The sequence below is a fragment of the Thermococcus chitonophagus genome, from assembly GCF_002214605.1.
GTDB classification, from domain to species: Archaea; Methanobacteriota_B; Thermococci; order Thermococcales; family Thermococcaceae; genus Pyrococcus; species Pyrococcus chitonophagus.
On the sequence record NZ_CP015193.1, the window covers coordinates 1,440,097 to 1,555,439 of the forward strand.

General features: G+C 43.5%; 112 protein-coding genes and 3 pseudogenes (2 of these 115 only partly in view). 52 read left to right on the top strand and 63 right to left on the bottom strand.

The features are described 5' to 3' along the window. Positions 1-279: the 3' portion of a nucleotidyltransferase gene (locus A3L04_RS08140; protein WP_084448865.1), read on the top strand. It extends 123 nt beyond the left edge of the window; only the last 279 of its 402 coding nucleotides appear in the window; the start codon falls outside the window, past its left edge; its stop codon occupies positions 277-279. Next, on the top strand, positions 276-848 hold the full coding sequence (mobA, locus tag A3L04_RS08145; protein WP_068577060.1) for a molybdenum cofactor guanylyltransferase MobA: 573 nt from the start codon (positions 276-278) through the stop codon (positions 846-848). Before A3L04_RS08140 ends, mobA begins: the two co-directional genes overlap by 4 nt. Here the strand turns inward: mobA and hycI are convergent. Both hycI and hcp read right to left on the bottom strand, forming a co-directional pair. Continuing rightward, positions 828-1,292: a hydrogenase maturation peptidase HycI gene (gene hycI, locus A3L04_RS08150; protein ID WP_068577061.1), complete on the bottom strand. Its 465-nt coding sequence runs from the start codon at positions 1,290-1,292 to the stop codon at positions 828-830. The genes mobA and hycI overlap by 21 nt on opposite strands. Positions 1,293-1,354: 62 nt before the next feature. Then, a complete protein-coding gene (gene hcp / locus A3L04_RS08155; RefSeq protein WP_068577063.1) occupies positions 1,355-2,692 on the bottom strand; it encodes a hydroxylamine reductase in 1,338 nt (445 codons plus the stop codon). Between the two features lie 204 nt (positions 2,693-2,896). On the opposite strand from hcp, the pseudogene A3L04_RS08160 reads away from it, so the two are divergent. The 3 genes and pseudogenes from A3L04_RS08160 (at position 2,897) to A3L04_RS08170 (ending at position 3,894) form a co-directional block, all read left to right on the top strand. Next, positions 2,897-3,417, top strand: a pseudogene (locus tag A3L04_RS08160) (ferritin-like domain-containing protein). Between the two features lie 51 nt (positions 3,418-3,468). Next, positions 3,469-3,579: pseudogene (locus A3L04_RS11300) on the top strand (rubrerythrin); the annotation flags it as partial. A 12-nt stretch (positions 3,580-3,591) separates the two neighbouring features. Continuing rightward, positions 3,592-3,894, top strand: a complete 303-nt coding sequence (locus A3L04_RS08170) for a ferritin family protein (protein ID WP_068577066.1) — start codon at positions 3,592-3,594, stop codon at positions 3,892-3,894. 7 nt (positions 3,895-3,901) lie between these two features. On the opposite strand, the gene A3L04_RS08175 is transcribed toward A3L04_RS08170, so the two are convergent. Both A3L04_RS08175 and A3L04_RS08185 read right to left on the bottom strand, forming a co-directional pair. After that, positions 3,902-4,246, bottom strand: coding sequence for an iron-sulfur cluster assembly protein (locus A3L04_RS08175; RefSeq protein WP_068577068.1), 345 nt, complete (start codon positions 4,244-4,246; stop codon positions 3,902-3,904). 336 nt (positions 4,247-4,582) lie between these two features. Next, on the bottom strand, positions 4,583-5,098 hold the full coding sequence (locus tag A3L04_RS08185) for a rubrerythrin family protein (protein ID WP_068577072.1): 516 nt from the start codon (positions 5,096-5,098) through the stop codon (positions 4,583-4,585). 242 nt (positions 5,099-5,340) lie between these two features. Between A3L04_RS08185 and A3L04_RS08190 the strand changes: the two genes are divergently transcribed. Together A3L04_RS08190 and A3L04_RS08195 are read left to right on the top strand one after the other, a co-directional pair. Beyond that, positions 5,341-5,769: a DUF371 domain-containing protein gene (locus tag A3L04_RS08190; RefSeq protein ID WP_068579496.1), complete on the top strand. Its 429-nt coding sequence runs from the start codon at positions 5,341-5,343 to the stop codon at positions 5,767-5,769. 27 nt (positions 5,770-5,796) lie between these two features. Beyond that, positions 5,797-7,113, top strand: a complete 1,317-nt coding sequence (locus A3L04_RS08195; protein WP_088859142.1) for an ATP-binding protein — start codon at positions 5,797-5,799, stop codon at positions 7,111-7,113. A 79-nt stretch (positions 7,114-7,192) separates the two neighbouring features. On the opposite strand, the gene A3L04_RS08200 is transcribed toward A3L04_RS08195, so the two are convergent. Genes A3L04_RS08200 through A3L04_RS08210 form a run of 3 tightly spaced genes read right to left on the bottom strand, consistent with a single transcriptional unit; the run spans position 7,193 to position 11,686 of the window. After that, entirely contained in the window at positions 7,193-9,226 is a 2,034-nt protein-coding gene (locus tag A3L04_RS08200; protein WP_068577074.1) for an outer membrane protein assembly factor BamB family protein, read from the bottom strand. Positions 9,227-9,273: 47 nt separating this feature from the next. Then, a complete protein-coding gene (locus A3L04_RS08205) occupies positions 9,274-10,533 on the bottom strand; it encodes a UbiD family decarboxylase (protein ID WP_068577075.1) in 1,260 nt (419 codons plus the stop codon). After that, positions 10,514-11,686, bottom strand: a complete 1,173-nt coding sequence (locus A3L04_RS08210; protein ID WP_068577077.1) for a tRNA pseudouridine(54/55) synthase Pus10 — start codon at positions 11,684-11,686, stop codon at positions 10,514-10,516. The genes A3L04_RS08205 and A3L04_RS08210 overlap by 20 nt, the downstream gene beginning before the upstream one ends. Before the next feature lie 65 nt (positions 11,687-11,751). Between A3L04_RS08210 and A3L04_RS08215 the strand changes: the two genes are divergently transcribed. From A3L04_RS08215 to A3L04_RS08225, 3 genes are read left to right on the top strand one after another with little or no spacing between them, the layout of a single operon-like run. After that, positions 11,752-12,579, top strand: coding sequence for a translation initiation factor IF-2 subunit alpha (locus A3L04_RS08215; RefSeq protein WP_068577078.1), 828 nt, complete (start codon positions 11,752-11,754; stop codon positions 12,577-12,579). Between the two features lie 5 nt (positions 12,580-12,584). Beyond that, on the top strand, positions 12,585-12,767 hold the full coding sequence (locus tag A3L04_RS08220) for an RNA-protein complex protein Nop10 (RefSeq protein ID WP_068324743.1): 183 nt from the start codon (positions 12,585-12,587) through the stop codon (positions 12,765-12,767). Then, the gene (locus tag A3L04_RS08225) at positions 12,764-13,567 is read left to right on the top strand and encodes a proteasome assembly chaperone family protein (RefSeq protein ID WP_068577080.1); all 804 of its coding nucleotides are present in this window, start codon (positions 12,764-12,766) and stop codon (positions 13,565-13,567) included. The genes A3L04_RS08220 and A3L04_RS08225 overlap by 4 nt, the downstream gene beginning before the upstream one ends. Here the strand turns inward: A3L04_RS08225 and A3L04_RS08230 are convergent. The 5 genes from A3L04_RS08230 to A3L04_RS08245 form a co-directional block, all read right to left on the bottom strand. Then, on the bottom strand, positions 13,558-14,868 hold the full coding sequence (locus A3L04_RS08230) for an ATP-binding protein (RefSeq protein WP_068577082.1): 1,311 nt from the start codon (positions 14,866-14,868) through the stop codon (positions 13,558-13,560). The two genes, A3L04_RS08225 and A3L04_RS08230, sit on opposite strands and share 10 nt — an antisense overlap. 157 nt (positions 14,869-15,025) lie before the next feature. After that, on the bottom strand, positions 15,026-15,217 hold the full coding sequence (locus A3L04_RS08235; RefSeq protein ID WP_068577084.1) for a hypothetical protein: 192 nt from the start codon (positions 15,215-15,217) through the stop codon (positions 15,026-15,028). Positions 15,218-15,233: 16 nt separating this feature from the next. Next, on the bottom strand, positions 15,234-15,569 hold the full coding sequence (locus A3L04_RS08240) for an ASCH domain-containing protein (protein WP_068577087.1): 336 nt from the start codon (positions 15,567-15,569) through the stop codon (positions 15,234-15,236). A 17-nt stretch (positions 15,570-15,586) separates the two neighbouring features. Next, entirely contained in the window at positions 15,587-15,709 is a 123-nt protein-coding gene (locus A3L04_RS11080) for a type II toxin-antitoxin system HicB family antitoxin (protein ID WP_231963858.1), read from the bottom strand. Between the two features lie 35 nt (positions 15,710-15,744). Beyond that, positions 15,745-16,611 (bottom strand): MBL fold metallo-hydrolase, encoded by an 867-nt coding sequence (locus tag A3L04_RS08245; RefSeq protein WP_068577089.1) that lies wholly within the window; start codon positions 16,609-16,611, stop codon positions 15,745-15,747. Positions 16,612-16,692: 81 nt separating this feature from the next. On the opposite strand from A3L04_RS08245, the gene A3L04_RS08250 reads away from it, so the two are divergent. The 3 genes from A3L04_RS08250 (at position 16,693) to panB (ending at position 19,009) form a co-directional block, all read left to right on the top strand. Next, the gene (locus tag A3L04_RS08250) at positions 16,693-17,994 is read left to right on the top strand and encodes an acetamidase/formamidase family protein (RefSeq protein WP_068577091.1); all 1,302 of its coding nucleotides are present in this window, start codon (positions 16,693-16,695) and stop codon (positions 17,992-17,994) included. Positions 17,995-18,048: 54 nt separating this feature from the next. After that, entirely contained in the window at positions 18,049-18,111 is a 63-nt protein-coding gene (locus tag A3L04_RS11460) for a hypothetical protein (RefSeq protein WP_394326731.1), read from the top strand. Between the two features lie 100 nt (positions 18,112-18,211). Continuing rightward, a complete protein-coding gene (gene panB / locus A3L04_RS08255; RefSeq protein WP_068577094.1) occupies positions 18,212-19,009 on the top strand; it encodes a 3-methyl-2-oxobutanoate hydroxymethyltransferase in 798 nt (265 codons plus the stop codon). 16 nt (positions 19,010-19,025) lie between these two features. On the opposite strand, the gene A3L04_RS11025 is transcribed toward panB, so the two are convergent. From A3L04_RS11025 to A3L04_RS08280, 6 genes and pseudogenes are all read right to left on the bottom strand, one after another. Next, on the bottom strand, positions 19,026-19,199 hold the full coding sequence (locus tag A3L04_RS11025) for a hypothetical protein (RefSeq protein WP_157092408.1): 174 nt from the start codon (positions 19,197-19,199) through the stop codon (positions 19,026-19,028). A gap of 1 nt (position 19,200) precedes the next feature. Further along, entirely contained in the window at positions 19,201-19,479 is a 279-nt protein-coding gene (locus A3L04_RS08260) for a hypothetical protein (RefSeq protein WP_068577096.1), read from the bottom strand. 214 nt (positions 19,480-19,693) lie between these two features. Beyond that, entirely contained in the window at positions 19,694-21,064 is a 1,371-nt protein-coding gene (locus A3L04_RS08265) for an ATP-binding protein (protein WP_068577098.1), read from the bottom strand. A 46-nt stretch (positions 21,065-21,110) separates the two neighbouring features. Beyond that, positions 21,111-22,481 (bottom strand): annotated as a pseudogene (locus A3L04_RS08270) (ATP-binding protein). Between the two features lie 174 nt (positions 22,482-22,655). Beyond that, the gene (locus A3L04_RS08275; protein WP_068577100.1) at positions 22,656-23,009 is read right to left on the bottom strand and encodes a type II toxin-antitoxin system PemK/MazF family toxin; all 354 of its coding nucleotides are present in this window, start codon (positions 23,007-23,009) and stop codon (positions 22,656-22,658) included. Between the two features lie 12 nt (positions 23,010-23,021). Further along, positions 23,022-23,267 carry a ribbon-helix-helix domain-containing protein gene (locus tag A3L04_RS08280; RefSeq protein ID WP_068577102.1) on the bottom strand — a complete coding sequence of 82 codons (246 nt, stop codon included), beginning with the start codon at positions 23,265-23,267 and terminating at the stop codon, positions 23,022-23,024. A 261-nt stretch (positions 23,268-23,528) separates the two neighbouring features. On the opposite strand from A3L04_RS08280, the gene A3L04_RS08285 reads away from it, so the two are divergent. Together A3L04_RS08285 and A3L04_RS08290 are read left to right on the top strand one after the other, a co-directional pair. Continuing rightward, on the top strand, positions 23,529-24,032 hold the full coding sequence (locus tag A3L04_RS08285) for a nucleotidyltransferase domain-containing protein (RefSeq protein WP_231963859.1): 504 nt from the start codon (positions 23,529-23,531) through the stop codon (positions 24,030-24,032). Between the two features lie 217 nt (positions 24,033-24,249). Further along, the gene (locus tag A3L04_RS08290) at positions 24,250-25,374 is read left to right on the top strand and encodes an ATP-binding protein (RefSeq protein WP_331711201.1); all 1,125 of its coding nucleotides are present in this window, start codon (positions 24,250-24,252) and stop codon (positions 25,372-25,374) included. A 135-nt stretch (positions 25,375-25,509) separates the two neighbouring features. Here the strand turns inward: A3L04_RS08290 and A3L04_RS08295 are convergent, their stop codons facing one another. From A3L04_RS08295 to A3L04_RS08305, 3 genes are all read right to left on the bottom strand, one after another. Further along, positions 25,510-26,589 carry an AAA family ATPase gene (locus A3L04_RS08295; protein ID WP_068577103.1) on the bottom strand — a complete coding sequence of 360 codons (1,080 nt, stop codon included), beginning with the start codon at positions 26,587-26,589 and terminating at the stop codon, positions 25,510-25,512. A 70-nt stretch (positions 26,590-26,659) separates the two neighbouring features. Next, complete coding sequence (locus A3L04_RS08300; protein ID WP_068577105.1) at positions 26,660-27,982, bottom strand: TldD/PmbA family protein; 1,323 nt, start codon at positions 27,980-27,982, stop codon at positions 26,660-26,662. Between the two features lie 10 nt (positions 27,983-27,992). Continuing rightward, positions 27,993-29,414, bottom strand: a complete 1,422-nt coding sequence (locus A3L04_RS08305) for a TldD/PmbA family protein (RefSeq protein WP_068577107.1) — start codon at positions 29,412-29,414, stop codon at positions 27,993-27,995. Between the two features lie 116 nt (positions 29,415-29,530). Here A3L04_RS08305 and A3L04_RS08310 point away from each other — a divergent pair, with 116 nt between their 5' ends. After that, complete coding sequence (locus A3L04_RS08310) at positions 29,531-30,643, top strand: MFS transporter (protein WP_088859124.1); 1,113 nt, start codon at positions 29,531-29,533, stop codon at positions 30,641-30,643. On the opposite strand, the gene A3L04_RS08315 is transcribed toward A3L04_RS08310, so the two are convergent. The 7 genes from A3L04_RS08315 to A3L04_RS08345 all read right to left on the bottom strand — a co-directional run bounded on the left by A3L04_RS08315 (position 30,606) and on the right by A3L04_RS08345 (position 36,743). Further along, positions 30,606-31,847, bottom strand: coding sequence for an MFS transporter (locus A3L04_RS08315; protein WP_068577109.1), 1,242 nt, complete (start codon positions 31,845-31,847; stop codon positions 30,606-30,608). The genes A3L04_RS08310 and A3L04_RS08315 overlap by 38 nt on opposite strands. Before the next feature lie 61 nt (positions 31,848-31,908). Continuing rightward, the gene (locus A3L04_RS08320; protein WP_068577113.1) at positions 31,909-32,550 is read right to left on the bottom strand and encodes a DUF4097 family beta strand repeat-containing protein; all 642 of its coding nucleotides are present in this window, start codon (positions 32,548-32,550) and stop codon (positions 31,909-31,911) included. Between the two features lie 4 nt (positions 32,551-32,554). After that, positions 32,555-33,859: a hypothetical protein gene (locus tag A3L04_RS08325; RefSeq protein WP_068577115.1), complete on the bottom strand. Its 1,305-nt coding sequence runs from the start codon at positions 33,857-33,859 to the stop codon at positions 32,555-32,557. Beyond that, on the bottom strand, positions 33,852-34,262 hold the full coding sequence (locus A3L04_RS08330) for a metalloregulator ArsR/SmtB family transcription factor (RefSeq protein WP_068577117.1): 411 nt from the start codon (positions 34,260-34,262) through the stop codon (positions 33,852-33,854). Before A3L04_RS08330 ends, A3L04_RS08325 begins: the two co-directional genes overlap by 8 nt. A gap of 152 nt (positions 34,263-34,414) precedes the next feature. Beyond that, entirely contained in the window at positions 34,415-35,863 is a 1,449-nt protein-coding gene (gene asnB / locus A3L04_RS08335) for an asparagine synthase (glutamine-hydrolyzing) (protein ID WP_068577120.1), read from the bottom strand. A 78-nt stretch (positions 35,864-35,941) separates the two neighbouring features. Beyond that, a complete protein-coding gene (locus tag A3L04_RS08340) occupies positions 35,942-36,355 on the bottom strand; it encodes a Mov34/MPN/PAD-1 family protein (RefSeq protein ID WP_231963860.1) in 414 nt (137 codons plus the stop codon). Beyond that, positions 36,348-36,743, bottom strand: coding sequence for a 30S ribosomal protein S8e (locus A3L04_RS08345; protein WP_068577123.1), 396 nt, complete (start codon positions 36,741-36,743; stop codon positions 36,348-36,350). The genes A3L04_RS08340 and A3L04_RS08345 overlap by 8 nt, the downstream gene beginning before the upstream one ends. A 124-nt stretch (positions 36,744-36,867) precedes the next feature. Between A3L04_RS08345 and A3L04_RS08350 the strand changes: the two genes are divergently transcribed. Both A3L04_RS08350 and A3L04_RS08355 read left to right on the top strand, forming a co-directional pair. After that, positions 36,868-38,601: an ABC transporter ATP-binding protein gene (locus A3L04_RS08350; RefSeq protein ID WP_068577126.1), complete on the top strand. Its 1,734-nt coding sequence runs from the start codon at positions 36,868-36,870 to the stop codon at positions 38,599-38,601. Then, positions 38,591-40,309: an ABC transporter ATP-binding protein gene (locus A3L04_RS08355; RefSeq protein WP_068577128.1), complete on the top strand. Its 1,719-nt coding sequence runs from the start codon at positions 38,591-38,593 to the stop codon at positions 40,307-40,309. Before A3L04_RS08350 ends, A3L04_RS08355 begins: the two co-directional genes overlap by 11 nt. A 222-nt stretch (positions 40,310-40,531) precedes the next feature. Here A3L04_RS08355 and A3L04_RS08360 read toward each other — a convergent pair whose 3' ends face one another. After that, positions 40,532-40,816 carry a nucleotidyltransferase family protein gene (locus A3L04_RS08360; RefSeq protein WP_231963861.1) on the bottom strand — a complete coding sequence of 95 codons (285 nt, stop codon included), beginning with the start codon at positions 40,814-40,816 and terminating at the stop codon, positions 40,532-40,534. A 139-nt stretch (positions 40,817-40,955) separates the two neighbouring features. Between A3L04_RS08360 and A3L04_RS08365 the strand changes: the two genes are divergently transcribed. After that, positions 40,956-42,140: an ATP-binding protein gene (locus A3L04_RS08365; RefSeq protein WP_068577130.1), complete on the top strand. Its 1,185-nt coding sequence runs from the start codon at positions 40,956-40,958 to the stop codon at positions 42,138-42,140. Between the two features lie 108 nt (positions 42,141-42,248). Here the strand turns inward: A3L04_RS08365 and A3L04_RS08370 are convergent, their stop codons facing one another. Further along, a complete protein-coding gene (locus A3L04_RS08370; RefSeq protein WP_068577131.1) occupies positions 42,249-43,424 on the bottom strand; it encodes an aminotransferase class V-fold PLP-dependent enzyme in 1,176 nt (391 codons plus the stop codon). A gap of 71 nt (positions 43,425-43,495) precedes the next feature. On the opposite strand from A3L04_RS08370, the gene A3L04_RS08375 reads away from it, so the two are divergent. Beyond that, positions 43,496-44,248, top strand: a complete 753-nt coding sequence (locus tag A3L04_RS08375) for a Nif3-like dinuclear metal center hexameric protein (protein ID WP_068577133.1) — start codon at positions 43,496-43,498, stop codon at positions 44,246-44,248. On the opposite strand, the gene A3L04_RS08380 is transcribed toward A3L04_RS08375, so the two are convergent. The 4 genes from A3L04_RS08380 to A3L04_RS08395 all read right to left on the bottom strand — a co-directional run bounded on the left by A3L04_RS08380 (position 44,243) and on the right by A3L04_RS08395 (position 46,228). Then, complete coding sequence (locus A3L04_RS08380; RefSeq protein ID WP_068577134.1) at positions 44,243-44,644, bottom strand: hypothetical protein; 402 nt, start codon at positions 44,642-44,644, stop codon at positions 44,243-44,245. The two genes, A3L04_RS08375 and A3L04_RS08380, sit on opposite strands and share 6 nt — an antisense overlap. Next, on the bottom strand, positions 44,607-45,641 hold the full coding sequence (gene dph2 / locus A3L04_RS08385) for a diphthamide biosynthesis enzyme Dph2 (RefSeq protein ID WP_068579501.1): 1,035 nt from the start codon (positions 45,639-45,641) through the stop codon (positions 44,607-44,609). Before dph2 ends, A3L04_RS08380 begins: the two co-directional genes overlap by 38 nt. Positions 45,642-45,672: 31 nt before the next feature. Continuing rightward, positions 45,673-45,912 (bottom strand): TRAM domain-containing protein, encoded by a 240-nt coding sequence (locus tag A3L04_RS08390; protein ID WP_068577137.1) that lies wholly within the window; start codon positions 45,910-45,912, stop codon positions 45,673-45,675. 112 nt (positions 45,913-46,024) lie between these two features. Then, positions 46,025-46,228 (bottom strand): MoaD/ThiS family protein, encoded by a 204-nt coding sequence (locus A3L04_RS08395; protein ID WP_068577141.1) that lies wholly within the window; start codon positions 46,226-46,228, stop codon positions 46,025-46,027. A gap of 162 nt (positions 46,229-46,390) precedes the next feature. On the opposite strand from A3L04_RS08395, the gene A3L04_RS08400 reads away from it, so the two are divergent. From A3L04_RS08400 to A3L04_RS08430, 7 genes are read left to right on the top strand one after another with little or no spacing between them, the layout of a single operon-like run. Further along, entirely contained in the window at positions 46,391-47,959 is a 1,569-nt protein-coding gene (locus A3L04_RS08400) for an ABC transporter substrate-binding protein (RefSeq protein WP_068577143.1), read from the top strand. A 38-nt stretch (positions 47,960-47,997) separates the two neighbouring features. After that, positions 47,998-49,017: an ABC transporter permease gene (locus A3L04_RS08405; protein ID WP_068577144.1), complete on the top strand. Its 1,020-nt coding sequence runs from the start codon at positions 47,998-48,000 to the stop codon at positions 49,015-49,017. A 9-nt stretch (positions 49,018-49,026) separates the two neighbouring features. Continuing rightward, the gene (locus A3L04_RS08410; protein ID WP_068577148.1) at positions 49,027-49,875 is read left to right on the top strand and encodes an ABC transporter permease; all 849 of its coding nucleotides are present in this window, start codon (positions 49,027-49,029) and stop codon (positions 49,873-49,875) included. After that, on the top strand, positions 49,875-50,849 hold the full coding sequence (locus tag A3L04_RS08415; protein ID WP_068577150.1) for an ABC transporter ATP-binding protein: 975 nt from the start codon (positions 49,875-49,877) through the stop codon (positions 50,847-50,849). The genes A3L04_RS08410 and A3L04_RS08415 overlap by 1 nt, the downstream gene beginning before the upstream one ends. Further along, the gene (locus tag A3L04_RS08420; RefSeq protein WP_068577152.1) at positions 50,842-51,831 is read left to right on the top strand and encodes an ABC transporter ATP-binding protein; all 990 of its coding nucleotides are present in this window, start codon (positions 50,842-50,844) and stop codon (positions 51,829-51,831) included. The genes A3L04_RS08415 and A3L04_RS08420 overlap by 8 nt, the downstream gene beginning before the upstream one ends. A gap of 4 nt (positions 51,832-51,835) precedes the next feature. Continuing rightward, entirely contained in the window at positions 51,836-52,735 is a 900-nt protein-coding gene (locus A3L04_RS08425; protein WP_068577154.1) for a glycoside hydrolase family 130 protein, read from the top strand. A gap of 34 nt (positions 52,736-52,769) precedes the next feature. Then, positions 52,770-53,390, top strand: coding sequence for a ZPR1 zinc finger domain-containing protein (locus A3L04_RS08430; RefSeq protein ID WP_068577156.1), 621 nt, complete (start codon positions 52,770-52,772; stop codon positions 53,388-53,390). Here A3L04_RS08430 and A3L04_RS08435 read toward each other — a convergent pair. The 13 genes from A3L04_RS08435 to A3L04_RS08495 form a co-directional block, all read right to left on the bottom strand. Beyond that, the gene (locus tag A3L04_RS08435; RefSeq protein ID WP_068577158.1) at positions 53,365-54,519 is read right to left on the bottom strand and encodes a methyltransferase domain-containing protein; all 1,155 of its coding nucleotides are present in this window, start codon (positions 54,517-54,519) and stop codon (positions 53,365-53,367) included. The two genes, A3L04_RS08430 and A3L04_RS08435, sit on opposite strands and share 26 nt — an antisense overlap. After that, on the bottom strand, positions 54,509-55,777 hold the full coding sequence (locus tag A3L04_RS08440) for a bifunctional L-myo-inositol-1-phosphate cytidylyltransferase/CDP-L-myo-inositol myo-inositolphosphotransferase (RefSeq protein WP_068577160.1): 1,269 nt from the start codon (positions 55,775-55,777) through the stop codon (positions 54,509-54,511). The genes A3L04_RS08435 and A3L04_RS08440 overlap by 11 nt, the downstream gene beginning before the upstream one ends. Before the next feature lie 67 nt (positions 55,778-55,844). Beyond that, complete coding sequence (locus A3L04_RS08445) at positions 55,845-56,117, bottom strand: PIN domain-containing protein (protein WP_084448866.1); 273 nt, start codon at positions 56,115-56,117, stop codon at positions 55,845-55,847. 489 nt (positions 56,118-56,606) lie between these two features. Further along, the gene (locus A3L04_RS08455) at positions 56,607-57,836 is read right to left on the bottom strand and encodes a phosphoglycerate kinase (protein WP_068577165.1); all 1,230 of its coding nucleotides are present in this window, start codon (positions 57,834-57,836) and stop codon (positions 56,607-56,609) included. Between the two features lie 44 nt (positions 57,837-57,880). After that, complete coding sequence (locus A3L04_RS11310) at positions 57,881-58,219, bottom strand: hypothetical protein (RefSeq protein ID WP_231963862.1); 339 nt, start codon at positions 58,217-58,219, stop codon at positions 57,881-57,883. 14 nt (positions 58,220-58,233) lie between these two features. Next, positions 58,234-59,166: an ATP-binding protein gene (locus A3L04_RS08460; protein WP_231963863.1), complete on the bottom strand. Its 933-nt coding sequence runs from the start codon at positions 59,164-59,166 to the stop codon at positions 58,234-58,236. Next, positions 59,153-60,157, bottom strand: coding sequence for an aspartate-semialdehyde dehydrogenase (asd, locus tag A3L04_RS08465; protein WP_068577168.1), 1,005 nt, complete (start codon positions 60,155-60,157; stop codon positions 59,153-59,155). The genes A3L04_RS08460 and asd overlap by 14 nt, the downstream gene beginning before the upstream one ends. After that, positions 60,154-61,338 carry a threonine synthase gene (gene thrC / locus A3L04_RS08470; RefSeq protein ID WP_068577170.1) on the bottom strand — a complete coding sequence of 395 codons (1,185 nt, stop codon included), beginning with the start codon at positions 61,336-61,338 and terminating at the stop codon, positions 60,154-60,156. Before thrC ends, asd begins: the two co-directional genes overlap by 4 nt. Next, on the bottom strand, positions 61,329-62,207 hold the full coding sequence (locus tag A3L04_RS08475; protein WP_068577171.1) for a homoserine kinase: 879 nt from the start codon (positions 62,205-62,207) through the stop codon (positions 61,329-61,331). Before A3L04_RS08475 ends, thrC begins: the two co-directional genes overlap by 10 nt. Continuing rightward, positions 62,158-63,228, bottom strand: a complete 1,071-nt coding sequence (locus tag A3L04_RS08480) for an aspartate kinase (RefSeq protein WP_068577174.1) — start codon at positions 63,226-63,228, stop codon at positions 62,158-62,160. Before A3L04_RS08480 ends, A3L04_RS08475 begins: the two co-directional genes overlap by 50 nt. Before the next feature lie 10 nt (positions 63,229-63,238). Next, positions 63,239-64,369 (bottom strand): aspartate kinase, encoded by a 1,131-nt coding sequence (locus A3L04_RS08485; RefSeq protein ID WP_068577176.1) that lies wholly within the window; start codon positions 64,367-64,369, stop codon positions 63,239-63,241. A gap of 151 nt (positions 64,370-64,520) precedes the next feature. Continuing rightward, on the bottom strand, positions 64,521-65,600 hold the full coding sequence (locus tag A3L04_RS08490; RefSeq protein ID WP_068577178.1) for a M24 family metallopeptidase: 1,080 nt from the start codon (positions 65,598-65,600) through the stop codon (positions 64,521-64,523). Positions 65,601-65,682: 82 nt separating this feature from the next. Continuing rightward, positions 65,683-66,993, bottom strand: a complete 1,311-nt coding sequence (locus A3L04_RS08495; RefSeq protein ID WP_068577180.1) for a DUF438 domain-containing protein — start codon at positions 66,991-66,993, stop codon at positions 65,683-65,685. A gap of 325 nt (positions 66,994-67,318) precedes the next feature. On the opposite strand from A3L04_RS08495, the gene A3L04_RS08500 reads away from it, so the two are divergent. The 8 genes from A3L04_RS08500 to A3L04_RS08530 all read left to right on the top strand — a co-directional run bounded on the left by A3L04_RS08500 (position 67,319) and on the right by A3L04_RS08530 (position 73,251). Then, the gene (locus A3L04_RS08500; RefSeq protein ID WP_068577182.1) at positions 67,319-67,723 is read left to right on the top strand and encodes an ACT domain-containing protein; all 405 of its coding nucleotides are present in this window, start codon (positions 67,319-67,321) and stop codon (positions 67,721-67,723) included. Between the two features lie 177 nt (positions 67,724-67,900). After that, complete coding sequence (locus A3L04_RS08505; protein WP_068577184.1) at positions 67,901-68,368, top strand: hypothetical protein; 468 nt, start codon at positions 67,901-67,903, stop codon at positions 68,366-68,368. Positions 68,369-68,689: 321 nt separating this feature from the next. Next, the gene (locus A3L04_RS11405; protein ID WP_269451365.1) at positions 68,690-68,818 is read left to right on the top strand and encodes a hypothetical protein; all 129 of its coding nucleotides are present in this window, start codon (positions 68,690-68,692) and stop codon (positions 68,816-68,818) included. A 242-nt stretch (positions 68,819-69,060) separates the two neighbouring features. Then, entirely contained in the window at positions 69,061-69,849 is a 789-nt protein-coding gene (locus A3L04_RS08510) for a hypothetical protein (RefSeq protein WP_068577186.1), read from the top strand. 392 nt (positions 69,850-70,241) lie between these two features. Beyond that, the gene (locus A3L04_RS08515; RefSeq protein WP_157895695.1) at positions 70,242-70,850 is read left to right on the top strand and encodes a hypothetical protein; all 609 of its coding nucleotides are present in this window, start codon (positions 70,242-70,244) and stop codon (positions 70,848-70,850) included. Between the two features lies 1 nt (position 70,851). Further along, entirely contained in the window at positions 70,852-71,607 is a 756-nt protein-coding gene (locus tag A3L04_RS08520; protein WP_162287188.1) for a site-specific integrase, read from the top strand. Positions 71,608-72,091: 484 nt separating this feature from the next. After that, entirely contained in the window at positions 72,092-72,607 is a 516-nt protein-coding gene (locus A3L04_RS08525; RefSeq protein WP_068577192.1) for a hypothetical protein, read from the top strand. Positions 72,608-72,702: 95 nt separating this feature from the next. After that, positions 72,703-73,251 carry a hypothetical protein gene (locus tag A3L04_RS08530; RefSeq protein WP_068577193.1) on the top strand — a complete coding sequence of 183 codons (549 nt, stop codon included), beginning with the start codon at positions 72,703-72,705 and terminating at the stop codon, positions 73,249-73,251. Positions 73,252-73,915: 664 nt separating this feature from the next. On the opposite strand, the gene A3L04_RS08535 is transcribed toward A3L04_RS08530, so the two are convergent. From A3L04_RS08535 to A3L04_RS08590, 11 genes are all read right to left on the bottom strand, one after another. After that, complete coding sequence (locus tag A3L04_RS08535; RefSeq protein WP_162287189.1) at positions 73,916-74,650, bottom strand: hypothetical protein; 735 nt, start codon at positions 74,648-74,650, stop codon at positions 73,916-73,918. Positions 74,651-75,562: 912 nt separating this feature from the next. Continuing rightward, positions 75,563-76,906 carry an McrC family protein gene (locus A3L04_RS08545; protein WP_068577199.1) on the bottom strand — a complete coding sequence of 448 codons (1,344 nt, stop codon included), beginning with the start codon at positions 76,904-76,906 and terminating at the stop codon, positions 75,563-75,565. 18 nt (positions 76,907-76,924) lie between these two features. Then, positions 76,925-79,831, bottom strand: a complete 2,907-nt coding sequence (locus A3L04_RS08550) for an AAA family ATPase (RefSeq protein WP_204249565.1) — start codon at positions 79,829-79,831, stop codon at positions 76,925-76,927. A gap of 58 nt (positions 79,832-79,889) precedes the next feature. Then, a complete protein-coding gene (locus tag A3L04_RS08555) occupies positions 79,890-82,748 on the bottom strand; it encodes a helicase-related protein (protein ID WP_068577203.1) in 2,859 nt (952 codons plus the stop codon). Beyond that, entirely contained in the window at positions 82,741-83,178 is a 438-nt protein-coding gene (locus A3L04_RS08560) for a hypothetical protein (protein ID WP_068577205.1), read from the bottom strand. Before A3L04_RS08560 ends, A3L04_RS08555 begins: the two co-directional genes overlap by 8 nt. 5 nt (positions 83,179-83,183) lie before the next feature. Further along, entirely contained in the window at positions 83,184-86,573 is a 3,390-nt protein-coding gene (locus tag A3L04_RS08565; protein WP_068577206.1) for a DUF499 domain-containing protein, read from the bottom strand. A 52-nt stretch (positions 86,574-86,625) separates the two neighbouring features. Then, complete coding sequence (locus tag A3L04_RS08570) at positions 86,626-86,952, bottom strand: hypothetical protein (protein WP_068577208.1); 327 nt, start codon at positions 86,950-86,952, stop codon at positions 86,626-86,628. A 13-nt stretch (positions 86,953-86,965) separates the two neighbouring features. Beyond that, positions 86,966-87,808 carry a hypothetical protein gene (locus A3L04_RS08575; RefSeq protein WP_068577209.1) on the bottom strand — a complete coding sequence of 281 codons (843 nt, stop codon included), beginning with the start codon at positions 87,806-87,808 and terminating at the stop codon, positions 86,966-86,968. Further along, a complete protein-coding gene (locus A3L04_RS08580) occupies positions 87,795-88,397 on the bottom strand; it encodes a hypothetical protein (RefSeq protein WP_068577211.1) in 603 nt (200 codons plus the stop codon). Before A3L04_RS08580 ends, A3L04_RS08575 begins: the two co-directional genes overlap by 14 nt. Positions 88,398-88,451: 54 nt before the next feature. Then, positions 88,452-88,817, bottom strand: a complete 366-nt coding sequence (locus A3L04_RS08585; protein ID WP_068577213.1) for a hypothetical protein — start codon at positions 88,815-88,817, stop codon at positions 88,452-88,454. 55 nt (positions 88,818-88,872) lie between these two features. Next, entirely contained in the window at positions 88,873-92,034 is a 3,162-nt protein-coding gene (locus tag A3L04_RS08590) for a DUF1156 domain-containing protein (RefSeq protein ID WP_068577215.1), read from the bottom strand. A 55-nt stretch (positions 92,035-92,089) separates the two neighbouring features. Here A3L04_RS08590 and A3L04_RS08595 point away from each other — a divergent pair, with 55 nt between their 5' ends. Next, positions 92,090-92,500, top strand: a complete 411-nt coding sequence (locus A3L04_RS08595) for a hypothetical protein (RefSeq protein ID WP_157092410.1) — start codon at positions 92,090-92,092, stop codon at positions 92,498-92,500. Here the strand turns inward: A3L04_RS08595 and A3L04_RS11030 are convergent. Then, complete coding sequence (locus tag A3L04_RS11030; protein ID WP_157092411.1) at positions 92,490-92,636, bottom strand: TBP family protein; 147 nt, start codon at positions 92,634-92,636, stop codon at positions 92,490-92,492. The two genes, A3L04_RS08595 and A3L04_RS11030, sit on opposite strands and share 11 nt — an antisense overlap. A 129-nt stretch (positions 92,637-92,765) precedes the next feature. Next, a complete protein-coding gene (locus A3L04_RS08600; RefSeq protein WP_068577219.1) occupies positions 92,766-93,455 on the bottom strand; it encodes a hypothetical protein in 690 nt (229 codons plus the stop codon). Between the two features lie 223 nt (positions 93,456-93,678). Here A3L04_RS08600 and A3L04_RS08605 point away from each other — a divergent pair, with 223 nt between their 5' ends. From A3L04_RS08605 to A3L04_RS08635, 7 genes are all read left to right on the top strand, one after another. Then, positions 93,679-94,989, top strand: a complete 1,311-nt coding sequence (locus A3L04_RS08605; protein WP_068577222.1) for a DNA double-strand break repair nuclease NurA — start codon at positions 93,679-93,681, stop codon at positions 94,987-94,989. Continuing rightward, a complete protein-coding gene (locus A3L04_RS08610) occupies positions 94,955-96,559 on the top strand; it encodes a helicase HerA-like domain-containing protein (RefSeq protein WP_068577224.1) in 1,605 nt (534 codons plus the stop codon). Before A3L04_RS08605 ends, A3L04_RS08610 begins: the two co-directional genes overlap by 35 nt. A gap of 11 nt (positions 96,560-96,570) precedes the next feature. After that, positions 96,571-97,713, top strand: coding sequence for a metallophosphoesterase family protein (locus A3L04_RS08615; protein WP_068577226.1), 1,143 nt, complete (start codon positions 96,571-96,573; stop codon positions 97,711-97,713). Then, positions 97,710-100,517: an AAA family ATPase gene (locus tag A3L04_RS08620; protein ID WP_068577228.1), complete on the top strand. Its 2,808-nt coding sequence runs from the start codon at positions 97,710-97,712 to the stop codon at positions 100,515-100,517. The genes A3L04_RS08615 and A3L04_RS08620 overlap by 4 nt, the downstream gene beginning before the upstream one ends. Before the next feature lie 45 nt (positions 100,518-100,562). Continuing rightward, positions 100,563-101,387: an AAA family ATPase gene (locus A3L04_RS08625; RefSeq protein WP_157092412.1), complete on the top strand. Its 825-nt coding sequence runs from the start codon at positions 100,563-100,565 to the stop codon at positions 101,385-101,387. 241 nt (positions 101,388-101,628) lie between these two features. After that, a complete protein-coding gene (locus A3L04_RS08630; RefSeq protein WP_068577231.1) occupies positions 101,629-102,117 on the top strand; it encodes a hypothetical protein in 489 nt (162 codons plus the stop codon). Between the two features lie 254 nt (positions 102,118-102,371). Continuing rightward, positions 102,372-102,845, top strand: a complete 474-nt coding sequence (locus A3L04_RS08635) for a hypothetical protein (protein WP_172799784.1) — start codon at positions 102,372-102,374, stop codon at positions 102,843-102,845. Here the strand turns inward: A3L04_RS08635 and gltA are convergent, their stop codons facing one another. After that, positions 102,846-104,270, bottom strand: coding sequence for an NADPH-dependent glutamate synthase (gene gltA, locus A3L04_RS08640; protein WP_068577233.1), 1,425 nt, complete (start codon positions 104,268-104,270; stop codon positions 102,846-102,848). Continuing rightward, on the bottom strand, positions 104,271-105,107 hold the full coding sequence (locus A3L04_RS08645; RefSeq protein WP_068577235.1) for a sulfide/dihydroorotate dehydrogenase-like FAD/NAD-binding protein: 837 nt from the start codon (positions 105,105-105,107) through the stop codon (positions 104,271-104,273). It lies immediately after the preceding gene. Positions 105,108-105,262: 155 nt separating this feature from the next. Between A3L04_RS08645 and shyB the strand changes: the two genes are divergently transcribed. From shyB to A3L04_RS08670, 5 genes are read left to right on the top strand one after another with little or no spacing between them, the layout of a single operon-like run. Beyond that, complete coding sequence (gene shyB, locus A3L04_RS08650; protein ID WP_068577238.1) at positions 105,263-106,267, top strand: NAD(P)-dependent hydrogenase/sulfhydrogenase 2 subunit beta; 1,005 nt, start codon at positions 105,263-105,265, stop codon at positions 106,265-106,267. Beyond that, the gene (gene shyC / locus A3L04_RS08655) at positions 106,264-107,130 is read left to right on the top strand and encodes an NAD(P)-dependent hydrogenase/sulfhydrogenase 2 subunit gamma (RefSeq protein WP_068577240.1); all 867 of its coding nucleotides are present in this window, start codon (positions 106,264-106,266) and stop codon (positions 107,128-107,130) included. Before shyB ends, shyC begins: the two co-directional genes overlap by 4 nt. After that, entirely contained in the window at positions 107,130-107,843 is a 714-nt protein-coding gene (shyD, locus tag A3L04_RS08660) for an NAD(P)-dependent hydrogenase/sulfhydrogenase 2 subunit delta (protein WP_068579510.1), read from the top strand. Before shyC ends, shyD begins: the two co-directional genes overlap by 1 nt. Before the next feature lie 2 nt (positions 107,844-107,845). Then, complete coding sequence (gene shyA / locus A3L04_RS08665; protein ID WP_068577242.1) at positions 107,846-109,078, top strand: NAD(P)-dependent hydrogenase/sulfhydrogenase 2 subunit alpha; 1,233 nt, start codon at positions 107,846-107,848, stop codon at positions 109,076-109,078. An 18-nt stretch (positions 109,079-109,096) separates the two neighbouring features. Further along, positions 109,097-109,363 (top strand): ATP-binding protein, encoded by a 267-nt coding sequence (locus A3L04_RS08670; RefSeq protein WP_231963864.1) that lies wholly within the window; start codon positions 109,097-109,099, stop codon positions 109,361-109,363. Between the two features lie 914 nt (positions 109,364-110,277). Here the strand turns inward: A3L04_RS08670 and A3L04_RS08680 are convergent. Next, positions 110,278-111,165 carry a hypothetical protein gene (locus A3L04_RS08680; protein ID WP_231963865.1) on the bottom strand — a complete coding sequence of 296 codons (888 nt, stop codon included), beginning with the start codon at positions 111,163-111,165 and terminating at the stop codon, positions 110,278-110,280. 485 nt (positions 111,166-111,650) lie between these two features. Here A3L04_RS08680 and A3L04_RS08685 point away from each other — a divergent pair, with 485 nt between their 5' ends. From A3L04_RS08685 to hypF, 4 genes are all read left to right on the top strand, one after another. Beyond that, positions 111,651-111,875: a HypC/HybG/HupF family hydrogenase formation chaperone gene (locus A3L04_RS08685; RefSeq protein WP_068577248.1), complete on the top strand. Its 225-nt coding sequence runs from the start codon at positions 111,651-111,653 to the stop codon at positions 111,873-111,875. A 2-nt stretch (positions 111,876-111,877) separates the two neighbouring features. Further along, on the top strand, positions 111,878-112,981 hold the full coding sequence (gene hypD / locus A3L04_RS08690; protein WP_068577250.1) for a hydrogenase formation protein HypD: 1,104 nt from the start codon (positions 111,878-111,880) through the stop codon (positions 112,979-112,981). A 68-nt stretch (positions 112,982-113,049) separates the two neighbouring features. Further along, positions 113,050-114,651, top strand: coding sequence for a radical SAM/SPASM domain-containing protein (locus A3L04_RS08695; protein WP_068577252.1), 1,602 nt, complete (start codon positions 113,050-113,052; stop codon positions 114,649-114,651). Between the two features lie 96 nt (positions 114,652-114,747). Then, positions 114,748-115,343, top strand: partial view of a carbamoyltransferase HypF gene (gene hypF / locus A3L04_RS08700; RefSeq protein ID WP_068577254.1) — the 5' end (the start) only. It continues 1,726 nt past the right edge of the window; only the first 596 of its 2,322 coding nucleotides appear in the window; it begins with the start codon at positions 114,748-114,750; its stop codon lies off the right edge, out of view.

The window sequence follows — 115,343 nt, forward strand, 5'->3', positions numbered from 1 at the left end:
GAGCATGAAGATCCCGTAAAGGTAAACAGGCTTGCGGAGTTTATAACCAAGGTGAAGGATCCAGTGGAGCGCGAGCTTGGCATAAAGCTTGCCTTTGAGCTCTACACGCTGGAGGAGATGGAGAACTTTCACGCTTCCCTCTTAGATATTTTGAAGTGCCACGAGGTTGTTTACGATCCCGAAGGGTACTTCAGGAGGCTCGCCGAGGAGGTGAAGGATCCCTATAAAAACCTGAAAAGGATGAAGTACCTAACAACGATAGAGGTAGTTAGGGGATGATAGGGGCAGTGCTAGCCGGAGGAAGGGCAAAAAGATTTGGGGAGGATAAGCTACTCTTCAAAATCAACGGGAAGCCCTTAGTGCTCCATGCCATAGAGAGGTTAGAGAGTAGCAGGCTGATCGATGAAATTGTGATCGTTGCATCTAAGTTCAACGCCGAGAAGCTCCGAACCCTTGGGTACAGCGTCGTGATTGATGAGCTAATAGTGGGGCCGATAAGTGGCATTTTCACCGCACTATCGTTGGGAGATGCCTTCGTTGTGGGCGGGGATATGCCTTCTTTAATTCCAGAATTCATTGATTACATAATTAAGCAATTCAATAATTCTGGAAAAATTGTGTGCGTTCCCAGGTGGAGCAACGGCTACCTTGAGCCCCTCCATTCAGCTTACGCCCAGGAGTTCCGGGACATCCTGGGAAAGAGGATAAATGATGGGAAGTACAAGCTGTACGATGCGATAACTTCCTCTGATGCATGCTACATCGACATAGAGGCCCTGCCCCAAGAATGGCAGGTTAGCTTTTTCAACGTCAATAAGAAGGAGGATTTAAAGGATCTCACAAAATAATGATATCAGTTTTTCTAATGCTTTTTTAACCTCCTCACTGACCTCCCCAAACATCTCTAGGCTTTTTGGCTGACAGCCAATGAGGATGGCCTTGGCATTTATGTGCCCCTTTATGAACTTCATCAAGATTTTCAGGGGCATCCCGTGGGTTGATATTGTGTCTCCAAGCGTCCCCTCAGGATCAGCTATAATCAATTCCCCGGGCTTTCCATTAAAGTGCACTGCATCAACGAATATTATCAAATCCGGCTTAAACTCAATTATCTTACCCAGGAAGCTCTCCGGAACCGGGCCACAATTTAAGATTAAAATATTTTCGTTACTTACCTTCTCTTTTAGTTTCTCTACGAATACAATTCCAAAAGCATCATCCCCTCTCAACTCATTTCCAATTCCACAGATAACGATTCTCTTGCTTTCTTTGATTAATTTTTCAATATCCATGTATGTTGAATCGAGAACTCAAACTTATATACCTTACCTAATATAAAAGTCTAAAAAGAGGATTAATCAAGTTCTTCAGCCAATGGGGAACCTTCTTCAATCTTGATTCCACTTAACATCTCTTGTAAATCCCTTTCGGGTTCAGTTATCAATCTTAGGTCGAACTCCTTCTTAAGGATCTCGAACACTTTGGGAGTCAAGAATTCTGGGGCTTTTGGTCCAATGTAAATTCCTTTAATCCCGAGATATAGGAGGGAGTATAGTATTGCTATTGCCTTCTGTTCCATCCAGCTGAGAACTATTGTAACGGGAAGTGAATTCACATCAGTTCCAAGTTCATTAGCTAAAGCTATTGCTATCTCAATTATTGAGTACACGTTGTTGCACTGACCAAAGTCTAAGAACCTTGGAATTCCCTCTATTGTTCCATAGTCCCTTTGGTTGTATCTAAACTTACCGCATGCAGCTGATAGAATAATTGCATCCTTAGGAATTATCTCGGTAAGCTTTTCGTAGTAGCTCATCTTTGGATTCGGAACATCACATCCCCCAACAACGAATATATGCCTTATCTTTCCTTCCTGTATTAGCCCTATTAGCTTATCCTTCATTGCGAGGACGTTAGTATGGTGGAATCCGGTGAGGATTTTACTTCCTTCCCTTTTCTCCATCTTGGGAGTTTCTAGTGCCCTCTTAATTGCTGGTTCAAAGTTGTAGTCCTCTATGTGAGGGACTCCTTCAAGGCCTGCTATACCAACTGTGAAAATCCTATCTTGATACGCCTTCGTTGGTTGCTGAACACAGTTGCTTGTCCCAATAATAACCCCAGGAAATTCTGCAAATTCCTTTCTCTGATAAACCCATGATCCACCCCAGTTTCCGTAAAGACTTGAGAATTCTTTTAGTTTTGGATAGGAGTGAGCTGGAAGCATTTCAGAGTGAGTATACACTCTAATCTCGTTTTCAAGCCCCATATCCCTTATCTGCTTAAGGAGCTCGTAAAGGGCTTTGTAACTGTGCCCAGTGACTAGAATACCATGCCCTTCCTCCGTTCCAGTGGGAACTTCAACAGGCCTAGGCAGTCCAAAGGTTTCCGTATAAGCCTTGTCGAGTAACTTCATGGCCTCAAGGTGAACTCTACCATTTTCTAGTATTAACTGAAGAAATCTGTTCTTATCAAAATTGACATTTGTAAGTGTCGAATACAATGCTTCTGCGAGGAAGTGGCCTATCTCAGGATTATCGTATCCCATTTCAAGTGCGTGGTAATAATAGGCTGCTGTTCCCTTTATTCCATACAACAAAGCCTCCTGTAGGGAGTTTAAGTCTGGATCCTTTCCACAGACTCCTCTAACCGTACATCCTCCAATTAAGCTCATCGAACACTGATTGCACAGCATTTTTCCACCTCCTATGACGCGTGTCATATCTTTCAATGTATAAGTGAATCTGCATTCATAAAAAGGTTGCGGTTGTTTAACCTAAAGCACTTTATGACGTGTGTCATATAATGAAATCTGTAGATTTATATAAAAACAAACTTAGGTCAAGAATTAGTCCAATGTTAATATGTAGAAAAGCCGATAGAGGGGATGGTGAAGTGAATGGAAGTAAATAGCAAGGATGTTTTTGAGATAGCAATTAGCACAGAAATAAAGGCAAAGGAAGCTTATGAGAGGCTAGCTCCTATAGTTAAGAGCGATATTATTAAGGATGAATTATTGTTCTTGGCTAGAGAAGAAGAAAAGCACCGAAGAATAGTTGAAAAGATGGCCGAGAAATTCCAAGAAGGGGGAGAGTAGAAAAAGATTAAACTTGAGGTTATAGGGGAATTCACAGTTATAGCTGAGAAGATGAAAGAGGCAATTGAAGAACCTGAGCTTAATATCGACAGAGTTATGAAATTGCTATGGAAGCGGAGCTCGTGAGTAAGAAGTTTTACAAAGAGCTTGCCAAATATGCCGGAACGGAAAATACCAAGTTAATTCTTGAGATGGTGGCCGATATGGAACGTAACCACTACAATATTATCCGCAAGCAGTACGAGTACATAACAAGGTATCCCGACATATATAAGGAAGAATTCTACGACGAGCTCATGAAAGGTATCAACTTCAACTTTTAGGTGATTTTAAATGAATGTCATTGAAGCCTTAGCATTGGCCCTTGAAGTTGACTTACAAAAATAGAGAAAAGTCACTATGAACTCTTAAAAGCTCAATATGATTCCATAATGAGAACTGGGATATGGATGGATTACCAAGACTTTAGTTTGGAAGTCGAGTAGGAGGTGGTTTTGATGTTGGCTGAAAAACCCTTTCTGTTGAGTAGGGAAAAGCCCCTGACAAAGAAGGAAATTGCCCAAGCTTTGCGTTGGGCGATAGAGGCTGAATTAGACGCGATAAGCTTCTATGAGCAACTTGCAGAACTAATAGAGGACGAAAAGATTAGACATGTTTTCTACGATGTAGCAAATGAGGAGAAAGAACACGTTGGAGAGTTCCTGGCTGTTTTACTGGAAGTTGATCCAGAGCTTGCAGAATACATAAAGAAGGGCTTTAAGGAGGTTGAGGAAGAAACTGGAATAAGAGCCAAACTTTAATTTCCATTTATCCTTCAGCTAGCAATAGGCCAAGTTCATTATACACCTTTACTTTCTTGAAGCCTGCGTCCTTCAGTGCAGTGATGCAACCTGCAACTATCTTTCTTTGAACCTGGAGTGCTATCATTCTACAGAAATGACAATGAGGAGTTGAGCTAGCCATTAAAAGGAACACATCCACACTTTCATTTCTAACTGTCACTCCATATAGAAGACCCTCATGGACAATATTAATTCCAGTTTCTGGATCTTCAACTTTCTTAAGAATGTCAACTACCTTTTTAACGTCCTCTGGTAGCTTTTTTGATTGTTTGTTGGGCTTACGCCTTCTAAAGATTTTGAAAGTAAACATAAACACACCTGATAAATATTCACTGCTTTATCCTTAAAAGTTCTCAACTTACCAAAAAGGCATAGCTATGAACTCCGATGTTTGCGAAAGCCCCCCCATAAAAAGTGTCCCACAGAGGGGCTCGTATTTAACGCGGACTTGTTGGAGCCTCCAACATCTTAAGAAATGTGGTGAGGAGAATAACTGGGGGAAGACCTTCCCAGAGGGGCTGACCAGTGAAAAGTTCTCAAACTTCCCCATGAACTCCCACCAAAAGGAGGAGGTCAGATTGTAATCGTCTGGTTAGCCTTATCAGCGTATATTAAAAATCGTATATTAAAAATAGAGAAGAGGCTACTACTCAAAAACAACGAACATATCCTTTGGAGCTCCGCATATTGGGCACTTATCTGGAGCTTCGTCGATGGCAGTATACCCACATACCGGACAGATATAAACCTTCTTTATTTCAATGTCCTTTCCATCTTTAACGGCTTCCTTAGCCTTCTTATATAACTCCGCATGTATTTTTTCTGCTTCTAATGCAAAATTAGTACTTCTCACAGCCTCTTGCTCATTTTGAAATTCAGCTGCATTCTTAAATACTGGATACATCTCTTCAACTTCATAGGTTTCTCCGTCTATTCCGGCTTGGAGATTTTCCTCAGTTTTGCCAACTTTTCCTAGTGCTTTTAAATGATTCTTAGCATGGACAAACTCAGCGTATGCTATGGCCTTAAACAGCTTTGCTATATTTTTAAATCCTTCTTTCTCTGCCTCTTCAGCAAATATTAGGTACTTCATGTGGGCCATGCTCTCCCCAGCAAAGGCGTCCTCTAAAAACTTCTTTGTCATCTTTCTTTGCACCACCATATTTCCTCCCTCCCAATTAGCATTAGTGTTTTTGCAGATATCATATATAACGATTTTCCAAACTAAAGGTTTCATAATGGTAATTTACTAGTTTATTTTTAGCCCATTTCTAATCATTTTTTCGAACTTCCCCACTTTTCTAATATCTAACAATGACAGGGCCCCTACGATGATGAGGATAAATGGTTCGCGTTGCCCAGGAACTTTCGGTGAATATTTTTATTCTTCTCCCAAACTTTTCCGTGATGAGGGAGGTAATAAGGTGCAGAGGACACCCAAACGTAAAGGCAACCCACCGCTCCACCCTTGAGATAACGAAGGAGAACTACCTAACACCGAGGGGAGACTGCATAATATGCGTTTCAGCCGATAAGGCGCTGGCAGACCTTGGCCCTAAGATAAAGGAGGCAATAAGACAGGGAAAGAAAATCAAGATAAGAATAATTGTTGGTGAGCTGATAGATGAGGTTATAGCCCAAGGAGATCCAAGGCTAACTCTTGAAAGCGAAGTTTCAATGGTAATTAGAAAGAGCAACTACGTAGACAGAAGGACGCTCGCGATAAAGGCGAATAAGGCTGCAAAGGACATAGATAGGAGGCTCATTGAGAAGCTAAAGAACCCAAACACCGAGGCAGTGATTGAGATTATCATCGAAGAGGAAGGTATATAAATGATAATTTGAATTATGATAATCATGATTATCAAATTTGTCGATAGGGAGGAAGAGCTGAAGGCCTTAAGGGAGAGGCTAAAGAGCGAGAAGTTTGAGCTCATAATAATTTACGGGCGGAGAAGGGTTGGCAAGACAAGACTTATCATCGAGGCTATAAGAGATACACCTCACCTTTATTACTTAGCAACCGAAGGCGACAATCTGAGGTACTTCAAGGCAATAGCAGAGAGAGCATTTCCCCACATTAAGTACATCAAGGAAGACTGGGAAGCGCTTCTTCATGCCCTTAAAGACAAGGTTATAGTGATAGATGAATTTCCAAACCTAATAAAGGAAAACCCAGGAATAATCTCGACATTCCAGAGGGCGATTGATATGGAGCTTCAAAATTCTAAGACGAAGCTGATCCTTCTAGGCTCATCAGTGAGCATGATCAAAGAGAAAGTGCTGAGCTATAAAAGTCCCCTCTACGGGAGAAGAACTGCGTCGCTGAGGCTAAGACCTCTAAGCTTTTTCTCCCTTCGAGACTTCTTCCCAGAAGCAGACACTAGAGAGCTCGTTGAAGTGTACGGACTAACCGATGGAATTCCATACTATATAGCCCAGGTCAAACTGCCTTTCTGGGAATGGCTCGACGAGGAGATAAAAAGCCCCCTAACCTTTTTCAGGGACGAAGTTGATTTCCTCCTTAAATACGAGTTCTCGGAACCAACAAAGTACAGGAGGATCTTGGAGGCAATAGCCTTTGGAAAAACAACTCTCAAAGAGATAAAAGACTTTTCCGGTCTGAAACATTCTGATATAACCCCGTATTTAAGGAATCTCATCGAGACGGACCTCGTTAAGAGAGAAGTTCCGATAACGGAAAGACCGACATCAAAGAAGGGCCGGTACTCTCTAGCTGACAACTTCCTCGCGTTCTGGTTCAGGTTCATAGGGCCGAACCTCTCGAGAATAGAGGAAGGCACCTTCAGCGCTGAGGAAATCAAGGAGAGCTATGATGATTACTTAGGCCAAGTTTTTGAGAAAGTAGCGAGACAGTTCCTCCTAAGAATAAATAAGCAGGAGAAGCCACCCTTTAAATTCACGAGAATTGGGAAGTGGTGGCATAAGGGGGAAGAGATAGACCTAATAGCTCTAAACGATAAGGAGAAGAAAGCTCTATTTGTAGAGGTTAAGTGGAAGGATCTAAACTTGAGAGAGGCTAAGGGCATAATTAAGGATCTCAAGAGGAAAAGCGAGCTTACGGGAATTAAATATGAAAAACACTACGGAATCATCGCGAGGAAAATTAAAGGAAAAGAAAGGCTTGAGCTTGCCTGGGATCTTGAGGATTTTTAAATCGCTCTCATTAGGAAGTTATTGATGATGAGTAGTTGGAAGGCTGAAGTGTGATGAGGGACGCCCAGGCTGACCGCGCTTATCTCCTTTTTATAATTCCAAAAATCACTGCTACCGTCACAAGCCCAACTCCTATTATCAAGAATTCCATCGGGAACGAGCCCGAAGTCGACTCTCTATGCGTGGTCTTTAGGGGTGAATGTACCGAAGAGGTTTCCTGTCTAGTTTCTACCTCAGTCTCAGTTTCCGTCTTAGCCTGCTCAACTTCCACTTTTGGAGGCGTTTGAGATAGGAGCACGAGGGAGTGCTCGGTTCCTATTGCAATAACCTTCATGTCCGGAGAAATGTAAAAGATCTTGGGGGTGGGATCTACCTCAAGGATAGGGCTGATATAGCCGCCATCTACATCCACGGCGAGGAGATGGTTCCCAGTGGATACAATCAGAGTTCCATTCAGCCACTGAACGTGCCCTACAGATGAGTTAAAGGAGAGTTGCTTAACTTCATTAGTTCCATTGAAAACGTAAACGACATTCCCCGATACAATCGCCAGCAACCCCTTATAGTTGGATACAAGCTTCTGAATCCCTCTCCCAGGCTCAACCTTTGACTCAGCAATGAGCTTGTCCGGGATCTCATAGAAATAAAGGTCTCCGTATGAGGGCGAAGCTACTACGAACGCCGTAGAGTTAAGCCACTCCCCAATTGCCCCTCCGGAGAATCTTCCAACGTTTATCGTTCTGTTGCCCTTAATGTGGCAAAGATACACCTTGCCGTCACTTTCTTTTATAACTAGGGAATAATCTCCATTGGGGCTTGGAACGAGTTTTCCTCCGTATACAGGGGTTGGAACCCTTGCTATCGTGCTTCCTTCCAAGTTCTCAACTGTGAGCTTACTTCCGTTCAAGTACAGAAGCACTCCCTTACTCAATAAGGCGACCTTGCTTCCCGATCCCTCATAGGTTATCATCCCCGTAGCTACATTTACGATATACATTTTCTCCTCTCTGGTGGGGAAGAACGAGAAGAATGACACCGCAACTTCCCCATTCCATCCGGCAAGGTACTTTAGCTTTGAAGTCCCTAACGACCACTCAGTTTTCCCTCTCCTAACGTCAATAACGGTAACTCCCTCTCCAATGATCCCAACTTTTCCTTCCTTGAGCTCAATAAATCTCGTAGGGGACGGTACAGAGTAGGCCTTCCACACCGTTGATGATCCCTTTATGCAGTAAATGTACTCTCCTCCTATCGCCAAGATGCAGTCTCCCAGGGCTAGCAAGTCCCCTCCCTTATAGGCTATCCGCTTCTTAGACATCACGGCACCAGCAGGGGACAGCTCCATGAGGTAGCCCCAATAATTGAGCACCCACAGTTTTCCATTTCTCCAATCAAAACCCCTCACGAACCCAAGATTTTTCACAATGCCTCTCTCCCTCGTCAAGTTCCATATAAAGATGAACCTCTCCGAAATGCCCGCAATGAAGTTATCATCGTCGCTCCACTTTATCTCTGTTAGGACTATTCCCGGATCCGTCTCCCTAATTATCTTCCCCGAGGCATCAAAAACCGTTAGGAGACCATTATGAGATACGGCAAGGTAGCCATTCTTATTTCCCCAAGCAAGGCCTCCAATCCTCGTCATGTTGGCTTCCCATATAACATTCCCATCTTTGAGGTTGAGGGCAACGATCTTGTCCTCGCACGCTACCACGATGATTTCACCATTCGAAGACAAATTCCTCAGGGGGCAGAGTGTAGCTTGCCACATTTCCCTTCTCGATGTGAGCTCAATCGCCTGCACCCTCCCGTTTCTATATCCCACCACCAATGTTTCTCCGATGAGGCTTATCCTTTCAACGTTTTCCGTAGACATTCTCCAGGCAATCTTTCCATCCTTTATTATGAGGATAAGATCTGTGGATCTATTATTGACCGTGAGGACCTCGATAAGTAGTGCAATAGTGTCATCTGAGGCTGAAGCATCCTTTATGTTTCCCACGATCTCGCTGGGAGATACTATCTTAGATATGTAATATTGTTGCCCAGCACGTGTTTGTGGTATTATCAAAAGCAGAACTAAAATTATACCAATAGCATACTCTACCCTCATTTATGCCACCAAGTTGAGTAAGAGATAACTGGTATAAATATTTTGAGCTACAGCCTCGCCTTCTCGAACTCTTCCTTTCTGTCGAGTGGCTTCGTGGCGTCTATGCCCCACTTAGCTGTTAATCCGTCTTTACCGGAGGGATCAAGCGAAGATCCTCTTGCATTTGGAATTACCACGAGATCCCTGTCGGGCTGGAACCTCGTTGCTATCGCCCACTCAACCTCCCTGTCATCATAGATATTAACGTCCTCATCTACCACAACAACCCTCTTCAGGCTTGGATGGCCCGTAAAGGCTGCAAGTATAGCGTTCTTTCCGTCCCCTTCGTGCTGCTTCGTAATCGAAACTACAGCGTGTAGCCACATGCATCCCCCCTCTGTGAGCCTGACCCCGTGAACCTTTGGAACAATCCTCTTAACGGCAGAATATATCTGAGGCTCCTTCGGAAGGCCCATAAGCATGTAGTGCTCGTAGCCGCCCGGTAAAAGAGCGTGAAACACGGGATCATCAACGTGGTACATCCTCTCGAAGACGATCACGGGCTGCTTCCTGACTATGTCGTAGGTTCCGGTTATGTCGACGAAGGGGCCTTCATCAACTAGCTCATCGGTAATCTTGGCTTTAAAGACGAACTCGCTCTCAACGGGAACGGGGATTCCATCGAGCTCGACAACCTCCACGGGCCTTCCAAAGGCGTGGAGGCTTATCGCAGAGGCTATCTTAAGCTCGCTAACGCCGTAGGCAACGCTCGTTGCTCCTGCCAGCAACAGATGAACTGGATTTCCCACGACTATTCTCACGTCAAGCTCCTCCCCCCTCTCCACGGCATCTCTCCACATGGCGTAGAGGTGCCTCGGGACTAACCTTATCGCCGCCCTTGTTTCATCGAGGACCATCATCCTGTGGAAGGAGACGTTGACGAAGTCCCCACTTTTGGCTATGACCATCGCTGATGTGAAGTACCTCCCCCCATCCCTGGGGTAGAACTTTGGAACTGGAAGCTCGAGAAGGTTGACCTCGCTTTTGTTCTTCAGAAAATCGGCTCTATCAACAATTATGTAGTCTTCGGGCTCCTCCATGCCCTTAACTAGTAGCTCAAGCAATCCCCTGTTATCGGTATTGAGGAACTTAGCTATCCTCTCCCTCTTGGACCAGACGTTTCCAACGACCTCCCATCCCTCAACATCTTTAAAGAGGACTGGCCTGTCCCTGTACTTGAGGAGGTACTTGGTTATCTCGAGCTCCTTTTTTACCGGCTTATCCACAACGACGAGATCATCAAACTTCTCAACTATCTCCCTCAACATCTGCATCATCCTCCAGAACCTCTAAAACATCCAGAAGCTCACACCAAGCTTCCTTCCCCAGGATCTCAGATACCGAAGGCGTAGTCCTTCCTTTATCGCCAGAAATCAGCTCCTTTATGTAGAGACCTCCATCAGTGAGTAGCCTTAATTTGAAATGCTTGTCATCGATAAGCTCACCCTCGGCCTTGTAGACCTTTCTAACCCTCACGAGATCTGCCCTGCTGTTCAACACTCTCCTCGGGGTTCTCTGTCTTATTTCCGCTCCTGTCAGCTCCCTAACTACTTTTTCAACTTCCTCCCTACTTACTCCATCCTTTACGTAAACTAATGCCTCGTAGAGCTTCCTGTGCCGCCTCGTGAGTATCTCTTCGGCCTCCCTGGGAGTTATGAGCCTTAAATCGAGCACCTCAACCTTTCTAGAAGAGTTTATCTCCCTTTCAACATCCTCCAAGTCTATCTTCCTCTTCTTGGGCCTCTTAATCTCAACGACGAAAGGTCTTCCCCTGCCAAGCATCCTTACATCTACATCCTCCCTCCCAGCACCCTTAAACACGCACTTTCCGTTAAAGTGCTTCCTGAAGGCTCGGCATATTATCGTCGCAACGCTCTCCTTGAACCCTGGGGCTGGTGTTTGGGGAATTCCCCTAACGAGCTTCCTGTACCTGCCAGCAACATAAATTGGATTCACCTGCAACTCAACCTTTTTAGAGAAAGGCTCAACAACTATAACTAAATCAGGATTCGTTGAGGGCTTCTTTCCAGTCTTCACAGCAAATGCCTTGCCCAACTCCCTGTTGAACTCCCTGTTTATCGGCTCTCCCGTTTCTATTTTAAATTTCGTCCATATCTCCCTTTCCTTCTCAATGATTTCCTGGGGAAACCTTGAGCCAATCCTGAAGGTTTCGAACTCATAATCTTTGACAGCTTCAATGCATAAATCGACGAACTCTGGAATCTTCCTAAAAACTCCCCCGCAGAGGTCGCACTCATCGGGCTCTTCAAAGTTCAAGCCAGTTTCCATCTCCAACACTAGCCTTATAGCCTTGCCCCTCTCCTCGTTGCTCCCCGTGCCCAGTTTAGCAAATAGCCTTCCCAGGCAGTGGTTGCACAGCCCGTACTCCTCAAGGACTTCCTTGGCCTTCTCGAGTATCATCGCTCAAATCTCGGTAGGCAAATTTAAAAGGGTGTCCACGAAAGCCAATTCTGGAGGGTGAAACTATGCCGAGGAGAGCAAGAGAATACCCCGAAGAGGGAGAGTTCGTCGTTGCAACGGTTAAGAGAGTTCACAATTACGGTGCATTCCTCGAGCTTGACGAGTATCCCGGCAAGGAGGGCTTCATGCACATAAGTGAAGTGGCCTCAACATGGGTGAAGAACATCAGGGACTACCTAAGGGAGGGCCAAAAGGTAGTTGCTAAGGTAATTAGAGTTGATCCAAGGAAGGGGCACATAGACTTGAGCCTGAGGAGGGTCACCCAGCAGCAGAGGAAGGCCAAGCTTCAGGAGTACAAGAGGGCTCAGAAGGCCGAGAACCTGCTAAAGATGGCTGCGGAAAAGCTAGGAAAGGACTTTGAGACTGCTTGGAGGGAAGTATGGGTTCCCCTTGAGGAGGAGTGGGGCGAGGTTTATGCTGCGTTTGAAGATGCTGCGAAGGAAGGAATTGACGTTTTGAAAGGTCACGTCCCCGATGAATGGTTGCCAGTTCTCAAGGAGATAATAGACAACTACGTTGAGGTTCCCACTGTGACAATAGATGCCGAGTTCGAGATCACCGTTCCGAAGCCGAACGGAATCGAAATAATAAAGGAGGCACTAATTAGGGCCAGGGACAGGGCGAACAAGGAGAAGGACATAGAGGTGAAGTTCACCTACCAGGGAGCCCCGAGGTACAGAATAGACATCACTGCCCCGGACTACTACAAGGCCGAAGAAGTCCTTGAGGACATAGCCGAGGAGATACTTAGGGTTATAAAGCAGGCAGGAGGAGAGGCCACGCTGTTAAGGAAGGAGAAGAGGATCAGAAAGGTCAAGAAGAGGAAGAAGTGATGAGGATGAGATTCAGGATAAGGAAGTGCCCAAAGTGCGGGAGGTACACCCTTAAGGAGATATGCCCAGTCTGCGGGGAAAAGACTAAAGTAGCACATCCACCAAGGTTCTCACCTGAAGACCCGTATGGGGAGTACAGGAGGAGGCTCAAGAGGGAGCTCCTCGGGATAGGGAGGAAGGAAAAATGAAGGAAACGATAATTGTTGTACACGAGAGGCCCGATATTTACGACCCAATCTTTATAGAGGGCCTTCCTGGGATCGGCCTAGTTGGAAAGCTTGCAGCTGAGCACTTAATTCAGGAGCTAAAAGCGAAGAAGTTTGCCGAGCTTTATTCTCCTCACTTCATGCACCAAGTGCTGATCAGGAAGGGCTCGATAGTTGAGCTCATGAAGAACGAGTTCTACTACTGGAAGAGCCCCGACGATGAGCACAGGGATCTGATAATAATAACTGGAGATACACAAGTGCCCCCGACAGATAGTTACGGTCACTTCGAGGTAGTCGGGAAGATGCTTGACTTCGTTCAGGAGTTCGGAACGAGGGAGATAATCACGATGGGAGGTTATCAAGTCCCAGAGCTACAGGGAGAGCCCAGGGTTTTAGCGGCTGTAACACACCCAGATCTCGTGGGCTATTATCAGGAGAAGCTCAAGGACTGCAACGTTGAGGTGATATGGAGGGAAGATGAAGGAGGAGCAATAGTCGGTGCAGCGGGCCTTCTTTTAGGAATTGGAAAGCTTAGGGGAATGTTCGGGATAAGCCTCCTGGGGGAGAGCTTAGGCTACATAGTTGACGCCAAGGCCGCAAAGGCAGTTCTGTCCGCTGTGGCTAAGATACTCAACCTCGAGATAGACATGACTGCACTGGATGAGAGGGCCAAGGAGACTGAGGAGATACTGAGAAAGGTAGAAGAGATGCAGAGGGCAATGATGGAGCAGCAGCTTCCAAGGCCAAGCCACGAAGAGGAGGATAGGGGCTACCTCTGATCCTCTTCTATATTTAAGTTTAATAACCACCTCCACAGTGGAATGAACTCTACCTTCTTTCTCCCATAAGCTTCAACTGCCTCATAGTCCCATGTGACGACCTTGAGGTTGCTGCATTTCAGTTCTTTTGAGGCCCTCAACAGTGCCTCAACTTCTCTCTTTTTGGTATCTGGTTCATCAACACTATAGGACACTTGAATCAGCTCTTTAACCCTGAATCCCAGGGAAACTACAAAGTCAACTTCCCCTTTGGAGTCCATCCAGTAGCTCACGCTCAATCTTGGTTCGCGGTAGTGCTTTCTCCTTAATAACTCGATAGCTACTATGTTCTCAATCCTGTAACCAATATCCTCTATTCCAAAAACCGATGCAAAGCCGACATCAGCAATGTAAAGCTTGGGTATGCTTCTAATGGACTCAATCTCGCTTAAGTGAAACTTTCTCACTGGAAACACGAAGCCTATGTCCTCAAGATATGAGAAGTACTCATAAACTTTGCTTTTGCTTAGAGTTAGGCCGAGTGAAGACAGCATTCCATGGAACTTTCTTATGGAAGTCCTTCTCGCAAAGTTTTTTGTTATAACGCGTATAAGACCTTTCATAGCTCCCGTTTTTTCTATTCCGTACCTCTCGATTAGGTCTTTGTACATTATCAGATCGAGGTACTCTTGGAGAATCCTTATCTTGAGGAGCGGGGGAGCATCAACGAGCTCGGGAAATCCTCCGTATTTAATGTACTCTTCAAGATATCGTCTAATTAATCCCCGCTCCCGCTCTATCAACGGTTTATTTATTTGCACACCTTTGAAGTGCAAAAATTCAGCGAATGACAACGGGAAGAGTCCAAAGCTGAGGCTACGTCCCCTCAGTGCCGTCGCTATTTCCTGTGATAAGAGCTTTGAAGATGAACCCGTGATAAAGATGTACGCGCTTTTTCTCTCAATGAGGCGTCTCACGAAGAGCTCCCATCCCTTAACAACCTGAACTTCGTCTAGGAAAAGGTACATCTTTTTAGCCTTGGGATTGTGCTTATAATACAGCTCCACGATCCTCCCAAGATCTTGAGCCTTTAATCCGGCCAGCCTTTCATCCTCAAAGTTAATGTAGAACAGCCTTTCTATTGGCATTCCCTTCCTAATCAGCTCAAGCATTGTCTGGTATAGGAGGTACGTTTTACCAGATCTTCTAAGACCGTAAACGATCACCGCTCTTTCAAGGTTAGTTGGAAGTTTAAGCTCCCTCTCTTTAACCTCGGGAATGCCGAGCTTGTGGAACTCAATGATGACTTCTTCAATGTCCATGTGTTCACCAATTTGTCCTATTGTAATATGACATATTTTAAGATTTTGTGTTATTTGGGTGGTAAATATTTGGGTCAAGCTCATAACATAACGACATCCCTTAACTAGTTAAGGGAGGTTGTGCAATTATAAGTGACGCTATGGTAAAGTTATGTCATTACGACAATAGGGAATAATCAAAGAGCTTCAATGGTTCTTTAAGTTTCTCAATGTATCTTTCTTCCCCACGTTTTCTTGGGAACACATCCTCAATAACTACATACCCGAGCTTTTCCAGCTCATTCCTGTACTTGTTCTTGCTAATAGAGGCAACTATATGCTTGAGGTTATTTCTTGAATAGCTTAGCATAGTTAATTCCTAGAAACTATTCTTTCTCCAGAGGCTCGATCTCTATCGCCACTACTCCATACTTCTTCTCCCTTTCCTCATCGTAGAACTGCCTGTATACTTGAACACCCTCCTCAATGCTCTCGACCCCAGGAAGAACGTTTTCTAACCCTTCTTTCTCAAGCATCTCTCTGAAGGATTTGTAAACTCTAATCGCCTTAACCCTGACCTTCAACCTTCCCCCTTCAAAGGAGATTATATCCCCAGGCTTTATCTGCCTTCTCTTCTCGTCGTAAAGCCTCCCCTCAATTTTCTTCTTCCCGGCCTTTATGAGCTCGAGGTACTCCTCCTGAAGCCCCATCTCCCACTCCATTTTAACCACCCCTCACCTCAAGGTACAGCTCTATCGCCTCGTCTTATATTCTTAAGGGCTTCCTCTCCGATCTCTCCCTGGCTTAGACATCCTGGGAGCTCTGGAACATAGGCGACGTACCCCCTCCACTTAGGATTCAAGGACTACTTTAAACGTCTTTGACTCTACAAAAAGCTCAACGATCCTCATTTCCTTCACCCAAATACTCCATAATTCCCTTAATTGAATTCACTATTCCTTGCATCTCCCTAAACTTTATGTCCTCTTCAAGCTTCTCATAAGGCTTTAGGAGTTTATCTTCCTCTAAGAGTTCTTCAATTATTGAATTAATGTCCTTTCCCATGTTCCTCCTCACTACATCAACCCACAGCTCCACCTGCTCCTTATGCCTTTCCAGTATCTTTGGATCTTCCAGCATTCCAAAGTGAGCGAAGCATATCTCCCTGCTCCCCAATGACAGCATCTTTTCAAGGGATTCAACGTAAAGTTCTTTGATAAACCTCGGAGGAGTCGCTGGCCTGAGGTACACCTCTTCCTCAACCTCCAAGTACACTCCCGCCGAGTCTCCAGTAAAGAGGTACTCACCAAAGAGGTAGCTTTGATGGTGGGAGGCATGTCCGGGAGTTTCAACAACTTCAATCCTCCCGGGCGGTTTTGTGATGCTCTCTTCTGGAATTGGGAGAGGTTTTCCATATGCCAAAGCTAATTCACCGAGAACTCTCTTGCTCGCCTTCCACAGCTTCTCAGGATTAACTAAATGCCTGACTCCTCTCTCGTGGACAACGACTTTAGCCTTGGGATACAGCCTAAGGAAGTGTCCTATTCCTCCCGCGTGGTCGAGGTGGATATGAGTAAGCAGAACGTACTCCACCTTAATCCCCAGGGAATCTAGGGCACGCTTAAGGCTTTTCACCGTCGATGCTGGACCAACATCAACTATCACGTTGAGATCTTTTATCACCCAGGAGCCAATGAACTTCTTGTAGCCCTTCAATTTGAGAGGAAGCTCAACCAAGTATAAGTCTCCATACTCGATTATCATCTTCTTCCTCCTCCCCTTAGCTTATTGACAAAAAGCTTAATTAACATTTTAAAATTATCAAATATTTTGAGGTGGTTATGTATGCCTGCTGAGGAAGAAATATACAACGATGTTCAGACGAACGGAATAATAGGGCCTCACACGAAGATGCTTGGCCCTGTGGCAGATGGGGGGAGAATAATCTTTGTAACGGCCCCGGGATGCTGGGGCCCAATGATAACGCCCACTATAAGAGGTGGCCACGAGGTTAACGTTCCAGTTGCCGTTGATGGGGCAGAAGTTGGAGATGCCATTGCAATAAAAATTGAAAAAATTAGGATCCTTTCAAAAGCAGCGTCTTCAGGAGTAGATGAATTTAGGGAAGGAGCTTACGTTGGTGATCCATACGTCGCCAAGAAGTGTCCAACGTGTAATGAACCATGGCCCGAATTTGAAGTTGTCGGAATAGGGGAAGACGCCATAAGATGTAAGAAGTGTGGCTCCCCAGCTTCCCCCTTTAAGATGAAGCATGGATATACAATGGTTTTTGACCATGACCTCGGAATTGGTATAACTGTAGACAAGAGCAAGGCAGAAGAGATAGCGAAAAACGCTTGGGAGTGGCATGCTCTGCCCAAGAATTCAAAGCAAGTACCAATCTTGATATTTGCAAAGGCAGACCTTGTCGGTATACCATCAAGAATAAGGCCATTCTTAGGCCAATTAGGCACTGTTCCAGCAGTTGATATTCCAGACTCTCACAACGCAGGTGACTTCGGCTACTTTTTAATTGATGCTCCTCACCCCTACGCGATTACAAAAGAAGACTATGAGACCAAGCTGACTGACGGTCACTTAGACGTTGACTCCGTTAGGGAAGGGGCCATAGTAATAGCCCCAGTGAAGATCAAGGGTGGGGGAATTTACGCTGGAGATGCCCATGCAATGCAGGGCGATGGAGAAGTTGCAGGCCATACAACTGATGTGACTGCAGAGACAACGGTAAGTGTTTCTGTAATAAAGAACCTAAGACTTGATGGCCCTCTACTCCTTCCGCCAGAAGAAGACCTACCGCCATTAGCGAAGCCATGGAGGAAGGATGAATGGGAAAAAGTAGAGGAATTGGCAAAGAAAATGGGAATTGAGATTGAGCCGGTAGCTCCAATTCAAGTTATAGGGTCGGGGCCAAACATCAATAACGCCGCGATTAATGGCTTCAAGAGGGCCGCAGAGCTCTTCGAAATGAGCATTGAAGAGGTAAGAAATAGGGTGACGATAACCGGGGCTGTTGAGATAGGCAGGCTTCCAGGGATAGTTCAGGTCACTCTCCAGGTTCCCCTTAGGATACTTGAGAAGCTTGGCATTGATGAAATTGTCGTTGAGCACTACAAGCTTCCTTTCTGATTCGCTTCTTTTCTCTAACCATAACCATTAATAAAAGGAGGGCGCTATTAAGTTATTGAGCCTTTGAAAAGTGTAAACCTCAAGGAGCATTCGCGTGTTACTATAAGGATAAACTGACGTCAACTTAAGCTTAAGTGACGAAAAAGCGCATGAACTTGTGTAGCTAACCAAATTCTGAAACAAATAGTTTGGATGTAAAATCGATGGAGGAGGTAGTATGAGAGAAGTAACACCCAGGAAAATAATGGAAATGAAGGGTAGGGAAAAGATAACCATGATCACGGCTTACGACTATCCATCCGCACTTTTGGCAGATAAGGCGGGCTTCGACATCGTGTTCGTGGGAGATTCCCTAGGGATGGTAGTTTACGGTGACGAGAACACCCTAAACGTGACAATGGAGCAAATGATCTTCCACACTAGAGCTGTAGCAAAGGCCGTAAAGAGGGCCCTTGTCTTGGCAGACATGCCCTTCGGGAGCTATGAGGTTAGCGTTGAAGAGGGAGTAAAGAACGCGATAAAGCTTATTCAGGCCGGAGCAGATGCCGTGAAGATCGAGGGCGGGGCTGATCATGAAAAGCTTGTGAGGAAGCTCGTGAGGATGGGAATTCCCGTCATGGGGCATACAGGTTTAACACCGCAGAGGTACCTCAGGCTTGGGGGCTACAGGATAATTGGCGGCAACGATGAGGAAGTTGAGGAGATAATAAGGGATGCAAAAGCCTTGGAGAGAGCAGGGGCCTTCGCGGTAGTTCTGGAGTTCGTTTATGCGGATGTTGCTAAAATAGTTACCGAGGAAGTTTCAATACCGACAATTGGCATTGGAGCTGGTCCATGGGTTGATGGTCAAGTTTTAGTTTGGCACGACGTCCTCGGCTTGATAGACTTCTCACCACCGTTCGCGAAGAGGTATGCAAACCTAAAGGAGGAGATACTTAAGGCGATAAGCGAGTTCAGGAGGGAAGTTAAGGAGGGCAGGTTCCCGGAGAAAGAGCACTACTGGATGAGGAAGTGAATTTTCTTTATTCATGTTAAACCTGCCTCAAAAGCTCCTTTACGATGTCACCTAGTTTTACCCCTATAAACAACTCCAGTATTCTTGCCAGTGGCTTAGGGAACTTAACTGTAAAGACTTCGGAAGGTTTTGAAAACGCCAAGAGTATATCCTTTCCTTCGTGGTTCTCCACTATATAACCGAGAAACAAGTCAATGCCCCCTAGCAGTGCTTAATATTTCCAGTGCCTCCTCGTCTATCTCACCAGCCTTTATCCTCTCTTCGGCCTCCCTAATTTTCTGATTATTTAACCCTAAGGCATCGTAGTAGGCCCTTTTGAACTTCTCTCTAAGAGCCCTGACAGCTTCCTGGGTTTTCGCCCTTCTCCTGAGAGTTATTCCATTGATTACAAGTTCATCCTTTGTGAACCTCGGCGTAAAAAGTGGAAGTGGATAGTCCTCGAAGCAGTAGGGCAAGAAAGCAGTGCTCATGCTTTCAGTGCTTTTCCTGTATAGAGCCTCTATCTCCTCATCGAACTTATGGCAGAATATCGCCTTATAATCTGCTAAAGTTATTGCCTCCTTCTTCTCAAGTTTCTCCTTTATAACCTCGATAACCTCTGGACAATCAAGGAATGCATCAAATATTATGAGCTCGTGGAACTTCAGGACGCCAGCTGTACGAGATAGGATTCGCGAGCTTTAGCTAAAAGCGCCCATTAAAGTCCCTCAGATCCCACACAAAATAACCATCTTCCCTCAATTTATCCTTTCTCTTAACGACTTTACCTATAAGGCCATAGTATTTTTCCCACCCCTTTAATCCAACTCTCTCAGCCTTCCTTTCGAGATCTCTAAGTATCTTTTTCGCGTTATTAACTTCCTTCCACTTGACTTCAACGAAAAGAGCTTTCTTCTCCCGCTCGTTTAGAGTAACAACATCAATCTCTTCTCCCTTATGCCACCACCTTCCAATCTTCAGGAACTTGAATGGCAACTTATTTCGCTCGTTTAAGCATCTAAGAAACTGCAGAGCCACGTCCTCAAATACATACCCTAGGTAATTGTCTAAATCCTCAAGAACTACCTCAACGAGCTCTTCCCCTCTCCAAGATTCTATTAAATCGGCATTAGGCGAAACATATCGGAACCAGAAGGCAAAGTAGTTGTCCTTTATGTAGTACCTCCCCTTCCTACTCTTCCAGCTTTCCGTTATGGGGATCTCCCTCTTAACAAAATCAAGGTCAATCAAAACGCTCAGGTACTTCCCAACCTTTGTCCTTTCAAGGCCGGTCTCATTCATGATCTCCCCCAAAGTGTTCTTCCCCCTTGCGATGGCCTCCATTATCGCGAAGTAGTTTCTGGGCTCATCAAGTTCTTCCCTAAAGATGAACATTGCATCTCCGTAAAGGAAAGAGTCCGGCCTAAAGTACCTCCTGAGGTTTTCCTCTATGCTAACGCTATCATCAAACTGAAGGAGGTAAGCTGGAGTGCCACCGAGGATTCCATAAGCCTTTACGAAGTCCTCAATTGGATACCTGGGCAAGAACTTCCTTGCACTGAAGAAGTCAAGAGAGGTAATCTTTATCTGTCCAGTCCTCCTTCCGTAAAGCGGGTTTTTGTAGCCAAGGAGCCTTTCCATCATTGAAATGCTCGAACCACATATAACTAAGAATATCTTCGTTTTTGATAGTTTGAGATCCCAGTATTCCTGAAGGATAGAGGGCAGGGAAGGGTTAGCCTTAACGAGATAGGGAAACTCATCTATGACAACCACTAACCTCTCCTTGGCTCGTGCCGAAAGATACTCAAAGAAGGCATCCCACGACCTAAACGGATTTAAAGAGAGAAATTCATCCTTAAAGTACTCGGCAAGCCTCTTTGAAAACCTTCCAAGGTTCTCGAATTCGCTCGTTTCCCTTGCCAAGAGGTATATTCCGCCATGCCTTCTTAGGAACTCTAAAAGCAGGGTAGTCTTACCTACTCTCCTCCTTCCGTAAACGAAAATAAGCTCAGCCTTATCACTCCTATACCTCTCCTCAAGGGCCGAGAGTTCGTTCTCCCTATCAACAAACAATATACTCACCAGTAATTTACTTTGGAGTAAATAAATAAAAGGTTTTTCACCCGAGTATGTCTCCAAGATCCCAGGTGTTTTTGATCTTCTTTCCCTTAATTTTCTTTGCAACCACTCCGAACTCCTTTTCCCACCCCTCAAGACCAACTAATTCTGACTTCCTCCTCAGCTCGGTAAGTATCCTCCTAACGTCATTTCTCCCAAGCTCCTTCCACTTGACCTCCACGAACAGTGCTTTCTTCTCCCTCTCGTTTAGGGCAACAACATCAATCTCTTCTCCCCTGCGCCACCACTTGCCAATTTTCGTAAACCTAAAACCAGCAATCTTGGCGAATATTTCAGGGTTCCTTACAAGCTCTTCAAACACGTGGCCTAAGTACGCGTTGAAGTCCTCCCTTGAAGAACTCCAGACATCCTCGGCCAGCCCAGCCTCTAGGTGAATCTTGTTGGGAAAGACGTACCTAAACCAGAAGGCAAAGTAGTTATCCTCTATCACGTAAAGACCCCTTTTACTCGCCTCCTTTGCGGTGGAAGTAACTGGAACCTCCCTTTTCACTATGCCTAATCTTTGAAGGACGCTTAAGTACTTGGAAACCAAGCTTTTATCCAAGCCCGTGGCATTCACTATCTCCCAAAACCTGCTCCTGCCACTCGCTATGGCCTCAAGTATAGCGAAATAATTGGCCAGCTCCCTCAGCTCTTCCCTTAAGAGTACTTCAGCCTCCTCATATAGGAAAGTGCCCTTGGAGAGCACATTATTAACGACATTGGAATCAAAGTCATCATTTGGGTTGAACTTGAGCAGATACTCAGGAACTCCCCCAACGACTCCCCACACCTTCACTAAATCCTCTCCAGAATACCTGGGAAAGAACTCGCGAATGTATGGAAAGGGTATCCCCGTCAGTAGCCACTGGCCGGTTCTCCTTCCATAAAGGGGGCTCTTGTATCCCAAAACATCCGTCTCCATAGCTGAGATGCTTGAACCACAGAGAATCAGCATTATCTTGGTTTTGGACAGCTTCAAGTCCCATGCCTTCTGCAGGAGTGAGAGAACTGGGCGGTAGTGCTTTATCAGCAGTGGAAACTCATCTATTATCAGGATCACCCGATCTTTAACCCTCTCGGAAAAGGCCATTAGGAGTTCGTCTATATCCCTGAACTGTACCTTTCCAAAAAGCTAATCGCCCAGGAACTCTGCCAGCAACTTTTGAAGATCCCTAAGATTTTCGCGATAGGGCTTTTCCGTTGCGAGGAAGTACACGTGAGGTTTGCCTTTCGCAAAGTGGAGGAGGAGTGCTGTCTTTCCGATTCTCCTCCTACCGTAAATTATTATTAGTTCAGCCCTACCGCTCCTATACCTCTCCTCAAGGAACTTGAGTTCCGTTTCCCTGTCTACGAATTTTTGTATACTCATGAGTATAATACCCATGCTTCAACTATTTAAGGCTGTTGGTGGCAGAATCGCTGGCTTGTTGTGAGCTTATGGTGTAGCCTAAACAATGGCAGGGGATTTACACATTAGAACATTAGATAGTAGAAAAACCAAGCCTATTCTCTAAACACGTGTCTTCTAAGGGCTAACTTTCAGTTAGAGTAAAACCGCTCTAAATTTCTCAAATACCTCTTCAAGCTTCCCCTCTTTTAACATGCCAATTTTCTTCATGATGAGCCTCTTATTAATTGAAAAGATTACGTAGGGTTTGATAATACTTGGGATTATTGGCTTTGTCCCAGGATACCTGTTAATGTCTTTATCATCGATTAGAACGTTTAATTCTTGAAATCCACTCTTCAGATTAGACGTTATCTCAACAACTATTACTGTTCGACTAATTCGATTAAAGTCATTTGATGAAACAATTAATGCAGGTCTCGTTTTAGCTTTAGTTAAATCATCAAAAGGGAAAGGCAGAAGAACTATTTCGCCCCGCTTAAATTCCACCTTTAGCACCCCCTAATACTCATCCCAGAACTTGTCCTCTTTGCTGTTCCAATCCTCGGCCAGAATTGGCTGAACCATGTTCAAAACCCATTTTTCTTCTTCGGTGAGCTCTTCTTTCCTTAGCTCTCTAAGATAATGTCTAACAGCCTCCTTAATAAAATCACTCCTACTACTGAATACCCCATTTTGAACTAATCTGTCAATTTCTTCAACTATTTTTGGAGGAAGCCTTACTGAGATCTTAATTGTGGTAGCCATTTGTCCCACCTAAGGAGATTTTTTGTCAGACATTTTTAATAAATCTATCGATTTTTAATAAATCTATCGATTGACTCTTTTCAGAGAGTGTCCAAGTGTTTCAATCATCACCTTATCATCTCGTTCCCTAAAATCTTTTCAACATGAGTCGAGAGCAAATTTTGTAGTCATGGATACAAGGGAAGCTTGATACCTCTATTTTGTAGTCATGCCTACAGATAGGGAAAAGGAACAACAAAGAGGAAGCGGGGGCGTTGAGGAATGCGGTTCTCAGGCTTACCGATAGGATTAGGTGAGCTTGTTAGGGTGGTTAGGGAGTTCAAGGAGAAGAGGGAGAAGGTCTTTGATATAGTCTTATATGGATCAGTTGCTCTTGGGAAGGAGGAGCCGAACGACTATGATTTCATGCTTATCTTGAAGGATGCCTCCGCGGAGGAGAGGTTTGAGCTTGCGTTTGAGTTCAAGCAGGCCCTCCTTGACTTGGGTTTTCCTCACGAGAAGCTTGACGTGAAGGCCATAAACCTCGACCACCTCTTTGACCAAAACTACTTGGCAACCCCGGGGATAATAATCCACGGTTATTCCCTCACCAGGGGAGAGTTCCTTCACAAGCTCATGAACGGGGAAGCTTATGCACTGTTCATAATCAGGCTTGCGGGCTTTGACAGGAACTCTAAAAACAAGTTCTCCTTCGCCCTCAAGGGGAGGGATGGGAAGAGTGGGATACTGAAAGAGCTGAACGGGAAGTTCATAGCCCATGGGTAGTCATGATACCAGTCGAGAACACCTAACAAGTTCACTAGACTACTGGAGAGTTGATTACGAAGCCTACGGAGTGAAAGCATCAATAAAAGATATCCTAAACGCTTAAGTATTCGAATCGTGTTTATTATAATCATGATCCGAAAATTTGTAAAGCGGGAGAGAGAACTCGAAGTTCTTGAAGAAGCGTGGAAAGAGGGCTCCAGACTTTTCATAGTATATGGAAGGAGGAGAGTTTGGAAAAACAGCGCTTTTAAGAAAATTCCTTGAGAATAAGAGAGGCATATACTTCCTCTGCTCTCAGAGAAGACACGAAAAAGACGTGGAAAGGTTCTCCCGCGAAGTGAGCTCTTTCATTGGTGCTCCAATACAATTCAAAAGCTTCAAAGATGCGTTCGAGTTTTTAAAGAAACATGGGAAACTCATAATAATTTTCGTCGAGTTTCCATATCTAATAGAGGCAGACAAAGGAATTCCTTCTGAGTTCCAAGAGATAATGGACATAGTGCTTGAGGGTTCGGAGATAATGCTTGTACTCTGTGGTTCAAGCATCGGAATGATGGAGCGGGAGGTTCTCAGCTATAAAAGTCCCCTCTACGGAAGAGCCAGCGGAATTCTGAAGGTTAAGCCTTTCCGCTTCTTTGACATGGTAGAATGGTTTGGGAAAGATTTCGAAAGACTTGTAAGGCTTTATGGGGTAACGTGGGGAATCCCCAGATATATGGAGTTCTTCAAGACTGGGGATGATAAAGAAATAATCAGCAATTTCTTTGAGCCGAGTACATTCCTATTCAATGAGGCGAGACTTCTCCTCATGGAGGAACTGAGGAACCCAATTAGGTACATGCAGATTATCGAGGCAATAGCTATGGGAAAAACTAAACTCAGTGAAATTGCTCAGTACGTTGGAATTGAAGCCAAGGATCTCTCGGCATACCTTAAAGTCCTGTCAGATCTCGGAATCGTGAAGAGGGAAGTGCCAATAACTGAGAGGAAGGCCAAGAGGTGGATTTACGTTATAGAGGATGAGTACTTCCGCTTTTACCACCGCTTCGTTAGTCCGCACTATGAGGAGATAGACTCTCTAAATCCCGAGCCGGCGATCCAAGACTTCCTAAAAAACTTCAACACATACCTCGAAGGGACATTTGAGAAAGTAGCCAAGGAGTTCTTAATAGAGCTCAACAAGCTCGGAAGATTGCCGTTCAAGTTTACTGATATTGGGAAGTGGTGGCACAAGAAAGAGGAAATTGACCTCGTTGCAGTGGACAGAATTAAAAACAGGGCCCTATTCGTTGAAGTGAAGTGGAAAGATGCAGCGAGAAAGAATCTAGAAGAATTCTAAGAAGGTTAGAGCGCAAAAGCAAGCTTGTTGGGCTGGAAAACTGGGAAAAATACTACGGATTAATAGCCAAGAGAATTGAAAACAAGAAACAAGAGGAGAGCTGGCTCCTGTGGGATCTGAAAGACTTTGAACTTGTCAGCGCTGAAAGACCCTCTTAACGACTGGGTCAGGGATGTAGTACTCCCCGTAGCCTGTGTGCTCTAGGAAGCCGTAGTCAACCAATCTCATGAGGTACTTCCTCAGATCCTTGCTATCTATTTCCTTCCCTTCACGGAGTGTTAAAGCGTTAAGGATATCTTTCCTGCGGGCCGTTGGCTGTGTTGATGTTATCGTTGCAACTATCTCCATTATCGCCCTGTACCTTGGACTTAATTCATCTAATTCCTTAAATTCAGACTCTATATACCCTTTTGCCTCCTCAAGCACTTTCTCTATTGCATCCCAGTGGGAGAGGCCGTCAACTCTATACGCCCCGTAATGGGTTAACCACCCAGGAACACCATCCAACGTTTTAACTGCTGAGAGAAGCTCCCGAGTTGGAACGTTCATATTGTATTCGGCAAATCCCCTCTCAAGGAACTCAAGGGCCTCCGAAGGATTGAAGCGGGGAAGCTTTATCCTTACATGATATCTCCCGTATAAAGGAGCTTTATAATCATTAAAGCGGAGGAACTTTTCGAGTACTCCGACTTGAGAGCCCGTCAGAACTATCACGAGGTTCTGGAGGTTATCGTAAATCCAAGCAAGGAGTAGCGTGAAATCCCTCTGCGCAAACCTCAGGTACTGAGCCTCATCAAAGGCAACTATTGCCCTCTCGTACTTTTCATTAATCTTCTCAAGGATCTCCGTAAGCTCCCTACTTTTGCTCCTAAGCCTTATTCCATACCCTCTCACGGTAATTTCCTCAAGTCTTGACAACGTTCTTGAAATCTTGCCCTGTGCTAATTTCAGGATGTCCTTTGCTATAACTTCGCCCGGATTATGTGCGTTAACTGAGATCACCTTCCTTGCGTCAACTATTATGTATGGGATCTTTTTCATTCTATATATTTCATTCAGGCTGGCATAGAGAAAGCTCGTTTTTCCAATTCTCCTTGGGCCGGTTATAACGAACAGTCTTCTCCCATTTTCAAGCTTCTCAAGGAAATCTAAGAATTCAGCTTTCCTCCCAAATACATCCTTTATAGATGTCTTAGGTTCAACGCTGAACAGCATGGGAGGTACCCCAAAAGGGGGTAGGGATATTTATAAATAAAAATCTTGCCCCAAAAATAAGAAAAGGAAATCATTTGGTAGCCCTAGTTATTCCCACCTCTTTCACCAGAACGTACGGAGTAGTTACCGGCCTCGAAACCTCCCACCAGTGGATGTGATATGAATCCTTCGTTAAAGCAACTACATTCTGGAGAATTCTGAGCATGTTGTCACTCACTCTAATGTTCCTTATCGGCTTTAGTTCACCGTTCTCAACGAGGAATATTCCGTCCCTGGGTATCGTCGAGAAATCACCGGTCATGTAGTTCTGGAACCTAGTGTACCAGACGTTCGTGATGTAGATTCCCTTCTTCACCTCCTGGAAGAGCTCATCCTTGGTGTAGTCTCCGGGCTCGAGGACTATGTTCCATGCCCTCGGGGCAATTAAACCAGCGTTTGCTGTTGTCTCCCTCTTGTACTTCTTGGCCAAGCTCGTATTGAAGAGATAAGTCTTCAGGACGCCGTTCTCTATGAGGGTAGTTTCCCTAGTGGGAACTCCCTCGTCATCGAACTTCCTCGTTGCGTAGCCGTTGGGCAGATTGCCGATGTCCTTTATCGTTACCACATCACTCGCGACTTTCTGGTCGAGCTTGTTGGCGAAGTAGCTGAAGCCAGCTTCAACGGCGAAGGCTGAAAACGCCCAGCCCATGTAGCTGAGCAGGTTGGCGAAGGCCAGTGGATCGAAGATTACATCAAACCTTCCCTCGGGCCCCTGCTCGGGGTTCCTTGCCAGCTTGGCTATCTCTCCAGCCTTCCTTCCCGCGGATTCTGGATCGAACTTCTTGAGAACCCTGACTGAGTTCGTCCCGTGTCCGCTCTCGAGGTCGCCGATGAAGGCCCTAACGCTTATCTCTATTCCGGTTCCTTCATCGAATGCCTCAACGCCATTGCTCGTCGTTAAGTACAGCTTGTTGTGATCTGTGTAGAGAACTCCAGCAACCCTCTTGGCTCCCTCTTCAAGCGCCGCATTTATCGCCCTCTCAACGTACTCGCTAGGATCGTCAAGCTCTACTATCGCCTTGTCAAAGGTCTCGGGGATGTCCTTGTACTTGAAGGGCCCCTCGGCGATTCCGTAGTAGTCCTCCTTGGGCTTCATCTTCTCGAGGTTGGCCTTTAGGGTCTTGAGGGTCTTCTCTATGTTCTCCTCGCTCAAGTCGGTAATGCTCGTCCCCGCGATTCTCTTCTCCCACTCGACGAACAGCTCCACCTTCTTCTCGTGCCAGTGCTTCGCAACGGTGACCTCGTTGTTCGCGAACCTAACCTGCCTCCTGTTCATCTCATAGCTCAAAACTACGACATCTCCAAAGCCGAGCTCCTTGGCCTTCTTAAGGATGAGCTCGTTAACATCAAACATCTCCACCACCTCACGGCCTCCTTAAGGGAATGTCCCTAAGCCTCGCGTGCGCTCCACCCATCCAAACGGGAACTCCTTGGCCTGGCTCACCTTTACCGCAGGTTCCTGGGTGGAACTCAACTTCCTTGCCCACGGCATCAACGCTACTCCACAGCCCTCTGGTTGTGATCTCAAGAATCGGCCTCTTCACGGGATGCTTTATCTCGCCGTTCTCGATCAGGTAGGCTTCCCTGCCGATGTACCTCTGCTGGTATCTTCTATCGTCGATGTTCCACTCGTTGAAGGAGACCATGTAGACGCCGAGCTTTATGTCCTCGATGAGCTCCTCGAAGGAGTAATCACCGGGCGCGAGGTAGGTGTTGGCCATCCTAACTATCGGCTCCCTGTTGTAGTTGATCGCCCTAGCTGCGGCGTTTGATTTAAGGCCAAGCTTGTAAGCGTACTCCCTGTTCATGAGGAATTCAGTTATTATTCCGTTCCTTATCAGGTACCTCGGTCTCGCTTTTACGCCCTCGTCATCGTAGAGGTAGAAGCCCCAGCTGTTTGGAATCGTTGGATCATCTATTACAGTTACAACTTCACTTCCGATTCTCTCTCCAAGCATGTCCGGCTTAACGAAGCTCTCCCCTGCCTGAGCGGCCTCCCTTCCCATTATCCTGTCGAGCTCATAGGGGTGCCCAACGCTCTCATGAACCGCAATTCCGGCTACCTCAGGGCTTATAACGAGATCAACTTTGCCCTCTGGAGGCCTCTTTCCTTCAACTATCAGCTTTCTTAAGGTCTCAACTTCCCTCTTGGCCCTCTCCCAGGGTTCATCCCTCTCAATCAGCTCAAGCCCTCCTGAGAAAGCCCTAGAAATGAAGGGGGCCTGTTCCATCTGGCCGTTCTCAAAGACTACCAAGTTGTACATTACGGAAACCCTTGGGATTAAGCTCTCAACCAACGCTCCTTCGCTGTTCATGAATATCTTGTGCCAAACATGGTCAGAATATGCAAGATACCTCATTGGCACCTTTATTCCAGTCCCCGTAACCTCCTCCTCGATCTTCTTTAGGAGTTCAAGCTTCTCTTCCGGAGGAACATCCCTAAAATCCTTCTTCATCTTGACCTCGTACTTGACCTGGTGAAAGTACTCTTCGCTGAACTTTATCGGCTCTTTCCTGAGCTTTGAAGCAGATTTAGCAAGCTTTACAGCTCTTTCAACAGCTTCAGCAACGCTCTCCTTAGTTAGGACGTTCGTGCTTGCGAAACCCATTCCGCCGTTGACGAGAACTCTAATTCCAATTCCCCTGTCAGAGAGCAGGCTTAATCCCTCTGGAACACCATTCTTCATTGCAATTGAAGTTCCCTGTTTTTCCTCAAACCTTGCCTCCGCATACTCTGCCCCTAGATTTAGAGCCCTCTCTACCGCGAACTCAACTAAGTCATGCATGCTCATCACCTCGTAGTGGTGTATACATCTATGCGCTCGGAAGTATAAAAGTCTTTCCGTTAAGATTTATATCGAAAGAGAAAAACTTAATAAAGATTCATGTGAAAAGCTAGGTCATGGATTATGTTAAGCGTTTCTACATCTCCAGCCTACTTCATTTAACGTTTTATTCTGGCTTTTACCTCATCTACCTCCAGTCGCTTTCATTATCAAAGTCCCAGATTGGGTTTTTGATAGGGCTTTCCTTGATTCTCGTTGCCCTCTTTGAGATTCCAACTGGAATTGTCGCAGACAAGATATCAAAAAAGACTAGCGTCCTTCTGTCAAAGATACTTCTGATCCCAGGAACGCTACTCCTCTACTTGGCTAACTCATTTTGGCATGTTCTTTTTGCAACTATATTCAACTCCCTCGCAGTAGCATTTCTTACTGGAGCGGAGACTGGTTGGCTCTACGAACTCCTTTCCCGGAATGGAAGGAGAGATGAGTATCCAAAGATCTACGGTAGGCTTAGAGCATTCGAAATGGCAGGTAGCTTCCTGGGTGCCACCCTGGGAGGGTTCATGGCAAGGCTCTTAGGCATGAGGGTGACAATTCTGCTGAGCGTCCCCTTCATCTTGATGTCCTTTTTGATAGTGCTCACAGTACCTTCCGATACCGCAAAGAGTAGGCTTCCTTATGGTTATCACCTAATAGAGACTTTTAGATTTCTGAGAAGCTCACGCGTGTTAACACTCCTCTTTGCATATGCAAGCTTAATAGGGCTATCGCTGGCAAGCTTTACCTCCTTCATGCAACTCTACTTCTACGAATTTATGCCTTCAATACTTGGAGTATCTTGGCTTTTCGGCCTTTACACGCTAATCAACGGAATTTCGTGGTACGTTGACGTTGGTGAAAATCGTAGGAAGGTTTTGTACATATACTCCCCAGTTTTAATTCCAGGTTTAACGGTATTGGCTGGACTAAGCTCTTGGTTCGGCTTTTTAACTTTGGTGTTGGGAAGTTTAATCTTTGCCCAAGCATTTAAGGAATGGCAGAGGGTATTCCAGGGAGCAATCCCCGATGATAAGAGGGCAACTCTTGGCTCATTTTACTCATTATTCGCGTCTTTGATCAACGGAACTTATATCTCCCTCCTAGGAACAATACTTGGGAAAAATTGGAATAAAAGCGGGGCTCGTGGTAGTTTCACTGATGTTCCTGGGGGCCGGGCTCGTGGTTCGTAAGCACGTCCCTATGGAACAGCCAGTAGTATAGCACAACTGCTCCCATTCCTACCCAGAGTAATGCCGAGACCTTCCATGCCCCTAAGTGATCAATCAGCGGACCGACGATAACTAAGCCTATGGGAACAGTTAGATTGGCCAGAACTCCCAAGGCTGAGAAAACTCTTCCCCTGAACTCCGTTGGAACGGCCCTCTGCAGGTTGGAGTTTATGGGGACGTTTATCATGGCATTCGACATTCCCATTCCTATGCCCATCCCTATTAGGACGTAAAATGCAATGTCCCTGGGAATGGTGGAATACGGCGAGATAATCCAGATGAACGGTAGAAGAAGCATTCCATTCACCAACATCAGCTTGAATATATACCTCCCAGTCTTCCTTCCCAGGATTGTAGCTATCAGCACGTTTCCAAGCAGGGCACCGAGCATGAAAGAGCTCTCGACTATTCCAAACTGCTGACTTGAGAACTTCAGAACTTCCCTGAGTGAGTACGGCCATATTACTGCCCCGAATGGATTTCCAAAGGCGTTCATAGCTAAAGCAAAGGTAACCAGAACCATGAGATACCTGCTACTCCTTATGAACCTTATCCCCTCCACGAGATCCTCAATTACCTCGGAGAGATTCTCGATCTTTCTGCTCTTCCACTCGTACCTTATGAACACCTCAAACAGACCGGAGCCAAAAAAGCTTACCGAGTTAACCAGAATCGCAAGCTTTATTCCTCCAAAAGCGTAGATAAATCCACCTAAGGCCGGACCAATGAGCCTTGCCACTATTCCAGCGGACATTACTATTGAGTTGGCCCTTTCGAGATCCTCCTGTCTGACTAAATCCGGGTACATCGCAGACGTTCCTGCGGAGAAGAATGAGCTCATTATAGCCAGAACTACTTGAACTGCCAATAGCTCTTTTATCCCCAGGAAGTTGAAGGCAACAACACCAAAGAGCAACGCTCCCCTCGCCAAGTCCAAACCTACCATTAAAGCTTTCCTGTTGTATCGATCTCCAATGACGCCGGCGATGGGCATCGTTAATAGCGAGGGGATTAAGTCAGCTAACACGAAGAGAGTCATGATTTTAGCGCTGTGCGTTACGTCTAAAACGTACAGAGGTAAAGCTACTTCTTGAACTGCCCATCCAACCTGGGAAATGAACCTGCCAATGGCGAAGAGCCAAAAGTCCCTCCCAAGGGCTGGCATTTTCACTAACCTCCCATAATTCTGCAATTAAATAATTATTCAACTAAAGAATTGAAGAATGTTAGAACCTCTCAACAACCACGCTCCCGTTCACGGTGGAGACTTTGAGCTTGAACTCACCATCCTCAAAGTCATCCACGTGAATTCTGCCATTAACCGCGCTAGCTAAAACTGTGACATCGCAAAGGTCACTCAGCCTAATCCTGACGCTTCCGTTCACAGTCGAAACTATTCCATCGCCTTCAATGTCCTCTATGTCAAGGCTTATTGAACCGTTCACTGCGGAAACTTCCAAGTCTTCAGCTAAAGCTATGCTCCCAGAAATTCCTCCATTAACGGTCGAAATTTCCGATACTCTTGCTTCTCTCAGCACTATTGAGCCGTTAACAGAGGTTATCTTTCTGGTCTTTGCCCCCTCTATGAGCACTGTTCCGTTTACGGTGGACGCAGTGACAAAAACGCTTTCAGGAACCTTAACTGTTATATCCGCCTTCCCCTTCAGATCCTTGTTTATTATTCCAAGGATTTTCTTTTTCTTGGGCTCCTCTTTGATTATCAACTTTTCACCTTCCTGCTTAATTTTCACGTCACACTCTCCCTCTATTATGTAGTCCACTTCAACGAAGTCCTCCTTATGTTCCTCTACTGTTATCTTGCCGCTAACGCTGGAAACTATAACCTCCCTAACCTCCTCAAATATCATTTTCTCACCCCAGGAACTTCATTAGTTCATCCAAGAGCTCCTTAACCCTCCTGTTCAGCCTCGCCTTATCCACGCCAAGTCCCTCAATGACGTCCTCGCTCTGCTCCTCCACAATCTCCTTGGCCTTCTTGAGAACGAGCTTGAATGCTTCCTCGCTTTTTATCGTGTGTATACTATCCCCAATCCTTATCTTTACCTTTCCGTCCCTTGCCGAGATTATTGCATCCTCTATCCTTATTTTCGCCGATCCCTTTCCAACGCTTATCGAGATATCCCCGGAAGAAAGGGAGACGTAGTTGTCCCCAACGGTTAGCTTTTCACTGCCGCTCCTATAAGTTACCTTGTTCCCGACTATCTCTATCCTGAATTCGTCAGTCACTATGCTTAGCCTGTCATCAACCTTTGTGAGCTGGAAGCCGTTGCCAAGCTCCCTTATCGTGAACATCTCCCCCTTTATTTTCCTCGGCCTGCCATCGTGTATCTTTATTGGGCCAATCCTTACCTCTTCTCCCTCCGGAGTGCTTATGACTTCAAGGAACGGCAACTTGACATACTCAAAGCCATCTCCCTCGTACACTTTTATGAACCCTAGATCGATTATAGATTCAGCCTTGCCCTCGTATATTCTGGGGGAAAGCATTGAAGTCACTGTATCAACGAAGGCTGGGTTCGGGCTTACCTTCTTGCCCTCCAGGTTCAGCCTTGTCCATATCACCGTCGGCCCTACCAGCCTCTTTCTAACGGTTCCTATTGGGGTCTTGACTTCAACCGTGACATCTCCCTCAATGGCCCATCCAACTCTCTTCTTTCCAAACTTTATTGGGTAGGCCTTTCCGCTTCCCCTAACAACTATTCCATCGTACGTTAGTCCTGTGAACTCGTAGGCCTTCTTCTCTACCTTGGGCATAAAATCTCGTTTTCTCCTTATGGGAAAGTCAAACCTTGCCACAAGTAACCCGGCTATACCCAGGACTATTGAGTAAGCTAGGGCCTTCTTTGCCGTAATCGTGAATCCATAAATGGCCAACTCTGAGGGCAGACCAAGCCATCCACCAACGAATATGAACAGTGCCACTATGAAGAACGCCTTTGCAACTGCGAATATTATTCCGCTGAGCGTTATCCCAAGCCATCTACCTACTCCTAAGAGCTCTATTATGAATATTAGCGCGATTATTGCCAAGGCAATTTGTTCGTTATATCTCTCCAAGTCTAGCCATCCTCTAAACACCCAAATCACCAACAGAAGGGCTGTTATGCCCTTCAGGAAGTTCCTAATCCTAAACCTCAACCCCTCCTCCTCAAACATTTTCCTCCACCTCTTCTAGAGCAGATAATATCTCCAATATCCTGAGGAACAACCTACCATCAGGGGTTATCTCGTACTTCTCCCCCTTCCTCACCATCCTGGTTTTCAAAAGGAGCTTTAGGTGATGTGAAACGGTAGGACTCTCAACTCCTAGTATCTCTTTAATCTCCTTGAAGCCCATAGGCCTCTCGGACAGCATCTTCAGGATTCTAATTCTGTCCGGATTAGCTAAAGCCTTAAGCATCTTAGCTGCCTTCTCTTCGTCAAGCTCCGGGAGCGTTTCGAGCTTTCTCTTCAGTCTTGCCTTTATTGATAGCATTACTTCATCTATTGGGTCAATTCTCTCTTCAAGCACCTCCAGCCTCTTCTTCAGTTCCTCAAGTTGCTTCCTTAGATCCTCCATGATACCACCAGGTACAGATTTTTGTAGTACAATTTTCTGTACCTAACTGGGTGCAAAGGTATATAAAAATTTATCTCCTTATTCAATGACAGAATTAATGAATTGTTCAATTATTTAATTGAAGAAAAGCGTCGGCTCTGGGAGGACTCTCATCACCATTCAGGACCAATCCCTCTCCTCATCCGCTCAAACAAGTACTCAGCAAACTCCCTAAGCCTCATTCCCCTCGATTTAGCTATCCTCTCTAATAGCTTTTGAGAGTTACTCCCATACTGCATGGCCTTTTTCTCTCTATAAGCAACATCCTGGGGAAGCCCCATCTCAAGGGCTATCTCCCTCAGGATCTTTTTCCTGATCCCGTTCCCTATCTTCTCATTTAAGGGCACGTTAAGGGCTAGGACTGCAAATGAAAGGTCGAGGTAAGGATACCTAACCTCAACGCCGTTCAGCATCGAGACCTTATCGTCCCTAGCCAAATTCCTCTCGGCGAGCGTCTTAAAGTCCTCAATCATCAGCCCAGGGTTATCAAGGTACTTCGCGTATCCTCCGAACAGCTCGTCCGCACCCTGTCCACTTAGAAGAACTCTAATCCCATCTTCCCTCGCTAGTTTAGTGGAGAAGTAAAGGGGAATTGCTATGGCAAGGTTCATTGGGTTTGGCTCTTCCACAGCAAAGGCTACCTTCTCAACTACAGCCTTAATTTCCTCTCGTGAGAATACGTACTCCCTAAGGGTAAGGCCGAGCTCCTCGGCAACTTTCCTTGCCCATTCAACATCTTTACTGTCTTCCGTCCCCGCAGTGTAAAGCACGACCTTCTTGGAAAACTTTGAGGCGAGAAGGGCTATGAGGGAGCTGTCCAAGCCTCCGGAAAATAGAATGCCAATTTCATCCCTAGTCCTGAGCCTAACAGAGTAGAGGAGGAGGTTCTTGAGGCCTTCACGATACTCAACTCCTCGGGTTTTGATTTCGAGGGGATCAAACACCTTCCACTTCCTTATTCCTCCCTTTGATAGCTCTACGACTTCCCCAGGATTAACGGGAATTGCCTCCTCTCCGAGGGCCCACAGAACTTTCTTTTCAGACGCAAAGTGGCCGCTCGGCGAATAGTAAAGGGGCCTTATACCTATCGGATCCCTAAAGAGGTAAATTTTATCTCCGTGTTTAAAAGCCACAGCATAATCCCCGTTGAGCATCCTCGTGGACTTCTCAACGGCATCCTTTGGATGAAGCCCCTTGTCATATATGAGGTACTCAAGGAGCCTTAGTATCACTTCACTATCTACATCGCTCTCGAAGCTCAAGCCCCTCTCGACTAGGAACTCCCTAAGGTAGGCATGGTTGTATATCTCCCCATTGTGAACCAAAACGAGATCATTGTAGAAGGGTTGAGTGTAGCTCTTCGATCCAGTTATTGCTAATCTGCACTGTACGAGAACGAATTCTCCTCCCCTAACATTCCTTACATCGCTAAAGTTACTTGATTTTAACACGAAGCCATCGCTCCAGACCCCAAAAGAATCGGGCCCCCTATGCTTGCCTTTTTCTATCATTGTAACTATGCTCCTTGCCGATAGAGAGATTCCTCCAGCTATGAGGCACATTGCACTTTAGGAGTAGTTGAAGAATGTAAAAACCTTAGCACTTCTCACGTGGATTAGTATTTAACATCTGTAAAATATTCATGAACTCCTGTTCACTATTTTAACTTCAACCTCTACAACTTTTCCATTCTCAAGCTTCCACGCCTTGTACTTCCCAGAGGAGTTAACTATGAGCCAAACAACTGGCCAAAGGTTCATCCCCCTTAGATCCTTACCGCTTGGAGTTGGAAGGCAGGAGAGATGGGAGTGGAATATTGCAAGGATCTCCAAGCCTCTATTCTCGGCATACTCTAAGGCCCTCAGCATTTCCTCAGGCTCCATTTCAAACTCTACCGGAGAATCAAGCCTGTTCTTGATGAACACCACTTCGCTAACTTCATTTCCCCTTCCAAGGAGGAAGCCACAAATCTCAACGGGAGAAGAGCTCGCCCTTTTAAGAATTTCCTCAATTATAGATTTGGGGAGAACGAGGGAAAATCGAAAGTCACTCAATAGTCTTCTCCTCGAGGAGGATAGCGTTGACGACACCATCCTGGCCAGGCCTTGAAGTGACCTTAGCCTTCCCAAGCTCGGTCTCGATTATTGCGCCCCTGGTGATTATGTTTCTCCTCGCGAACTGCCTGTTTGCAGAGTTCTCGAGTACCCTAATGATCCTAACCTTCCTGCCCTTGCCGGTCTTGTCAAAGACGTTTGCATAAGCTGCAGCGGTCAATCTGACCTTCCTGTTTCCTCCGTAAGTCCTTATGATCTTCCTCTTGTCCTGCTCGGCAACCCTTGTGTTAGCGGGCTCCCTACCGAGCTCCCTCTTCCTCTTCTTCCTCGCGAGTACAATCCTTCCACCTGAAGGCTTCTTAAGTGATCTTCCCTGCCAGATCGCCATTTAATCTCACCTCGCTATTCGGCATTCCAATGGGTTATTTATAAGCTTTTTGTGCTACTTACCATCTGGTTTAGATAGCCATCTAACCGATAAATATTTATAGAAACGGAATGGATGTACTAACATGGGCTCAACTAGGCAGTTCATGAGGATCCTGGGGTACCTCAAGGGGCATGAGCTCGAATTTGGGATAGCCATGATCCTGGTAGTTTTAATGTCCTACACGAACGGAGTCATCCCAGTTCTAATAAGGAACGCAATAGATAAGGGAATATCTGCAAAGAATTATGATGTTGCAATAAGATACGCCCTCTTAATAATCCTCGCTGGAGTTTTGAATGGAGCGTTCAGCTTTTCAGCTCGCTATCTCCTAACGAAAGCCTCCCAACATGCGATCTACATGATAAGAATGGACGCATTTAGAGCAATTCAGAGACACAGGATGGAGTTCTTTGATAAAACTTTCTCGGGTCAGATAATAAGCAGAATAACCAATGACACTGAGAGGATAATGGCTTTCCTCTCATTCAGGCTGAGAATGCTCGTCTATTCCTCATTCTTGATCTTGATATCCCTGTACTACATGCTCAGGATGAGTGGAAGGCTGACGCTCGTTGCTGTCGTGACGATAATCGTAGTCGTAATGATAAACATGACGTACATAAAGAAGGTAAGGCCAATTTACGACAGCATAAGACATCAAACCGGAGTTCTTGCATCGCTGGTGACCGGGGCGATAGCGGGTATAAAGACGATAAAGGCCTTGGCCGCTGAAAATTACTCACTCTCAAAGTTTGACAAAGACAATGAAAAGCTGTACTCCCTAAACGTTAAGGCCACCAAGATAACCTCAATCTACGGTAATTCTCCATTCCTCGTTCTCGGGCTTTCGATGAGCGCAATGTTTTACTACGGAGGCAAAGGGATAATAGCGGGAACCCTAACCGTGGGAGAGCTTACAGCTTTCCTTACTTACATGCTCACCTTAATGTGGCCCTTGAGAGCCCTCGGCTTCATAATAGGGGACATGCAGAGAACCCTAGCTGCGGCATCGAGGCTGTTTGAAGTCATAGATTCAGCCCCTGAAAGCGTCGATGCTCCAGATGCCGTAGACCTCGAGAACCCTAGGGGGGAAGTCGAATTTAGGAATGTGTGGTTTACATACGAGGCCACAGGGAGGACGGTGCTCAAAGGCGTTAGCTTTAAGGTGAAGCCCGGAGAGAAGGTTCTAATAACTGGGCCACCAGGATCGGGGAAGAGCACCATCCTTAAGCTCATAGCGAGGCTTTATGAGCCCCAAAAAGGAGAGGTGCTAATCGATGGAATAGATGTCAGGAAGATCAAGATCAGCAGTCTCAGAAAGATAGTTGCCTACGTTCCCCAGGAACCGTTCATATTCAACAGGAGCATAAAAGAGAACATAGCGCTCGCAAAGCCGGATGCAAGCATGGAGGAAATCGTGAAGGCAGCTAAAATAGCGAAGATACACGATTTCATTTCTTCATTGCCTAAGGGCTATAACACCGTCGTTGGGGAGAAGGGCATAACCCTCTCCGGCGGGCAGAGGCAGAGGCTGGCGCTAGCTAGGGCAATGCTACTTAACCCAAAGATAGTCCTCCTTGACGATCCAGTGTCAAATCTAGATTTAGAAACAGAGAGGAAACTCGTTGAAGACCTAAAGGACATCTTGAGGGATAAGACTGCCCTAATAGTCTCCCAAAGGCCTTCTTTGGCGAGGATCGTTGATAGGGTAATCGTACTGAAAGACGGGAGAATAGTAGAGGAAGGAAAGCCAGAGGAGCTTCTCAAGAGGGAGAGCATTTTCAGAGAGCTCGTGGGTGGTGAGTATGGGGGATAAGTCCCTCTTCCTGAGGTTTCTCAGGGAGGCACTATCACAGAGGAAGATCCTGGGGATAGCTGTTGTTGCAATAATAGGCTCAACCCTAGCGACGCTTGCCTCTCCCTACCTGCTCAGGGTGGCAATAGACCACTACATAATCCCCAGAAAGCTTGAAGGATTACCCTTCATCGCCGCACTATATCTCTTGGCCTTAGTTGCCCAGTGGTTCTTCACGATGCTCCAGACCTACTACACGGAAATGCTCGGGCAGAACGTCCTGAAAAGCCTTAGGAGGCAGCTGTATGAGAAGATTCTCGTTTCGAACTTAGACTTCTTCAAGAACAGGTCTACTGGGGACTTAGTTTCAAGGATAATAAACGACACAAACATGGTGAACGATATACTCGTTTCGGGCCTGCTGGGAGGGATAAGCAGTATACTGAGCATAGCCGGGATAATAGCTGCGATGCTCTTCTTAAGCCCAAAGCTGACCTTAGCGACTCTCCTGAGCGTCCCGCTGATGGTTGTAGTTGCCTACTACTTCGGTGGGAGGATGAGGAGGGCCTACAGAGAAACCAGGGAGAAGGTCGCGAAGATTTCGAGCATAGTCGAGGAGAGCGTTTCCGGGATAGAAACGATAAGGGCGTTTGGAAAGGAGAAGGACGTTGAGAAGGAATTTTCTAAGGCCTCACTCGAAACCGTGAAGGCCTACCTGAGGGTTGCAATATACATGGGCCTCTTCTGGCCCCTCATGAACATTACAAGCCTACTCTCCGTCATAATCGTGATAGCCTACGGGGGCTACCTAGCGTACAAGGGTGCGGTGAGCATAGGCGTTGTTGTAGCCTTCGTCCAGTACGCCCAGAGGTTTAGGGGGCCGATAAACAACGTTGTGAGCATGTACGACAGCCTTCAATCGGCTTTGGCAGCCTTGGACAGGATATACGAGATAATAGACGATGAAAACGTTGAGAGCTACGAGGGAATTGAAGTTGAAAAGCTTGAGGGCGAGATAAAGTTTGAGAGCGTATGGTTCGAGTACGAGAAGGGTAGGCCGGTTCTGAAGGACGTTAACTTGGAAATACCAGCGGGGAGCAGAATAGCCCTCGTCGGCAAGACTGGAGCTGGAAAAACAACAATAGCGAACCTAATCATGAGGTTCTACGATCCCACAAGGGGAAAAATCCTGTATGACGGAATAGACGGGAGGAAGATAAGCAGGAAGAGCCTCAGGAAGAGGATAGGCTACGTTCCCCAGGAAACCTACCTCTTCCCTGGGACGATAATGGAGAACATTCTGATAGCAAATCCTGGGGCAAGTAGGGAGGATGTGATAAGGGTCTGCAAACAGCTCGGCATACACGAATTCATAATGAAGCTCCCCAAGGGGTACGACACTCCAGCTGGAGAGGCTGGGAAACTGCTTTCCCTGGGGGAGAGACAGCTGATAGCAATTGCCAGGGCCATGCTTAAGGATCCAGACATAGTGATTCTTGATGAGGCACTGTCAAGCGTTGATCCCAAGACGGAAAGGCTGGTTCAGGAGGCTATGCTCAAGCTTATGGAGGGAAGGACGAGCATAATAATAGCACACAGGCCAGGAATACTCAAGTACGTTGATAAAATAGTGGTTGTTCACGACGGCAGAATTGCAATGGAGATTCCTGGTGGCAGAGAGATTAATTTAGAGGGTGTAATTCGGGGGTTAGAGGAGATGGAGGTTTAAATTTCTCCATCAGTAGATTTTATTTTTGAGATACCTCACCTTCTTTAGCTAAAAGCTCGAAGAATTTCCACTTAATGAGACCTGCCAACCTTCCAGCCTGTTTCGTAAAGCCTTATCGCAAGTTCTATCTTAACTCTCCTTTCAACTTTGTTTCCAGTTTTGTCCATGCCTTTTCCCTCACAATAAAAAGCTCAACCGGTTTTTGAATATACAACCCTCCCTTCAGTTAGGATAGTTTTTATAAAGCTGTCTTTCCTTTTTCGGATTTCTTCTGGCCCTAATAATATTGGACCTTATGAGCTCTCCGTATTCAAGGAGGATATCAGTGACAATTTCCATAATCTCATAAAAATCAACATCACCCACAATGAGCACATCTATATCGCTATCTTCACTATAGTCTCCTCTCGCATAGGATCCGAATAGCACGATACTTTCAACAGAGCCACCAAACTTGTCCTCAACTCTTTTTATGAATTCTCTAAGGGCTAATGCTTTTTTCTCCATGAGCTATCTCCTCCAGCCTTTGAAGGCACAGTTCTACATTTAAACATATTTTTCAATTGCCGATATATGTTCAACAATGAGAAGTTTAAATTCTCAACATTTATAAAGACATGAGAACTAGAACTTCTCAGGTGTCAACATGAGGCTTGGAGATCTAACTTACATGAACCCGTGGTGGGAAGGAAAAGAGGATTACCACGTGAGACAGTGGAGAAGGCAAAAGATCCGTTGGTGGCCGAAATGGATTGACAAAATTCCCCTTGAACCTTTTTCACTAAACTTCATCTTTGGCCCAAGGCAGGTCGGAAAAACAACGGGAATAAAACTTTTAATTGAGAAGCTTTTGAAGGAAAATCCTCCAGAATCAGTCATATATATCAACGTTGAGATCCTGCCAGATTACAGAGAACTTTTGGCCCTGCTAAAGGAGTTTCACGAGATGAAGGAGAAGGAAGGGATTAGAAAGGGCTACATCTTTTTGGACGAGGCCTCATCACTTGAAGGTTGGTGGAGAGGCGTTAAGCCACTAATCGATACAGGTCTTTTGGACAATGACGTTATTACCGTCACAGGATCAAGCTCACTAAAAGTAAAAAGAGACGTGGAGATGTTCCCAGGAAGGAGGGGAAAAGGGAAAACTCTCGAGGTGATGCCCCTCTCCTTCAGAGAGTACGTTGAGGTAATGGGCCTCAAAAGGCCGGAACTTCACCGAGAGAAAACCCTGAAGCTATTTGAGGAGTACTTGAGAACAGGTGGATTTCCCGGCTCACTTAACGGTCTTCCAATGGACGATCTTCTCGGGGCTTACCTAGGGGAGTTCATAAGGTTTGGGAAGAGCCTCGAGATAGCTAAGGAGACATTTTATGCGATTATTGAAAGCGCTCCCTCCGCGACGAGCTATAGGGCATTAGCACACATGACTTCAGGCTACTCCTACAAGGTAATTCAAAGCTATGTAGAGCTCTTCCAAGAGCTATACATCCTGGGGGTGGCGCATCTAAAAGAAGGGGACAGGATTATGTATAGGAGGGAGAAAAAGTTCTTTTTCAGGGATCCTCTTTTGGCCAGACTTTTCTCATCGTGGAGCGGGGCAGAGCTAAGGGAAGATGCCATTTATGAATGGGTCGTTCAGGAGCATTTATATCGGAGATTTGGCGAAGTTTATTATTATAGGAATTCTTACGAGATCGATGCAATTGCAGGAAACATGAAAGTGGAAGTAAAGGCCGGAAAGGCTCACAGGAGGTATCCTAGGGGGGTTGTGGTGCTTGAGAGGGAGGATGTGCCTTTCTTCTTGCTGGAGCTTTCTGAGAAGTATTTCTGAGAAGTAGAGGGTTGTAGCAAGTGTACTAAAAACATCTACTTTTCCTTATTCAAGAATCTCTTGTTTGAGTATGTTTCTAAACTGAAAATTCAAACAATAATTGAAAAATCAAAGCCCTAGAATACTGGAGAACTTCTCAATAAACACCTCAACATCCTCTTCGGTGTTGTAGAGGTGCGGTGAGACCCTTACCCCGTAAATTCCCTTGGCCCCCCTAAGAGACACAACTACTCCCTCTTCCTTAAGCTTTGCCACAGCTTCCCTCTCCTTTTCAAATCCCAGGCCAGTTCTAATCAGAACTATCTGAGAGTTCCCCAGGACTTCAAATCCCCTCTCCCTGGCCCACTCTCTAACCTTTTCGGCAAGCTTCAGGTCGTGCTTCTCTATTCTCTCCACACCCAACGAGTTTAGTAGCTCAAGCGAGGCCCCCAGGGCAACTATGCTTAGGTAGGGAGGAGTTCCGTGATCAAGAACCCTCGCATCATTCCTCAGCGGGAGGAGATCCCAGAGATCCTTATCCTTGTCTCCCCACCAATCGGACCACGGCACAGGAGGTTCCGTGTTGAGCAACCCTATGACGGGCTCGCACTCCTCCAAGAACTCGTTGGATAAATACATGACCCCGCTTCCGGTGTTGGGGTTGAGCAACCACTTCTCTCCTCCGGCGACGAGGACATCAACGTTTCTCAGGTCAACCTTAAGGGCTCCCAAAGATTGAACGGCATCAACTATAACCCAAGCTCCGTGTTCCTTTGCTATCTCCGCTATCTCCCGAGGCATCCTTTGGCCGGTTATCCACTGAACGTCGCTGTAAACTACGGCGAAAGTTTCATCATCTATAACTTTCTCGACCATCTCCGGAGTGTAGAGGCCGTTCTCGTTCTCAACAACTTCAACCCTCAGACCATGAAGCTTGGCGTAGCTCTTGACTATAGCGGATATCGTTGGGAACTCGAGGTCAAAGGATACTATCTTCATGCCTTTCCCGGGTTTAAGGGCCTGTAGGGCTCTCTTTAAGCCGTCCGTAGTCTGAATGCTGAATGTCACGTTATCCCTCTTAACCCTAAGTAGCTTTGCCGCTTCCCTCTGAACGGGTTCAAGGTACATTGGATCGAGCTCTTCAACTGCATTTATCCCCTCTTTGTAGTTTATAACGTCAAGGAGGAACTCGTTCACGGCTTTGAGAACAGTCACGGGCATCAATCCAAGGCCCGCCGTGTTTAGGTATGCCCTAAACCTTTCGAGTCCAGGGAATAAATGCCTAGCATTCACTTCGACCACCATCTTAATGTTTGAATGAAGTTTAATAAATTAACCTTAAAGCCAGCCAAGTTCCTCTACCTTGTGGTGGTCCCATGGAAAGGGATGAGATAGTAAGGTTCCTCGACGAATTTCTAAACATCTCAGCCTACCCCGACAAGTCGAGCAATGGACTTCAAGTGGAGGGAAAGAAAGAGGTAAACACGGTGGCGTTTGCGGTTGATGCGTGTTTAGATACGATAGTTAAAGCGAGGGCTTTTAACGCTGACATGCTTATAGTCCACCACGGGATAATATGGGGTGGCGTGAACTACGTTAAAGGGCTGTTCGCTAAGAGGCTGAAGGAGCTGATGAGAGCCGAGATGAACCTGTACGTTGCCCACATACCCCTCGACGCCCATCCTGAGGTCGGAAACAACGCTCAGTTGCTGAAGCTTCTGGGCTTGGAACCGAAGGAGCCCTTCGGCGAGTACAGGGGTGTGAAGATAGGGTTCATAGGTGAGTTTGATAAGCCAAAACCCCTCCCCATGATAGCCCAAATTTTGGCTGAGAAGCTCCCCGTGGACTACGTTAAGAGCTACGAGTTCGGCCTTCAGGAGGTTAAGAGGGTTGCAGTTATGAGCGGGGCGGGAGGGTTCGCGATAGAGGAAGCCAGCGAAAGGGCTGACCTCTTGATCACGGGAGAGTTCACGCACGCGGACTACAGAACTGCTGAAGACTTAAGGCTCAGCGTTATAGCTGCAGGCCACTATGCAACTGAAACCCTGGGAGTTAAGGCCCTGATGCCCATGATAAGGGAGAAGTTTGGAGTAAAAACGGTCTTCATAGACAGCCCAACTGGGCTATGAGCGACCCATGGCATAATGCAAAAGCTCATCCCAGTCCAGGTTAAGCTGCAACCCTTCAATACCAAACATGGTTCCTACAGTCGTGAAGATGAAGTAGAGGGCTATAAAGCTTATGAAGAAGCCGAACTCAGCAGTTAGGGCCACTATAAATGAATCCTTAACGTTGACTCCCTCCATTATTATGAAGATTAGCGTAAAGGCGAATGCCGCTAAGAGGTGAACGAATAGCAACAAGAATACGGAAATTCCTGATATCACAAGGAGCACTAGCTTCCTGGGCCTCCTGTACGTAAATATCTCAAACCCCGTCTTTAGGAACTCGTAATAGGCGAAGATTCCAACTGCCAGAACGAGGAAGTCAGCCGGCTTTATGAAGGGATATGCCGAGAGGTTCATCTCTTTCCCTCCTTCCCCCAGGAATCTCATCGAACTCGTACTCCTCCTTTAGGCCGAGCAGTAGTTCAACTTCCCTGGGCGTTAAGACTGGCTTCCTCCAGTTTTCGTAGTCATCTATTGGAACTCTCGGGCACGCGACCACTACGTAGGCATCAAACGGAAAGCCTTCAAGCTTCATGTAGCTTATGTCATTCATGACTATAAGCCTTGCCTCCCTCCCGTGCTCCCTCAGGAGTTTTATGATTCTCTGGGCCTCCCTGAGCCTTAGCTGGCCTTTCTTGATGCTCACTATAACGCCAAACCTCTTGGCATCAATAGCCTTTGCAATCTGAGCCCACCTCTTCCTTATGAACCTCTCCTTAAGCTCGTCCATCCACATGAAGTCGCCGCTGTAGGGGTTTATTGCCAGAACTTTCTTCTTCGTTGAAAGGGCGAGGCCGAGGGGATGAAATGTCCCCGAGCCCAGGAACAAAACTCCATCCCCCTCAACTTTTGCAGCTGAGTAGTTGCACCCGAGAACTTGACCCGGCCAAGAAACCCTTGAATCACCCTTACCGATGACAACTTGAAATCCATTTTCCTTCAGGAACTTCTTTGCCCTCTCGAGCTGGTGTATATGCTGGGCAGTCGTTACGAGTATTATCCTCCTCCCTAGTTTCCTTATCTCTTCAACATTTTTCCTTAAAGCCTCAACAACATCAACTTTCGCGAAGGCTGGGACGAATATCGTTGGAACTTCAAGATGAAGCTTCATGTAAGAGTGGCCCAAGTGAATCAATGCATCGCAACCTAATATCTCAGCCTCTTTATCCGCCGGATCGCAGGCCCCATAATTCACTTCACCGTGGATTATCGCATTTATTCCGTTCTCATCTAAGAACACCGCAAGCTCGTAAGCTTCTCTTCTAAGGCCTTCAGGAGACTGAATAAGAACCTTCCTAGCGTTCAGCTTTTGGAGTTCCCTTAAAATTTCATCTTTAGGAATTTCGTGAAGCATGTAAGAAAAAGGAATGGGGAAATTAAAAAGTTCACTCAATAACTTCCGCAAACGCAAATCTCTTCTTAACTGAGTTTATCACGATCTCTACCTCATCCCCAACGTGCGTGTGGGGGACGAAGATAACAAAGCCCTTAATTCTGGCTATCCCATCTCCACCTTTGCCCATGCCCTCAATCTTAACTTTGTACCTTTCTCCAACCTTAACTGGAGCTTCAAATCTCCTGGGCTCTCCATTAAACCTTCTCTTTCCACCTTTTCCACCATACATTTCCAACACATCCATCCAACATTGGAGCAAGGCACTCAGAAGAGTGTCTTGCTCCACTTAAGCGTTGAGAGGTTCGTTAATAAACATTTTGGTGGCTTAAAAGTAAGAATAATCAACCACCGGAAACGACTGGAATTACCTCGACGAAATCCCCATCCTTAACTTCTTTGTCCTCTAAGGCAACCTTACCGTTTACTTTTGCAATGGCGCTCTCAGTGTTGAAGCCAACTTCCCTCAGCACGTCCCTGACCTTCATGCCTTTCCTCCACTCAATCTCCTTTTCTATCCCCCTTCCAATGACTTTTACCTTGATCATCCCCATCCCCCATTTGCATCACATTCTCCACTCCTTAAATTTTGTCTCGAGAATTTTTCATGAAACAGAAATTGCATCGAAACATATAGCAACTTTAACATGGCTGAAAATCCAAAAAATTTAAATTCAACGCTGGATGGAGTTCAATACTGGTGAAATTATATGAGGTTGAAAGTCCAAGTTTTGGCATTGGTGTTGCTTTTAGCCCTTGGCGTTGTAGCAAGCGGGTGTATTGGAGGCCAGAGCACCCAGACCCAGGCGAAGGAAGAGGTTACACAGATAGTAATTGGTGTCACCGATAAGGTCACCGACCTTGATCCAGCAAATGCCTACGATTTCTACACATGGGAAGTCCTGAACAACATAATGGAAGGGCTGGTAAAGTACAAGCCGGGAACACTAGAGATTGAGCCAGCCATTGCGGAGAGGTGGGAAGTAAACGAAGATTCAACCGTATGGACGTTCTACTTAAGGAAGGACGTTAAGTTTGCAGATGGAACTCCTCTAACTGCTAAGGACGTCGTGAGGAGCATAAAGAGGGTAATGAAGATCAACGGGGATCCTGCATGGCTTGTAACTGACTTCGTTAAGGATGTTGTAGCTAAAGACGATTACACAGTAGTGTTCTACCTTAAGCAGCCGACGAGCTACTTCCTTGCATTGCTAACTACGCCACCATACTTCCCAGTTCACCCGAACTACTCCGACACTCAGATAGAGAGCGATGCAACTTATGGTGGAGCTGGTCCCTACAGGATCGTCAAGTGGGTGAGGGATGAGGAACTAGTTTTCGAGGCTAACCCCTACTACTACGGGGAGAAGCCAAAGACGAAGAGGATAGTTATCAAGTTCTACAGGGATGCCTCTACAATGAGGCTAGCCCTACAGAACGGGGAAATAGATATAGCCTGGAGAACGCTGAGGCCAAGCGATATAAAGAGCCTCAAACAGAGCGGCAACTTCAACGTGATTGAGGTTCCGGGAGGATTCATAAGGTACATATGCCTGAACACCAAGGTCGACCCAACTAAGAACGTGAAGGTAAGGCAGGCGCTAGCTGCAGCCATCGACAGAAAGGAGATCGCAGAGAAGGTCTTTATGGGAACCGTTGAGCCTCTGTATAGTCTCATTCCAAACGGAATGTGGAGTCACATAGATGCATTTAAGGAGAAGTACGGTGACGCCAACATAGAGCTCGCAAAGAAGCTCCTGCAGGAGGCAGGCTACAGCGAGAGCAACCCGCTCCAGATAACCCTCTGGTACACGCCAACCCACTATGGAGATACCGAGGCTGACCTAGCCCAGATACTCAAGGAGCAGTGGGAAAGGACTGGAATGATTAAGGTTGACATAAAGAGCGCCGAGTGGGGAACCTACGTTGACTATGCAAGGAAGGGACAGATGCAGGTCTATCTGCTCGGCTGGTACCCAGACTATCTCGATCCAGATGACTACACAACCCCGTTCCTCAAGAGCACCGCCAACAGCTGGGCTGGAACTGGCTACGCTAATCCAACTGTTGACGAGTTGCTAACGAAGGCTCAGAGGCTTACTGATCAGAATGAGAGGGCGAAGCTATACGAGGAGGTGCAGAAGATCCTTGCCGAGGACGTCCCGTACATACCACTAGTGCAGGGCAAGCTTTACCTCGTAACTCAGAAGAACGTTAAGGGAGTTATAATTGGTCCCGATATGATATTCCGTTACTCCACGCTCTATAAAGAAGGATGACATTCCTTTCTCTCTAATTTTTTTCTGGAGGTGTTTAAATGAGCAGGGGGCTAGGACGCTATATCCTTATTAGGGCTTTGATGATCATCCCAACGATTCTAATTTTGTATACTGTGGTGTTCATATTCCTGAGGATCCTCCCAGGCAATCCAATACTGGCGGTAGTTGGAACTAAGAGCATCTCTCCGGAACAGCTGGAGCACTTGATGAAGATGGCCGGTTTGGATAAACCATATCATGTCCAGTATTTTGAGTACCTCTGGAAGATTCTGCATGGCGACTTTGGGGTTACTCTCGCATTCCCAATGGGCAAACCAGTATGGGATTATCTGAAGCAGAGGTTTCCGGCAACCCTTGAACTGACGATCTGGGCATTTACTATCAGCGTTCTCTTGGGCCTTCTAACTGGGGTTATTGGAGCAACTAGAAAGGGAACCAAAGTCGATACTGCGATGAGGCTGTACAGCATTGTAGCATACACTTTGTTCATCCCGTGGTTTGGGATGATGCTCCAGTACATATTTGGGGTAAAGCTACACCTCCTTCCAACCTCTGGAAGGCTTGATCCAGGAATACAGCTCAAGACAATAACTGGCCTGTACGTCCTCGATAGCATATTAACAGGAAATTGGCCTGCCTTTGTCAGCTCGGTAAAGCACCTAATTCTACCGGCATTTACCCTCGGAATCGTTCTTAGCGGTGCTTATACGAGGCTAGTCAGGAACAACATGGTGGATGTGCTGAGTCAGGACTTCATAAGAGCCTACCACGCGAGGGGCGTTCCCCCAAGGAAGGTTACATGGTACGCTCTAAAGAACGCTTTCATTCCCATAGTTACTCTAATGGGCCTCCAGTTTGCGATACTCCTTGGCGGAGCAGTTCTGACGGAAACTACTTTCAGCTGGCCAGGGATGGGAACTTTCATAGTGGACAGAATAGACTACAGGGACTACAACGCAATTCAAGGTGCGGTAATATTCTTCGCGTTCTTCGTCGGCCTAATCAGCCTGATAGTTGATGTGATCTATGCAATTCTGGATCCAAGGGTTAAGTACTGAGGTGATACCATGGAAATGATAAGGCCAATAGCAAAGTTCCTCCTTGAGAAAAAGCCAGGAAAAGGGATGCTACTCTTTGGAATAGCTATAGTTCTTGTTGTAGTTATAATGGCAATTTTCGCTCCAATAATCGCTCCCTACGATCCAACCAAGAGCACCGAGGATGTTTTTGCTCCCCCAAGCCTTAAGCACCCAATGGGAACCAACAGACTGGGGCAGGATGTGTTTTCAAGGATAGTTTGGGGATCAAGGGTTGTCCTCTCTGTAGTTTTCATGGCTACCCTTCTGTCCATGAGCATTGGAATTCCCCTTGGCCTTATCTCAGGCTATTATGGAGGAAAAATAGACAGGTTGCTGAGCATTATAATGGACAGCATCTACGCATTCCCAGCTTTAATATTGGCCATTGTCATCGCTGTAGTTTTAGGACCAAGCCCGGTGAACACTGCAATAGCAATAAGCTTCGTCTACGTACCGACTTACTTCAGAATGGTCAGGGGGCAAACATTAAGCCTAAAGAACCAGCTGTTCGTTGAGGCTGCACATGCAATAGGAGCGAAAGACAGAGAAGTCATGGTGAAGTACATACTCCCAAATCTGGGCCCAACTATTCTCGTAGTATTCACGCTGAGCGTTGCTGATGCAATATTAACTGAAGCAGGTTTAAGTTTCCTCGGCCTTTCTGTAACGCCGCCAACGCCGGACTGGGGTTATGATCTGAGAGTAGGCCAGCCGTTCTTGCTTGACGGCTATTGGTGGCTGGTCTTCTTCCCCGGAGTGATGATCATGCTCTTAGCGATGGCGTTCGCACTGATAGGTGAGGCCCTAAACGAGAGGATCTCCCTGGGGGTGAGGTAATGCTACTAGATGTTAAAGATCTCTCCATTCACTATTACACGCTCTCAGGAGTCGTCAGGGCGGTTGAAGGGGTTACATTTTCCATAGATAAGAAGGAGTGGGTAACGTTCGTTGGGGAAAGTGGTAGTGGAAAATCAACCGTCGCTAGTGCCATAATCAGGCTAGTCCCGCCCCCAGGAAAGATAGTTAGTGGTCAGATAATGTTAGAAGGGAAAGAACTGCTAAAGCTAAGTGAAGAGGAGATGAGGCAGATTAGAGGAAAAGACATCAGCATGGTGTTCCAAGATCCTATGACGAGCCTCGATCCCTTGAGAAAGATTGGAGATCAGCTCGTTGAGGCAATGACAGTCCACGGAGTCGATGAAGATGAGGCTAAGGAAAGAGCGAAAGAGTTGTTAGAAAAGGTGAACATCCCTCCAGACAGACTCGACTATTACCCACACCAGCTCTCCGGAGGCCAGAGGCAGAGGGTCAGCATTGCAATTGCAATGGCTTTTAATCCTAAACTTCTCATCGCCGACGAGCCCACTACCGCCTTGGATGTTATAGTTCAAGATTCAATCATGGATCTAATCCAGAGCCTGAAGGAAGAGGGGACGAGTATATTCTTCGTTACCCACGACATTTCACTTGCGGCTGAGAGGAGCGATAAGATAGCGGTAATGTACGCCGGCAAGCTCGTAGAGTTTGGAACCGTTGAGCAGATTGTAGAGAACCCCCTACACCCATACACCCAAGCCCTCCTCAACAGCGTTCCCGATTTATGGACTGAGAAGCCCATAAAGGCCATCCCAGGTTATCCGCCAGACTTAAGGAATCCGCCAAGGGGATGCAGATTCCATCCAAGGTGCCACGTCTTTGCTGAGAAGGGAGAACTAAAGGGGCTGTGCGATGCAGAAGAGCCGATGATGATCGAATACGAAAAGGGACACTTCGTCGCATGTCACCTCTATGGAGGGAGCAGAAATGAGTGAGCCCCTACTGAAAGTTGAGAACCTGAAAAAGTACTTTCCCATAAAGAGGAGCATACTTGAAACTCTAAGAAAGGCACCAGTAAGGTACGTTAAGGCCGTTGATGGCATAAGCTTTGAGATAAAGAGGGGAGAGGTTCTCGCACTTATAGGTGAGAGCGGTTGCGGAAAGACTACTGCAGGGAGAACCATATTAAGGCTGATAGAACCTACGGACGGAAGGATAATCTTCGATGGAGTGGATATAACCAAGCTTAGCAGGGAAGAGCTCAGGCCATTCAGAAGGAGGATGCAGATAATCTTCCAAGATCCATATGCAAGTTTGAGCCCCAGGATGAAAATAGGAGATGCCATAGCGCATCCACTCCTAGTCCACGGACTTGCAGATAAAGAAGAGGCAAAAGAACTCGCCCTAAAGATGCTCAGGAGAGTCGGCTTAACTCCCGAAGATGAGTTTTACGAGAGGTACCCGCACCACTTAAGTGGAGGTCAGAGGCAGAGGGTTGTAATAGCTAGGGCGATGATCCTCAAACCGGAATTCGTTGTTGCAGATGAGGCAGTTTCAATGATCGATGTATCCATGAGGGCTGCAATTCTCGATTTGTTGGAGAGCTTTAGGAAAGAGTACAACATGAGCCAGCTCTTCATTACGCACGATATAGCGGTAGGAAAGCTGATAGCCGACAGGATAGCGGTAATGTACCTGGGTAAGATCGTTGAGATAGGGCCTACGGGTGAAGTTCTCAAAAACCCAGCCCATCCCTATACGATGGCCTTAATACAGGCAGTGCCCTCAATTGCAAGGAAGAAGAAGGAGAAGAAGATAGAAATTACCGGAGAGGTTCCAAACGCCGCGAACCCGCCAAGTGGTTGCAGGTTCCACCCGAGATGCCCATTGGCAACTGAAGAATGCAAGAGCAAGGAGCCAGAACTAATTGAGATCTCACACGAACACTTTGTCGCCTGCCACCATCCGCTAAGGTGAGAGAATGCTCAAAAAGCTCCCTTTTCCAATTTTGTTGCCATCATCAGATAACTTTGACTGCAAAAATGCATACAATCCGTCCGTAGTTTTCAGAAAGGGGAAGTTCGTGATGCTGTATAGGGGAGAATGCGAGGATGGGAAAACGGGAAGAATAGGACTGGCGATAAGCGAAGATGGAATTAGTTTCACAAAGTTTCCTGACCCCGTACTTGAGTCTGAATATCCCTGGGAGGCAAAGGGAGTTGAGGATCCGAGGGTTGTTAAGCTGGGAAAAAAGTACGTAATGACTTACACTGGTTATGACGGTAAAGTTGCAAGGCTTTGCTTGGCCACATCAAAGAACCTTCTCTCATGGAAGAAGCATGGGCCGATATTTGACGACTTCCCAGAGAACTATTTAAGGCCTAGAGGATGGACGAAGAGCGGTGCGATACTTCCAGTTAAAGTCAACGGTAGGTACATCATGTACTTCGGAGATTCGAACATTTGGATCGCATATTCAAAAGATGGCAAAACTTGGGAGTACTTAGAAAAGCCAGTTTTGAGCCCAGGAAAGTTGTTGCTGGTAGAACCAGGCCCTCCACCTTTACTAACCAAGGAAGGGATCGTTCTATTCTACAACTCTGCAGGTAAAAGCCTAGTCTACAGGGTCAGGGTTGCAGTCTTTGATAGGGAGAATCCAGAGAAGGTGATATGGAAATCAGAGAACCCAATTTTAGAGCCTGAATATCCCTGGGAAAAGTTTGGGCACGTTAACAACGTCGTGTTTTTGGAAGGTCTGGTAGAGAGTCACGAGAGAACGCTCTTCTACTATGGGGCGGCCGATAGATACGTGGGCTTGGCAGTGTGGAAAGGAAGCGTTGAGATGTTGCTCCAGACCTTAGGATTTTCAAAATCTATATAAGCTAATTCATTATGCCAAGGAAGGGGGAGAGAAGGTGGACGAGGAACTAAAGCCCGAGAAGATTCAGGAGATTAAGCTGGGAGACTGCCCGATTTGTGGGGGGAAAGGAACGTTAAAGGCCATTCAGTTCATCCACAAGATTCCCTACTTCGGCGAGGTCATGGAGTCAACGGTAATCTGCGAGAGGTGCGGCTACAGGAGTGCTGACGTAATGATCCTCGAGGAGAGAGAGCCAAGGCTGTACGAAGTTAAGGTGGAGAACGAGAAGGATCTCTTCACGAGGGTGGTTAGGAGCAAGAGCGGAACCATAGAACTTGAGGAACTCGGAATAAAGATAGAGCCCGGACCCGCAGCCCAGGGATTCGTGAGCAACGTAGAAGGAGTTCTGGAGAGGGCAAAAGAAGTTCTCCTTATGGCAAGGGACTTCAAGAAAGAAGAGAACGATGAAGAGGCAGTGAAGAAGATAGATGAGCTGTTGAAGTACATCGAAGAGGTCAAGGAAGGCAAGAAGCCCCTGACAGTTAGGGTAATGGATCCCTTCGGCAACAGTGCCCTGATAGGGGAGAAGGTTAAGAGCAGGAGGCTGACAAAGGAGGAGATAAAGAAACTCAGCACAGGACCCTACGTCGTCATTGATCCAGAGGCTCAGCAATAACGGCTAGATCCCTAACCTTGAAGACGAAGGCCCTCTTCTCACCTTTAAGCCCCTGCTCGATCTTCCTCCTTACCCTCCAGTATTCCTCCTCAGGAACGCTCATCCGCAGGGTGGCCCTTCCGTAGCCTTCCTTCCTCAGGAAGTCGTTTATCCTTACCGGGTGGAACGGCATGGTTGCAATGACAACGTAAGACCTCTTGAAGTATTCGCTCTTTACCTCCTCATCTCCAGTGGCAAGGATTCTCCTCTTCTCCCTCAGCAGAAGCTTAAGCTCACCCCTAACCTTGTGGAAGAGCTCGTTTATTAAGTCAGCATAGTCTATGGCCTGGGGAATTTCGTAAAGGTACTTTCCTGGGGTTTCGGCTTCCTCAACTATGTTTTCTAAGTTGGGATTGCTCTCGAGCCTCGCCCCCTGGGGTAATATGACGGCACTCCTCTCGGCCTTAGCCAAGGGTTCGGTGTAGAAAGTTAGCCTATTAACATGGCCGTAGAGGTCTATGTACTCGAACTCCCCCTTCCAAGGAACCTTCTCACGCCTTATCTGGGGAGGTAAATCGAAAATGAAAGCTTCGGTCTTTTCCCTATAGGCCTCGTAAACCTTCAAAGGGCTCGGAAGAAGATCCTCAAGGTTTCTCTCCGGAACCTCTGGAGGCCTTGCGGGGTCAGAGAATATAAGCTCAGCGTCAATTTTCTCGACAATATCAGGACTTAGGGAGTCACCTACCAGAAACTCAATGTTGACTCCGTACTTCTCCGCGTTTCTCTTTGCGAACTCTATCTTGAGGGGATCTATATCAACGCCTACTGCCCTTATCCCGTGCTTGGCGAAGAATATCAACTGAATTCCAACGCCACAAGAAACATCAGCTATGCTCTCCACTCCCTGCTCTTTCAGTCTTCTCCCCCTGTAATTAGCTACAACCTCGTGGGTTGCGTACCTAAGCCCCTCAAGGTCAAACCAAAGATCTGTCCTTGAGAACTTGTCCTTCGCCTTTATTCTAGCCCTCGCAACCTCCAACGCCAACTTAAATTCTTCCTCAGGAAGACCTAAAGCCCTCTTAATTTTCTTCTCGTCGTATCCTTTCCTTATCATCTCCTCCGCCATTCTAACGTGCTCCTCAGTGAGCATGATCCCACCTCCTAACTAAGTAGATAGTGATTGCAACCCTCAACGTGCTCCACACCGCAAGTAGGGCGAACAGGAGCTTTATCCATCCCAGCAGTGTAAAGAGCATGGTTACGAATATCCTCTCATCCCTCTTCCCTGGGATCTTCCTTAGGGCTGGAATCACCTTGTAGGCATCGGCACAGTAGGCACCCTTAAATCTCTCGGTTGAGTAGCTGACCATGGCTGAGGAGAACATTGCGATTCCAGCTATAACCCACCATATGGGTTCCCTTATCGAAACATAAGCTAAGGTTAGGAGGAACGTGAAGTCAACGTACCTGTCAAGGATAGAGTCAAAGTAGCCGCCGAACTTACTCGTCTGCATCCTGGCCCTCGCTATCTCTCCATCAACACCATCGAGGATTGAGCTTATCTGATACAGAATTCCTGCCAAGGGGACGCTGACGAGGTTCATGAGGCCCGAGAATATGCCAAATAGGAAAGTTATAACGGTGAGCTGGTTAGGTGTGAAGTGCTCAACCAATAGAGCGGAGATCCTCGTGGAGATCTTCCTGTTTATGTGCCTGCTTATGAATCCATCTCCAACCCCCTTAACGGAGGTGTAGACTATGAGCTTTCTTGCCTTCTTGAGCTCCTCAGGCGTATCAACGTCCATCCAGAAGAGGCCATCCACAAAGGTGACTTCAAGCCTTGCCTCCCTTACAACATCCCTAAGCTCAACGATTTCTTTTTCATTAGCTAATCTCTCAGTAACTTCAAATATCGAGTCGTCAAGCACGAAAAAGCCGGTATCTAGGGCATCCCACTCTTTGAGTTGCTTTCCTATGTCCTCAACCCTCCCATCTTTCACTTTAACTTTCGTTGCCTCATCAACATCGACAAACCTTGGTCTCCTATCGGCTATCAATCCTCTACCCTTAATGGCAAGCTCGTAAAACCTCTCCTCGTAGATGTGGTCGCTCATAACGAGCACGAACCTACCAGTTACATGTCCTTTAGCCACGTGAAGGGAAAAGCCGTTGCCCCTCTCAGGCTTCGGATTAACTACAACTTTGGCGTTAAAACCATGCTTCCTTACGAACTCCTCGTAAAGATCCTTGTACTTTTCGTTCGTCACTATCACGAACTCGCTCACTCCAAACTTCTGGAGGTTTTTGATCGTCCTATATATGAGCTCTCTGCCCGCAACCTTGATTAGACCCTTTGGCTTCTCACCCATTCTCGTCCCGTATCCTGCAGCTAGTATTACCGCTTTCACTCCCTCACCCCTTAACGGAGTTAGAAGGGAGAAGTTAAAAGTTTTAGTGTCAAAAGGTTAGAAAATCTTATGGAGCTTGATGGAGAACTTCGAGGAAAAGTACCTTCTCAAAATCCTTATCAAGCGTGGCAATTCTCGAAACCCCATAAAACTTGCACGTGGTTGCTATGAGAGCATCATTTGGCAATAAACCAAATTCCTTGGAAAGGGCAACTGTTTCGTTTAGGATTTCCTTATTAGGTAGGAGCAACCCTATAATCCCAAGCTCAATGTTCTCCAGTATAAACTCCGAAAGATACTTAAAAACAGTATCAAACCTCTCTCGTTTTTGCATGAACATTTTTTAACCCTGAATTTTCCGGTACGGCCAAATAACCTTTCTGTTTTCATATAGAGCAGTTTAAAGAACGTCTCCTCCACTATATTTGGAGAAATCCGACCTCCTCCCCTTGACGAGAGTTCATGGAACCACTCACCAGGGGGAGGTTTGAGAGGTCTCATTTAGACCCAAGATAAAGCGGGTCTTCGACCCCTCTGGCTCAGCCTTGAGCCAGCTACCCCTACCTACTGTTAAACCCGCCAGGCTCGGGGTTATCCTACTCACAACCTTCTTTAAAATATTGAATGCTCCAACTAAATCAACGTTAAACACACAAGTAGCTGAAAAAGCTCTAAAAGCGTTTCTTTTTTTACCTATATAGGGAAATCGATGCTGAATTTGATAAGCCTATACGAAATTTGTTGTAGAAGTGGGATATCCAGACTATCTACGAAATTCCTCAAGAGATTGCAAGAGAGGTTACTGAGATAAAGATAAATAAATTGAAAATTACAGACGCCCCTTGAACTTCTCGTAGCTCAGGCTTAGAGCCTCGAGCACAGGCAGTTTCTCTCCAGCAAAGAACGTTAACATCGCACCTCCACCGGTTGAAACGTGGCTTATACCTTCTATTCCATACTTGTGTATGCTGGCTATTGAGTGGCCCCCACCGACAACGCTGAACGCTGGGCTTTCAGCTATGGCTTTAAACACTCCTACTGTTCCCACAGCAAACTCCTCCCTCTCAAAAACGCCCATAGGTCCGTTGGCTACTATTACCTTTGCCTGCATGAGAACCTGCCTGTACTTCTCTACTGTTCTCGAGCCTATATCTAGTATCTGGTACTCATCGAATAGCCTCTTTTCTTCACTCAGCAAGTCTATCTCCAGTCTCTCCCCCTTGTAATCTATTGCAAAGTCTACGGGAGTTTTAACGAAGGGATAGAACTCATCTAGTATCTTCCCAGCCCAGTCTACGTATTTTAAGATGCCTTTACGTTCCATAAATTCTATGTTCTTCCTTCCCAAGTCGAAGCCCTTGGCCAAAGTAAAGATGTTTGCAACCAATCCCCCAGTTAGAATTATATCAGCCTTCCCTTTTCTCAACACGTTCTCGGCAACCCTCAAGGAGTCATCGACCTTTGCCCCTCCCAGGACGTATACCCTGGGTCTCTCCTTGCTGTAATAAGCTCTGCTTAGAGCTTCAACTTCCCTCTCCATTAGAAAGCCCATTATCATGGGCTTTACCCTTGCAAAGCCAACTAAGGAGGGCTGACTTCTATGTGCAGCGGCAAAGGCATCATTCACGACCAGATCTATAACCTGGGAGAGCTTTTTAACGAAGAACGTTTTTTCACACTCCTCTATAGGCTTGTTTTTAACTTCCTCAGCCGAAAATCTAAGGTTTTCAAGCATTAGAACCTCTCCGGGTTTAAGCTCTCTAATCTTTTCTCTAGCGTACTTTCCAAACACATCTTCAACGTACTCAACGTGCTGGTCTAACAGTTCAGAGAGAACCCTTGCATGCTCTTCTGTTGTGGCGTAGTCCTCGCTGTATGGCTTTCCCTGATGAGTGCCTATAACAAGCCTCGCTCCACTTTCGAGCAGGTACCTTATCGTTGGAAGCACGGCCCTAAATCTCGCGTCGCTGATGATCTTCCCATCCTTCATCGGTGAATTGAGGTCAGCGCGAAGGAAAACCGCCTTATTGTGGAAATCAAAATCGCTCAATCTGAACATTTCATCACCGTAAAATAATTGGGAAGAGGTTTAAGAAAGTTTATTTACTCACCGTAGGTGGCAATGCTTTCCCTGGCAAGCTCCACTAGATCTTCCGGTGTTAGCACGTCAACGTTCTTTGGTTCCCTCTCAAGAACATCCAAGGATGGAACAAACAGTATCTTTCTGCATTTGAATTTTTGGAGCTTTTCTTCGATTTTTCTAATTTCTTCCCCCCTAACTCTTGACTCCCACTTTACTTCACCGACAATTTCGAGTCGATTGAACCTTAGGAGGGCTATGTCAACTTCAAGTTTTGGCTCCTCGATTTTTGTTTTTCTCAGCCCATACACTTTGCTTAGCAAATTCTCCACGAAGTATTGAACATGAAGGGGAAGCTTCATCTCAATAACTTTGACTATACTGGTGTCTCAAGCTCCGTGTAAGAATACTTTTCCTCGAGGTAAAAGTGAAGATCTAATAAGGGGGAGGATATCCTGTATCTGAACCTTTTCTTTCCATATATGGGGATTTTTTCAAGAAATCCCATGGCCGTAAGGATTTTCAAGTACTTCTGAACTGCAGAGAGTGACTCTATCAACCCCTTATTTATTAAAACGCTAGCTATTTCTCCACTCTTCTGCATTCCATCCGCTACAGCAGATAAAATAGCTAAATATACCCTGGACATGGTAACTTCCTCTTCCCTAAAAGCTTCTCCGACGATCTCTTCAACTATAGCCCCAGAACTTGCCAAGTATTCTGCAAGGAATTTCCTCAACGGCGGCCTGTATATCGGGACTAAAATGGGCTCCCTCAAGTACGTCGTTGCTTCGATTAACTCTTTTCCATTAACATCCTTTTCAAGTTCAACAAGCAATTCCCTCTCATCAATTAAGCCAACTTTAATTGGCTCTGCTATTCCAAGCAGAGGGCTTTCCTTTCGGGCAATGAGCCTAGTTGCGAGCCAGAGCGTTGACGTTATGAGTATAAGGTCTCTAGTGCCGGAATATGCATGAAGGAAGTCAAGGAATTCATCTGGCAGTCTGTGAAATTCATCTATAACGATCCTTTTGCTTTCTCTTAAATCCTGAAGCAGGCCACTAATGAATTCTTGATAAGTCATAGAGGTTGCATCTTGCTTGTCAAAAACACTCCCATCCCTTTTTACGAAATAAGACTTGTCCCATTTTGTGAATTTCTCAACCAAGAACGTTTTTCCAGTCTTTCTCCGCCCATATACCATCTTCCATCCAGGGGATTTTAATGTCTCAACCTCGATTCTCCTGGGAATTATTCTAAGCAGAATTATATAAAAAAGGTTATGCTCAAAAAACTCAAAGATATCCAAGCCTGTATGCAAGTTCAGCGTTTAAAACTGAGCCTCCAGCGGCTCCCCTGACAAGGTTGTGCCCTAGGACAACGTATTTAACTCCACCACTTATCTCCTCAAGCCTTCCCACGGTCACCGTGAGCCCTTTTCCGCGATCCCTGTGAAGTCTAGGTTGAGGAACTTCTGTGTAAACTATGGGCTTCTCGTAAGAGGGCAGGTCCAAATCCTTTAGAGGATCAAACTCCTCAAACGCCCTCCTAATTTCCTCGACATCTGGATTCTCAAGCTCAACAAAAACTGCCTCCGTGTGTCCGTGTATTACGGGAACTCTCGTTGCTATTGCAGAGATATCAAAATCTGCGAACTCTATCTTATCATCCCTGAGTGTTCCCAGGATCTTCCTGCTTTCGTTCTCTATCTTCCACTCCTCCCCGCTTATGAACGGAATTACGTTATCGTGGATGGCATAGGCAGAAAGACCAGAGAAACCAGCGCCGCTGATTGCCTGCATTGTGGCTACCCTAACCTTCTTTATGCCAAAACTCCTCAACGCCGCCAGTGATACAGTTAGGATGGCCGTTGAGCAGTTTGGGTTAGTGACTATAAATCCTTTCCAGTCCCTCTTTTCCTTTTGAACCTTTATGAGTTCTAGGTGCTCTTTGTTGACTTCTGGTACTAGAATTGGCACATCTTCATCATAACGATGGGCTCTTGCGTTGGTAAACACTGGAATTTCCTTGGCGAGCTTTTCCTCAACATCCCTCGATATTGAAGCAGGCAAAGCATTAAACACCAAGTCAACCTCAGGATCCTCAAGGAATTCTGTTAGGCTCGCAACAACGTAATCCTTGAACTCCTCAGGGGCATCTTCAACTAATTCACCGTACTTCTTTCCAGCTGATCTTTCCGAGGCAACTAGCTTCTCAACCCTGAACCATGGATGACCCTCGAGGAGCTTAACGAACGTTCTTCCCACCAATCCCGTTGCTCCTAAAACTGCGACCTTCATTCCATCACCCTCCTAAACGCTTCTAGGGTTGGCTCTATAGGCTCAGGTAGCTTGAAGTTGTTTACAACTATGTTTGGATCTTTCAATCCGTGACCCGTAGTTATTAGCACGTAGCTTTCGCTCCTATCTATGGCACCCTCACGCAGGAGCTTTATCAGACCGGCCAGGGATGCTGCCGAAGCTGGCTCCACGAAAAGCCCTTCTTTAGAGGCCAAAATCCTCTGGGCTTCAAGTATCTCTTCGTCGGTAACGCTCTCGAACAGTCCTCCTGACTCCTTTACAGCATTCCAAGCCTTGGGCCAGTTCGCGGGGTTTCCTATCCTTATTGCTGTTGCAACAGTTTCGGGCTTCTCCTCCGGCTTGAACTCTCTGCCCTCTTTCCAGGCCTTTGCTAGAGGAGAGGCACCTTCCGCCTGAATTCCAATCATCCTGGGGAGCTCATTTATTACCCCTGCCTCGTAGAGCTCCTTAAAGCCCTTCCAGATTGCCGAAATGTTGCCGGCGTTTCCTACAGGCACCACAACATTATCCGGAACCCTCTGGAGCTGATCGTAGATCTCGTAGGCTATTGTCTTCTGCCCTTCAAGTCTGAACGGATTTATTGAGTTCAGCATGTAAACTCCAAGCTCCCTGCTTGCCTCAACCACAACCCTAAGTGCATCATCAAAGTTCCCGTTAACGGGAACTACTTGGGCTCCGTAGATTATGGCCTGAGCGAGTTTTCCTAGGGCAATCTTACCGCTCGGAACTAAAACATAGGCTTTTATTCCAGCCTTTGCAGCGTATGCCGCTAGAGAGGCTGAAGTGTTGCCCGTTGAGGCACATATGACCTTATCCATGCCAAGCTCTAGCGCTTTTGAAACACCGACGGTCATTCCCCTATCTTTAAATGAACCCGTTGGATTTGCGCCCTCGTTTTTAGCGTACAGCTCCCTAACCTCGAGTTCCTCTTCCAAATTCTCCAGCCTATAAAGGGGAGTTCCACCCTCATTTAAGGAAACTCTCTTCTTAACGGGAAGCCAGCTCTCATATTTCCACAGCGTTATATTCTTCCCATCGAATATCTTAGTATCAACCTTATCGAGATCAATAACCACTTCCAACAATCCACCACAGTCACAGCGGTACCTTATTTCATCCTCAGGATAAATTCTCCCGCACTTAATACACCTCAGAACCATTTTGCACCCCTTCCTGTCTTAGTTACCCAATATTCAGCCCTAATCCCCATTTCCTCAAAAGCCTCTCCCATGGCCTTTGCAACTTCCCTTAAGTTCTCCCCTACAGCGAACATCGCCGGACCAGATCCGGAAACCGTTACACCGTACGCCCCAGCGTTCAGTGCGGCCTCCCTAACTTTGTCAAACCACGGCATAAGCTTCTTTCTGTAAGGCAGAGCTAATCTGTCATCCAGTAGCCTTCCGATGGTCTCTATATCCTCCTCTCTCAGGGCCAGGACAAGGCTAGATGCCATTGCAAGATTTTTAACTGCATCCTTTAAGGGTACTTTCTCAGGGAGGACTTTTCTGGCCTCACTGGTTGGAACTTCAACCTCTGGAAGAACCACCGCTACTTTGAGTTCTACATCTATCCTGTGAACTCTGAGGGGGCTTATCGATTCTATGATCGTGAAGCCACCATAGTAGGAGGGTATAACGTTGTCACCATGGGGACTTCCTGAAGCCGCCCTCTCCCCTTCCAGTGCTGCCCGGATTATGAGCTCATCATCCTCAACTCCTAGAACCTTCGCAGCAGCAACGGCACCTGCAAGTGAGGATGCTCCAGAGCTCCCGAGACCGCTTTTTGGTCTTATTCCTTTCTTGAGCTTCATGTAAACACCGCCTTCCTCGCCTAAAAGTTTGAAGAGGGCCTTAGCAGCCACCACTGCAACGTTGCTACCATCAGCAGGAACCTTGTGTCCTATGACCTCTATCCGGAAATTATCGCACTCCTTTACGACAACTTCATCTCCAGGTTTCTCTATTGCCATCCCGAACACGTCAAATCCTGGCCCAAAGTTCGCTATAGTTGCCGGAGCGTAGACTTTCATTCTCAACCACCATCCTGTGTATTTCTCTTACGGCGCGAGTTAGCTCATCTTTTGGAACTTCAAGCCTAACAAAATTCTCTCCTCTCTCAATTACCTTATATGGCCCATAGAACGCGTTTGCCCCAACTATAGAAACCTCTGCTCTCTCCTGAGTGTTCCTGTGGACGACGATTGGAATTCTCAAGCTGTCTTCCATAACCAAGGTCCCAAAGCGCCAGTCCTTTGTCTTCCCGAATATTACTGGGATCTTGTTCTCTACGGGATCTATGGCTCTCCAATGCAACGCCTTCATCCCAAGTCTCGCGGCAGTCCTAGCTTCCTCATACGAGAGGTATGGAATTAGTTTTGCACTTGGAACTATCCTGGGGTCAGCTGTGTATATTCCCTCAACGTCGCTCATTATGACCACGGCCTTTGCATCAAGAAGGCTCGCTAGTGCTGTCGCAGAGTAATCACTCCCTCCCCTTCCGAACGTTGCTCTGAATCCGTTGAGATCACCGTAGAAACCAGTGACTACGGGAACTACACCCTTAGCGAGGAGCTTCTTTAAAAGTGAAATCCTCCCCTTGCTAGCTTTCATATCGACCTCTGCAGACCCGAAAGATCCTCTGGCAACGAGGACGTCCTTTGAGTCTATAGCCTTGGCCTCAACCCCTATCAGCCTTAACCCTTCAGCGAATAGCACTGAAGAGAACCTCTCTCCAAAGGATACTACTGCATCCCTATAGCACTCCTCCGTTGGGAAGTTCTGATTCAGTGTTAGTTCAAGCTCCCTGAAAAGGCCATCCAAATTTATTCCAAGCTCCTCGCAGAAGGGCTCATGTATTTCCCTTATCCTGTCCAAGGCCTCCATGTCTCCCTCTGCAAGGCGTATAAGCTCATCTGTGACACCTTTAAGGGCAGAAACCACAACCACTACAGATCTTCCTTCAGAAACGTGCTTCACTAGCTCCAAAGCTTCCTCAAAGGCGTACCTTACCGAGCTCCCTCCAAACTTAATAACGAAGGGTTTCTCCACCACCGATTGTAGTTCACCCCGAGGGCTCAAGATTTTCTTCTTCGTAATAAAATTTTCGAATGATATTTCGTTTTTGTGACAAATTTTTGATCGAAACCTGCTGATAGTGCTCACTTTTCCACTGAATGTCAAGTCCAAATTGAAAAATTGACTGGGTAGGAGAAAATATCCTCTTATGGAGCTCCCTCACTACCTTCAATGCCTCGCTCTCTGAGAGAGCATAGAGCTTCCAGTAAGGACCTTCTTCTATGGGATCATATCCAATGTCCTCTGTAACGTTTATTAAGAGGAGCCTATCCTTTGTGAATGTCATTAGGGGCATGCCTGAACTTCTCTCACTTAATACAGTCCCCATCCTCCAGTTTCTTGTCCTTCCAAACAGCACGGTTAGCTTGAAATCTTTAGCCAGCTTCGAGGCCTTCCATTGAATCGCCCGCATTCCGTATCTAGAGGCGAGCAAGGCTTCATCATACGAAAGGTAGGGGATCAACTTGGCCATGGGGATTATCCTGGGATCAGCTGTATATATACCATCAACATCACTCATTATTACAACGAACTCAGAATCTAGAAGAACACCAAGGGCGACAGCCGAATAATCACTCCCTCCCCTCCCCAGAGTCGCAATTCTGCCATCAAGATTAGCCACAAATCCAGGAACAACTGGGACAAAGCCATTCTCGAGAGCTTCATATATCAACTTAGTATTTCTCCTGCTCTTCTCAATGTCAATGAATGCATCGCCGAACTCGCCCCTTCCAATGAATATTTCCTCCCCCGGGATGACTTTTCCACCCACGGCACTTGCGAAAAGAACTGCTGAAAGTAACTCTCCCATACTGAGGATATAGTCCCTGAGGGCGGGATATTCAAGATCGGGGAGAGTGAAGAGTCTATCTATGTAGGGCTTCAGAACCGAGGGATCAATGCCATTAAGCTTTGCATGATAAATATATTCACTCGCAACCTTTACGGCGAGATCCTGATTTAAGCTATCAGCGTATCTTATTAGATCGTCTGTAACTCCTTTGAGGGCTGAAACAACTACAACTACCTCACTCTCTTCAAATAAATTAGTTATCAAGGAAACAGCATCCTGAAAGTCAAGTCTCATTGAGCTCCCGCCGAACTTAAAGACTATCATCTCTCCTCGTGCTATGTTTCACCGGGAGTTTTATATATCTTTCGACATAATTTTAATGCTTAAAAATAACCAGAAATAATAAAACTTCGGATAGTAATTCAAAGGTTAGCCACTTAGGGAGTTCCTGAGTAAAAGTGAAATAAGGAGAAGCTTAGAGAGTTACACTCTCAAGTTTGTTCTTCTTTACAATGTACGTATCCTCATGCTTTATACTTCCCTCGGGCAACATTAGGGGAGCGTGAATTATGCTGAGAACCATGTTCTCCTGAACCTTTTGAGCCCTTGTTTGGACTATTATCGTCGGCATTGGTAGCTCTTCAATCAGTAAACCAACGCCGTGAGTGTAACCTGTAATGTATTCATTTTCAAACCCCTTCGCCCTGAAAAACTCTGCCAACTTTTTCTCAACGGAATTTAAGACCACTCCAACCCTGGTCTCTTCTAATGCTAGCCTGTAAGCTTCTTCCTTGACCTTTATCGCCTCTCTAACCCTTCCCCCAGGATCTCCAATGACAAACGTTCTAGCCATGTTAGCGTAGTAGTGATTGTAGTCGGCACCGATAACCACCGTAACTACTCCATTCTCCTTAACCTTCAGGTCACGGAAGGGCTCGGCGTGGGCTCGGGGGGTTGTGGAGACGTAAACCTTAGGATCCTCGCTACCCCTGATCATGAGCTCCCTCATTATCTCAGCGGCTATCTCGAGCTCGCTCTTTCCTGGTTTTATCACTTCCTCAGCAACTTCCATTCCAGCCTTTGCTATCTTTCCAGCCTTCCTTATCTGCTCAAGCTCCCACTCGTCCTTAATCATCCTAAGGCCCATTGTTATGTCCAGAATATCTACAACATCCACTGTTGGATTCAATCTCTGGAATATCCTAAGGAATGCAAGGTATGCATCCCTCTCAAAGCCGAACTCAAGTCCAACCCTCTCCATCCCGTTGTTGTGTATCCACGTAACTACCGAAGCCATGAGATCCTCGACCCTCTGGTACTCCTCAACGTCCTCTATCCAGCTTCTCCTCTTGAATTCCTCGGCCTCATTCCTTACCACAAGAACCTTGGGCTCTCCCTCAGCCGGGATTAGAAGGGAAGGCCTAAGCCACTTGGTTCCGGTAAAGTAGATAAAAGAGGATTGTGTCCTTATAACTGCTCCATCTATATCCCTTTTCCTGAGCTCCTCCTGGAACCTCTCAACTCTTCTCCTAAATATTTCTTCATTCATTTTCATTCACCCCGTCCTGTACTTTTCAACCTTACAACAACTCTTCTTAGCCTTAGGACTTATATAGTCGGGAGGGATATAGGGGATTTCAGTCCCTCCAGTCCAGTAGCCTTTTTTCTCCCTCAAGCTCCTTATACCTTTTCACGTCCATGGTTATCTCAAGCGTTCCCAGATATTCGCCTTTTTCGTTCTTCACTGGGACATACAGAATATAAACAAACTTATCCCCCAGTTTAAGCCAAAATTCAGCCTTATCTTTCCTGCCATCCTTGAAAGCTTTAAGTATCTTATTAACTATATGAACGCTCTTTGGAGGATGGCAAAGCTGGACAGGCCTCCCTAGGATATTTAAAGGCCTTGCAAAAATCCTCTCTCCTGGAGAAAAGAAGCGAACTCTATCGTTCTTATCTACAAAAGTTATATCGAGAGGGAGTGCCTCAAATATTGCTTTTAGTTCTTCAACGCTTAAATAGCCAGTCCCCAGGTCAATGTCCCCAGGTCTCTTCACGTCCCCACTCTTATCCGGTTGTAGGCCGTACTTTTCTATGGCTTTTCTGACTTCTTGGGGCAGACTTAATATTTTTTCTGCAGAGAGTTCGGGATCGATCTGCCATGGATAAATAGGCTCAACTCCAGGATCCCATTCCCCAGGCCTCACCTTATAGTAGCCAAATTCCTCCTCTTGCATCCTTATAGCCTTCCATTCTCCATCCCCAAGGAGGGCTTCTACTGTTGGATAAAGGATATTGTCCTCCCTGAAAACCATGTCAATTAAGGCTCTTGATGCTTCTTGTGCCTCTCTAATGAACTTCTCGTAATCCTTTTTAGCGAGGAATTCTTGAAGTCTCTTTATCATGAACCTTATTTCATCATGCTTCGTCCACAGGACTGTAGCAACTGCAGTAAGACCAAGCCTTTCTATGTAGGGAAAGAGGAGCATCTCCTCCCTGCTGTAGTGCGTAAATCCAATGAGCCTTAAGCTCTTGACGAGCTCCTCTAGAACTTCAATCATTTGTTTTCTCACTGCTTCATCTTGAGTCTTGCTGAGGGTTTGGGCGTACAGGTTTAGCATCTCTGCATCTTTTATTATCTCCCGGTTCTCAAAGTATAACGTTTTTAGAGGGTGACCATCAGGCAAATGGGAGTAATTGCCAGCTCCTGCTACTGATTCCCTAAATACCTCAACATGCAGATCGCACATCTTAGCTATGTCCTTAACGGAGATTCCTTCTTTCACAAGCTCCTGCTCTATGAGAGGTATTTCAAGAGGGGATATTGAAGCAAGTACTTCCCTAAACTCCTCCTTCAGCTCTTCAACGTCGGCACCCTCATGGAGTTTCAATAGTAGTCCCTTGAGCTTCTCCTTCTTTACCTCAAAATTTTTCAACCCTTCAGTCATTTCCCTTCACATGACACATGTCATATCAGCCACTTATAAACATTTTGGGACATATTTGGGTAGGGAAACCAAGAGTGAGAGGACAACGAAGGATATCAAAAACTATGGACAAATACACTGCGGGAGCAAAATAATAGCAAGAACCCTCTACTTCGAATAGTCCTTTAGCATATCGTTTCTAATATTGAAGGCTCAGGGGGTGTTCACTTCATCACTACTCAGGTGGCTTGCTACTCATCATCGCCACTCTACCTAAATGTCTGACTTATATTTATTTTCCTACCCAGGACAAAATATTTCTAAGTAAGTGTTCTCATGATCTAGCATGAGAGAGTACTTTATAGTTAAAGTTAAGGAAAATGGAAAGCTGGAGATTCCCCTTGAGTTCGCCTACGAAATAGGGCTCATAGAGGGGGCGTACTTCTTAGTCGAACTCGACACCGACTTAAAGGAAATGCACGTGGAGAGAGTTGCTTTACCTGGGAAAAAGCTAGTAGAGATTGAAGTCATAGTTGAAGATAAACCAGGAGTTCTCGCCAAGGTCAGCGGAACCCTGGGAAGGTTGGGGATGAACATACTCTTTAATGAGGCTGAGGAACTGGAGTCCCTGGGGTTATCTGCTATAGTGGCAATAGTTGACGTCAGCCAAGCGAATGTCTCCATAGATGAACTCAAGAAGGAACTAGAAAAAATACAGGAAGTAAGAGAAGTAAAGGTCATCGAAATTTGAAATTTCTATTTCCTGCAGAATTCGCCAAAACCTCTATGTGTTCAAGTTTCAAGATACCTTAGGCGAGCCCAGGACTCTCCAACTTTCAAGCTAGATCATGTCTTTGTTCCCAGTAAGGGAAAAATTGATAAAAATCCAAACAAAGATAATTGGCTAAATGTTGTATAGGGATGCCCTATGTCCAGAAAATTCAGGGAATTTGATATGTACCCCTATGTGAGGGAAATACTTAGACGAAGGTTCCCCGCTTCTAAGGGATGGATTATCAAAGAAAGAGAACGCAGAAACGGCTATGAGCCGGATTACATTGTTGAGAGACGAAGAGCAAATAAAATTGAGAGACACATTTTTGAAGTGAAAAGGGAACCCAAAGCAAGAGAGGAGCATGTTAGGCAAGTTAACAGATATGCGAGATATCTTTCAGGTCCAAATGTTGAGATAAAAAGCAAGAACCTGATATATCCCGCAGGAGCTGATGTTTCTGATCTTCCACCTGATATTAGGGCGCTAAAACTAAGAAAATTCAAGGTTATGGACAGGAGCTCAAAATCAAAAAAGAAATCACAAAAGAAAAAGTCCCAAAAAGGCCACACTCCAAGAAGGAACTCCGCCAAGCGGAGGAGAAACTGGAATGCCATCTTATAACATCATGAAGATCCCTGAGCCTGCTGGAGACAATAATATTGAATTCAAGGAGCTCGTTATGATAAATAACATCACCCTAAGAACAACGATCCTACCCGAATAGATACAAGAACGGGCCTCATAGAGCATACCCGGGGTTCGGAAAAACTCTAACCATGATAGTTGCTACATCAAAAATCAGTCGAGCTAGAGAATCCAGCTATTATGATGATCGTTGACCACGTATTGAACTCCAAAAACAGTTAGTCCGTAATCTCACAAAGTTTGGGCTAGGCTTCATTGTTACAGACTCCAAAGTTCACCTTTAGAGAAGTGTTAAAGATGGAGCATCTACCTCGAAGAAACTACAAAAAGCTGAAGGTAGGTATCCCTAAGCTACTTTTAGAGAGGATTACTCCTGAGGTCACCAAGTATCTCATTGAGAAAAGCTATCCCAGAACTGCTATTTGAGTTATGTTCGTTTATTTGAACGGATATAAGAGAAAATCAATTGAATTTTGAAATATCAGCAACAATTAGTAAGAGCCAGAAATTAAAAAACTTTGTAAGACCATGAATCAGCAATCAGTTGAATTAGCAAAACCAATAACATCAAACAATATCTTTTTTTATTTAGTTTCTAAGCAAGACATTTAAACTCTTATTTATATATAGTCACAAAAAAATAAAAAAATACTATAGGAGGGAGTTGAATGTCAGAGGAAGTCCATAAGGAATGGTGCATCAATCCTATAGAGATTAAAAATGCTTTGTGGACTCTTGCAGACAAAGAGCAAGAAAGTACCGTGGTGATATCTCCCAGAGTTTTCATTAGAAGGACATCATACGTGCTCCGCAAGTACCGCCGATATGAAATACTATGGAGTGACCCCAAACTTATTGAGGCAATAAGAGAATTTTGGATAATTGCAAATGAATGTTCTGAGAATTTTGAGGATTGTTACCAAAAATTATCAGTGAGATTTAAAAGAATATCATTGCTCATATCTAGGATCTTCCCAGGAGAGCAGATACTAAGAGAAATTTCTAATGAACTTAAGTATGTAATCAAGGATCTCAATGATATTTCTAATACTTACAACATCCGTTTTGTTGTCGATTGGTCTAGATACAGGCCTAGAGGATTCCCTATGTTCTATGCACCCATACCCACAGAACTACTCGCAGGTACCTTAGCCTTAGGATTTGGATTAAGCATGAGCTTGTCACTAGAATTTCTTGAGTTCCGAAAAGGGATTGCAAGTATAAGAGGCAGGGTAGACGCTATTATACAAAAGGGAAAGTCATGGTACATTAGGAAAGGGCCAACCCTCATAGTACTTTGGGATTGTATAAAAGGGGTGGCTTCTGATACATATAGGGACAAGACTATAGGAGATCTTTTAAATAAAATAATACCACTATTGGGAGACGCTATTTTGTTTACTAGGGATGTCATCAGCTGTATCCACGATAATGAATACATAGTTATTTCAAAATAAAAGGTCGTACTACCTATTCTGTCTCCCTTTCTCTCTCCTAGTTTTTAACAGCAAAACCTTTTAACTTCTCATTTCTAGAGAACTTTCAAGGAACGAGATGATAAGCCCACTTTAACAGATAATATCCACTTCGCTGAAAATTTCCCTTCGGCCAAAAGAAGGCTTGAGAGACAGTTGTAAACCGATGATGAGTGTCGAAGAGCTTTACTTTTCTGCATACATTTTACAGTAGATGCAATGTTTAGAGCATATGTTTATTTTGAATTTTGGGCATTTAAAATCCAAACATATGAGATTAATTTTTATCATCGGTTATTTCATATTAAAAACAAAAAGTTTATTAACAGTTTTCGCATATTATTAATTAGATCAGTAATTGAAACAACAATAAAATGTATGCGAAGAAGAGGGTCAATATGGGTAGAAAAGTATTCTCCCGTCGGGATGAATATGAGAACAAGTTCACAGACAGGGACTTTGTAATAATCAGACTCAGCGACTTTGATGAATACAAAGATGAACTCGTTGAACTACGTAAAAATGGACAGCTAACAGTAGGCAAGTTTCAGAACAAGTCCTCAGCAGTCAATGTTTTTGTGGAATACTTGCTCAAAACAAAAAACATAGAGCCCGAAGTTGACGAGATAAAAATTACCGCACGCGATGTGTACAACGCGTTTAATACATACATCAGAGAACGCCGACCTGCTTACCATACGTTCCAAGTGCATCTCTATTACACGCGCAAAGCCCTTGAGCACATCCTACTTAAGAAATACAACCTGCTTCTCTCAAAAACTATTGGACTTGAGGTCTTTGATGTGGATTTCTATGTCACTCAATTATCAAAATCTGTTCTTAGATCAAAAGCAACTCAATTAAAAACCTTCAAAGAAAAGGAGGAAAGCAAGGTAATCAGTGACGAGCGGGTGAAGGATGCCTTGAAGTGGCTTGCAATACTCAGAAAAGAAAGAGGAACAATAGCAGTTGAAAAAAATTAGATTGGCAACTTTAATAGCACTATTAACAGGAGCAAGAAGCACGGAAATCAACGATTTGCAGTTCGAGTTGCGAGCAAAGGGAGAGCGATTAAAGCAGATTGACCTGCAGAGAGGCATCATTTATTTTCACAGGAAGAAGCTGAAGGCTGACGACGGCAGGAACTTTACTCCTGTATTTATACACCCAATCCTCATCGAAGAGCTTAAGGCTTTCAAAAGAAAATACATACTTGATACAACACAACCAATTTTCGGTTGCTATTCGCTAGACAAGCAATTCAAGCACTTTTACACACCTGCGACAGCATTCAAAAAGAAAACGCAATTAGAGAGCATTTACAGAAGGTACAGTTGGCTCAGGAAGTATGATCCTCAGAGACCAATAGTCACTGTGAAAATGTTTAGAAAATACTTTGACAGCTATCTTCAAATTCGAATCTTTGAGCTTGCTGAAGAAAATGCTGTTAGGGTGTTATTCGGTGAAGGGCTAAGTGCTTTGGATAAAATGCGAAGATACAAGAACTATTTGCTCGGAAGAGCCGAAGGTGTAGACTTTTTACATTACATTTCAATAACAGAAGACAGAAGATACTCTTCAAAGCTCAAAAAACTGAACAAAATGCTCATAGACAGCCTCATTGACAGATTGATGCCCGAATTGCTTTATGTACTCAATGATGAAACAAAAGCAAAGTTCTTTGATATGAAGAGTGTTAGTGAAAGTAAAGCAGAGAAGAAATTCTTTGCAATTCAGTGATTCTTCATCCTTCCAATTTTGTAGTAGAGCCGACTAATAATTGTGAAGCATTCATCCATAAACGACTGTTAGAATTGAGTCTGGTAATTGACAATGCGGAACTAACATAATCGTGTAATTTACTGCGTGTGTAAAGTTGAATGAATGGAGTTCTTATGCTACACACGAGTCAAAACTGGGTAGAAATGTATCTCTATGGTCAGATAGATATATTTTTGCATAGATTGGATAATTTGTGTCATGACCTTGACCAGCTCTAATTGTAAATTGTAATAAGAGTATGTGTCGAATGTACATTTATGTACAGAATTCTTGTGATACATACGTGTCTCTTATGATAAGCACGTGTCCCTGATGCAATCCAAAGGTAAAATCTATGAGTATTACAAATTGGTAACGCTGAACTGAATAGTATTCCGTTCGGAATACTGAGATTTAGCTGATTTGAATATCCCCCATGGAATACTGTTCTGAGGGGATGAACATGAGGCTTGATGTTGAGATGTTTGCTAGAGTTATTGCTGTCTTGAAAAATGCGGAAAAAGTTAAGAAAACTTGCTATGGTCGTTATGACAATATCAAAAAGGGAAGATTTTACTGTACATGCCATTACAATGAAATCTGTCAAATTCGCTTTACAGAACTCTTCAGGCATAAAAGCAATGCTGTCATGATGAAGTTCAGGTACAATATTGCTGAATTGATAAGATACAATGTTATCGTGACTCGTTTTGACGAGAAAAATCCCGCAGGCAAACCAAGACAGTTTTATGCATTGCATCCCACTTGGAAAGAAAATTTAGTGACATTAATCGAGGATAAATCTAAGGAGTTCGAAAGGAGATTATTTAAGCTTTTAGAAGAAGAGAAGAAAACTGGTAGAGTAAAAGAACATGAAAAATCTTCGAGGAAAAAGAGGGCTGTGGATGTTGGTTTGCTTGAGTTCATCGAGTTTGAGAAGCGTGCTTTGGAGGAAGCAAAAGAGTTCATCAAACAGTAGCTTTTAATCCCTGTCCATTTTTGTGAAAATTATTTACATAAATAAATAGCCAAGTTTAATATCCTTTTTCATGAATTTCTATGTGAGGGTGGTGCATGAATGGTGCGACCATTCAAATTCCTCGTGGTCCCGGCCGACCCAAGACAAGAAACGCAGAAGTCGTAGTTTTGAATCTTGACAAATCTGCAAGACGATTGCTTAAGAAGTTAGCACAAGAAAAGGGGATAGCACAGAGTCATGTGGTTGAAGAGCTTTTGTTGCAAGCAGCAAATAATTCTCGTGTTCTCGAATTAAGACAAAAGGTTATGGAGCTCGAAAAGAAAATTAGAGAACTTGAGGAAGAAAATGAAAGACTTAGAAGAATTTTTGAGAACATGCCTAAGAACAGGGAGGAGCGGGAACTTGTGGAGCTTAAGGAACGCATAGATAAAATACTTGAAAAGTATGGCGAGCTTAAGCTTGTCGAGTTTATGAAAAAAGTCTTTGGACTCCCTCTCGGAGAGAATTTGAAAGAAAAAACAAAACAGTTTGTGGATGAGTATTTTGTGAACAAAGGAAATCTCCTGATCAGTGAGGAACTTGGCTTGGTCATTGAGAAAAAAGCAGATGTTGGCATTTTGGGCTGGACGGTTCGAAAACTTTAATTATTTATTTTATTTTTACTATTTTTTGTTGTAATACTGGGCATTTTATGCTTTGGCAACAATTGGTTTCTTGAATTTATTGTTTTATTTTGATGGCAAAAATTATTTATTTAAATAAAAAATTCATTCAAAAAATTACATAACCATCAGTTAGTTCAATCATCGACATCTTAACAACTTTAGAAAGTAATATTTAAATAAATAATTTTCTTTGGTATCATAAAATTATGATACTTAAGCTGTTGATGTTGCGAAAGATGTTAGACAGAAAATGCTGGTACACTAAAATACACTACTAACTTGATGGCTAATATTCTATCTTTATTCCAAGAATATCCAGTTGATTGACCGGATTTTGGCATTATTAAATAGGATAATTGGCTATTACATTATTACTGCTTTTTTAATTGCTTTTGTTTTTGCAATGATTTATGAAAGAAGCACTCTCCTGCCTCCTTTTTTAGTATGAATTATCCTTCATTTTTTCGGGGAAAATTATTGTGGTTCAAATACGTGTACTGTCTTCAAATTCAGATGTTACAAATATTTCGAAATAGAGTCCTCAGAGAGCCTCTTTTTAGAGTATTCTAAAACATAGTCATATTGTTTTCAAATCAAGATGTTAAAATGGAAAAATAAAGAAAAAAGCTTATCATAATATGGGTTATGGATTGGTTAGAAAGTTTGCAATCCTTTCTGAAAAACCAGCAAGTTCTGGCCACATATCCTTCGCACTCTCGCTTGGAGCATAAAACACAACCCTTACTTCCTTGGACTTAACCAGCATCTTCTTGACCACAGGAATGTAAGCCTCGTGCGGAACCAATATCAACGAATCCCTCTTAATCTTAAGCTTAAGATTCGTATTGAGGCTGGATGTTCTATGCTCCAGCATCATCTTAACAAACGCACTGAACCTCTTGGCAAACTTCCCATAAACCCTCACCGTGTAAATATTATCAGAAACAATATGCACCTCTTCCCCAATTGCGTTTGTCACGGCAACTGCTGAAAGGATTTCATCAACATAAAACTTGAACTTCGTATTCTTGATATCCAGCGGTCTCTTGCCCTCTATCGTGTCAATGAAGTACACGTCCCAGAAGACCATTCCATTTTCAAGGAGCTGATTCATCTTGTAATCTATTGCATTCTCCAGTGCTCTCGCAATCTTCTTGGTTAGCGGCTGGATTTCTGGGTGTTCTGCGCCGACCTTTTTGAATGCTGAGTAGTGGAGGTAGAGCATCAGCATGGAGACGTCGTTGTTGTCAAGCACTTTTCTGTTTTCGAGCACGCTTGCCACGAAGTTGATTGTTGTTTCCTGGGGTGGCTTGCGGATTTGTGAGAACAGCGTCTTGAGCAGTGGCTTGTACTGAGATGTTGCAGCGTAGATCAGCATTTCCTTGTCTGGGTTGTTCTGGAAAATTCTTCCTGAGGAATTCTTCGTTGATTTCGTAGCCAAGTTCTTCTAGGTATTTTTGTACTGCCTTGTCGTTTACTGTGAAGTATTTGAAGAGTTCTATTTTTTCGTCGTCCAGGTTGTTGAGGTGCTGTTTTAGTGCTTCGCGGAATGGGCCGTATGGTAGTTCTTTGAATTTTTTCTTGTAGAATGATAGGAATATTACCGCATCGCCGAGGTTTTTGATTGTTATGTTTATTGCATCGTCGATTTTGTCGGGTTCTCTCTTGACAAAGTATGACATGAGCAGGAACGAGAACATTCTTGACAGGTGGATGTCTCTTATTAACGCTAAAGCCTCTAATTTGTCTTTAACTTCTTCATATGCGTCGAACACGTTCTTTATGTAGTTTGCATCGAAGTGTTTCTTGAAGCTCAAAATATCTTCCCTGTACAGCTCCCAAAACTGTTTCATATCGCGTACCCCCAAGATGTTTCTTCTCTACAATAATGTAATAAAAATTGGTTTAAAAATGTTATTATTGTTATGAAATATTTTAATTATTGTTACATTTAGCTTTAAAAAATTTTCGATAATTTTCGATAATTTCTGGGGGAAATTTCAAAAAAGAAGAAAGCATGTGTTAGAAAATGAAAAATAGAGCAAAGTCATTGGGATAACAGTAAAAAACAATTTGACGTGCTTTTTAAATGCTAATCATTCAGTTGCATGAAGACGCAACCGAAAGTGTGTATCACAAGAATAGAAAGAAAGTGTATTACGAATAAAATAATTCCGATAAGTTTCTTTCACTTGGTACTAAAATCTTTAAAAAATTTTCGAAAAATATTAAAAGAATTCTGAAAATGGGAGACCATAAGAGAGTCTGAAATAATGTGTATTTCCGTAGGCTAGTTGGTCTGAATTAGTCTAGTTAAACTCTGGCTTAGCTCTAAGAGGAAATTTTCCCAACCCTCATTTTTTAACAGATTATGATTGAGATTTATTGTCCTGATTATGAGAGGAATATCTTTTCTGCCTGTACGTGTTTCTACTTCAAAATGCCATTCTTTTTCTACATGTTCTTCCAGAGTTGGATAGATTAAGAGGACACCATCGGCATTCCATTTTGTCGCATATGCATACATCTGATACAAATCCGATTGAGAAACTCCCAGTTTTTTCTCTTCCTTTGTTAAAAGCTTGTACTTTAAATCGATCACATATCTTTTTCCTTGTACTTCAATGGTAATGTCAGGAATTAACTTAAAGTAGCCCCTGGAATACTCTCTATCCATTAAAAGATAACCAATTTCGTGCTGTGGGATTATCTTTGCATCTTGGAATTCCTCTGTAAGAACTTTTTCTTTGTTACTGATTATTGTATTTGTTACAAATTTCTCAAAGAGTTTCTCCATAGGAATCAAAAATGTGAAAGTCTCAATTTTTGAATACTGAAGCTTTACGATAGAATTTTGAATGAAAATTTTGGCAAGCTCAACATAAGGTTTGAAAATCTTATTCAAACGATGGAAATGAATTCTTTCAATCTCTTCTAGGCTAATTGGTACTAAAGAAACAGAATCAAATATGCTCATAATATTTTTCAGCATTCTGTAGTTATCTGGGGACTCCGTAATCCTTGACATTAGATACGCCGCATATTTCAGTGTTCTGTTAAGAGGATTGTCTATGAATTTATCATTGAAATTGCAGGGAATAATATGTCTTCTTGCTGGATGCAATGAGTACTTTTGAAAGTTTATCTGCCCTTTGACATACCTAAGCTCATCATGCCTATGCATGTATTGGTAATATCTATGAGACTTGAGGATAGAGAGAAGACCACATGCATAAATCCTAATCAGCACTTCTAGAAAATCAGCCTTTGCTAAACTAACACTTGCGATATCTGCATCGGTTATTGGGATATCTCCAGCGATTGAAAGCATTTTGAGTAGATTACCCATGACAAGAGATTTCGAGCGCTCTAGCTCTTCATAGCTCTTTGTTCTTAACAATTTCGGAAAAATTTGCAATGTCAAACCTTTAAATGAGAACACTCCAACTTTGTTTTTTGGCTTAATTGTTTTTAGGGTAATATCGAGGAACTGCAACTTCTCGTTAATCTTATCAAGTTCTCTTACGAGTTTTTCAGGAAGTACTAATGTTTTTGTATCTTCTTGGAATGTTGGCCTATCTCCACCAATACTGTAAAAAATAGGAACAAACTCAAAGAGATCTATTGTTTTCACTGCACTCACCGTATTTCACTAGCTTTCTGCTAGATTTTGAAGAATCTCTACAAATTTTTCATTTGAAATCTCATCCATTGTGTAAAATTCAACATAATTTTCATTGGATTCTTTAATGAAAGTGTTATCTCCAAGTATTTCCTTGAGCTTATCTGGAGCATCATAGAAATACTCTTGGATTAGTGGGAGTATCTCATAGAACCATATGAGTTTGAGCACTTCTATGAATTTGTCTTTGTTGTTCAGCACTTTTTGAAGCTCAAAATAATAACTATGGCCGATTTGATGATCTCTGTCGTATTTTTCTTTGATCTTTTGATTTAGGGACTTTAATGCGCTTAATGCTATTTTTGCAATCTCTTTTACTTCGTCTCCCGCTTTATCTACTATCTCTTTTTCGATAATCTCATAGTTCGGCATGACTTCAATAAATGCAAATCTTCTCCTTAAAGCAACGTCAATTAGTGCTATGCTCCTATCTGCTGTATTCATGGTGCCGACTATGTAAAGATTAGGGGGAACCCCAAAGCTTTTCTTGGAATAGGGAAGTGTTACGGTAGTTTCATTTGGTGCAAACAAGCGCTTGTCCATTTCAAGAAGTGTTATTAGCTCTCCAAATATCTTAGCTATGTCTCCGCGGTTTATCTCGTCGATTATCAAATAAAATCTTGGAAAGTCTTCATCTTTTAGTTTTTCAAGGACTTTTTGCCTCTCTTTCTCTGTTAATGTAGGGACTCCAGTTGTTGAAAGCCATTCTTTATTCACTCCCGCAAAGGCTAACAGAGCATTAAGGGCATTTCTACAAATTCTCTTAAAGACACCCTCCTCTATGTAGAATGTAAGCTCTTTCTTACCGGTTTCCTCATCTTTAATAGTTGTTGGTTTAATACCCTCAACGAAATCTTCGTATGCAAAGGAAGGATGAAATGTTACAAATTCAACTGCATTGTACTCTACTGTTGTAGACTGCTGAATAATATTTAGGTCTTGGAACTTTTCTCCGCCAATCATTTCAGCTATTCTCTGTGCTAGTTCATATGGAAGCTCAAAAAGCGTGCCTCTTAATTTCTGCTTTAATGGTGACCATGATGATAATAACTCATCTTCTTTTAACTCCCTGAATGTGGGTCCATCAATGAGTTTTATTATCTTAAACCATGCTTTATCTTCTTCAGCTTTTGTGCATTCAGCAATAGCTCGTATTTTCATATGTGGTTGAGCGAAATAAACAAACGCTATGTCCCCCTCACTCACAGTTTCAAACGCAGATTTTGTCTTTCCCGAAAATTCTTCTTCAAGACCTTTGTGGACGCTAGCAAGGTCGTACTTGGTAGAACTCATGGTTAAGAGATAGTAATTACGATCTTGGGAGAGTTGAGATGCTCCTTTAGGAATGATATGTTTTTCACTAGGAAGTTTCATTTTGACATACTGTTTTGCAATCCAGGTTTTCCCAGTACCAGGAGGTCCGTAAAGAATAACTTGGCCTTTCCTGAGAAGGTTAATATCCAAAAATTTGAACTCTGGTAGTATTTCGGCTTGTTCTAAACTTGTGGAGGTATCTACTGGAGGCACTTTGTGCATTTCTTCGTGTTCTTGACCATATTTAACAAGGTAGTATGCGAGCTCTAACATATTGCCCACTTTTAATTTTTCAGCAGTTTTTGAAAGGAGTGTCAAGAATTCTGCAGTCCTTTTAACTGATCTGCTACCTTTTGGATAATAAAACTTAGGATCGTCAAACCCTAAAATCCTAACAACTTTCTCATTTGCTGTATTGGCATGTACTGGCAAGAATAAATCCGGCCGAAGTAGCGTTGCTAAGCTTGTAATTACCGTACCTCCTGCATAGGGAACATGCCATACTTCCTTCCATTCATTACTTTTTAGAACATCTCCAATATCCTCAGCTTGTGTAAGCCTCTTCAAGAAGCTCTTCATTCTTTTGTCACTCAACAATTCCATTGTCTGGGACATATCCTTGGTGTACATGACAGTGTAGCCTTCTTGAAATACCCTCTTCCATTTTGGATCTCTCTCCACTTTTGAGATCAGTTGATAAAGCTTAGATATCTCTTCTTTTGTAACCCCTTCTTTATCTAAGAGTTCCAAGAGATAATTAGCTGTATCTTCGAGTGTTTTCATGAATTCATCCTCAATTCTAGACCACTCTTGTTGGTACATATTTACCAGTGGTTCTAGAACATTAACTAGCTTCTCAACTCTCCAATCGACTTTATCAAAATAATTGAACATCATATCAATTTCTAAGTTAATTGGAATGTTGTTGTCGGATAACTTACCGACTTTAGAAAGATACCTCTCTTTGATAATTTCAAAAGCATTTTTGAAATCATTGTAGTCATTAATATCAAACTCTATGAACTCTCTAACGAACTCCCGAGAACATGTATTGTAGATTGGAGCTTCCTCAATGTGGAGTTTACCATAAAGCTCTCCCAGAATATTACGTAGCAATCCTTTAAGTGCCTTAAAGTTAGTTGTCTCTTTAGGTTTAGATTGATAAATGAGATCATAGATTTCATTAATCCATTCTTTGTTGAATTCATGAGAAGAAGTAATTTGTGAGATTATCTCTTTCAGCTTTAATATTTGCTCATTATTGGCTGACTCAATAAATGCTGGTAAGATTCGTGTATTTTGAGCCCAAAGTGGTCGTTCTTTTTTGCCACTAAATAATTCTCTGAGAAGTCCTCTAAGTTTTTCAACGTCATTTTCTTGGATAATCTCTGCCACTATCTCTTTTGTCTTCATAGTAGTTTTCAACCAATCAGATTCCTCTGTTAGATCATAATGAACGTATTTCTTTCCTTTTTTGTTTACAATATTTTTCCATGTTTCTAACTTTTTATCAAGCTCCCCTAATTTGTCCTCTTTTAATTTTGCCATAAATACTCCTCCCATTTTGAATTAACAAAATTTTCCAAAGATTCTACAGACTCTCATAGATTGACCTAACAACCTAACCGACATAAAGTACATATCGTTTTTTCGTTTTAATGTCTAAAGTTTCCAATGGATTTCTGAATCTAAAGAGCATGGGTTCCTTTCCAATATTTACAACCAAATAAAGCCAATAGTTAGAAGCATGGTCTTCGGCGAATTTATGCTCGGCTTCTGTAAGTTCGGCCCATAAAGAAAACCCCTTATGCCCCTTGACTTCAATGTATCTGACTTCACCAGTGACTAAATCTCTACTCAAAATGTCATAGTGTTCTTCTAAAGACACATTTTTCACAAGCCATTTGCTTGGATCATTTCCATATTTCCTAATGTATCTCTGTTTTTCATACTCGATAGCTATTCTCATTGCTTCTTTTTCTATCTTAAGTATTTCTTCTGTTGGAGAATTTCTTTCCCATTTTTCTTCTCCACTTTCAACTTCTCTAATGTATTTGAATATGGCTATCTCTTCAACTGTTGTCTTATCAAAGTCTAATGGAAAGAACACTTGCCCAGCCTTTAAGGGTTTACGGAATCGCTCTTCATATTTTTCCCATTTAAAGGAGATTTCTTGAAGTAATTTCCTTATGGTGCTTTTTATTTTACCAATATCTCTAAATTTTTCAATGCTTGTTTGGTTAGTTTCTTCAACACTCTCATATGGGACAGTTGTTAATATTTGTGTACTTATGTCTTTAAGAGCTTCGAGGAGTTTGAGCCCATAGAGAATGTCTCCCTTCTTGTCAATAGCTACAGGAATTTCAATCAGCGTTTGAGAGGAATTCTTTAGTTTTACTAAGTAGATTCTCCTAAGTGTTTCTTCCCCCTTTACAAAAAGAATCATTTTGCTTCCAATGTCCGTATTGCCTTTTAATAGTAGGGCATTAAGCTCCTTCCATAGATTTATTGCTTTTTTATCGCTCCCATAGATGAATAACGAAAGCCATTCTTGAAGCTCTTTCTCAACTTGTTTTCTAGAAAGATAATCTGAGCCAAGATATTTTGAAAGTTCACTTCTGATTTTCTCCCCCTTAATAACTGGAAACACACTTTTGGCTCTTAATCTTGCAGAGAGTTGGTTTATCATTGCTAATAACTCCCTAACATAAATACCAAGATTGCCCTTTATTGATTCCAAAACAAGCGTGTATTCATTGATTTTCTTCCTTTTCTTTGGATCGAGATTTAGTAATCCTAAATCGGCTCTCCATAAGTTTTCTGCACTTGCAATGTAGACCTTACTGCCTACAAGTTGGGGAGGGTTATTCATGGCTTTGTCAATATTCATTAACTTATGATAAAGGTTTTCTAATACATCTCTATCCATTTTATTTGATAGAAATACGGTGTACACATAAGATTCTTTTTTCTGACCTAAACGCCATATTCTTCCCATTCTCTGTTCGAGCTTGATTGGGCTCCATGGGGCTTCATAATTTATCAAGACATTTGCAACTTGGAGATTCAGACCTTCTCCAGCAACATCTGTCGCTATCAATATCTTTGCACCATTCTCTTGTTCGAATCTCTCTTTGATATTATGAACATCCCCTTTATTTTTGCCAGAAATTGTTACAATATCCGTTTCATGGATTCCCAGATATTTGGGGAGATTGTTCTTGAGATATTCTAAAGTGTCCAAGTATTCTGTAAAAATCACAATTTTCTCTCCTCTGTCAAGATGATACTTGACAAGTTTTGCTACGTTTTTTATTTTGCTGTCTTTTTCCTGAGCTTTTCTTGCTAACTCCAAGATTCCTCTCAATCTCTCTATTTGTCTCGATGTCAAAATATCGGCGTAAGCTTCAACTATTTTGTTCAGCTCCTCATCAATTTCATCTGCTTCAATTTCTAATTCGTCATAGCCAAGAGCAAATATTTTCTGTAAGATATCTTCTACTTTTTTTGGGTGTTCTTTTCCTTTGCTTTTTGATATCATCCTGTTGAGTGTCTGAATTGAGGCATAATAACTTGAACTTGCTCTCTTTCTTAGGATAACAGCAAGCAAAGATAGTGGAATATTATCAGGGGCAATCATCTCTGTTAGAATCTTTTGAAGTTCTGAGAAGTACTCTTTTTCAACATCGCTGATATCAACTATGAAGGAATGAACATGACACTTCCTGAATATTTCCTCCCCTTCAGCTTGGTTTACTATCCCCTTGGTTCTCCTGAATACAAGTGTTTCATGTGTTACCCTGTAAAACTTTGGAGCATCCAATGCATCGTAATTCTCGGTAAGTGTTGGGTCTAAGTATCTAAGTCTGTTTAGATAGTCTTTGTAGTCTCCTCTATGAGGAGTCGCAGAAAGCAGAATTATGTTTCTATGTTTATTGCTGGTTAATCTTCTCAATAAATAGTCTCTTTGTGTGCCAAGCGTTGCATTGTGGGCTTCGTCCACTATTATTAAATCCCAGCCAACAGAATCGATAATATCTGGATATCTCTTAGCTAAATCAATTGACATTATGTAGTAATATGCCTTGTCTACTCCACTTTTGAAAAATGTGTTCTTTAACTGAGAGCCACTTGAGACAATCCAAGGCATGCCTCCAACTCTTTTAACTTCAGAGACCCATTGTTCGATAAGGATTTTTGGGGTTAATATTAGGACCTTTCTAATACCATCTTGAAGTTCGAGATACTTTGCTATTGCAAGGGCTTCTATGGTTTTCCCCAATCCAATTTCATCAGCTATCAGTACTCTAATTGGTCTAACAGTCATTAGATGCAGAAGCAAATCAGCTTGATGTAAGAATGGGATTATCTTTTGTTTTGAGATAGGATTTGTAATTGCAAAAAAGAATGCAATAGGATTACTCCTAATGATTCTATTTGCTAAATAAACTTTAAATTCACTTTCAAAACCTCTAATCACAGTAAATCACCCTAAAACACTTTGATATTCTCCTAACTCGTTTTCTTCCTCCCTCCCAATAGGCATTCCTAAAAGTTGAAGCCCAGTATCTAAGAGCCAAAATCGGCAACTCCATAACTGTTCTTTCAATTTCCCTACGCTCAGTTTCAGACTTCACAAATTGTGAAACCATGGCATAGACAAAAAGTCTTAAGTAGTTCTCGTCATTTTCTCCCTCTAGGACTTTTCCTTTGATATTAAAGCCAAGCTTTCTTGCAAAATCAAGAAATTCTGGAAGAAATACCCTTGCTTTTCCTTCAATCTTTCCTTTGACATATTTGTTCTCCCCTTCAATAGGTAAAAAAGGAATAAACTCAGCCAATTTCTGCTCCTTTTCAAATAGCAGTTTCATAGGTTTGATGTACTTTAATTTTATCAGATATTTTGTCATTTACCCTACCTCCTAAGTTCAACTACAAACGTCACTTTGTCATTTAACACAGACAACTTTTTGAGTAGTAGTTCTGTAATTGTAATTTCTCTTTGGATCGTGACATCTACATTAAGTTCGTCGCTTCCATCTAAATATTCCTTTGAATCTTCAATTACTTGAGTAGCTACATCAAGTGGAATTCTGTCCAAGTCCATAGAAACTCTTGAACCATTGGCTTTTATTACAGCAGTTCCTGACAGTATGTGTTCACTACCAATAGCATCCTGCAATATTTTGAGATGTTCAAGTCTCCTGATGTCTTCAATTTTTATTAATGTCCCTCCAATATGCTCTTCTGTGAGTTTTCTAGTTCGTATGGTGGGGCTGATTACTTCTACTCTTAGGGTAGCTACATGCTCCACATCTTTACTTTCAGCATAAAGCCTGAATTCGTCGCTTTCTCTTGGAGCCTTTAGATGCCAAACAGTCTCGAAAGGCACGATTCCATTTGTTTCTTTAAGTTTTCCATAATCAACTTTCAGCTTGACTTCAAATGATTTATTTGGATCCTTTGGAGCTATTACAACTTTCACTTCAATGAGCTCTTCAGGATGTGCTGAAACATAAGCTGGAGAAATTTCAATTTCGAAGTCGCTGAAATCATCTGAGAGTTCTTCTTCAGTAATGACAACGACAAAATTTCCTTCAACAAGCATGTTAATGTCTTCATCTTTGATTGAAATATTTTCCTTATCTCCGACTATGTCTTTGAGTCTTATTCTCTGTCCGTCTATCTCAAGAAATACTTCAACTTTTCTTCTGATTTTCTTCTTTCCTCTCTCGATTGTCTTTGTTTCCTCCCTTTGCAGTAGAGAACTCACTTGGGCCTCAAGCGCAATTCTTTTTGGCAAAATCTTGTCATCAAGAGTTATTTGATGAATTGTGGCTTGCTCCGTATTCTCTTTTTTGATTTCACCATTTACTATTACTATTTCCTTGACATCTTTGAATACTAACTTGCCACTTTTTGTTAAGATTCCTATTTCAAGTCTTGAAAGACCCTCTTTGAGGGCTTCTTTTATCCGCTCATCCTCAACCATTGGTAACGCTGGATTCATGCGGAAGTAGTTTCGTATCTCTCCAAAAGTGTAAGGTCTTGAGCTTAGGTCAATTCCTACAATGTTTAGCATTGCCTTTAACTCATCAAACGAAAGATATTCTGCAACTTTTTCAACTTCCGGTGAAATTAGGACTGAATAAACAGTTTCAAGTATTGATGTTGAAGTTGTTGAAGCTTCAGTTGCTTTTATACTGTCTCGGTATCCTTCATTTACCGGAAATGCAACTTTTCTGAAGGATTGTACTATTGTGGTGAACAAATCATCTTTAGCAGCATTTTCTATGTGCTCAATCATTGATTGCTGTATCTTTACAACGTTCTTCCCATAGTCGGAGTAGATTTTGTCAACTTCTTTTTTAACCTCTTTACAGGCTTCAACTTTCGCGAAAGCTTCTAGAATTGAATTAAATCCTTGCGGCGTTGGATACGTGACGACTATTGTATTCCTGAATTTCCTTGTTCCTCCCTTATGTTTAAGGATCAAATCCTCAAGCAGTTCTTCATCAACATACTCATAATAGAGTGCTAGAAGCTTGTAGCTATCGTCATCAACAATGTCTCCCATTCGAGGATCAAAGATAACGTCTTTCCGTTCAAATAGAGTAATCTTGATTTGCTCCCCTTTAGACTTTTTCCCTTTTCCTGGTTTACCTTCAATAGCCTTCTTAATTTCTGCAGTGACTTTTTCGATAAGTTCTCCTTTTTTATTTCTGAGAAGTTCGTCCTTCTTTGCGAGAACCATTTGATTCACATTTGCTATTCTCCAAACCCAGAAAACATTGTACCTATCATCATAGTTTAAGTGGATAAAGTAGTTCCTTGATATTATTTCTTCAATGGCATCATGAATCTTTGTTGAGTCCCACTCCATTGCTTCAAAAATCTCTACCTCGTAAATTCCCCTTGATATTTTGAACTTGTCTGGAAATCCTGTTAGAGGTGTTGGAGAATCGTAGGGATACGTTGAAAGGAATATGTATTCATAAATAATCTTCACGAGCTCTGGTTGTGGGTATTTCTTTAGGACTTTTGGATTAAGGTCAACATCAACAACTCCACCATAATTAGCATAATTCTCTTGGAAAAGAAGGCCTCTCAGGTCGTTATCAAAGACATCAATATGATGGGGCATTACTAATGAATATTCTTTTTCCTCCCTGTGTATTTTTCTAACAACTTTCCTTGTGAGCTTTATCAGATCTCTTGTCTTTTGTAGTCCAGGCACTCTTTCAAGAATTGTTCTCATTATTGTGAAGTAATCCGGATGGAATGGGTATGTAACCTCAAGCTCTCTCAGGAAGTCTCTTGTATCACCGAAAATTTCTTCATTTGCCATATCAACCATGTATCTCTCAATGATCTTGATTTTGTTATTTGGATCAATTTTTTCGAAAATTCTTCTTTTGAGAACTTCAATTAAATCATTGCTCCCCCTCTCGGTTCTTAAAGGAGCAACGAGTTCCCCACTAAGTTTTGCAACAGCCTTCCACAGAGCTTCAAGATAATCCTTATCATAGGCTTTCTCAGTTTCTCTTAAAACACCTCTTTCTACTTCAATTGGCAAAGTGACTATTAGAACATTATCGGTCCCAATTATTGCCTTTGAAAGTCGCTCTAAAAATATTGGAATGTTATTGGCATAGTTCTTGGCATCCTCTCTGTTGCTTCTTCTCAAGTTATTTCCATAGTCTGCAACTTCATCAATCATTATCAGCGTTTTGCCTTCTTTGAGAAGTTCTCTCAAGCTGTTTATGTCTGGGACTGTTAAACTCTCATCGTATGCTCTTATGTCAGCGTATCTACCAAGGAGATGAGCCAAATAGCCCCAGATAGTGTGGACTTTGTAAATTCCAAAGTCAAGTGGTTTAATTGGATTTCCTATGTCTCCCATACCATAAATAACAGCAATATTGACTTTGCCCAATGATTTTATTCTCTGTGCAATATGCTCTAGTCTCTTTCTCTTCATAATGTCGTAATCTCTCAAAACCTCCTCATCAAGGAGAGCATCGGGATGATTTAGAATGTGATACAGAGTTACCAATGTGTGTGTCTTACCTCCACCAAAGAGCGAGTAAACCGTGAATACGTTAGTTCCTTTTCCCTCAAGTGTTGATAGAACTTTCTCAATCAAATCTAGCATTGAATCGCTGAAATATGTTCTTCTAAAGAACTCCTTTGCATCAGAATAAATCTTATGTGCTCTTCCACTTACCACATCGTTAAGCTCTGGAGCAGAAAATTCATCAAGTGTTTCATCCATAACATCATTCCATATCTTTTCCCTTAGCATTTCACTCACCAGAGTAACTTTGTTTCCAATCTTTTTATGTTCTTCGGATAGATTATCCAAATATCTTCCTTTTGAGCTTCTTAGCTAAGTACAATATGCTAATTAACATGTGTATGCTCCATTCCCAGGATTCAAAGAGCCCTCTAAGGAAATATAGTCCAATTATCCATCCCATTAGATATCCAGTTGACCAGTAGTTCATCTTTAGGAAAAGGGAGTAAAGAGAAACAATTGCAACAAGATAGGCTACTATGTATCCCATTTGTGAGGTTATTCCAAGCAATGGTGGGATAACTCTTGTAATTAGGTAATATCCAACTATTCCTGTACCTGCCACTGCTGCGGCTCTCCTAAAGCCATGTTTTATTCCACCCGCCATGCAACCACCATTATCAAGACTTTATTATTGTTTCAAGCTCTCTTAGCTTTCTCTCAAAGAGCTTCTCCTCAAAGACTTTGAAGCCAACGTAGTCGGCCAGCATTACCCTAATGTCCTCTTTGTACTGAGTTCTCTTTAAAACTTCATATATTGAAGTTGGCTTGTAATTCTTAGCCTTGTAGAGTTCCCTTAGAACGTCCTTCCTGAGATAAAAGTCCTTCTCACGCCACGCATTTCTTTTCTTGTAGAAGCCCATTACGAGAGAGTAAATGTCAATTATGTCCTTCCAGTGCTTGTCCCTCTTGTCATCTGGATAATCTCCAAGATTAGTGTAAATATCGAACTTTAAAGCCAAGACTGCTTCAGGAAAAGCCACATCAACTTCTCCTCCAGCAATTAAATTTTTGTTAAAGTCTCGAACTTCAAAGTGAACTCTCGAATAATACCGATTTCTGAAAATTGATGAAGCAAATGGAGTGTCAAAGCTCAATTGTGAGGGCTTTTCGTCAAAGAGGAAGTCAACCTTCACCTCCTCCCTTACGATTAAGCTTTTGATGGGCTTTGCAAATCTGAAGCCAGCACTTTGAAAGCCGAGGTTCTTCATAACCTCCCTTATCTCCTCAAAGCTTTCAGCCTTTGCGAGGAAGTCAATGTCAATTGAAGGGACGCCGCTGTAACCCAAAACGTTATCCACCCAGTAGTACACACTCCAACCGCCAACAAGGACAACCTTCCCCCTCAACTCCTCGGCAATCTTGAACATTGCATTTATTGACTCTCTAATAACATCATTGTTGTAGCTCCTCAAATCATAAACCTCAAGGAATATGTCCTCAGAAAGCTCAAGCCTCTTCATTCTTCTCACCTTCAATTATGGAAATGACTGTTTCAAAAACATCGTCAAAGAGCCTCGTGTACGTTCCCTGGACAAGCATGTCCGCCAAAATCATTCCCCAGCTTGGAATGTAATAACCGTTGAGTTCTTTCCTAATCTTGAAGTAGAAGTCATCGTAAATGTAAACCTTGAAGGGATAGCCTTCGGGATCCTTAAACTTCATAAGCTCTTTGAAGGTTTTTTCACTTGCGTAGAGGATTCCGCTTGCAGGGCTGATTATCTTGCCAAGCAGCCAGAGGGCAGAATTCCCAGAAAACAGAACCAAATTCCTCATGTCATAATCTGGAACGAGCTTGATAGTTATTGGACTTAGAGAATTCAGTATTACCTCCTTATCCTTTGCCCACTTGAATATTAGCCCTTTTCTGTCCAAAAGTATGATCCTTCCATCCGATGCTGTTGTGAGGTAGCCTTCCCTTTTTAGGGCTCTTATTGTTTGGTAGGTGTAAATGTAGTTCAGCTCAGCTAATCTCGCAACTTCTGGAATCCGAATTCCTGTGTAGTCAAATACCACACTGTAAATTTTCTCCCTTGATACTGGTGGTTTCATGGTGTATCACATTAGTAATATTAGTAAATCCTTTTTAAACATTTACTAATATTACTAATGCAGTAGTTTTGGTAAGACTTGAATAAGAAGACTGCCAAGCGAAATTCCTACTGCAATCTTTGAGTATCTCAGGGCTTTTTTATTAATGAAATCCTGGTAATAAAAGTTTAATCCCTTTTCTGTGATCCTAATCTCATAATCCATGCTGGGATTCTTTAGCTCGTCTCTGGAAGTTCGTCCTATTCCAACAATAAGTGGGTAGTCAGTTGCAAGTAGTTCATTATTGAGCATCTCTTCTAATAATTGGACATCAAGCTCAGATCTAAACCTTTTGTGAAACTCAGATATCTTCTTTGGATACTCAATAAAAAATTTTAAAATTTCTAATCTGCGTTTAATTGGATCATTTTTCCGCCCCATTTTGATCCCTTAGATAAATTTTAAAATAATGAAAAATTCAAATAAAACGAAAGAATTAGCTCCCAATAATCTCCATCAATGTCTTCTGAGGCTTCTTTATGAGTTCGAGCTTCTCTGCAATGTCCTCAGCAAGCTTGAACTCTACATCGTCCCATCTTAGGTTCTTTGCCATGCTCGTGAATATCAAAGCTAAGTTTGTAGCTTCTTCGACAAAACTCTGGTACTTCTGCTTGAGTTCGTCGTATCTTCTCCTGAACTCGCTCTTTGGATGCCTCTTTGCGTAATACTCAAGGAGATGTAAAGTATCAATCGCGTTCTTTGGCTTTGGACTTGCAATATCAATACCCCTGCTCTTTAAGAAAGCTTCAAGCTTAGTGAGGTTGTCGCTCTGCGGTGAGTTGAGCTGGTAATACTTTGAGCTTCCCTCTTTCTTCTCCAAGAGTATCTTGCTACTGATTAGCTCCCTTGAGTTTGTCTCTGTTGCTATTGAGAGCAAGACAACGTCATTTGATGAAACCTTTGCCTTTCCAAAGAGAAGCTTGGCTAAGAGGTAGAAGAGAGCTTCCTTTGATGAGACTCTGCCGTGGACTTCTTGAGCTAAGGCTTTTGCAATGGCTTGGGCTGATGCGGGATAAACATATTTTTCAAGAATTTCAAGCACGGGGAGTTTGGTTCCATACCTCTGAACTTCCTCATATTCAGTGATTACGCTCAAAGCTGATGCTATTACCCCATAAAGCAGGTCCAAGCCAGTATAGCCGTGAGCTAAAAGCTGTTTGGCTTTTTCTTCAGCAACAAGCTGTATCTTTTCCGTAAAGCGGACTTTTTTGACTTCGCCCGTGTATGGATCTTTGTATTCAACAAAGTCTCTAACATCAACAACTTTCTTGCCATCTCTCTTGACCTTACGCCAGACTGCTATGATAGAAGTATCTAACGAGAGCTTTCCCTGTCTCATGATACTCGAACCAAGCTCAGTATTTAGGGGAATTGCAGTGGTGATTTGCAACTTTGCACCTTGCCAGCCCGCTTCAATTAGAGTAGCCCAAGCATCAAGGGATGTGTGGGCATAATAGGTTGCCAAGATTCCGTCATCTTTAAGATTGTTCTTCATTGCTATGAAAGCTTGGGTAAAGAGATTTTTGAAATGTTCCTTGGCGAGCTTTTCTTTCTCTTTCTCAGTATAGAATCTTGCAGAGAACTCTGAGACCTCTTTACTCGCAAACTCCTTCCACTGGACTTCCCTCTCCCTGTACTTCTTGCCAACCTTCTTGAAGAAAGCCTCTCTGTGAAATCTGGGGACAAGCTTGTTTCCTTCAACGTCACTCAAGGCTCTCTTGAGCCAAACGTAGTAGAAGTCGCTAAGCTCTGCATAGGGAACGTCAATTGAGTAAGGTGGGTCAGTGACAATCACATCAAAGGATTTATCGAAGCTTAGAGAGGTTGCATCACTCTGCATTACTTCGACTTTGCTAAATGTGTGAAGGTTTGGGGCAAGAGATGAAATAAGATAATTCAAAGCCCCCATAACTGAAGCAGTTGCTTTTGAGATGGAATACGAATTACCTTGTATGTACAAGACGTTTGTATCGCCCCAGTTCCATACCATTGCGATTCCTCTGAATGATAATGCTCCTTGGACTTTGTTAGGTAATAACGAACCTGAGGACCATCTTGTGGATAAAGTGTTGTAATTTATTATTTTCGTCTGAGCAACACTCAAATACGTCGCTATTGCTTCTGCATACTTGAACGCTTCCTCTTCGCTCCAGCCCTCCTTCAGCTTCTCTTCCTCAACTTTCTTGCCGACCTCTCTTATGAGCTTCACTATTTTTACAAGTGTGAGGAGCTGGCGAGGGTTGAAGAGCTTGTACCATTGATCAAAGCCCCAACCAATTATCTGCAATGCACCGAAGAGTAAGCTACCATAGGGCGGAACGGGTTCTCTCGGAATATCTGGATCTCCCTTCTTCAACAGCTCCTTGACTTTCTCCTTAGCTTTCTCCAATTTTGCGTTGTCTTCTTTGGTTGCTGGTTCAAAGATTAAATCGTTGTTCTCAATTTTCACTTTAACAAGCAGTCGTTGCCTTGCATAATTCTCATCACCCTGGTGATATTTTCTGAGGGCGAACTTGACGTAAAATTCTCCTTCTCCCTTCTTTCTAGTGTAGTGATTGCCGCTCTCATCGACGAACCTCATGACGTTTCCACAGTTTAAGCAGAAAGCCTGTTGTCTCCTTGACTCCATATTGCTCTTTGGAACTTCAAAGACAACAGCCTCTTTACCATCAATCTTTCTAATCTTTGCATCAACTTCTCCTTTCTCGATCTTAGGTTTGAGCTTCTTGACTATTTCTTCATCTTCAAAGACTATCTCTCCTTTTCTTGTGTCAACTTTGGCGTTTGAAACATCGCCCACTATCTGGTTTAAATCAACAACCTCAATCTCAATGCCATTCTCGGTTCTCTTGGGCTTCATGTAAGCTAAGCGCTGATACTTCCCTTTGCTGTCTTTAACCCTTGCGAGCCACCAGTTACCCACTATTGGTGTCCACTTTCCACAATGGGGACATTTAACTTCCCAAGTGCCAATGTAAACAGCAACATCATCGTCATAAAGCTCTCTGATCTCTGGGTCGTTTTTAAGCTGCTCAGTAATCCAGTTGCCCCACTTCGCAACATCATAAACTAAAGCGGGAACTTCAACACTTGTGATTATCTTCTTCTTTGCCTCTCGTGCGTAGCTGTCTAACCCTAAAGCTTCAAGCTCCTTAACTGGAACTTTCACCTTCAGCCTTCCAAACTTCTTTGGATACTCAAGAACAGCCTTGAGGAAAACGTAAGCCGTTGGTAATAACTCAACAGCGGTAACATCCAAACCCAAGCGAAGCCCTTCAAGCGGAATACTTCCAAAGCCAGCAAAAGGATCTAAAAGCTTTTTTCCTTCAAAATATTGCTTGTATTTATCTGGAATTTGAGGATTAAAACGATGGGGAGTATTTTCATTAAGCCTTATCATCTTTTTAAATTCCTTAGCATCAACATTTTCTGGAAGCAATGCTCCAGCAATTACAGCTCTTGCTCCAATTAATGGTTTCCTTGTCCACCAGAAGACCATCTCCCAATAAGGTGGTCTCGCCGGACCCTTTTCTTTAGCACTTTTTTCATTAATTTCCCTTATGGGAAAGTTTGGGCTTTCAAGAAAAGTTCTTTTCATGTTTTCACCACCAGAAATAACTTATTGTTAGAAGAGTTTTTAACTTCTTTGATAGTTGTGGATAAAAATCGGCAAAAGAATAACCTCAAATTTACAATTGACGAAGGAAAAGCTTATTTGGAGAAATGCAGAGATAATAATGAATGAGGTGTCCACAGGAATGGACCCTGCGAAGTTTTTTGCTCTTTTTGTCCCTACCATAATAGCGTTAATTGTTGCAGTAACTATTCCGAACCCAGAAAAAGTGGCTTATGATGCACTTACTCCAGCGATAAACGGGATTTATGAGCAAGCCCAAAGTCAGATTGGCGACCCTCAACTTGAGAGCTCTATGGAGTTAGTCAAGTTAAGCTGGAACTTACTCGGCTTTGGAATATGGCTTTCAGAAGTTCTTGCACCGTTTGCCATAATCTTCAGCTTCCTGACAAAAGCTGGGCTCCTCGATGGATTTGACTTTAGCTTTTGAGGAGCTCTTTTAATTTTTTAATTGTATTCTCAGCTTCTTCAAAACTTTTTGCACCAACAACTACACATTCCACATTTGGTAGTTTAATTGCAAGTTCCTCTAAACTCAACTTCTCTCCGAGTTTGCCACTGATCACGAGATTTTTAGTCTTATTTGTGAGTAAATACTCCAAAGACTCTATTTACAATTCTTTACGCTTCAAAAGAGCCAAAACTACATGTGCCCGGATGTAGGACGAAAAGTTAAAGGTGCAAAGACGAGTCTTTCATTGTTTGACCCAGTCCAAAAAGAGTGTCTTGAAGCACTCATAAATACTCTGTACATCAATTAAAGCTAGATCAAAGTCTTTTTTGTGAAGTTCACCATCCAGTTCCTCAAGAAAGTCCAAAAATTTCTTCCGTAGTTCTATTCTGAAAATTTCGACACTATTTAGGTGTTTTGAGAAACACAAACCAAAAAGGTATTTTATTTTCTCATCAAAATTTTGATGAAACATTGAAGGATGACTTTCTAGATATTTATCGGGAACATCATAGTAAATTTCGTAGATTTTCTTGCGGATACATAGTCTGCAGTAACTTCCAAATTTAAACAAGAGCGCAACTGGAAATGCATAAACACGAAATGTGCCCATCTCTGGAATGTGTGGTGTTACAACTTCTATATCAAAACACATATCCAACTCATTGAAATCACTAAGGAAGCTAGTAGGCAGCCGATAAAACATCATTGGGGTGTCATATCCATAAAAACCGTTACCTTTTTTCAGAACTAACATTTTCCTGAGATAAAAATCTCTATCTCCAACCAGTAGAAACTTATCGGGATTCTCCAAAATTTGCTGAAGTCTCTCAGGTACATCACCTTCAAAAAAAGTCGTGTGTATCGTTATTTTTCCGTTGTTTGATAAATTAGCTTGTATTATCTTTATTTTTGGGACATGTGATAATTCCATAGGTTGTCCCCAGTAAAATCCTTGGATTTAGAAATTTTTAAAATTTTTGGCAATACTAAGATATTAGCTAAATTAAATCTTAATTATCTTAACAACACTTTTTCATAAATCTTTACATAAATTAATTTTGAAGCATTAATTATCACTAACATGAGAATTTTACTATTAGTCGCAAAAGCGGAAGATTTATTTATCTAATAGGTATTAATTTTAGTGATGCACTATGTCCAAGTTCTATGATCTTTTTGCTAAAGAGTTAAGATCAAAGAGAGATAAATGGAAGAAGAGATACCATTCACTTCCAAATACACTTGAAAAATTCCTAAGAGAAGAATTCAATAAATTCTGGAAACCTGTTAATCTAAAAGATTATGAAAGAAATCCCAAAGAGTTTAATATTCTCGCTGTTGATAGCAGTTATCAGGCAGAGTCCCTCAAAAATGGCGGGATATTCTATGCAGTTAGAGCCCTTGGGATATCTAAAGACAAAGAATATCGTGATTTAATAGTTGATTTCGACTATGCAGATGGCCCGGTTCACAATGTAACTCATTTTCTTCAGAGAAAAATGGAATATCTGGAGCTTAAAGTTGCTGCAGATGCAATTTCTGACGGCTTCAATGGGACTATCTTAATTGATGGCTCCATCTACGGAAGAATATCCCATCTAATCGAAGAAAGCCCTATGAGCAACGATAGAGGCTTTTTCATCGAGCATTACAAAGAAGTCATGAGACTCTTTAAACTTGCCAAGGAAAATGAAGTGGTACTTGTCGGAATCAGCAAAGAAAGCAGAAGCCGCTTTTTCAGAGATTTTCTTGTTAAAAACTTAGTTTCTTTAGACGAAATTAGAGGCGATGTTTCACTTAACGAGGTTTTTCATTTGTTATCTCTGGCATTAGACCAGAAGAGAAAAGCAATTAAAATGTTGGACTCTTTAAAGAGGCAGTACGAAAATATTGGATTACTGGATGAAGTCTTGAAAGAACTGCTAACTCCCAGACCAGATTACCAGCTAATTGATAAATTTGCCCAACAGCCAGGTTACACGATTCCACTGTTACTGGGGCCTTCTGCGAGATGGCTCCGTGGTATTGAACAAATAGAAAAGGATCCAGAAGGATACATTGAAAGTCATTTTCCAACTCTGTTTTCAGATCCCAATTTTGTCAGTTATGCAAAAGTCATTCTAAAAAATATTCCTGATCTTCCTTCCATAATCTCAATGCATGTACTACCGGATGTCAATGATTCTCCTCTCAGAATAGATATTCCGGCTTTCTGTTTGGGAGATGATGTTAAGTTAAAAGAAATTGGATGGCCAGAACCATTTACTGGAACTCTTGATCAAATTTTTGAAATCATAGCTACTGGATATGGAGGGTTGGAATTCTACAATATCTGGCTTTGGAAAGTGGATAGAGAGGTTAAGTTTCATAGGCATGAGTTTGATGAGCTGTATTTCTCTAAGTTTAAAGAAGCTATTGAGGTGGAAATAAATGCCCGAGGTCACAGAAGAGTTAGGTTCCTTTGAAAAGATTGGAGTTGTTACTGGGGAAAGCACCCATGTCGAGTTTTATTTTGCAGTTGAAGATGGGAAAATGCCACAAGTATGGGACTATGTGGTAGTTCCGTCAAATGAATTGATTGATGGAGAGGAAAAAAGAGTCTTGGTGTTAGGGCAGATAACTTCAATAATAGCATATTCTCCAGGATTGACAGAATATGTGCCATATTCAGTGGCTGAAAAGCTTAAAGAGGCTGAAATAATAGAGCCAAGAAATCTTGCCAAAGTTAAAATTCTTGGATTTCTTCATAATGGAACTGTTCTAATGCCTCGGCGAACTATTTATCCCGGAACCTATGTGTATCTGGCTCCTGATGACATTTTAACTGAAGTTTATTCATATCCAGAAGAAGAGGGTCTTTACATAGGCAACTTGATAACAAGACCAAGCGTTAAAGTCAATCTCACGATTAGGGGATTTAGACGACATTTGGCTATCTTGGCACAAACAGGTGCGGGAAAAAGTTACACTGCCGGCGTATTGCTTGAAGAACTTTACAAAAAAGGAGCTACTGTCATTGTGTTAGATCCTCATGCAGATTATGTGTTTATCTCAAAAGATCCAGAAGGAAAGAAAAAAGTGCTAAAGAGGGTTAAGGTATTTAGAACCTCAGAAAGTACTGGAAGGTACACAAAAGAAGAAATTGGACACGTGAAAACTTTTGAAATCAAGTTTGCAGACTTATCTCTTGAAGAAATCTTTACAATAGCTGGAATTAATGAAAAATGGACCAACATTATGAAGGCTATTGAAGATGCCTTGGAGAGATTAAAAAGCAATGAGAATAAAGATGACAGCAAGAATTACACGTTAAATGATTTGATTACAGCATTGCAGACTTCAGATAACAACAACGCCCTTCGTGCTCTCACGTACATAAAGAGACTCAAAAAACTCAAAGTATTTGGAGACTCAACTACTCCAATAGGAGAGTTCCTGCAGCCCCAAAGCATTGCAGTTATGGATCTCTCCGGATTAAACGATAATGTTGCGGATTACATAGCTTACAGGATACTCTCGGAGGCGTACAATCAAAGAGAAAATGGCAAATATGAGTACCCAATCTTTATTTTAATTGAAGAGGCACATAGATTTATTCCTAAAAATCAGAGTACTCTATCCAAGAGAATCGTTAAGAAAATCGCAGCAGAGGGTAGAAAATTTGGAGTCTTCTTGATTTTAGTAACCCAGAGACCCCAAAAAATTGATAGCGATGTTCTGAGCCAATGTAACAGCCAGATAATCATGAGAATGACAAACCCCGAAGATCAAAATGCTGTTAAAAAGAGCGCTGAACAGGTAAGCGAGGATCTTCTTAGAGACTTGCCAGGACTGAATGTTGGAGAAGCTATTATTGTTGGGGAAGTTACTAAGATGCCGGTTATGGTCAAGATTAGAAAACGCATGACCAAAGAAGGTGGAGCAGACATAGACATTGTTGGACTACTCAAAAAAGCCAGGGAAAAAGCAAAAGAGAATATTGATAAAAAGGTTGAGCAGCTTAAGAATGAAATAAAAAGCTTCTTAGAAGTTTAAGAGGTGATAGTATGCGTATTGCCCATATTTCTGACACTCATTTGGGATATCGGCAGTACAACTTAGATGAAAGAGAAAATGACATTTATGATGCTTTCAATGAGGCTGTTGATATCATGATTGAAGAAAGGGTCGATGTCGTTGTTCATGCTGGAGATTTCTTTGACACTCCGAGACCGCCAATTAAAGCCCTTTATGTGGCAAAGGAAGCAATCAAGCGATTGCATGAAAATGGGATTAAGATTTTAACAGTACTTGGTGAACATGATACTCCAAAGAGGAGAGCAATGCCACCACATAAGCTTTTGGATATTCCTATCCTAGGAATTGGAGAGTTAAGTGTTGTGGAAGTCAACGGAGTTGGATTTTTTGGAATATCAAACATGAAAGGGAAAAGGGTCGACTTACTAAAACAAGAGCTTTCAAAAGTTGATGCTTTAGCAAATAGATATCCAAAGGCTGTTTTGATTGTCCATCAGGGCATAAAGAAATACTTACCCTTTGAAGGTGCATATGAGCTTGAGCTTGGGGATTTACCAAAGGAAATAGACTACTATGCGTTTGGACACATTCACAGGAGAACCTTTGAAAAGTTTGGCAGAGGATATTTAGCATATTCTGGCTCAATTGAAATACTGAGTCGCAGTGAAATAAATGATTGGAAAAGAGATGGAAAGGGCATCTACATTGTTGATCTCGAAGGGGACCTCCCAGAGGTACATAAAATTTCCCTCCAGCAAATACGCCCTCAATTTGAACTTTCATATTCCGAGAGTGATGTTATTGAAGAATTAAAGGCTTTTCTCTACAATTTGCTTAAAAATCCTCTAGATAAATCTCCCATCTTGAGGATAAATATCAGTAGAGAGGGTATCAGAAAACCAGAAATCCTTGAAAAGGTCCAATATTTGCTAAGAAAAATGGTTCCAGAAAAAGTGTTAAGGTATGATGTCCATTTTGTTGGAAGTGATACTCCCATTACCATTACTGCCGAAGAGCTTGGCAAGATTGCAGATTTAGAGGAACTTTTCATAGAGTACTTTAGGGATGAAACCTTGGGTCATTTAGCATTCGAACTTTACAAATCCCTTCAATATGGAGACGTTGAGGGAGGAATAGAGATTTGTAAGGAATACTTGGAGGGAAGGAAATGATACTAAAGAGGATTACTATGAAGAATTTCCTCTCACATAAGGACACAAAAATCGATTTTCCTCTTGGTGTTACAGTCTTCATAGGGCCTAATGGCGCTGGAAAAACATCAATAATAGATGCTATTTTTGTAGCACTCTTTAATACACCGCCACGTGGAGATAAGTTTGATGATATTATCTACAGGGGAGAAAGAGAAGCGAAAATAGAACTAGAATTTGAAGAAGGCGGAATCCCATACAAAATTGTTTGGAGAAGAAAAAAGGGAAGGAGTTCCCCAACTTATGAACTTTATCGGCTTGATAGGAACATGCTTATTGCACATGGGGTAAAAGCAGTTAAAAAAGAAGTTGAAAATATTATCGGTATCGAAAAAGACTCGGCTGTTAACTCAATACTCATAAGACAGGGGGAGATAACGTCTTTACTAGACCAAGCGCCAGCAAAAAGGAAAGAAATCATCGGAAAACTGCTTGGGTTAGATCGACTCGAAACTGCTTGGAAAACTATGAATGAGGTAATAAACTATTTCAAAGAGGAACTTAGAGAATATGAGGAATATGAATTCGAGTATTCTTACAAAACTAAGGAACTCCAACAAAAAACTGAAGAACTTCAAAGGCTATCTCGTGAAATAGAAACTTTAAAGAAACAGATTGTTACTCTCGAAGAAAAGCTGGAGAATATGCAACAGATTAAAGATAGCCTAGAGAACAAGAAAAAGAGGTATGAAGAATTAACTAAAGATATTGTAATACTTCAGGTAAAGATTAAACAAACTAAGGAGAAAGTTGAAAAACTTAAAAGTGAGCTTGCAGAAGCAGAAAAGGCTAAAGAACTAGCTGAAAAGCTTGAAAGTGAAGTTAAGAAATTGAGTCTTCTTGAGCAATTAAAGGATATTTTAGCTAAACTTGATTCACTAAATCAACAAAAAGAAGCTTTAGAAAGAGAACTGGATAAAATAAATCGTCTAGAGCAGGAAATAAGAGATACAGAAGACAAATATCGCCAATATGTGGAGATTGAGGAAAAGATTAAAGAAATAGAAGATGAGGTTTCTATCTTACAGCCTAAACGTCAAGATAAAGTTCAGATTGAAGAAACCATAAAACGAGTGGAGGATCAGATTAAAGCCCTTAATGAAGAGTTTCAGCAAGTATTAACTGAACTAAATAAGTACAAGATAGAGCTTTCAGCAATACCAAAGGAATATGAAGCAAAAACTCCAGCAGAAATAGATAGTGAAATTGCTGGCGAAAAGGCCAAGATTGAACAATTGAAGAAAGAAATAGAACGTCAAATTAGAGAATTAGAAAAAGCTAAAAGTGCTAAAGAAGAAGCAGAAAAACTAAAGCCTTTAGTAGATTTATTGGAAAAGCTTAAACAGCTTTGGGAAATTCGTTCTAAAATAGATTCCCTTTCAAAAGATTTAGAGCACTTAAACAGAATTTTACAAGATATCAATGAGAAAAAAAGCGAACTTGAAAAGAGTAGAGATGGATATGAGGAATACCTCTTGCTGGAAAAGGAAATCGAGAGCCTAGAGAAGCAGAAGTCTGAGCTATTGTCCTATCGTTCTGAAGTTCAGAAACTACAAGCTATGATAGATGAAAAGAAGAAACAGCTACAAATTCTTCAAGGAGACGCTAACAAATTGGAAGCTGAAATCAAAATGTACCTCAATGAAATCACTCCAGAAGCTAAACAACAGAAGATTACTGAAATTCAACAGCAAATTAAACAACTAAAAGGTGAATTATTGCAAAAAAGGAACAAAATTGCTGAATTTAAGAGCAGAATAAAGGAAATAGAGGAGTATCTAAACATTCTTGGAGATGCCAATGAATGTCCTGTATGTCATCAAAAGTTAACCCCTGAACACCGCCAAAAAGTTAAGGATGAATTCTCAGCAGAAAAAGCTGAAAAAGAAAAAATGATTCAGCAACTAGAATCTGAAACACTAACATTGGAAGAAGAAATTGAAAAACTTGAAGACCTTTTGATTACAATTGAGAAGCTTGATGTTAAGAGATACTTGGAGTACCAAAAGAAGATTCAAGAGATATCAACAGAACTCAAGAAGCTTGAGGAGAAACTTTCCCAAGCAGAGGAAAAAGTCAATATGCTCAAGCACCTTGAAGAAGTACTTCTGCAAAAACTTCAACGCAAAAAGGAAGTTGAACCTGATTATTGGGGTTATCTAAGTGCAGAAGAAGAACTAAAATCACTGTTGAAGAAGTATCCAGAAGAAAAAATAAAGGAACAATACAAGGGCATTGAGGAAGAGCTTGCAGAATATCATCAAAAGGAATCAGCACTTATTGAGGCCATAGGACAGTTGCCGGAGAACCTTGAAAGTGAGATTAAAGCTCTTGAAGAAAAGAAAGAGCAGTTTATTCAGTTAAAGACAAAGGCTCAGCGTATTCCAATTATTGAAGACGATATTTCTAAATTAAAACAAGAAATTCACGAAATAGAAACTTGGAAAATTCCAATGTTATTAGCAATTAAGAAGTTACTTTTAGAAAAAGCACTAAGGGAGTTAAATGAAGACATATCTAGGCTTAATGAGAAACTCAAGTTGATTCTCAAAGATATCGAGCATCTCGAAGAGCTCGAAAGTCAATTGCAAGAACTCAAGAACCAGTTGGAAACTCTAAAAGAGGACTATCAACGATACATAGCAGCTTCTAATGCTTTAAAGCAAGAACGTTCAAAGTCACTAGTCTTGGAAGAACTTGAGGAAATTCATAAAAAAATTTTAGATCTCACAAAGGAGGAAGAAGCTTTAGTTTCTAATATTTGACAATTGCCCGAGAACATAGAGGGCGAAATTAAACGCTTAAAACAAGTGAAAGAGGCATACATTCGTGCTACTGAGAAGAGCAAAGACATAGATTCCATAAAAGAGGAATTGAAAAAAGAAGAATTGGAACTTGAATCATTAATGAAAGAACTTGACTCAAAAAACAAAGAGCTTAAAGACCTTGCATATTCTCAAGAAGAATTTGAAAAGATACAGAAAGAAGTTCAAAATCTTTCAGCAGAGGTTAGTAGATTAAAGGGTACATTATCTGAGAAAATTCAACAAAAGGAGAAACTTGAAACGGAGATTAAAGAATTACTGCATGATATTACTGAGTTGGAGAAACAGCTTCAAAAAATTGAAAAAATCCGGAAGTTCATAGCGGATTTAGAGCGTATTAGGGGTGCATACCACAAAGATGGGGTTCAAAAGCTCCTCCGCAAAAAGATTGCTCCAGTAATATCTGAATTAGCCACAAATTACATTGAGAGTTTCAATATGGACATAACAGACATTTACCTTTCTGAGGACTTTGATATTTCCGTTACTAAAAACTCTGTAGATGTTCCAATATCTCTCCTTAGTGGTGGTGAGAAAGTTGCTGTGGCTCTTTCGTTGAGATTAGCGATTGCGAGGGTTCTCGCAAGAAGGCTTTCAGTGGTAATAATGGATGAACCAACAACGCATTTAGATGAAGAAAGAAGGAGAGATTTAGTAGAAATTCTCGGAAAGTTCTTTAAAGCTGAGAATACAGTGCCACAAATAATTATTGTAACCCACCATAGAGAGCTTGAAGACGTGGCAGATACAGTGTACCTTGTCCAAAAGGTTGACGGAATTTCAAAAGTTATTGAAAGTTCTTCTTTGTAATTTCTAAATTTTTAGGTTTCGCTCTGGATTTCAACATGAATTTTGTTCCGAGTCGTTAACAGCATAACTAAATTTTAAGTTAAATAAACTCCAGTTCCTTATCTAATGGGACAAATATGATTTGCCTCATCTTTAACTGTTACAGTCAAGTTGTGTTATGTAATTTTCTGCATGGTGATGAGTTTGTATTATTAGAAAATATTTTAAACATTAAAATTACATACTTTTTTGGTGATCTAACATGAAAAAAGATGAGACTAAGGTAATTAGACTAACAGAAGACGCATACAATGCTCTTAGTAGACTACGAAAGAAGATTGTCGAACATGGCCAGAGAAGTTACTCCTACTCGGACATAGTGCTTACTGCAACTCTTCTTCTTGACAATGCAGTTGAACGTAATATTGCAAATGTCATGGACATAGTAACCATAGCAAAAGGGTTACGTCTTCAGAAATTAAGGGGAGAACTCCCAAAGAGCACCGATGTTTCTGAAGAGCTTAAAAAACACTTTCCTAACAGTGTTGATCAATTCACAACCCCAGTCAGCAAAATCATCTCATCAATAATTAAGCAACTCATTGAAAATGGTTATCCAGATGCTGCCAGTTATGTGTTATTTTTACACAAGGATAAGCTTTCACCAGAAGAATTTGTTCGACTGAGTGTCAAAACACTTGAAGCGCAAGTGCAAATGAAGATACGTGAAAAAGAACAATCCAGAGAGTAACCGATGACAACTGGTAAATTCCATGAGATTGGTTTGCTCAAGAAAACAAAAGATAATTAAGCCTCTTTACAAAGTACTTCACGAAGCTGGGATGAAAGGTGGGTTGTAACCGATGACAATGTCTCCGAGGAAAACGGTCTGTTTGGGAAATAAAGCCTAAAGAGGGGAGTTTAATGCGAGTAACCGATGATGAGTGTCATCCCTGCTGATTCGGGGTCGATGATGAGGTAAAGTCCCCACCTGAGGTGTTCCCAATGATATTTGGAATATTCAGGAAAAAGAAGAAAGTTTATGGACCTCCCGTATATCTAAGCGAGCCTACGATTTTGTACCACACGAGAACTGAGAAGGTTATACTTGAAATTATAGAGGAGAAACTTGGCTCAACCAACGTCATTCTGCCCTCAGATTATGGTATAAAAGATGTAAGCGACAAGATTAGGGATGTAGAGTACGTAGTTGCGGTTGCCATATATGGGAAGTTCTCTTCCTTAGTATGCAAAGAAGTTGAAAAAGCGAAAAGGTTCAACAAGAAAATATACACCCTAGATATCGCAAGCAAAAAGGAGGATTCCATAACCTACTACTTCGAAGAGGGTGTTCCGGAACATATAGAATGGCTTGATCCAGAGGAAACGAAAAAGTTCTTTGACGAGTTCCTGGGGGAGGATTTCATGGGAATAGCATTTAGGGGGTTCTTCTTAGGATACAGAAAAAATAAATGGTAGTCAAGAGCTTGAGCTGAGATACTCATGTATTGCTTTTGCTGCTTTCCTTCCGTCTCCCATAGCCAAGATAACGGTAGCTTCACCTCTAATTGCATCTCCACCAGCGAAAACTCCCGGGATGGAGGTCATTAGGTTCTCATCCACAATTATCCTGCCCCACTTATCAACCTTAAGCCCAGGAACGCTCTGGTAGAATATCTTGTTTGGAGTTTGGCCTATGGCTATTATCGCGGTATCGAACTCCATGGTAACTGTTTCCCCAGTGGGAATTGGCCTTCTCCTTCCACTCTCGTCGGGCTCGCCAAGCTTCATTTTCTCAAGCTCTATGGCCTTGAGGTTGCCGTTTTCGTCTCCAATGAACCTCTTTGGAGAAACTAAGAACATGAAATTTACTCCTTCTTCCTCAGCATGCTTTATTTCTTCCTCTCTCGCAGTCATTTCCTTCCTTGTCCTCCTGTAGAGGATCCAGACCTCCGCCCCTAACCTAAGGGCTGACCTCGCGGCATCCATGGCGGTGTTTCCTCCACCTATCACGGCAACCTTCTTCCCAACCTTTATTGGAGTGTCATATTCGGGGAACTCATAGGCCTTCATCAGGTTGACCCTCGTCAGGAATTCGTTGGCAGAATAGATGCCGTTAAGATTAACCCCAGGCCATGGGAATATTCTCGGTGTTCCTGCACCCGTTCCTATGAATATGGCATCGAACTCCTCTCTTAGCTCTTCAAATGTTATCGTTTTGCCCACGAGAACATTGGTCTCTATCTTAACGCCAAGCTCCTTAAGCTTCGCTAATTCCCTCTCAACTATCTCCTTCGGTAGCCTAAACTCTGGAATTCCGTAAATTAGAACTCCTCCGGGCTTGTGGAGTGCCTCGAATATCGTTACCTCATAGCCCATCTTCGCCAGCTCGGCTGCACATGTCAAGCCAGCAGGCCCAGCACCAATAACAGCAACCTTCTTACCATTTCTCTCTATCTCTCCAACTTGCTCCCTCAAGAGGTTCTCCTCAATTCCGTGTTCTCTTGCGTAATCTGCGACGAACCTTTCGAGTTTTCCTATGTTTACGGCATCTCCAACCTTTCCGACGACACAAACTCCCTCACACTGCTCCTCCTGAGGACAAACCCTACCCGTAATTGCGGGAAGAGAATTACAAGCCCAGATAATTTTTAACGCTTCCCTAACGGCCCTATCAGGATCATCCCTGTACTTCCTTAAGGCTCCGATGAATCCTGGGATGTCTATGTTAACAGGACATCCCTTAATACAGGGTGCATAATTCTTAGGACACTGCAAGCATCTCTCAGCTTCCTTTAAAGCCAATTCCCAAGTGTAGCCAAGATTAACTTCCTTGAAGTCCTTAATCCTCTCCTCAGGTGATCTTTCAGGAGTGGGAACCCTCTCCTTAATAAGCTTAGGCATTCAAATCATCCCCCTTTCTCTCTTCCACTTCTCAAAGCTTATTAACTCCAAATCTCTGTAGTAGGTCAACCTCTTCATTAGCTCGTCCCAATCAACCAGGTGAGCATCGAATTCCGGTCCATCGACACATGCAAACTTTATCTCTCCCCCTACCGTAACCCTACATGCTCCACACATTCCAGTTCCATCTACCATTATTGGATTCAGGCTAGCAACAGTCTTTATCCCGTAAGGTTTTGTGAGCTCCGCGACGGCCTTCATCATAACTACTGGACCGACTGCATGCACTAAGTCAATTTTCCTGCCCTCATCGATTAGCTTCTGGAGAGCGTGAGTTGTGAAACCCTTCATTCCATAGCTCCCGTCGTTTGTCGTTACTATCACCTCATCACTGACCTCTCTTAGTTTCTCCTCCCAGAAAACCAGATCCCTTGTTCTGAAACCTAGGATTGAAATCACGTAGTTACCAGCTTCTTTCATAGCCTTTGCAACTGGGTATATCTCGGCAACTCCAACTCCCCCTCCTACCATCACAACAGTTCCGAACTTGTCTATATGGCTTGGTTTTCCTAAGGGTCCCAGGAAGTCCAAAATGTAATCCCCCTCATTGTACGTGCCCAGCTCATGAGTTGTCTTTCCGACCTCCTGAACAACTATTGTAACTGAACCTTTACTTATGTCAACGTCGGCAATTGTCAAGGGTATTCTTTCACCCTTTTCGTGCAATCTTACGATCACAAACTGCCCTGGTTTGGCATGTTTGGCTACTCTTGGAGCCTCTATCTCAAAGAGATTGATGCCGGGAGCAAGCCGTTCTTTCCGTAAAATTTTGTACACTGGCATCACCTTTTAGAATTTCTATATTAGGTGTAATAAAAATTTCTTTCGGGGTATTCCACCATTTGTTCAAAACCCGGGGTTGTCAAAATGGCGTTTTGGAAACCCTTATCACCCTGTTTTATCAATAGAAAACACTAAGAGGGTGAATATTCATGAGGTACGTTAAGCTTTCTGCTGAAAACTTTTCCCCATTTTTTGAGGCCCTCAAAGAACTTGGCAAAATATATGGTCCAGTGAAACGTAACTCAACGTATACATTTGTACAAGTTGACAATGTTAAAGAGCTAAGCCTAGATTACACGAGAACAATACTCCCTCCCAAGAAGTTCTTCGTAAAACCCAGGGACAAGCTATTCAGACTAAAAAAGGAAAATTGGGAAGATATAAAGGATGGAGAGAGCTTTGTCCTCTTCGGAGTTCACTCATGCGACATCCACGGGCTCAAGATTCTAGATAAAGTCTACCTTGGAGATCCCCCAGACCCATACTACAAGTCGCGAAGGGAGAACGCGTTCATAGTTGGGATAAGCTGCATGCCCGATGAGTACTGCTTCTGCAAGAGCTTAGGCACGGATTTCGCTATGGACGGCTTTGACCTCTTCCTTCACGAGTTGCCAGATGGCTGGCTCGTCAGGGTAGGAAGCGTCAAGGGACATGAAGTAGTATGGGAAAACCAGGAGCTGTTTGAAGAAGTTACAGAGGAAGATCTAAAGCACTTCAAGGAATTCGAAGAGAAGAGAGCTAAGGCGTTCAAGAGGAGCCTAAACAAAGAGGGATTAGCAGATATACTTGATTTAGCTTTCAACAGTCAGGTGTGGAAGAAGTATGCTGAGAAGTGCTTAGGCTGTGGAAACTGCACCCTTGTTTGTCCAACGTGCAGATGCTATGAGGTCTGCGACAACTGGATTAGAGCTTATGAAGCCGTGAGGGAGAGGAGATACGATTCATGCTTCATGCCCACACATGGGTTAGTTGCGGGAGGCCACAACTTCAGGCCTACCCGATTGGACAGATTTAGGCACCGCTACTACTGCAAGAGCTACTTTGATCCTTCTGCAGGCTTCAACTGTGTTGGCTGTGGCAGGTGTGATGAATTCTGTCCGGCGAGAATAGAGCACGTAAGGGTTCTTGAGGAGGTTCGGGAGGGATTGTTATGAACCCGTATCAAAGCTACGATGCCAAGATAATCGAGATTAGAGAGCTCACATCGAGGGAAAAGCTCTTTACCCTCCGCTTCACCGACAGGGAAGTTGAAGAAGGCTTTACCTTCAAGCCCGGACAGTTCGTGATAGTCGACCTGAGGGGCTACGGAGAGTTTCCTATTAGTCTCTGCTCCCCACCAACGAGGAAGCCGATACAGCTCTGCATAAGGAGGGCTGGAAGATTAACTAGGTTCATTCACAAATTTGGGGAAGGAGATTCAGTAGGAATAAGGGGACCTTACGGCAACGGCTTTCCGCTGGAGAAGATGGAGGGAGCAAACCTCATCTTGGTGGCCGGCGGTTTAGGAATGGCCCCATTACGCTCCGTCCTGTGGTACGCAATTGACACTGGCAAATTCGAGAAGATATACCTCTTCTACGGGACGAAGAGCTATGAGGATATACTCTTTAGGGACGAGATAATTTACCTGCTTAAGCACGGAGAAAAGCTCAACTGCCACGTTAAACTCGCTTATGAAGTTGAAACTCCCTCATGCATCTACCTCGAAAAGGGGTTCTCGGAGAAGGTGTGCAAGGGAGTTGTTACGGACTTATTCAGGGGAGAAGAGTTCGACGTTAACAACTCTTATGCATTAATTTGTGGTCCGCCTGTTATGTACAAGTTCGTGATTAGGGAGCTTCTGGATAGAGGACTCTCCCCAGGAAGAATATACATGACCCTCGAGAGGAGGATGAAGTGCGGAATTGGAAAGTGCGGTCATTGTGTCGTTGGAACAAGTGTTTCTATGAAGTACATCTGCAAAGACGGGCCCGTCTTCACTTACTGGGATGCACTCTCAACGAGGGGGTTGATATGATGAAGTTGGCCATTTTCGAGCTTACCGACTGTGGAGGTTGTGCCCTCAACGTACTCTTCCTGTACGATAGGCTATTTGATATCCTCGAGTTCTACGAGATAGTCGAGTTTCACATGGCGAGCTCAAGCAGGAGTAAGGAGAAGGTCGATGTAGCCCTTGTAACTGGTACCGTTTCAACGCAGAGAGATCTCGAAGTTCTTAGGGAGGCTAGGAATAGGAGTGAGTACCTGATAGCCCTGGGAACCTGCGCAACCCACGGTAGCGTTCAAGGGAGCGTTGAGAATGCGAAGGAGGCATTTAGACGAATATACGGACATGTTAAGGGGCCGACGAAAGTTCTCGAGCCAAGGCCAATAACTGAGTACGTCCCCGTTGACTTCGCAATTCCGGGATGTCCATACAATAAGGAGGAAATGTTCCAGGTTTTGATGAACCTAGCAAGGGGAGTGGAGCCAGTTGCAAAGGACTACCCTGTCTGCCTTGAGTGCAAGCTCAACGAGTACGAGTGCGTCCTCTTGAAGAAGGGTATCCCATGTCTTGGACCTGTAACGGCTGGAGGGTGCAATGCCCAGTGTCCAGCCCTGGGGTTAGGATGCATAGGGTGTAGGGGGCCTTCAATGGATGCAAACGTTCCTGGACTCGTTGAGGTTCTGAAGGAGATCCTGCCAGAGGAAGAAATTGCAAGGAAGCTTAGGACGTTCACGAGGTGGTAGTCATGATAATAGAGCTTGACGAATTCACAAGGGTTGAAGGAATAGGAAAAGCCGAGATAGTTATTGAAGATGGAACGGTTAAGGAAGCGAGGGTTAAGATACTCGAGGGGCCAAGATTTTTTGAAGTCCTAACGTTGGGGAGGAGCTACTGGGATGTCCCCGATCTTGAAGCAAGGATATGTGCGATCTGCTATATATCCCACTCAATAGCATCGGTGAGAGCAATAGAAAATGCTCTTGGGATAGAAGTTCCATCCACAGTTGAGAAGTTAAGGGAGCTAGCCCTGTGGGGGGAGATAATAGAGAGCCACGCCCTACACCTCTACCTATTGGCGTTGCCTGATGTTTTCGGATATCCTGATGCAATCTCAATGGTCTCAAGGCACGGAGAGCTAATAAAGGAAGGGCTGACGATAAAGGCCCTCGGCAACACTATAAGGGAGCTTCTTGGAGGGAGGGAAATTCATGGAATAAACATAAAACCCGGAGGCTTCGGAAGGTACCCCAGGGAAGAAGAGCTCGAGGGGATAGCAAGGCACGCAAGGTCACTCGTTAGGTTTGCCAGGAGGATAGTCGGAGTTTTCGCGTCGCAGGATCCCAGGGGAGCTAAGGTGGATATCCCAATGGCGACTGAAGACTACCTCTGGGGGAGCGAGCTGATAATCGGAGAGGATAAGGGGCAATATACAGAGCTCGACGAAGTTCCCGTGAGCTATAGCTTTGCCAAGCACACTTACTACAAGGGCAAACCGATATTTGTAGGTGCACTGGCAAGGCTACTTCTAAAAGACATCCACGGAGAGGCAGAAAGACTGCTGAAAACGTACAAAGAGAAAATCGAGAGCAAGTACGTCATCTACAACAACTTGGCCCAGGCTATAGAGCTCGTCTATGCCTTGGAGAGGGTTGCAGAGCTTGGAGAAGAGCTCGCAAGCGAAGGAGTAGAGGAAGGCTTAGTTGAGCCAGAAGAGAAGAGCGGGGAAGGTATTGGGTATGTTGAGGCCCCAAGGGGAGTGCTCGTCCACCACTACAGAATCGAAGACGGCAGGGTTGTGTGGTCAAACACTATTACACCAACTGCGTTCAATCAAGGAATAATGGAGCTGAGCCTACTTGAAGATGCCAGAAAGATGTATGGTCTGCTCCCAGAAGACTCCTTAAAGAGGAAGCTAGAGGAAGTTGTTAGGGCCTTCGATCCGTGCATCTCCTGCTCAGTACATTTCGTCAAGCTTTAGGCTTAAATTTTTATATTTTTGAGCGAACATTTCCCTGGGATAGCCATGTTCTACAACAGGGAAAAGGAACTATCCACACTCAGAACTTTCGTTGAGAGCGAGCCAAATACAATTTTCTTCATTTATGGCCCGATAAACTCGGGCAAAACGACACTACTAATGGAATTTTCTAAGAGACTTCCTGAGGATTTCGTTCCATTCTATATAACCCTCAGGTGGCCCAGTTCCAAAAGCTCTGCTGAGGGAGGTAATTGGAAACCACGAGAACGCTTTCTCCTTATATAATTGCGACGTTCAGGAAGACGGGAAAATTAAAAATCGTAAATTCTAAATCTTAGATGAGCCCCAGAAAGCTGAAAGTCTAAAAATAAATGGCCCACACCTTATTAATAAATGACCCCTAAATAGCCTTCCAGTTTTACATTTTTCTTTTGAAAGCTTCGCCCTTTAGGGCGGGGATGTAGTAATTGAGAGTTTTGGTTTTTTTCAGGCCAAACCCTTTTGTACCTCGATAGCGTAATAGGGCCCGAAAAGGAGTCACTCCAAGAGAGTCTTTAGAGCGGGTTTCGCGTGTCCTCCCGCCATCGGGAGGAAGACTCCAATAGGCGTCCTCTCAAAATTGCTCCCTTGCGGGTGGTCTTCCAGTGATAACTGCCTGCTTGGGCGGGTAGGGGTAACTTTAGGCCGGCCTGTGAGCTGAGCTGAAACTCGCGACGGGAGTAGGTGATGGGCCCGCAAACCAATGAACCCCCTGAAGGGTGGGGTAATGACGCCCAAGAGGAACCCCCACCCTTCAGGACGAGGAAGAGGCCAGTCAGCTCGAATCCTGTAATATTATATCTCACAATGAATACTACTCAGACGGACTCGGAAAATCCTTTTCCTGTGCCTTTATCTTCTAAATTACTAGTTATTAGAGCACTATCGTTTTCTCCCCTGTATAAAGGTTATCAGTAGCACTCCTGCAGAAACTGTACTTAGAATTCTGAGGAAGAGTTCAACAATAGATGAAGAGGAAGTGAGCTTCCAATATATTAAGAGCTCGTACAAGTCTCTAGCAGACATGAAAAGTGGTGTAATAACTGCCCATGTACGGTAGTCTCTAAATCCTCTACGCTTTATGGAAGTGATCGTAAAATACAAGAAGAGGGGAAATAGAGCAGAGGACAAAATGTCTCCCAAATTCACGGTTCCTCACCTTATACAGGTTCAACAGATTCAGATGTACATATGTTGGTCCAATAACTAAAGCATTTTGCACAGTCCCCATGGATACCACCAATCGTAGCTAAGCATGCACTGCAAGCTTCAATGTTTAGTTTTTTAGCTAAAAGACTTTCGGCACACTTAATGCAGTTTATAACCCCAGATACTATTGATGGCGCACATGACGTAGCTGCACACCACCAATCTATATCTTGCGGATATGAAATGCATATCATAATTAAGTCCATTACTATGGTTGCCCCAGTTGCTTTATGCTGGTTGTATTCTGGTAGGTTGGTCTTTACCAACTGTGAGAGGCGCCTGAGCTCGTAAGCGCTCCTAGTCCAGAGCCACTTGGTCTCGTCGTTCCTATGCAGTTTTAGGAGGACTTCATTAAGAGTCCAGTAGTACTCTGAGAGAGTCAAGTTCTCGGCTGTGAGGACTATGTCACCGACGGGGAGGGCTTTGTCCTCCCTCGGTGCAATGTTTATTCCAGTAATAAAAGCCTTGTATTCTCCAGTCTCGGGGTCTGTGAAAATCCTAGTGATGAGGGTAAAGTTATACTGACTCCTCTCCGTGCGATAAACGAGGACATACATCATGTAGTTAAATGTCTCGTTGTGGAAGTTGATTTCCAGGAACAACAGCTGCTTGCCCTTTCCAGTCACGTTGTAAAGCGTGACTACGGAAGTATTTAACTTTACAATCAAGCTACATGAGCTCGCATTACAACTGTTGCAACAGGAGCAGGAGGAGTTAGTTAAGTTTGCAAAGTTAATGGTCTTGTCTACCCAGGTCACGTTCATCTGGAGCCTATACTTCTCATCGTGCCATGCAACGACAGCCCTGCGGAAGGTTATGCTGGAGTTACCTGGATTCATTGCTGCCACCTGTGGTGTAAAAACTACTCGAGTACTTAACACTAAAAATGCCACTAAAAGGCTAAGTATGATTCTCTTCCACCTTATTCTCGTTCCCCTACTAAATAGTTTCAAGAATATGTTAGACGATGATTATATAAGCATTTTCCTCCATAAGTTGTATATTGGACAATGCTTTGCTTTTCTAAAAATACTTACATCAAAGCAAAATAGTAGAGAGCACTACTTAACTCGAAGATAATCCAAATTAGGAAATGGCACATAGAATTCTTTTCGGAATCTTTATAACTCCCTTTAGGCTGGGGGAGAATGTCGGACTCGTTTTGCAACTACAAAAGCCTCCCACCATTGGAGGATTGAAAAAAGAAGTTAAGCTCTACCTCAGAAACTTCTGGAGATTCACTTGAAACTTCCTTTGGATAGGAACCATAGGTTCCAAAAACACCTAAAAGTCCAGCCGGGGAAGGGTAAAATAGGTGAGAAGAATGTGCTTGGCCGTTCCTGGGAAGGTTGTGGAAATTAAAGGCAACGTTGGAATAGTGGATTTTGGGGGCGTTAAAAGGGAGGTAAGGTTAGATTTACTCCCTGACGTCAAGGTTGGCGATTACGTGATAGTTCACACCGGCTTTGCAATAGAGAAGCTCGACGAGGAGAGAGCAAGGGAGATACTTGAAGCGTGGGAGGAAGTTCTCTCAGCTCTGGAGGGATAGCCATGCTCGAGAAGTTCAGGGACAGGCAGATCGCCCAAAGTATAGTTAGGAAGATATATGAGGAAGCAAGGGAAATGGAAGAGCTAAGGTTCATGCACGTCTGTGGAACGCATGAGGATACAGTAACAAGGGCAGGCATAAGATCCCTCCTCCCCGAGAACGTCAAGATTATGAGCGGACCGGGCTGTCCAGTCTGCATAACCCCGGTTGAAGATATAGTGAAGATGATGGAGATAATGAGGCAGGCCTACGAAGAGGGAGAAAAAATAATCATGACGACCTTTGGGGACATGTACAGAATTCCTACGCCAAGAGGAAGCTTCGCCGATTTGAAGAGCGAAGGATACGATGTTAGGGTCGTTTACTCAATTTACGACGCCTACAAAATCGCCAAAGAAAATCCTGACAAGTTAGTCGTCCACTTTTCACCTGGCTTTGAGACTACAACGGCTCCAGCCGCGGGAATGCTAAACGCCATTGTGGAAGAAGATCTAGAGAACTTCAAGATTTATTCAGTCCACAGGCTAACCCCTCCAGCCGTTGAAGCCTTGGTAAAGGCAGGAACAAGGTTCCATGGGCTAATTGATCCTGGGCACGTCTCCACGATAATTGGCGTTAGGGGATGGGCTCACATAACCGAAAAGTACGGCATTCCCCAGGTAGTTGCCGGCTTTGAGCCCGTTGATATGCTACTTGCAATACTCATGCTCATAAGGATGGTGAAGAAAGGAGAGGCGAAGATACTCAACGAGTACAGCAGGGTCGTGAAGTGGGAAGGAAACGTTAAGGCCCAAGAGCTAATTGACAAGTTCTTCGAAGTCAGGGATGCGAAGTGGAGGGCCCTTGGAGTAATCCCGAAGAGCGGGCTTGAGCTCAGGAAAGAGTGGAGGGAGTTAGAGATAAGGACTTACTACAATCCGGAAGTTCCAAAGCTTCCCGATTTGGAGAAGGGTTGCCTTTGCGGAGCTATCCTCAGGGGCCTGGCCCTACCTCCCCAGTGCCCGCACTTCGGCAAGACCTGCACTCCAAGGCACCCCATAGGGCCCTGCATGGTTTCCTATGAGGGCACGTGCTCGATATTCTACAAGTATGGGGCACTCTTCTGATCTTTATTCAAATTTTTGTTCAAAAATTTTATACAGCAGTGCTCCTTAATGTACCAAGGTGATAAATTATGGAGGGGGATGTTGAAGAGGAGGAAGAGAGTTACATAGGTACAGCTTTAAAAGCGTTTAGAATCATTTTGGGGAATCCAATAGCTAGAGCTCTTCTAAAGCCTTCTTTGAAGAAATACAAAATAAACAACAGAGAGTTACCTGCTCTTTATTGGGCCCTAAGCATATATGCAGGGAAAGTTATCAATGCTCCTATGGTCATACGATTCCAGGCTGAAACACTAAAAGTCCTCCTCAAATTAGGTATAAAGCTTGCACGGGGCGACGAGGAAGTTGTGAAGGAGGCACTACTTAAATACCCGCATATTAGAAGAGGAATATGGGTTGTTTTAGAGGGGATAGCGAAATATGGGATAACAGTCCCACAGAGACTTGCAGGCCCATTTTTGATAGTCTGGAACTTGACTAACATGTGTAACTTCAAGTGTATACACTGCTACCAGAGAGCCGACAAACCCTTGCCAGATGAACTTTCCTTAAGGGAAAAGTTGGATCTTGTTGATCAGCTAGACAAGGCCGGAGTTGCCGCGGTTGCCTTAAGTGGAGGAGAACCCACAATTCACCCTCACTTCCTCAGAGTAGTGCATGAATTGTCGTCGAGAGGCATACACACTTCGGTGGCAACTAATGGGTGGACTTTTGCAAAGATCGAAGAGCTAGAAAAAGCCGTGAAGGCGGGAATAAAGTACGTTGAAGTTAGTGTAGATTCAGCAGATCCTGAAAAGCATGATAAATTTAGAGGAATTCCCGGAGCATGGGAGCACGCGATAAGGACCCTTGAAAATGCAGTCAAGCTGGGAGTAAGCCATGGCATGGCAACAATAATGAGCAGGGAAACGTTTTACGAAATAGATGACATCCTAGATCTAGCTGAGAACATTGGAGTAAAAAGAGTTATATTCTTCAACTTTATCCCAACTGGAAGGGGAAGAGAAAGCATTAACTTAGATTTAACCCCTGAAGAAAGAGAGGAGTTCATGAAGGAAGTTTACCATCAGATGAAAAAGAGAAATCTCGAGATACTGACAACGGCTCCTCAATACGCTAGAGTAACGTTATTGATGAGTAAGGGCAGAACTGTAACTCCTGCACACTTTTATCTCGGAGAAAATTCTTCCGTTAAAGTGCTAGCGGAGTTTATAGGGGGATGCGGGGCTGGGAGAATATACGCGGGAATAGAGCCGGACGGTACAGTTGTGCCATGTGTCTTCCTCCCAATTCCAGTTGGCAATGTTAGAACCAGGCCCTTTAAAGAGATATGGAAAACGAGCAGGATCTTCAATATCCTTAGAGACAGAGATAGCTGGGAGGGAAATTGCGGGAGATGCCCGTATAAATATATATGCGGTGGTTGCAGGGCAAGAGCATATCACTACACCCTAGATATAACTGGTGATGACCCCGGGTGTATAATAAACAAGAGGCTTTGGAACAGCGTACTAGAACATGGAATTCCAAAAGGATTATGCGAAGTCAGCTGGGTTGATGAAGTTCCAGTGCTTAGAAAGCCCATACTCAACGTGCCAAGGCACTATGCTGAAGTCGAGAGTACTAGTGTCCCACTACCTGGGCATACTACCGGGAAACTAGTCCACGCATAGTCTTCAACCGATAGTTAAAAACTCCCCTCTCGTTCCCAACTTTTGGTTTTAGAAACGTATAAAGCTTTCAATTTCGTAAAACATTCGGGGGAGGGAATGAAGGCATACAGGATTCACGTTCAAGGAATAGTCCAGGCTGTAGGATTTAGGCCCTTCGTGTACAGGATAGCTCACGCTCACAACTTGAGGGGCTATGTGAGGAATTTGGGAGATGCAGGGGTTGAGATAGTCGTTGAAGGGAAAGAGAAGGATATTGAGGCATTTTTAAATGACTTATATAGGAAGAAGCCGCCCTTAGCGAAGATAGAGAAAGTCGTCAGGAAAGAAATCCCAGTTCAGGGCTTTGATAGATTTTACATTGAAAAGAGCTCCACGGAAAAGAAGGGAGAGGGGGATTCAATAATCCCCCCAGATATAGCCATCTGTGAAGATTGCCTAAGGGAGCTGTTTGATCCAAACGATAAGAGGTTTATGTATCCGTTCATAGTCTGCACTAACTGCGGGCCAAGGTTCACGATTATAGAGGATCTACCCTACGACAGGGAGAACACGGCGATGAGAGAATTCCCAATGTGCGACTTCTGCAGGAGCGAGTATGAGGATCCCCTAAACAGGAGGTACCATGCTGAGCCAGTTGCATGCCCGACCTGCGGGCCGAGCTACAGGCTCTACACCTCCACGGGAGAAGAGAT

Bases quoted from the DNA above. Each gene is read 5' to 3' on its own strand.
- A3L04_RS08290 (WP_331711201.1), top strand. From the start codon at position 24,250: ATGGAAGGAGGAGAGTTTGGAAAAACAGCGCTTTTAAGAAAATTCCTT.
- A3L04_RS08315 (WP_068577109.1), bottom strand. From the start codon at position 31,847: ATGCCAGCCCTTGGGAGGGACTTTTGGCTCTTCGCCATTGGCAGGTTC.
- A3L04_RS08445 (WP_084448866.1), bottom strand. From the start codon at position 56,117: ATGTTCATGCAAAAACGAGAGAGGTTTGATACTGTTTTTAAGTATCTT.
- A3L04_RS08695 (WP_068577252.1), top strand. From the start codon at position 113,050: ATGGAGGGGGATGTTGAAGAGGAGGAAGAGAGTTACATAGGTACAGCT.
- A3L04_RS08570 (WP_068577208.1), bottom strand. From the start codon at position 86,952: ATGGCGGGTGGAATAAAACATGGCTTTAGGAGAGCCGCAGCAGTGGCA.
- A3L04_RS08580 (WP_068577211.1), bottom strand. From the start codon at position 88,397: ATGAAACCACCAGTATCAAGGGAGAAAATTTACAGTGTGGTATTTGAC.
- A3L04_RS08415 (WP_068577150.1), top strand. From the start codon at position 49,875: ATGCTACTAGATGTTAAAGATCTCTCCATTCACTATTACACGCTCTCA.
- A3L04_RS08260 (WP_068577096.1), bottom strand. From the start codon at position 19,479: ATGAGCACTGCTTTCTTGCCCTACTGCTTCGAGGACTATCCACTTCCA.
- dph2 (WP_068579501.1), bottom strand. From the start codon at position 45,641: ATGCTTCACGAAATTCCTAAAGATGAAATTTTAAGGGAACTCCAAAAG.
- A3L04_RS08410 (WP_068577148.1), top strand. From the start codon at position 49,027: ATGGAAATGATAAGGCCAATAGCAAAGTTCCTCCTTGAGAAAAAGCCA.
- A3L04_RS11405 (WP_269451365.1), top strand. From the start codon at position 68,690: ATGGAGCATCTACCTCGAAGAAACTACAAAAAGCTGAAGGTAGGTATC.
- A3L04_RS08530 (WP_068577193.1), top strand. From the start codon at position 72,703: ATGAATGGTGCGACCATTCAAATTCCTCGTGGTCCCGGCCGACCCAAG.
- A3L04_RS08305 (WP_068577107.1), bottom strand. From the start codon at position 29,414: ATGCATGACTTAGTTGAGTTCGCGGTAGAGAGGGCTCTAAATCTAGGG.
- asd (WP_068577168.1), bottom strand. From the start codon at position 60,157: ATGAAGGTCGCAGTTTTAGGAGCAACGGGATTGGTGGGAAGAACGTTC.
- A3L04_RS08325 (WP_068577115.1), bottom strand. From the start codon at position 33,859: ATGTTTGAGGAGGAGGGGTTGAGGTTTAGGATTAGGAACTTCCTGAAG.
- A3L04_RS08485 (WP_068577176.1), bottom strand. From the start codon at position 64,369: ATGATAGTCTTTAAGTTCGGCGGGAGCTCAATGAGACTTGACTTTCAG.
- A3L04_RS08505 (WP_068577184.1), top strand. From the start codon at position 67,901: ATGTCCAGAAAATTCAGGGAATTTGATATGTACCCCTATGTGAGGGAA.
- A3L04_RS08605 (WP_068577222.1), top strand. From the start codon at position 93,679: ATGTCCAAGTTCTATGATCTTTTTGCTAAAGAGTTAAGATCAAAGAGA.
- shyB (WP_068577238.1), top strand. From the start codon at position 105,263: ATGAGGTACGTTAAGCTTTCTGCTGAAAACTTTTCCCCATTTTTTGAG.
- A3L04_RS08245 (WP_068577089.1), bottom strand. From the start codon at position 16,611: ATGATAATCGAGTATGGAGACTTATACTTGGTTGAGCTTCCTCTCAAA.
- A3L04_RS08380 (WP_068577134.1), bottom strand. From the start codon at position 44,644: ATGAACCTCTCGGCATATCCCTTCATAAAGCCGGCTGACTTCCTCGTT.
- A3L04_RS08220 (WP_068324743.1), top strand. From the start codon at position 12,585: ATGAGATTCAGGATAAGGAAGTGCCCAAAGTGCGGGAGGTACACCCTT.
- hypD (WP_068577250.1), top strand. From the start codon at position 111,878: ATGCTCGAGAAGTTCAGGGACAGGCAGATCGCCCAAAGTATAGTTAGG.
- hycI (WP_068577061.1), bottom strand. From the start codon at position 1,292: ATGGATATTGAAAAATTAATCAAAGAAAGCAAGAGAATCGTTATCTGT.
- A3L04_RS08475 (WP_068577171.1), bottom strand. From the start codon at position 62,207: ATGAAAGTCTACGCTCCGGCAACTATAGCGAACTTTGGGCCAGGATTT.
- A3L04_RS08310 (WP_088859124.1), top strand. From the start codon at position 29,531: ATGGATTATGTTAAGCGTTTCTACATCTCCAGCCTACTTCATTTAACG.
- A3L04_RS08320 (WP_068577113.1), bottom strand. From the start codon at position 32,550: ATGATATTTGAGGAGGTTAGGGAGGTTATAGTTTCCAGCGTTAGCGGC.
- A3L04_RS08610 (WP_068577224.1), top strand. From the start codon at position 94,955: ATGCCCGAGGTCACAGAAGAGTTAGGTTCCTTTGAAAAGATTGGAGTT.
- A3L04_RS08175 (WP_068577068.1), bottom strand. From the start codon at position 4,246: ATGTTTACTTTCAAAATCTTTAGAAGGCGTAAGCCCAACAAACAATCA.
- A3L04_RS08575 (WP_068577209.1), bottom strand. From the start codon at position 87,808: ATGAAGAGGCTTGAGCTTTCTGAGGACATATTCCTTGAGGTTTATGAT.
- A3L04_RS08355 (WP_068577128.1), top strand. From the start codon at position 38,591: ATGGGGGATAAGTCCCTCTTCCTGAGGTTTCTCAGGGAGGCACTATCA.
- A3L04_RS08295 (WP_068577103.1), bottom strand. From the start codon at position 26,589: ATGCTGTTCAGCGTTGAACCTAAGACATCTATAAAGGATGTATTTGGG.
- A3L04_RS08585 (WP_068577213.1), bottom strand. From the start codon at position 88,817: ATGGGGCGGAAAAATGATCCAATTAAACGCAGATTAGAAATTTTAAAA.
- A3L04_RS08525 (WP_068577192.1), top strand. From the start codon at position 72,092: ATGAGGCTTGATGTTGAGATGTTTGCTAGAGTTATTGCTGTCTTGAAA.
- A3L04_RS08280 (WP_068577102.1), bottom strand. From the start codon at position 23,267: ATGGCTACCACAATTAAGATCTCAGTAAGGCTTCCTCCAAAAATAGTT.
- A3L04_RS08360 (WP_231963861.1), bottom strand. From the start codon at position 40,816: ATGGAGAAAAAAGCATTAGCCCTTAGAGAATTCATAAAAAGAGTTGAG.
- A3L04_RS08390 (WP_068577137.1), bottom strand. From the start codon at position 45,912: ATGTATGGTGGAAAAGGTGGAAAGAGAAGGTTTAATGGAGAGCCCAGG.
- shyD (WP_068579510.1), top strand. From the start codon at position 107,130: ATGAAGTTGGCCATTTTCGAGCTTACCGACTGTGGAGGTTGTGCCCTC.
- A3L04_RS08565 (WP_068577206.1), bottom strand. From the start codon at position 86,573: ATGCTAAGGGAAAAGATATGGAATGATGTTATGGATGAAACACTTGAT.
- A3L04_RS08200 (WP_068577074.1), bottom strand. From the start codon at position 9,226: ATGAGGGTAGAGTATGCTATTGGTATAATTTTAGTTCTGCTTTTGATA.
- shyC (WP_068577240.1), top strand. From the start codon at position 106,264: ATGAACCCGTATCAAAGCTACGATGCCAAGATAATCGAGATTAGAGAG.
- A3L04_RS08510 (WP_068577186.1), top strand. From the start codon at position 69,061: ATGTCAGAGGAAGTCCATAAGGAATGGTGCATCAATCCTATAGAGATT.
- A3L04_RS08185 (WP_068577072.1), bottom strand. From the start codon at position 5,098: ATGGTGGTGCAAAGAAAGATGACAAAGAAGTTTTTAGAGGACGCCTTT.
- A3L04_RS08425 (WP_068577154.1), top strand. From the start codon at position 51,836: ATGCTCAAAAAGCTCCCTTTTCCAATTTTGTTGCCATCATCAGATAAC.
- A3L04_RS08395 (WP_068577141.1), bottom strand. From the start codon at position 46,228: ATGATCAAGGTAAAAGTCATTGGAAGGGGGATAGAAAAGGAGATTGAG.
- A3L04_RS08560 (WP_068577205.1), bottom strand. From the start codon at position 83,178: ATGACAAAATATCTGATAAAATTAAAGTACATCAAACCTATGAAACTG.
- A3L04_RS08495 (WP_068577180.1), bottom strand. From the start codon at position 66,993: ATGACTGAAGGGTTGAAAAATTTTGAGGTAAAGAAGGAGAAGCTCAAG.
- thrC (WP_068577170.1), bottom strand. From the start codon at position 61,338: ATGGTTCTGAGGTGTATTAAGTGCGGGAGAATTTATCCTGAGGATGAA.
- asnB (WP_068577120.1), bottom strand. From the start codon at position 35,863: ATGTGCCTCATAGCTGGAGGAATCTCTCTATCGGCAAGGAGCATAGTT.
- A3L04_RS08680 (WP_231963865.1), bottom strand. From the start codon at position 111,165: ATGAATCCAGGTAACTCCAGCATAACCTTCCGCAGGGCTGTCGTTGCA.
- panB (WP_068577094.1), top strand. From the start codon at position 18,212: ATGAGAGAAGTAACACCCAGGAAAATAATGGAAATGAAGGGTAGGGAA.
- A3L04_RS08300 (WP_068577105.1), bottom strand. From the start codon at position 27,982: ATGTTTGATGTTAACGAGCTCATCCTTAAGAAGGCCAAGGAGCTCGGC.
- hcp (WP_068577063.1), bottom strand. From the start codon at position 2,692: ATGCTGTGCAATCAGTGTTCGATGAGCTTAATTGGAGGATGTACGGTT.
- A3L04_RS08230 (WP_068577082.1), bottom strand. From the start codon at position 14,868: ATGGACATTGAAGAAGTCATCATTGAGTTCCACAAGCTCGGCATTCCC.
- A3L04_RS08435 (WP_068577158.1), bottom strand. From the start codon at position 54,519: ATGCTCACTGAGGAGCACGTTAGAATGGCGGAGGAGATGATAAGGAAA.
- A3L04_RS08490 (WP_068577178.1), bottom strand. From the start codon at position 65,600: ATGAAAATGAATGAAGAAATATTTAGGAGAAGAGTTGAGAGGTTCCAG.
- A3L04_RS08630 (WP_068577231.1), top strand. From the start codon at position 101,629: ATGAAAAAAGATGAGACTAAGGTAATTAGACTAACAGAAGACGCATAC.
- A3L04_RS08225 (WP_068577080.1), top strand. From the start codon at position 12,764: ATGAAGGAAACGATAATTGTTGTACACGAGAGGCCCGATATTTACGAC.
- gltA (WP_068577233.1), bottom strand. From the start codon at position 104,270: ATGCCTAAGCTTATTAAGGAGAGGGTTCCCACTCCTGAAAGATCACCT.
- A3L04_RS08350 (WP_068577126.1), top strand. From the start codon at position 36,868: ATGGGCTCAACTAGGCAGTTCATGAGGATCCTGGGGTACCTCAAGGGG.
- A3L04_RS08235 (WP_068577084.1), bottom strand. From the start codon at position 15,217: ATGCTAAGCTATTCAAGAAATAACCTCAAGCATATAGTTGCCTCTATT.
- A3L04_RS08550 (WP_204249565.1), bottom strand. From the start codon at position 79,831: ATGGGAGGAGTATTTATGGCAAAATTAAAAGAGGACAAATTAGGGGAG.
- A3L04_RS08400 (WP_068577143.1), top strand. From the start codon at position 46,391: ATGAGGTTGAAAGTCCAAGTTTTGGCATTGGTGTTGCTTTTAGCCCTT.
- A3L04_RS08210 (WP_068577077.1), bottom strand. From the start codon at position 11,686: ATGATACTCGAGAAGGCCAAGGAAGTCCTTGAGGAGTACGGGCTGTGC.
- A3L04_RS08620 (WP_068577228.1), top strand. From the start codon at position 97,710: ATGATACTAAAGAGGATTACTATGAAGAATTTCCTCTCACATAAGGAC.
- mobA (WP_068577060.1), top strand. From the start codon at position 276: ATGATAGGGGCAGTGCTAGCCGGAGGAAGGGCAAAAAGATTTGGGGAG.
- A3L04_RS08685 (WP_068577248.1), top strand. From the start codon at position 111,651: ATGTGCTTGGCCGTTCCTGGGAAGGTTGTGGAAATTAAAGGCAACGTT.
- A3L04_RS08370 (WP_068577131.1), bottom strand. From the start codon at position 43,424: ATGGTGGTCGAAGTGAATGCTAGGCATTTATTCCCTGGACTCGAAAGG.
- A3L04_RS08285 (WP_231963859.1), top strand. From the start codon at position 23,529: ATGCGGTTCTCAGGCTTACCGATAGGATTAGGTGAGCTTGTTAGGGTG.
- A3L04_RS08635 (WP_172799784.1), top strand. From the start codon at position 102,372: ATGATATTTGGAATATTCAGGAAAAAGAAGAAAGTTTATGGACCTCCC.
- A3L04_RS08500 (WP_068577182.1), top strand. From the start codon at position 67,319: ATGAGAGAGTACTTTATAGTTAAAGTTAAGGAAAATGGAAAGCTGGAG.
- A3L04_RS08250 (WP_068577091.1), top strand. From the start codon at position 16,693: ATGCCTGCTGAGGAAGAAATATACAACGATGTTCAGACGAACGGAATA.
- A3L04_RS08590 (WP_068577215.1), bottom strand. From the start codon at position 92,034: ATGAAAAGAACTTTTCTTGAAAGCCCAAACTTTCCCATAAGGGAAATT.
- A3L04_RS08515 (WP_157895695.1), top strand. From the start codon at position 70,242: ATGTATGCGAAGAAGAGGGTCAATATGGGTAGAAAAGTATTCTCCCGT.
- A3L04_RS08215 (WP_068577078.1), top strand. From the start codon at position 11,752: ATGCCGAGGAGAGCAAGAGAATACCCCGAAGAGGGAGAGTTCGTCGTT.
- A3L04_RS08420 (WP_068577152.1), top strand. From the start codon at position 50,842: ATGAGTGAGCCCCTACTGAAAGTTGAGAACCTGAAAAAGTACTTTCCC.
- A3L04_RS08205 (WP_068577075.1), bottom strand. From the start codon at position 10,533: ATGTTGAGGGAGATAGTTGAGAAGTTTGATGATCTCGTCGTTGTGGAT.
- A3L04_RS08600 (WP_068577219.1), bottom strand. From the start codon at position 93,455: ATGGAATTATCACATGTCCCAAAAATAAAGATAATACAAGCTAATTTA.
- A3L04_RS08240 (WP_068577087.1), bottom strand. From the start codon at position 15,569: ATGGAGTGGGAGATGGGGCTTCAGGAGGAGTACCTCGAGCTCATAAAG.
- A3L04_RS08345 (WP_068577123.1), bottom strand. From the start codon at position 36,743: ATGGCGATCTGGCAGGGAAGATCACTTAAGAAGCCTTCAGGTGGAAGG.
- A3L04_RS08405 (WP_068577144.1), top strand. From the start codon at position 47,998: ATGAGCAGGGGGCTAGGACGCTATATCCTTATTAGGGCTTTGATGATC.
- A3L04_RS08375 (WP_068577133.1), top strand. From the start codon at position 43,496: ATGGAAAGGGATGAGATAGTAAGGTTCCTCGACGAATTTCTAAACATC.
- A3L04_RS08535 (WP_162287189.1), bottom strand. From the start codon at position 74,650: ATGCTGATCTACGCTGCAACATCTCAGTACAAGCCACTGCTCAAGACG.
- A3L04_RS08170 (WP_068577066.1), top strand. From the start codon at position 3,592: ATGTTGGCTGAAAAACCCTTTCTGTTGAGTAGGGAAAAGCCCCTGACA.
- A3L04_RS08365 (WP_068577130.1), top strand. From the start codon at position 40,956: ATGAGGCTTGGAGATCTAACTTACATGAACCCGTGGTGGGAAGGAAAA.
- shyA (WP_068577242.1), top strand. From the start codon at position 107,846: ATGATAATAGAGCTTGACGAATTCACAAGGGTTGAAGGAATAGGAAAA.
- A3L04_RS08330 (WP_068577117.1), bottom strand. From the start codon at position 34,262: ATGGAGGATCTAAGGAAGCAACTTGAGGAACTGAAGAAGAGGCTGGAG.
- A3L04_RS08615 (WP_068577226.1), top strand. From the start codon at position 96,571: ATGCGTATTGCCCATATTTCTGACACTCATTTGGGATATCGGCAGTAC.
- A3L04_RS11310 (WP_231963862.1), bottom strand. From the start codon at position 58,219: ATGAAGCTTCCCCTTCATGTTCAATACTTCGTGGAGAATTTGCTAAGC.
- A3L04_RS08455 (WP_068577165.1), bottom strand. From the start codon at position 57,836: ATGTTCAGATTGAGCGATTTTGATTTCCACAATAAGGCGGTTTTCCTT.